This is a genomic window from Dorea sp. (assembly GCF_977044405.1).
The window spans coordinates 1-98,879 of sequence record NZ_CDRRQK010000010.1 but is presented as its reverse complement, the minus strand read 5'-3'; the positions used below and the strand labels follow the sequence as shown (position 1 = coordinate 98,879).

Here is a 98,879-nt window from a genome sequence, read left to right as displayed (position 1 = left end):
TGGGAAAAGTTTTCCAACAATTTTCTGGAAGTATCAGAAAGCATGGAAGTTAATGGAAAGAGAACTTTTGGATATGATGAACCAATAATTTATAAGCGTGTATAATCAAAGGTCTGCATATTGGGATGAACTTCAGTTTTTAGAGGACTCGATGAATTTGCGTAATATTGGGCGTTACATGAATGTTAATTTAAGGAAATAATATGGTAAGCAAAAGCTGGATAACTTTTCAAATCGTTCTATTGTTGCGTAGGTTATTAGCGCTTAGAAGATGAATGAGAAATACCTATGCAACTATTTTGCTGAAGAATAGCTTTAATTCAAAAGGTGTTTCGCATTTATTGGGACATGCCAAGGAAATTATATCCGTAGATGTCTATGGAGATACACAGGAAATCATAGAAGACTGTCTGGATGTATTGGAACCATTTATTGAAGAAGTTATTCCAAAAGAGCGGAAAGATCAGTATTATGATTATTCAGAAGTGATTGAAATAGACTTAATCCTGGAGGAATATTTCCACGCAGCATGATAAAAAATAGAATAGTAGTGAGAGAGAAAAGTACAAATAAGAATCGAACATTTGTACTTTTTTCTTGCCTTCATCTATATACTTTCAAAAAAATGTCTGATATAATAGGGACTGTTACAAGAACAAACAGTAAAAATATAACAGAACCGGAGCCTGGTATCATCAGGTATTTCCGGGTGCTGTTTTATCCGTAAAAATCAGTTTTCCCACAGGGATACTACGTAATGTGACTTTTATTCGTAACGAGGTGAGAAACACATCTATTCACCATAAAAATGAGCTTTTCGTTACGAATCTGGATACGAATTTTTGGCTGATATTGGTCATAGTAAAAGTCACAAATGGAGGAATTTACCATGAATGAGTTCAAATTGAAAGCCCCATATAAACCAACCGGAGACCAGCCACAGGCGATTGCAGAGCTTGTGAAAGGGTTCAAGGAAGGCAATCAATGCCAGACTTTACTAGGGGTTACGGGTTCTGGAAAAACTTTTACGATGGCGAATGTGATTCAGCAATTACAGAAGCCGACACTTGTCATCGCTCATAATAAGACGTTAGCAGCTCAGCTATACGGAGAGTTCAAGGAGATGTTCCCCGATAACGCAGTGGAATATTTTGTCTCCTACTACGACTACTACCAGCCAGAAGCCTACGTCCCATCCTCAGACACCTACATCGCAAAGGATTCCTCGGTAAACGAAGAAATTGATAAACTGAGATTATCAGCAACGGCCGCGTTGATCGAGCGCAGGGACGTGATCGTAATCGCCAGCGTGTCCTGTATCTATGGTCTTGGTGAACCGGAAAACTTTGAACAGATGATGGTATCACTCCGTCCAGGCATGGAAAAAGACAGGGATGAAGTGCTGCGTCAGCTGATAGATATTCAATATGACAGAAATGATATGGATTTCAAGCGAGGAACCTTCCGGGTACGGGGAGATACGGTAGAAATCGTACCGGCAGACCGGGGAGATACTGCTGTCCGAGTGGAATTTTTCGGAGATGAGATTGACAGGATTTCGGAAATAGACATGCTTACCGGCGAGGTGAAAAATACGCTGAATCATGTTGCAATATTTCCTGCTTCCCACTATGTTGTTCCGAAAGAGCGTATGGAGAAAGCAATTCGTAATATTGAGATTGAACTGGAAGAGCAGGTGAAATATTTCAAAGCGGAAGGAAAGCTCCTGGAAGCGCAGAGAATCGCAGAACGTACGAATTTTGATATAGAAATGATGCGTGAGACCGGATTCTGCTCAGGTATCGAGAACTACTCCAGACATTTGGCGGGACTTGCACCGGGACAGCCGCCAAACACATTGATGGATTATTTTCCGGATGACTTTATCATTATGATTGACGAGTCACATAAGACGGTTCCGCAGATTGGCGGTATGTATCACGGTGATCAGTCGAGAAAGCGTACACTGGTAGAATACGGATTCCGTCTGCCGTCGGCACTGGATAACAGACCGCTTAGTTTTGATGAATTTGAAAGTAAGATCGATCAGGTTATGTTCGTGTCCGCAACGCCGGGTAAATATGAAGAAGAGCATGAACTTTTAAGAGCAGAGCAGGTGATCCGTCCGACCGGACTTCTGGATCCGGAGGTGGAAGTGCGTCCGGTAGAAGGACAGATTGATGATCTGATCGGAGAAGTGAATAAAGAGATTGCCAATAAGCACAAAATACTGATAACAACACTGACCAAACGTATGGCAGAAGACCTTACCGATTATATGCGGGAGCTGGGAATCCGCGTGCGTTACCTGCATTCGGATATTGATACACTGGAACGTACCGAGATTGTAAGAGATATGCGTCTGGATGTATTCGATGTACTGGTTGGTATCAACCTTCTGCGAGAAGGACTGGACATTCCGGAGATTACACTGGTTGCGATTCTGGATGCAGATAAAGAAGGCTTCTTACGTTCCGAGACATCACTGATCCAGACAATCGGCCGTGCGGCACGTAATGCAGAAGGTCATGTGATCATGTACGCAGATACGATTACGGATTCTATGCGTGCGGCACTGGATGAGACGCAGAGAAGACGTGAAGTGCAGATGGCATATAATAAAGAACATGGTATTACACCGAAGACAATCCAGAAAGCAGTACGGGATCTGATCTCGGTATCCAAGAAGGTAGCGGCTTCTGAATTACAGATGGAAAAAGATCCGGAATCCATGAGCGAGAAAGAATTAGAGAAGCTGATCAAAGAACTGGAAAAACAGATGAAGAAAGCGGCAGCAGATCTGAACTTTGAAGCTGCAGCAGAACTAAGAGATAAGTTAATTGAGCTTAAGAAGACATTACAGGAGATAAAAGCCTGATTTGAAAAAAATCAGAGTTTAAGAAAAGTCAGAGCATCTTGATTTGAAAAGTTACACATTCGAAAAAATGGAAGTGACAGTTCTGATGATGGTAAAGTGGTAAGCCAATAAAGGATTAAGCAAATTTAGTTAGATATAGATAGAAGGAGAAAACACACTCACATGTCACAGGAAAAAGATTCAAGACAATATATCAAGATCAGAGGAGCGAACGAACACAATCTGAAGAATATAGATGTAGACATACCAAGAGACAAACTGGTGGTTCTGACCGGACTTAGTGGATCGGGAAAATCATCACTTGCTTTTGATACCATATATGCAGAAGGACAAAGACGATATATGGAATCACTGTCTTCGTATGCAAGGCAGTTCTTAGGTCAGATGGAAAAGCCGGATGTAGAAAGCATAGAGGGACTCTCACCGGCGATTTCCATCGATCAGAAATCTACGAACCGTAACCCGAGATCTACGGTAGGAACCGTAACGGAGATTTATGATTATTTCCGATTATTATATGCAAGAGTCGGAATTCCACACTGTCCGAAATGTGGTCGTGAGATCAGGAAACAGACGGTTGACCAGATGGTAGAACAGATAATGGAACTTCCGGAAAGAACGAAGATCCAGCTTCTGGCACCGGTGGTAAGAGGAAGAAAGGGAACCCATGTAAAGTTACTGGAACGCGCGAAAAAAAGTGGATATGTCCGGGTCAGAATCGATGGAAATATGTATGAACTGTCAGAAGAAATCAAGCTGGATAAGAACATCAAGCATAACATCGAGATCATCGTAGACCGTCTGGTAGTAAAAGACGGAATCGAACAGAGACTGACAGATTCTATAGAAAATGTACTGAATCTGGCAGAAGGACTGATGACCGTTGATGTGATCGGAGGTGATCCAATACAGTTTAGCGAGAGTTTTTCGTGTCCGGAATGCGGTATCAGCATCGAAGAGATTGAGCCGAGAAGCTTTTCGTTCAATAATCCATTCGGAGCCTGCCCGGAATGTTTTGGTCTGGGATATAAGATGGAATTTGATGAAGACCTGATGATTCCGGACAAACGCCTTAGCATCAGTGAGGGGGCAATTACCGTCATGGGATGGCAGTCCTGTACCGATAAAAAGAGTTTTACTTATGCAATCTTAGACGCACTGAGTAAAGAATATGATTTTTCACTGGATACACCATTTGAAGAATATCCAAAGGAAATTCATGATGTACTGATCCATGGAACAAATGGAAAAGAATTAAAAGTACATTATAAAGGACAACGCGGTGAAGGGGTCTATGATGTCGCATTTGAAGGACTGATTAAGAATGTAGAACGCCGATACAGAGAGACTTCATCGGAGACTATGAAGGCTGAGTATGAAGAGTTCATGAATATCACGCCTTGCCATGCATGTAAAGGACAGCGTCTGAAACCAGGTGCACTGGCAGTTACAGTAGGAGATAAGAACATTGCAGAACTGACCAGTATGTCGATTGAAAAACTGCAGGCGTTTTTAAAGGAATTAAAGCTAAACAGTCAGCAGTTATTGATTGGCGGACAGATCTTAAAAGAGATCAATTCCAGAATCCAGTTCCTTATGGATGTAGGATTAAATTATCTCACACTCGGAAGAGCTACAGGAACTCTGTCCGGTGGAGAAGCCCAGAGAATCCGTCTGGCAACACAGATAGGCTCAGGTCTGGTGGGGGTAGCGTATATTTTGGATGAACCAAGTATTGGCCTGCACCAGAGGGATAATGATAAGCTGCTGGGTACATTGAAGCATCTGCGGGATCTGGGCAACTCTGTAATCGTAGTAGAACATGATGAAGATACGATGAGAGAAGCGGACTTTATAGTGGATATCGGTCCGGGAGCCGGAGAACATGGTGGAGAAGTAGTTGCAACCGGAACAGCAGAAGAAATTATGCAGAACGAAGCGTCGGTAACAGGTGCATATCTGAGCGGAAGGATTAAAATCCCGGTTCCGGAAGTAAGAAGAGAGCCGACAGGATGGCTTAAGGTAATCGGAGCGCAGGAGAATAACCTGAAAAATATTGATGTGAACTTCCCGCTTGGAGTTATGACCTGTGTAACCGGTGTGTCGGGGTCAGGAAAAAGTTCGCTTGTGAACCAGATCCTGTACAAACGTCTGGCAAGAGACCTGAACCGTGCGAGAACCATTCCTGGAAAGCACAAAGCAATTGAAGGGCTGGATCAGTTAGATAAAGTTATTAACATTGACCAGTCTCCGATCGGAAGAACGCCAAGATCAAACCCGGCAACCTATACAGGGGTATTCGACCTGATCCGGGATCTGTTTGCAGCAACACCGGATGCAAAAGCAAGGGGATATAAAAAAGGAAGATTCAGCTTTAACGTAAAAGGCGGCCGTTGTGAAGCCTGCAGTGGAGATGGAATCATTAAGATCGAGATGCATTTCCTCCCAGATGTCTATGTTCCGTGCGAAGTCTGCAAAGGAAAGCGATATAACAGAGAGACGCTGGAAGTAAAATACAAAGGAAAGAGCATTTACGATGTCCTGGACATGACAGTAGAAGAAGCAATGCATTTCTTTGAAAATGTACCAAGCATCCGCAGAAAGATGGAGACCCTGTATGATGTTGGACTTTCGTATATCCGCCTTGGACAGCCGTCTACGACATTGTCAGGTGGAGAGGCGCAGCGTATCAAGCTGGCAACAGAACTTAGCAAGCGAAGCACGGGAAAGACAATATACATTCTGGATGAACCTACGACAGGACTTCATTTCGCAGATGTGCACAAACTGACAGAGATTCTGCACCGTCTGACGGGCGATGGTAATACAGTGATTGTAATCGAGCATAATCTTGATGTGATTAAAACGGCAGACTATATCATTGATATCGGACCGGAAGGTGGAGATAAGGGGGGAACTGTGATTGCAACCGGCACTCCGGAAGAAATCGCAGAAAGCCCGGTATCGTATACAGGCAAGTATATAAAACCGATGCTTTAGAATATGTCTGAAAAATATGCGCCCGGAGTTCCTGATAAGATTCTGGACGCATAAAGACAGAGAAAAGGGGACAGAAAATGCCAGGCTTCATGTGCATTCGGCAAAATATATCATAAACGTAAACAGGTTCATAAAGATTTAAGCAAAATAAGTCTTTTTATTTTAAAGGAATTTGATTATAATGGGAACATGCTGAAGAAACAGCATATGGATGAATTTGTCGTTACGAAAGATGATGATATAGACAGCTTGAGAAAGGAAGAAGTGGGAATGTCAGTAGATATTGGAATTGATTTGGGAACTGCCAGTGTATTGGTATATGTGAAAGGAAAAGGGGTCATATTAAAAGAACCTTCCGTTGTGGCTTACGACAGAGATACGAATGCAATCAAGGCAATCGGAGAAGAAGCAAGACTGATGCTTGGAAGAACACCGGGGAATATCGTTGCGGTGAGACCTTTAAGACAGGGTGTGATCTCAGATTATACCGTAACAGAGAAAATGATCAAATATTTTGTACAGAAAGCACTGGGAAAAAGAACTTTCAAAAAGCCAAGAATCAGCATCTGTGTGCCAAGCGGAGTAACGGAAGTCGAGCGAAAGGCTGTCGAAGAGGCAACCTACGCAGCAGGAGCCAGAGAAGTACATCTGATCGAGGAACCGGTGGCAGCAGCTATCGGGGCAGGAATTGATATTTCTAAACCATGTGGCAATATGATCGTCGATATCGGTGGCGGAACATCAGATATTGCAGTAATCTCGCTTGGTGGAACCGTTGTAAATACATCCCTTAAGATTGCCGGAGATGATTTTGACGAGGCAATCGTGCGTTATATGAGAAAAAAACATAATCTTCTGATCGGAGAAAGAACGGCGGAAGATATCAAGATCAAAATCGGAACAACCTATCCGCTGATTGAAGATGAGACGTTGGAAGTCAGGGGAAGAAACCTGGTCACAGGTCTTCCAAAGACTGTTAAAGTAACATCTTCGGAGACCGAGGAGGCACTTCGTGAGACAACCGGGCAGATTGTAGAAGGTGTTATGAGTGTGTTGGAACGTACACCACCGGAACTCTCGGCAGATATTCTGGACAGAGGAATCATGCTTACCGGAGGTGGATCAATGCTCCGGGGAATGGAAGAGATGATCGAAGAAAGAACTGGAATCAATACCATGACTGCCGATGATCCAATGAAAGTAGTTGCGATCGGTACCGGAGAATATGTAGAATTTATGGATGAGCGTATCGGAATATTTTAACAAAACGAATGAAAAGAAAAGCTGGATAAGTAGATAATGGAAGAGATAAAAGGATATGTAGAACATATTGTATACCGGAATGAAGAAAACGGATATACTGTATTTCATCTGAATCATTCAGATGGAGAAGTTACCTGTGTGGGATATTTCCATTTTATAGAAGAAGGAGAGCTTTTGAAACTGACTGGAGGCTATACAACACATAAGATGTATGGCCTTCAGTTTGCTGTAGAAGAGTCAGAAGTGTGCGAACCGGAAGACCTTGTTTCTATTGAAAGATATCTGGGCTCAGGTGCGATCAAAGGAGTCGGGACATCATTAGCCGGAAGAATTGTGAAAAAATTTAGAGAAGATACATTCCGTATTATAGAGGAAGAACCTGAGCGGCTTGCAGAGATCAAGGGGATCAGTGAGCGAAAGGCAAGAGAGATCGCTGCGCAGGTAGAAGAAAAGAAGGATATGCGTCAGGCCATGATCTATCTTCAAAAATTCGGGATTTCTACAACGCTGGCAGCAAAGATTTACCAGCATTATGGACATAATGTGTATCGTGCAATTGAGGAAAATCCGTATCAGCTGGCGGATCATGTGCCGGGAATGGGATTTAAGACGGCTGATGAGATTGCGGCAAAAGTCGGAATTCATACAGACTCGGATTTCCGGATACGGAGTGGTATCTTCTATGTATTGACGCAGAGCGTGGGAGAAGGCCATATGTATCTGTATCAGAATGTCCTGCTCAGGCTTACAGGCGAATTACTGGGAGTGCAGATTCAAGATATAGAACGTTTTCTGATGGATCTGGCAATGGAAAAAAAGATTGTTATGAAGTCGTCAGAAGAAGGAATGCGGGTGTACACTGCGCATTATTATTATATGGAGCTGAATACAGCGAGAATGTTACATGATCTAAACCTGCAATTTGAGATCGCAGATACGAATCTTTTAAAACGTATTCATAAAATCGAAAAAAATACAGATTTATACCTGGATGATATGCAGAGAACAGCGGTGATGGAAGCGGTCAGAAACGGACTCATGGTACTGACAGGAGGTCCTGGAACAGGAAAGACCACAACGATCAATGCAATGATTCACTTTTTTGAAAGCGAAGGACTGGATATTTATCTGGCAGCTCCGACCGGAAGAGCAGCAAAACGTATGACGGAAGCGACCGGATGTGAGGCACAGACAATCCACAGACTTCTGGAAGTTGCAGGCAATCCGGATGATGAGAATATTGGTGGGTTCCAGAGGGATGAAGAAAATCCTTTAGAAGCAGATGTCATCATCATAGATGAGATGTCGATGGTGGATCTTCCTCTTATGTATGCACTTTTGAAGGCGGTTGTTCCGGGAACCAGATTGATTCTGGTAGGAGATGTGAATCAGCTGCCAAGTGTAGGACCAGGAAGCGTCTTAAAAGACATTATAAAATCAGAATGCTTTCCGGTAGTAAAACTTACCAAGATATTCAGACAGGCAGGGGAAAGTGATATTGTGGTAAATGCGCACAAAATCAACCGGGGAGAAGAAGTGGTCCTGGATAATAAGAGTATGGACTTTTTCTTCTTGAAGCGTCAGGATACCAATATGATCATCAGCAATATCATTACACTGATCCAAAAGAACCTTCCAAAGTATGTGGATGCGAAAGAATCCGATATACAGGTGCTGACACCTATGAGAAAAGGACTCCTTGGTGTTGAGAGAATCAATAAAATATTACAGGAATATCTGAATCCTGCAAAACCGGGAAAGCAGGAAAAAGAAATCGGAGATCGCTTGTTCCGTGAGGGGGACAAAGTGATGCAGATCAAAAATAATTATCAGTTAGAATGGGAAATCACGACAAGATATGGCATGACGATAGATAAAGGTGTCGGTGTATTTAACGGAGATATGGGAATTGTACGAAAGATCAATACCTACGAAGAGACGGTTACCGTTGAATACGATGAAAAGAAAAAGGTGAAATATCCATTCGAACTGCTGGATGAATTAGAATTGGCATATGCAATTACCATTCACAAATCTCAGGGAAGTGAATATCCGGCAGTTATTATCCCTCTTTTACAGGGACCAAGACAACTGTATTACAGAAATCTTCTCTATACGGCTGTTACAAGAGCAAGAAAATGTGTTACGATCATCGGGAGCGAACAGGTTTTTCAGGAAATGATACATAATACGAACCAGCAGAACCGTAATACAAGTCTTGCAGAGCGAATCCAGGAATTACAGTGAGACAATATATAGAAAAAATCTTATCTTTCTTCTGGCCGGAAGTATGTCCGTTCTGTCAGAAAGCCTGTAAAAAGGGCATCTGTGATACGTGCAGAAAAAGGCTGGAATCCATAAGAATCAAAGAACCAAGGTGTATGCGGTGCGGAAAACAGATCCGTAGTATGGAAAAGGAATACTGTTATGACTGCCTGCATACACATCATTATTATGACCGTGGGATTAGTCTGTGGCTTCACAGAGAACCGGTGAATCAATCAATCTATCAATTCAAATACCACAATCAAAGAAGATATGGAACGATTTATGCACAGGAAATATTGTATTGGTATAAAGACGTAATAGTGTCATGGCATCCGGATGTCATTATGCCGGTCCCGTTACATTTCAGACGAAAACGAAAAAGGGGATATAACCAGGCCCGGATTCTGGCTGAACTAATTGGAACGGGGACGGGAATAGCGGTAGACAGCAGGCATCTGATCCGTAGAAAGTATACCAATCCACAGAAAATTCTGGGACACCGTCAAAGAAAAAAGAATCTGAAGAATGCATTTGCTGTGAAGAAAGATTTTGTGCCGGTAAAAACAGTGCTGCTGATTGATGATATTTACACAACGGGAAGTACAATAGATGCCGCCGCTTACGTGCTGAAGCAGCGAGGTGTTGTAAATGTTTACTTTTTGACTATAAGTATTGGACAAGGATACTGATATTTGTTATACTAAAAATGATGTTTTTTATGTAAAAAAATCGTATCGAGGTGGAGATATGTTAGATGAGAGAAAAGTAAAACTTATGACTGAACTTGCGCTTTACGAAGAGACACATGGAAAAGAAGATTTTAAGATCAGCTCTTATTATAGAAAAGATTATGCAAGCCTTCATGTAATCTGTGCATTTTTGTGTGTGACAGTAGGTTATGTATGTATAGTGGCGCTGGCGTTGCTGGCAGGTATGGATAATCTGATGGAGGGCATGTCGAATGGTCTGATCATATTTCTGGCATTGATTATTCTTGCAGGATATGTGGGTGTTGTGATTGTATATTGCGGGCTTGCAAGTCATATATTCAATGAAAAGCATAAGAAAGCCAGAAAAAGAGTAAAACAATACAATCATAATCTGATTCAATTACTGAAGATGTATGAAAAGGAGAAAAGATAGATGGATAATATATACGTACTTCGCGGAAGATTGGAAGAACTTTACGGAAAACATTCAAAATGGTTTGACAAGATATTTCAGTTTGTCCTGGCAATGTTGACATTTACAGTGATTAATCAAAATATAGGATTTTTAAAATCAGCAGCGTCGCCGGTAGTAGCACTTGGTTTATCGGTAATCTGTACATTCTTGCCGATAATGGTTACGGTTGTTCTGGCAACGGTTCTGATTCTTGCTCATACGATGGCAGCATCAATTGGTATATTTGCAGTAACGGCACTGGTTTTTCTGATAATGTATATATTCTATATCAGGCTGACTCCGAAGATGGCATTGGTAGTGTTGTTTACACCATTGGCTTTTGTGCTTAAAATCCCGTTTTTAGTTCCGGTAGCGTGTGCGCTTGTATATGCACCGGTAAGTCTTGTGGCAGTAAGTTGTGGGACTGTTGTATATTATATGATGGAATTCGTTAAGAAATCAGCAACAGCTTCAAAAGGAACGGGCGGAAAAGCAGTTCTCTATGAAATCACTTCATATGTACAGAAGGTGTTCTTGAATAAAGAAATGTGGATTTACATTGTTGCATTTATTATTGGATTTTATGTGATTTATACCATCCGCAGACAGGAAATTGATCATGCATGGAAGATAGGGATCATTACAGGTGCAATTGCAAATGTAATCGTAGTTGCAGTTGGAGATATTGCACTGGGAGTGGATGCATCTTATGGAGCTTTAATTTTTGGAAATATCCTGGCAGTTGTAATTGGTCTGGTGCTGGAATTATTCCTTTTTTCTGTGGACTATGCAAGAAGTGAAAGACTTCAGTTTGAGGATGATGAGTATTACTATTATGTAAAGGCAATACCGAAGGTATCTATAGCAACACCGGAAAAAACAGTGAAAAAAATAAATGAAAGACAAGAAACAGAAATCATTGACGCAGAAGCAGTAAAACGCCTGTCGCAGGATACTTCGGAAGGAGAAACAAAGGCGATAGATCTGGGTGTGTCAGGTGTTCGTAAGGAGATGCCGACAGGGCCTATAGATATTATAGAAAGAAAACCGGCAGATCATCAAAAAGAACATCAGAAAGATCATAAAAAAGAATCCGGATATCGTTCTTCAGAATACAGAAGCCCGGCTCAGAGAAGAGCAAGTGAAGGTAGAAAACACTCTGCGAAAAAAGGACCGGTTCCAAAAAAACATGATATGAAAGATGTAGATACAATGCTTTTGACACAGAGTCTGGAAAGAGAATTTCATATAAACGATAAAAAGCGACATTAATAACTGCAAAAATTTCTATTAAAAAATAGAAGAAAAGAGTAAAATTTTTTGTAATGTGAATAGTGGCAAAGGGAGGTGAGAAGAATGGAACAGATGATATCAAATTTTATAGATAAATATGGAATTGGATTATATATTCCAAAGGTGCATATTACGGATGTAATAGAAGTGCTGATCCTTACATTTCTGATTTATCAGATTATGGCATGGATCAAAAACACAAAAGCATGGATGTTACTCCGGGGGATTATTGTGCTGGCTGGTTTTATTCTTCTTGCGGCTATATTCAAGATGCACACCATTCTTTTTATTGCAAGAAATTCACTGACGGTCATGGCAACGGCAGCAATTGTAGTATTCCAGCCGGAGCTTCGAAGAGCGTTGGAAAAACTTGGTGAAAAACAATTTCTGACATCGGTGGTTCCGTTCGAGCAGAACCGGGAAATCAGATTTAGCGAAGATACCAGAGAAAGCCTGATACGGGCCTGCTATGCAATGGGAAAGGTGAAGACAGGTGCATTGATTGTAGTAGAACAGGCAATCAAACTGACAGAGTATGAAAGTACTGGTATTCAGATGGACTGTCTGGTATCCAGCCAGGTGCTTATCAATATTTTTGAGCATAATACACCGCTTCATGATGGAGCGATTATTATCAGGGGGGACAGAATTGTCTCTGCAACCTGTTATCTGCCTCTTTCGGATAATATGGGAATCAGTAAAGATCTGGGAACTAGACATCGTGCGGCAGTTGGTATGAGTGAAGTGAGTGATGCTTTGATCATTGTTGTGTCGGAAGAGACGGGGGCTGTTTCGGTGGCTCAGGGAGGTCAGTTGTTCCGAAATGTCAATGAAGCAGAACTTAGGATCAAGCTGGAAGAAATCCAGCATAGAAATAGTGAAACAAACAGAATAAGGGCAATATGGAAAGGATGGCATGATCATGCGAAAAAGAATAGCTAATAATCTTGCACTGAAAATACTGGCCTTTCTGATTGCGGCGTTTCTATGGCTGATAGTTGTGAATATCGATGATCCGATAGGAGATAAGACATTTTCCAATATTCCGGTTCAGGTAGTGCATGAAGAAGTAATTACAGATAATAATAATACTTATCAGATTGTGGATAATACCCAGGAAGTCAACGTGACGGTGACTGCACAACGGTCGGTTCTGGATAAGATTAAAGCAGAAGATATTCAGGCGACTGCGGATATGAAAGAACTGACAATGCGTACACAAGTACCAATCGAGGTGACGATCAAAGGTTATACCGGAAAATATGAAAAAGCGAATGCGAATCCTCGGAATCTTCAGATTCAGATTGATGAAGAGGCAAAGAATAATTTCCCAATCACGCCAACGACAACAGGTACTGTGCGTGAAGGATATGTAGTTGGAGAATTAAAAGCCTTACCTGAGAAGGTCACTCTTCGCGGACCAAAGCGTATTATTAACAGTATATCCAAAGTAACAGCCGAAGCGGATGTGTCAGGCCTGTCGGAAGATGAAACACTGGAAGCAAAACTGGTGTTATATGATTCCAATAATAATGTGATAGACCAGACATTGCTTGCGAATAATCTTGGAAAAGAAGGCGTGAGCGTAGAGGTTAATTTATTACAGGTGAAAAGGGTACCGGTGAAAATTGATACCGCTGAAATATCTGCAGCAGAAGGATATAAACTCGGTACAATTACGGTAGAACCGCAGGAGGTCAGTGTTACTGGAGAAAAATCAGTGTTAAGTAATGTGTCAGAAATTAGTATTCCGGCAAGTGCATTGCAGATGGAAAATCTGACACAGCGTACAGAGACAACGGTAGATATTTCTTCATATCTTCCGAATGATGTTTCTCTGGCAGAGGAAAATGCGAATAAGGTAGTTATATCAATTCCGGTACAACAGCCTGGAGCAAAGACATTTGAGGTGTCTACGAGTTCTATTGTTGTAAACAATCTGTCATCGAATCTGGATATAAGTTATGATTCGACAGTAGATCTGGAAATTCAGATCAAAGGGCCAAGCGATGTGTTGAATGTATTTTCGCCAGCAAAAAAGGTAAGCATTGATTTGAAAGAGTATACGGAACCGGGTACATATATTGTTCCGGTATCAGTAGAATTACCGGATGGCTGTTCGTTGGTAAATGATGTGAGCGTAGAGATTGTACTGGAAAAACGAAAACAAAGCAGCAAGACGCAGGATGATGTTTACGATAATAGTCAGAAACAGTCAAGCGATCAGAATCAGACCAATGATTCTGATCAGAATACATCCGATGCTGCAACGGATAAGAAACAAGGAGAATAAAGGGGAGATACGATGATTAGACATAAAGTTACAATTACAAATCCAACAGGACTTCATTTGAGACCGGCAGGAATCTTCTGTAATGTAGCCAGCAGATATAAATGCAAAGTTGAGTTTGTATATGATGACAATATTTCGGCAAATGCTAAAAGCGTATTAAGCGTACTGGGTGCATGTGTAAAAGCCGGAGATGAGATTGAACTTATCTGTGATGGAGAAGGGGAAGAAGAAGCGATGGCAGCGATGGTGGAAGCTGTTGAAAGCGGTTTGGGAGAATAAGATGAAAAGAGACGGCCCGTGTTGTTAGAACATGGGCCGTTTTTGCGAATTATATTAGTAACGATAAAAGGGGTATGAAGAAATGAAAGAAAAGATATTAAAAGTTCTGGATATTACATTCTGGAAATTTATATTAGTAGGGATTGTAAATACACTGGTTGGAACGACAGTGATGTTCACTGCATACAATGTATTTCACTTAAGTTATTGGATATCATCGGCATCCAATTATGTAGTGGGAAGTATTGTGAGCTATTTTCTGAATAAATATTTTACATTTCAGGACAGACAGAAGTCAGGAAAGCAGATTGCTATATTCGTTATAAATATTACCGTCTGTTACGGACTTGCATATGGACTTGCAAAACCAGTTGTTACATGGCTGCTTCAAAACCAGAGCCAGAGTATCAAAGATAATCTGTCAATGCTGGTGGGTATGGGAGCATTTGTTGTATTTAACTATATCGGGCAGAGACTGGTAGTTTTCCGTAAAAAATAAAAGTAAAAAAGATAAAAGAAAATTTACTTTAATGAGAGTAAATGTGTTAAGATAAGAAATAGAATTAAGAAAAGGAGGGTTATGGCTTGAAAAAGAAAAAGATGAAGGCATTTCTGGCAGGACTTTGTGCATTTAGCATGGTGTTGTCAGGAGTAAGCGTTTCAGCAGCGCCGGATAATACCGGGACAGAAACATCAGGAGAAAGCCAGGATACAGGTCAATCTGTTACATTAGATAATGAAGAACCGGATGCGACAGGGGATGTAACTGCAGATGATGTCCAGGAAGAAAATCCAGAAGAGAATCAGACAGATGATAAGTCAGATGGAACGGCGGAGTCGGCAAAAGAAGCGGCGGAAGATCCGGGAGCTGGAATTGACATGGATAATCCGGAGAATGCAACCGGAGTAAAAGAAGTCATGAGTGTGGATGAAAACGGTAATGTATTTCAGGTGGAAGAAACGAGTGATGGTGTAGTAGATTCGCCAGAGATGCAAAGTCGTGCAGCGGGAACCCAGGTGGTCAATTTCCGTGCAGATGCATCCGGAACAACAGTTACAGATGTTACAACATATGAAGAGTACGGAACCGGGATGTCGGGATATACATATGGTAAAGCCGGTGCAGATGCGGCATATCTGGGAACGGAAAACGGTAAAGTAAAATTCATGCAAAGTGGAGTCATTGGTCTTGTGGATTCATCGAAAGTACAGATCGTAACGCTTGAAAATGTGAAAAGTTACAGCAATTATTATGCGAACGGAACTTCTATCATTCACAGAATCTGTATGGATATGACAACAGAAGGATATGGTGGATCTATTACAGTAGGACCGCAGCAGTCTTATATGACAACAGGTGCTACGTACTATAGTTATGACGGACATTATTTTTATACCGATTACGATACTATGATTTCTGATTACCGTGGAAATACACGTGCCAATTCCATTAATCCGAATCAGCCGTATTACAACTATTATCAGTATCTGCCTCTGCGGGGCCAGTCAGGATACTCGGCAAGCGAGCTCAATACACTGGTCAATAACAGGGCAAAAGATGATAGTTACAAAATGTATAATACGGGAAGTAATTTTGTAAGCAACCAGAGCACATATGGTGTAAACGCTATGTTGATGGCGTGTGTTGGAGGACTGGAAAGTGCATGGGGATCCAGCAGCATTGCAAAAAATAAGAACAATTTATTTGGACTTAATGCTGTCGATTCTTCACCGGGAACCAGTGCAGACACATATTCCAGTGTGAATGAATGCATTAAGACATTTGCTGAGACATATATGTCAAAACGCTATTTAAGATCAGGGTATACATATTATCACGGAGGGTTTCTGGGAAACAAAGACAGTGGTATAAATGTAAGCTATGCATCTGACCCATACTGGGGAGAGAAGATTGCTGCACTTGCCTGGTCAATGGATAGTGACGGTGGTAAAAAAGACCAGAACAAGTACAGCATCGGAATTACGAATGCAACCTCACTTGCAATCCGTAAAGAGGCAACAACATCATCGACACAGTTGTATAACAATGGAGAGTTATCCAATTATGCATTTTTAATTCTTGGTGAATCCGGGGACTTTTACAAGATTCAGAGTGATCCGGTATTGAATTCAGGAAGAACACAGATTGATACGTCGACAGGCGTTTACAGTCCATCTGCGATGTATGCTTATACAAGTAAAAAATATGTATCCAAAGTCAATAGTGGAACAGAAGAAAAATTGACAGGAATTGTCTACAGTGCACACGTAGCGGATATCGGCTGGCAGTCAGATAGAGCGAATGGAGATACAGCCGGAACGACCGGGCAGAATAAACAGGTCGAAGCAATGAAGATCCAGTTAAAGGATGTTGGATATAGTGGTTCTGTTGAATACAGCGCACATGTATCTGATATCGGCTGGCAGGACTGGGTGGCTGATGGCAATATAGCCGGAACAACCGGAAAAGCAAAACAGATGGAAGCGATAAAGATTCGTCTGACAGGCGATGTGGCAAGTCATTATGATGTTTATTACCGGGTGCATGTACAGGATTATGGCTGGCTTGACTGGGCAGAGAACGGCGGTGTTGCAGGAACGACGGATGCATCTAAGCGCATGGAAGCAATCGAGATTAAGCTTGTGACTAAAAATGGAAAAGCGCCAGGTTCAACCACGCAGGCGTATATTCAGCCACTTTTACAATATAAGGCACACGTAGCAGACATTGGATGGCAAAGTAATGTATATGGCGGTGGAATAGCTGGGACAACCGGACGTGCTAAGCAGATGGAGGCAATCCGGATTAAGTTGATTAATAAAATGTATAAAGGTAGTATTAATTACCAGACGCATGTGCAGGATTACGGCTGGCTTGATTGGGCATCAGAAGATAAACCAGGTGGAACAACCGGAAAAGGAAAACGGTTGGAGGCAATAAAAATTGAGCTGACAGGTGTGCTGGCTCAAAAATATGATGTTTATTATCGTACGCATGTAGCAGATTATGGCTGGCTTGATTGGGCAAAGAATGGTGAAATGGCAGGAACAAGTGGATGCTCAAAACAGGTAGAAGCTATTCAAATTATACTTGTAGGAAAAGGAGCAGGAGCACCGGGATCTACAGATCGCTCAAGTATTGTTAAATAAAAAGTTAGAATATGAAAAAAGGCAGATAAAGAATCTGTCTTTTTTTATGGAAAAGTATATAAGAAAAGTTTTTTGTGATAAATTTTGTGTATAATATAAAGTTTTATATATAATCAAGGTAAAAATAAAAAAAGAATATCAGCCAGTACCTTCGGATTCCCTGTGCGGAACGGATCTGGTAGTGGTCCAATGCCAGTTTATCCTTACACTGGCGGAAAAATACTTCTATTGGCCACAAGCACACGTAATAAGACAGGATTTCATCCGTTGATAAGGATACATCCGTACTGAGAAAAGTTCTTAATGCTTTGGGCTTTCCAAATGCTTTTTGGGGATAGCTTAAAAGAACCACGGCGTTTTCAATTCCATTGAGTTTCTGCTTGATCCCAAAGGGATACAGCATCCGGTTCGTTTTTAAGGCACCGATTGTATGAAAGCCCTTTGTTGCAAAGGTATTGATTATTTTTTCAGAAACATACCAGCAGTCACAAAGAAAATAGGACATTACCGGTGGAATGGGCAGTTCCTTTGCAATGTTTTGTACAATGTCAATCTTGGAAATTGATTTGTTGTACATTACAAAAGCATAATTCAGGACAATGCCGTTGCAGGAAAGCATAACTGCAACTGCCTGATGCCCGTAATCCTGTTTTCCCTTTAAATGAGACTGGTGAAAATACGCATCTTCAATCGGATGCAGAGCCCGTGACGAAGGCTTTGTCTTTGAAGCTATCGTATCGTCTACAATACAGAAAACAGGCTTTCCGGTGCGTGCTGCTTCTGAATAAATAATCTCAATGACAAAACGCTTTAATGTATCTGAAAGTAATGAATCATCCCATTTCCCAGAATCGAGGTGTCTTTCTTTTATGCAAAATCACGAACTTGCTCATTTATAGTAAAATAAATAGAAATTGTAGGATTGTATATTGAAACGAAAAAGTGACTAGGGTATAATGCTATTTGGTTATCTTATACAATAGAATGGGAAGAATAGAAATGAAAAAGAACAAAAGAAATAAAATTGTCGTATTTTTTAAAGGGGTAGGAACATTTTTAGTTGTTTTATTTATTACAATAGCAACATTACTTGCATTTAGTGCAAAATGGATGTTCAAAACTTGGACAAGTCTTACTATGGATGAATTGGTGTATCATCTGACAACACCATTAGAAGGAACGAATACAGATATGATTAAGGCATATTGTAATCAATGTGCAGTTCCGACAATACTTGTGTTTGCATTGGCTCTGATGCTGGTATTGGCTAATCGTAATAAGGAAAAAATGTTTCGGAAAATTATCGGCCTTTTAAGTGTGCTGGCAATTGGAATTACAGCTGTTACAGTAAGTATAACATGGAATATTTTGGATATTGGATCTTATTTAAAAGGTCAGAATACATATTCTACATTTATAGATACGAATTATGTTGATCCGTCATCGGTAAACATTACATTTCCAGAAGAAAAGCGTAATTTGATATACATATTCCTGGAATCGATGGAAATGACATATTCTGATCAGGAAGACGGGGGCGCATTTAAGAAAAATGTAATACCGGAATTGACAAAACTAGCGCAGGAGAACGAGGATTTTTCAGGAAAAGATACAAAGTTAAACGGAGGATACTCTATGCCGGGAACAACCTGGACGATGGGGGCGATGTTTGGACAGACATCGGGATTGCCTTTGAATATTTCAATTGATGGAAATGGAATGGATACACAGGATGTATTCTTTCCGGGAATTACAACCATTGGAGATATTCTACAAAAAGAAGGATATTCACAGACGTTATTGCTAGGGTCAGATGCAACATTTGGTGGAAGACGATTGTATTTTACGGATCATGGACAATATGATATTCTGGATTACAATTATGCCATAGAAAATGGATGGATTCCTGAAGATTATAAAGTATGGTGGGGATATGAAGACGAAAAGTTGTTTGACTTTGCAAAAGATCGTCTTCTGGAACTATCGAAGCAGGATTCACCCTTTAATTTAACAATGCTGACAGTTGATACACATTTTGAAGACGGTTATGTATGTGATATTTGCCCGGATACATTTGGAAAGAATCAGTATGCAAATGTAATGGCATGTTCAAGCAAGCAGGTGAAAGAATTTATAGATTGGGTAAGTGAACAGGATTTTGCGGATGATACAACAATTGTAATTTCAGGAGACCACCCAACAATGGACAGCGATTTTTGCGAGGGGGTAGATAGTGGTTATGTACGAAAAGTATATACAACTTATATTAATCCAGCAGCAAATAAAGAAACGAACAAGAAGAGGGAATATACGACATTTGATAATTTCCCAACAACAATTGCTGCATTGGGTGCGGAGATTGAAGGAGAACGTCTTGGTCTTGGAACCAATTTGTTTTCGCAGGAGAAGACATTAAATGAAAAGTTTGGAATGGAAAAAGAAGCCAGAGAATTAAAGAAAAAATCAAAATTACTGAAGAAAATGGCAAATATTGATAAAAATAAACAGGAACTTTTGGATAGAGAAGGAAAGGTTCCTACAGCAGATATAGAAATTGGTAAGTACAAAAAGAAAGATGGGATACTTCCGATTACAGTAAAGAAATTAAAGTATATTCAAAATGGTGTGCAGTCAGTTTCAGCAGCAGTGTGGAAAAATGAGGATCAAAGTGATCTTCAGTGGGTACCGTTGGCAATTCATAAAAACGGCAACTGTACAGCTGATATTGATATGGATATTTGGGATCGTGAAGAAGGTGAATATAGTATACATGTATATATTGTAGATGGAAATGGAAATCAGTATAATGTAGTGCAGCAAACAGCGGAAATAAAATAATATATGAAGTTGTTTTGATAATATTTTTATAGATGATATAATACTTAAGAAAACAGATAGGAAGTCAAAATTATATTTTTCTATCTGTTTTCTTTATTAATTTTTTGATGGAAAATATTAATAGATTTGACTGCTAAATGTAAATGGTGATATACTATAGACAAGTATGTTTTAGGAGAAAAGAATATGATAGATATAAGAGATAAACACACATTTGTAATCTGTGCATATAAAGAAAGCAGTTATCTGGAGGAATGTATTGTTTCCCTGGAAAAACAGACGGTAAAATCAAATATACTGATGGTAACCTCTACTCCAAATGCGTTCATTTCCGGAATGGCTGAGAAACACAATATACCATTGATCGTTAATGAAGGCGAAGGCGGAATTGTACAGGACTGGAACTTTGGTTACAACCAGTGTAAAACGCCTTATATAACGATCGCACATCAGGACGATGTATATTTCAAGGACTACGCAAGAAGAGCAGTGGCGTTTTTGGAAAGGGCGAAAAAACCATTGATATATTTTTCGGATTATTGCGAAATCAGAAATGGTGAAAAAGTAGTTGAGAACCGGCTACTGAAGATGAAACGATTATTGTTATCACCTCTGAAGATCAAATCATTTCAGAACAGCCGTTTTGTACGCAGACGAAGTCTTGCGCTGGGAGATGGAATCTGCTGTCCGGCCGTAACGTTTGCAGCAGGAAATCTTCCGAATCCGGTATTTACGGTACATTTCCGTTCGGATGAAGACTGGGAAGCATGGGAAAGACTGTCGAAATTAAAAGGAACATTTGCCTATGATGCAACGATTCAGATGGGGCACAGGATTCATGAAGAATCGGAAACTTCTATTATAATAGGTGATAATGCAAGAAGTCAGGAAGACTATGAGATGTACTGCAAATTCTGGCCGAAATGGATTGCAAAATTAATGGTAAAATTCTATTCTAAGAGTCAGGATTCGAATAAAACAAAGTAGGAGACAAGATGAAGAAACTAATTATTATACCGGCTTATAATGAAAGTGAGAATATCGAGAAAACAGTCACAGCAATTGAAAAAGAAGCGCCGGACTTTGATTATGTTATCATTAATGACTGTTCAACAGACAATACAAGAAAAATATGCGAAAAGAACCACTATAATGTCATCAATCTTCCAATAAACCTTGGAATTGGCGGGGCGGTTCAGACGGGATACCGTTATGGCTATGAAGAAGGCTATGATCTGGCTGTTCAGGTAGATGGTGATGGTCAGCATGATCCGAAATTTTTGGGAATGATGGCGGACTATCTGGAAGAACATAACCTGGATATGGTAATTGGATCAAGATTTATTAATAAAGAAGGATTCCAGTCTTCGGGAACCAGAAGAATCGGAATTAAGTATTTTACGATCCTGATCCAGATTCTGACCGGAAAGAAGATTACGGACCCGACATCCGGACTTCGTATGGCGAATCGTGATGTGATGAAGATATTTGCTTACGATTATCCTAAAGATTATCCAGAACCGGAAAGTGTTGTGGCTATTTTAAGAAAAAAGAAAAAAGTAGAAGAGATTCCTGTTATAATGAAGGCAAGAGAGGGCGGAGTATCGTCTATTTCGCCTAAGAAATCCATCTACTATATGATCAAAGTAACACTGGCAATTCTGATTGAGCGTATTAGAAAGTAGGTGGAAAAGATGAACTCACGTATTCAGATAATTGTAGCAATTGTAATTGTGCTGGCCTTATGTGTAATAGTGAATATGATACGAAGGAAGGCACTGGAGCTTCGCTATGCACTGACATGGCTTGGTGTAGGAGTGGTTGTGCTGATTCTGGATCTTTTCCCGGGGTTAATGGCACATCTGTCAAAATTGATGGGGATAGCATTGCCGTCTAACATGTTGTTCTTCCTGGGATTTTGTTTCTCGCTGGCGATTATATTTGGATTAACAATCGCTGTATCCAGGATGTCGAACAGGATCAATGATCTCACACAGGAGATGGCTTTGTATATGAAACGAGAAGAGGAATGGAAAAAGGAGGGGATAATTGTTGAAAAAATTAGTGACAATGTTTCTGATCGCAGCAATGGTAACGACTAGTGTAGGATTGAATCACGTAAATGTCACTGCAGAAGAACAAGTAGAAACAAGTGTAGAAGACACGACAGAGGAAAATGCTGCTGACGGGCAGGCAGAAGAAGCTTCGCCAGAGACGGAAGAAAATTCCGGCACTGATACTCAGAAGGCGATAGAAGAATCTGCAGAACAGCAGGAAACAGCACAGCAGGAAACAGCACAGGAAGAGAATCCAGAAGAAGGTGATCATGCGAACAGTTTTAGATATTCGGATGGAGAAGTAGTTGGAAGTGTCAGAAGTAAAAGGAGTATAGCAACACAGTCGTCGATCACACAGGAAAATATCACCAGAAAAGGAATCGATGTGTCAGAACATAATGGAGATATTAACTGGGATAAAGTAAAGGCAGCAGGAATAGATTTTGTAATCTTACGTTGTGGATATGGTCAGGATCAGACAAGCCAGGATGATAAAAAGTGGCTTCGCAATGTAGAGGCGTGTGAAAGACTGGGAATTCCGTATGGTGTATACATTTATTCCTATGCAACCAATACGACAAAGGCGTCCAGTGAAGCAGATCATGTGCTTCGTCTGATACAGGGGCATAAACTTTCGTATCCGGTTTATTTTGATATGGAAGATACTTCTACAGAAAACAGTGATTTGACGGCAATTGCAAAAACATTCTGCAACAAGATCCAGAATGCAGGATATCCAGTTGGAGTATATGCATCATTAAGCTGGTGGAATACAAAACTGACGGATACATGCTTTGGAAACTGGCATCGCTGGATTGCTTCATGGTCAGCGTCAAAGTGTAATTATAATGGAGACTTTGCTTTGTGGCAGTATTCTGAAAATGGTGCAGTGTCAGGAATCTCCGGGAATGTGGACATGAATTATCTGATCGGATCACCGGCAGATCATGGATCAGATGTAAGCGAGAATTTTGGTGTAGGATATCAGGCGTACCTTCAGGATAACGGTTGGCAGAATAAGGTGGAAAATGGTACAAGCGCAGGAACTACAGGTCAGAGTAAACGAATAGAAGCATTTAAGATAAATCTTCAGAACCAGGATGTCTCGGGAAGTATTGAATATCGTGCACATGTAGCGGATATCGGCTGGCAGGATTATGTATCAGAAAGCGCAATTGCCGGAACAATAGGAAAAAATAAGCAGATAGAAGCTATCAGTGTAAAACTTACTGGAGAAATGGCTGATAAATACGATATTTACTATCGTGTACATGCGGCAGATTTTGGCTGGCTTGGCTGGGCGAAAAATGGAGAGAATGCCGGAAGTGAAGGATATGATAAACAGGTAGAAGCATTCCAGGTGCAATTGGTTGAAAAAGGAAATACAGCGCCGGGAGAGACAGAAAATGCTTTTAAAAAGAAAATTACAAGTGTTACATATCAGGCACATGTAGCGGATATTGGCTGGCAAAAGTATGTTGCAGAGGGAAATGTGTCAGGAACTACGGGGCTTGGCAAACAGATGGAAGCAATCAAGATTGCTCTGAACAGTAAAGAGTGCACTGGAAGTGTAGAATATCGTGTACATGTAGCGGATATCGGCTGGCAGAAGTATGTATCTGAAAATACAATTGGTGGAACAACGGGAAAAGGCAAACAGATGGAAGCGATTAGTGTAAGACTAACGGGGGAAATGGCCAATAAGTATGATATTTACTATCGCGTACATGTGGCAGATTTTGGTTGGCTTGGCTGGGCAAAGAACGGAGAGAATGCCGGAAGTGAAGGATATGGTAAACAGATGGAAGCAATTCAGATTGAACTGATAGAAAAGGGAGATACATTTTCAGGTAGTACGCAGAACTCGTTTTATGTAAAATAGTGAGGGATGAATATGAAGAAGATAGTTAAGAAAATAGCAGCACTTATTATGGCAGCAACAGTTGGAATCACCAGTCCTGCACTGATCTATGCGGATGAGGCAGTTGGAACAGTTCATACACAAGACAATCAGTCAGAAAATAACATAGAGATTGAGAACAATGGTACTATAGAGAACATTGAGGAAGATAAGGATGCATCAAAGGCAGAAGAGAATTCTGGAAAGAAAGAGGAGTCTGAACAGACGGATGTAGAGGACAAAGATGTGAATGTAGAAAATCCGGACAAAGATTCTTCGCAGGAAGAAAGCAAGAAGGATGATACCGATGAATCTCAGGATGTCGATGATTCAAATACGGAAGAGCCTGCAGAAGAAAAGGTTCTGGATGTTCAGTATGAAGTACATATGCAGAATCTTGGCTGGATTGACGTTAGAACAAATGGAGAAACAGCAGGAGATGATGCAGGAAAGAATCATATGGAAGCAATCCGTATTCAGGTTCCGCAGGAAGAAACAACAAAATTAGATGGATCCATTATCTATCAGGCGCATGTAAGCGACATTGGCTGGCAGGATGAAGTAACTGATGGACAGATGGCAGGAACGACCGGACAGAGCAAAGCAATTGAAGCACTGAAAATCAGACTGACAGGACAGTTTGAGGAAAAGTATGATGTGTACTATCGAGTTTGCTCAGAGAAAAAAGGCTGGTTTGGCTGGGCAAAGAATGGTGAATTAGCAGGAAGTGTTGGATTTTCTTACGGAGTCAAAGCAATTCAGGTAAGAATTTATGCAAAAGATGCTATAGATAAACCGGTGCAGGATGCAAAAGCTTCATTGACAGAAGGCAATATGGGAGAGGTAATCTATCAGACACATGTGAGCGATATTGGTTGGCAAAAGAAAGTTGCAGATGGGGCGGAAGCAGGAACGACCGGACAGAGTAAGGCGGTAGAGGCATTAAATATTAAATTATCTGATGAATGGGAAGCTAGAGATGCATCTGTTCTTTATGAAGCGCATGTGGCAAATATTGGCTGGCAGGATGAAGTGATGGATGGAGCAATGGCAGGAACGACTGGACAAGGCAAAGCGATGGAAGCAATACGAATAAAGGTCCTTAATGGAGATTCGCCAGACGGTATACGTATTGATGATGTATATGATATATATTATAGAGTGCATATCTCGGATTATGGTTGGCTTGCATGGACGTGTAATGGAAAAATAGCTGGCTCTGTAGGGTATGGTCTTCCGATAGAAGCGATTCAGATTAAATTAGTGAGAAAGGATAGTACGGATAAACCGGATACAAGCGGAAGATCTTATCTTTCAGAAAGTTTGATTCACAAAATTAGCTATTCTGCCCATGTAAGTAATATTGGATGGCAGAGTTATGTTTCGACTGGAGAAGTAGCAGGAACAACAGGTCAGGGAAGAAATATGGAAGCGCTGCAGATGATGCTTCCGGATGCAAGTGCAGTTGGCGAATCGGGGATTAATTATTATGATGGTGGTATTGAATACCGAGCCCATGTGAGTGATATTGGCTGGCAAAATTGGGTAAGAAATAATGAAATTGCAGGAACAACAGGTCAGGGCAAAAAAATGGAAGCTCTTCAAATACGACTTACTGGTGAAATGCAGAAATACTGTGATATTTATTACCGAGCCCATGTATCAAATTTCGGCTGGCTTGGCTGGGCTAAGAATGGCGAAATGGCTGGAACAACAGGTTTCTCATATGGAATGGAAGCAATTCAGATAGTAGTAGTGCCAAAGAACACTGCAGCGCCTGGAAACACAAATGATCACTACAGAGAAAAGAAATTTACTGAGATGGAATTAAGAGCGAATCTGTATTCGAGCTCTACTCCATATCTTCTGATGGTAAACAGAAGCAGGCACAAAGTATACATTTTCCAGGGTTATAGAGGAAACTGGAAACAGATTAGGGAATGGTACTGTGGTGACGGAGCGGCCTCTACACCGACTGTAGAGGGCACATTTAAAGTACAGAGCAGAGGATATTATTTTGATTCTGGATCTGCCAGATGCTACTGGTGGACACAGTTCTATGGAAATTATCTGTTCCACTCTGTGTTATACCATAAAGATGGAACACTGATGGATGGAAGAGTCGGAATGGCATTATCACATGGATGTGTACGTCTGGAAATTCAGAATGCAAAATGGATTTATGATACAATTCCATCTGGATCAACAGTTGTAGTATATCATTAATAAAGACAGAAAATTCAAAAAGACTGGCAGCAAAAGCTGTCGGTCTTTTGTGTGATGCGGAAGGATATTTTGCTGCATTAAGCGCATTGGAAATGCGGGTATTGAAAAAGAACGGAAGATGTAGTATTATTTTGTGGAGTAATAAGAAAAAGGAGAACGACACAAAAATAGATAATGGAAAATAATTTAAGAAAAAATACGATATGGAATACGATAGGAATTACATTTAATTCATTTAACTCACTATTCTTTCTGATCATTATTAACCGGATCAACGGGGTAGATATTGCAGGAATATTTAGTTTTGCGTTTTCTGTAGCGTGTTTGTTGTTTATAGTAGGAATTTATTCAGGAAGAACATTTCAGGTTTCGGATACAAAAGAAGAATTAAATGACAAAGAATATCTGACACACAAATGCATAACATGTGCAATGATGATGATTTTGTGTGTTCTTTTTGTGGTTATACGTGGATATTCCATGGAAAAGAACCTAATCATTATTATTTTATGTCTGTATAAATGTCTGGAAGCGTTTGATGAGACACTCTATGCATATCTTCAGAAACACAATGAGTTACATATTGTGGGAAAATCATTATTCTTTAAATCAATTGTAGGTATCGTTTTATTTGGAATCAGTGATTACCTGACGCATAATATAGTGATTGCATGTGTTATACTGACACTGAACAGCCTGGCTTTTGTAATTTTTTACGATATCAGGAAAGCTTTTGGATATATTCAGAATGGAACGGTACAAAAGGACAGAGTATTGAGATTGTTTAAAACCGGTTTTTCCGTGTTTGCTTTTTCGTTTTTGGCAGTGTACATTGTAAATATACCGAAATATGTAATCGATGTACTCTTATCAGATTCCTTTCAGACCATTTTTGGAATCATAGTAATGCCGGGAACGGTTATGAGTCTGTGTGGACAGTATATTCTTGCGCCGATGCTAACGGAGATCGTGGAATGTTATAATTTGAAAAATTATGGAAAATTTAAAAAAATTATAAATAAAATTGTTATGATCCTGCTGGCGCTAGGTGTGATTGTAGAGATTGGTGCTGCGTTACTTGGAATTCCGGTTTTAAGTCTGGTATATGCAATTGATCTGAAGGCGTATAAGCTTGATCTGTTGTGTATTATTTTTGGGGCAATTTTATATGCAGTTGCTGGTGTATATTCAACGGCACTCATCACCATGAGAAAAAATAATATGCAGCTGGCAATTTATCTGGCAGATTCTGTTGCAGGCGTCATTGTATGTTACGCTTTGATATCTGTATGGGGAATTCACGGGGCAACGGCAGGATACGTGGTTACGATGATGCTTCATGGACTGTTGTATTGGATATATTATGCAATCGAATATAGGAAGATGGCAAAAGGCTGTTAGAAAATATAAGGAGAGTCTTGGAATGAAAAAAGTAAATATACTGATGCCGACATATAATGGAGAAAAATATTTAAGATGTCAGCTTGACAGTATTCTGGCGCAGACATATAAAAATATTGATATTTATATCAGAGATGATGAATCAACAGATAACACAATACAGATTATAGATGAATATTGTGCGAAGGAATATGAAGGAATACGTTTTATAAAAGTAGATTCCAATGGGAAGAATCTTGGATATCCGGATTGCTTTTGGGAACTGGTGAGGAGCGCAGATGATGCAGATTATTATTCTTTTGGTGATCAGGATGACTGGTGGGATCCGAGAAAAATTGAGCTGGCGGTAAAAAGTCTGGAAAAAGTTCCGGAAGGAAAACCGGCAATGACATATTGTGCATTTGATTATTATGATCAGAATATGAAGTTCATAAGAAAAGGGGACAACTACGACGGACAGCTAAGTTTTGAAAAAGGAATGTATTATACATTTGCACCGGGATTTACACAGGTTGTAAACAGAGCACTCATTCAGACTTTGGATATAGACTATATCTTTGGAAAAGGGCTTGCACACGATATCTGGTGTCAGTGGATTGCAACATCTATGGGAATGATTATTCCAGAAAAGCAGATACTTGCAAAATACAGACGGCACAGTAGTGCGGTGACATCTGCAAATGCAAGTGTTGCGGCATCGGTAAAAAGATGGCTTGAAAAAGAAATTCTTGGAGATGAAATGATAAAATGGAAGCGGAGTCTGTGCTGTTTTATTAAGGAATATTATAAAAATGTAAAAGAACAGGAAAAGAAGACGTTACAGATATTTGCAAATAATAAAAAGACAATGGGTATTCGTCTGAAAAAGGTTTTTTATAGAAAGCGGCTGCGTCCGACACTGGGAGGGGAAGCTGCACTTAGAGTATTGTTTTTGATTGGAAAATGTTAAGGGAGATAGGATATGAATATTGTATATACGGTGGATAACAAGTTTGTGCCGCAGCTTGTGACCTGTATCTGTTCTGTATGTGAGAATAATAAAAAAGAAGAGATTATATTTTATGTAGTTTCAAAGGGAATCAGTAAAGGAAATAAAGCAAGGCTTGAAAGTTATGTAGAGAGTTATAGACAAAAAATTTCCATTATAGAGCTTGGTGATGTAAAGAATTATATAGAGTTTGAATTCGATACAAGCAGTTGGAACGATATTGTACTGGCAAGGCTTGTCTTTGACCGTCTCCTTCCAGAAACGGTAGAAAAGGTTTTGTATCTGGATGGAGATACGATGGTAAGAGGAAATCTTCATAAATTGTGGCAGACAGATCTCAGTGATTATGTATTGGGGGCAGCGATTGAACCAACTGCAAATGAAGAGAGAAAGCATGCGATTGGTCTTCGTTCGGATGAACCGTATTACAATGCGGGTGTCCTTTTCATCAATATGAAAAAGTGGAGAGAGATGAATGCAGGTAAGATGGTTCTGGATTTTTACCAGATGCATAATGGAAAATTATTTGCAAATGATCAGTGTGCGATTAATGGGGCATTGAAGAACTATATTTTGCAGATACCGGTAAGTTATAATTTCTGCAATACATACAGATTCTATCCGTATAAGACTTTGGTGAAGATGACAAGTCCTGCAAAATTCTGTACACATCAGGAATATGAAGCTATGAAAAAGAATCCAATGATCATACACTTCCTGGGAGAGGAAAGACCATGGAGAGTTGGAAATAAGCATACATATACGAAAGAGTATATGAAATACTGGAATAAGACGCCATGGAAAGAAAGTGAACTGGAATATGGCTGGGAAAGATATTTTAAAGCATTTAATCTGTTTAATTTGATGATGAAGCCGTTCCCATATTTACGGTTTAAAATTATGGATAAATTAATCCCGGTCTTTATCAGACATAGAAAAAAGAGCTAAAAAGAGGAAGATAAAATGGATAAGTCATTAAAACTAGATAAAATGGCCTGTACAGTGATGATTGTGATAGGTCTTCTGATATCATTTCTGATTCCAACCTGGCAGACGCCGGATGAACCGGCGCATCTTCTCATGATTGCACAGTCGGTTCATAACGAGAAGTTGTCTGAGAATATAGAAAAAGAGATTGGCAGTAATGATGGAGAACTACAATTTGTTAAGTTTGGAGAAAAAGTAAATAAATCGAAATTCAAAAAGGCAATGACGAAAAGTCCGAAATATACAAGAACGGAAATGATGCCAAAGGGGATATCGGTAAGTATTGTGAAACATTTGCCAGCAACCGTTGGTATTTATCTTGGATTGATGATTGGACTTCCGTCATACTGGGTGTTACAGCTTGGAGAAGTATTTGCGTTATTGTTTTATTTGTATATATGTTACAGGGCATTGCGGTATATTCCGGTGAAAAAAGAAGTGATGTTTCTGATCATGATGTCTCCGGTGGCGATTCAGCAAGCTGGAAGCCTTGGATATGATGCAGTACTTCTTCCACTTTGTTTTCTGTTCATTTCGTATGTGATGTATCTGGATTTTAGCAGTGAGAAGATAGAACTGAAAAATATGGCAGCATTGCTTATAATACTTGGATTTATCACATACTTGAAAGTACCATATTTCTTTCTGGCGATTATGTGTCTGACACTGCCACTTGGAAAAATGAAGATACAGATAGGCCGTTTGGAGATTAATGAAGCATTTATTGTAAAATGGAGAAAAATCATAATTCCGGCAGGTATGGTGGTATTTGTTGCAGGGGTATATGTGTTCAGACATAATGTATGGATACAGATTATATACGGTATGGTAGCAGAACCGAGAAGAGGTCTGTATCTGCTGAAGGAGACTATTGCAACGTGGCATCAATATATTATAATTTCCACAGTTGGAAATTTTGGATGGCTGGATACACCGATGCGCTATAGTGTTGTAATTGCGGTGTATATACTTTTTCTTGTGTTTGCATTTATCAATTCGGATAAGGAGAAGAAAAAGAGTTTTTCTATAGGTGGAGCAGTTATCGTATGGGGAACATTTTTGGTTATGACGCTGCTTGTTATGTTGTCGATGGTAAATCATACGATTATGGTAATCTTATTTGGCGCTGAGAATCTGAACAAGACTTATCATATCAGGGAAGCTTTGTATCAGATACCATATATAGGGGGACTTCAGGGAAGGTATTTTATTCCGTTTATTCCATTGATGTTCCTGCCAGTTCCACAGGTGAAACAGGTAAAGAGAAGTAGTATGATTGTAATCATTAGTGTATTTCAGATATTTATATATGGATATTCTATAGCACTATTATTGAGAAGATACTGGATGTAAATTTTATATACTTAAAGGGAGGTAGCTATGCTATCAAGAATACGACAGAAGTTGCTGGGTATAAAATACAATTTGGATGTTTTTGAACAAGACGGTGACATGTTGACAATAAAAGGATGGATATTTTCTGAAAAATACAAGATAGGAAATGTACATTTTGTCATTAAAGATCAGACCGGAAAAGAATTTCAAATCAAAGGAAGATATAAAATCCGCAGAAATGATGTGTATCAGGTTTTTAAAGCGGACCGCGCAAAGAAAAGTGGATTTTATGCAATGGCACTTGTAGAAAATTCGGAAGGCTATGATGCGTGGATTGCGTTTGAAGCAAAGAAAAAAGAGTATCGTTTTTACTTGGGAAAAATCACAGATTGTATGAAAAAGTCTAAAAATCTTCCGCCGAGAATTACAGAGATTGAGATGGCAGATGAAGGAATTGATATTACTTCAATGTTGAAAAAGCAGAAGGATTATAAGTTTGAATTCCCGGAAGAACTTTATTCAGAATGTGTGGATATTATTGTTCCGGTATATAATGGATATCGTTTCCTGGACAAATTGTTAAGTACCATTTCGCTTACAAAGATGAGATACAGACTGGTTTTGATTAATGACAAGAGTCCGGATGAACGTGTACTAGTTAAACTCGAAGAATATGCAAAAGATAAAGACAATGTTATTTTATTAAATAATGAAGAAAATCTTGGCTTTTTACAGACTGTAAATCGTGGATTTGATCTTGGCGAACATCATATAGCACTGGTAAATACAGACGTTGAACTTCCGGAATTTTGGCTGGAACGTTTGATGCTTCCGATTTTCCAGAACGAACAGGTTGCTTCAACGACACCATATACAACATGCGGTACTGTGTGTAGTTTCCCTGAATTTGGAAAGGATAATAAATTATTCCTTGGATTGGATGTACAGCAAATCGATGAGGAATTTATCAATGTTCCTCCAAAATATACAGAAATGCCGACTGGTGTTGGATATTGTATGGGAATGAACCGAAAAGTATTAAAAGAGATTGGAAAGTTTGATACAATTTTTGGAAAAGGCTATGCTGAGGAAAATGACTGGTGTCAGAGAGCTATTGAAGCAGGATATAAGAATGTACAGGTGGAAAATCTTTTCGTCTTCCATAATCACGGTGGAAGCTTTTTAAGTGAGGATAAAAAACGTTTTCTGGAAGAACATGAGAAGATTCTTCTAAAAAAGCATCCATATTATAAAAAAGATATCGATAAATATTGTACTCTGGATCCGAATAAAGAGATTCGGGAATTTATAAAGCTTAAATTGATCAAACGCTATACAGATTGCGAGACAATTCTGGCATTTGATCATAGCCTTGGTGGAGGAGCGACCAAATATCTGATTGGAAAGAAGAATATCTGTCTTAAAGAAGGAAAGAGATTCATTACGGTTCGATTTGATTATATTAAGTCATCCTATGTTATCAATTATTGTTATGAGAATTATGAAGTGAAGTTATATGTAAAATCTCGTAAAGAATTGATGGATATACTTGTGTATTTTGAAATTGATGAAATATGGATCAATGAACTGGTTACGTATCCGGATCTTTATGAAGTATTGAAAGATATTCGTGGGTTTGCCCAAATGTATAATGTCAGGATCAAAATGTTGATTCATGATTTCTTTGCAGTATGTCCGACCATTAACCTGTTGGATTATAAAGAAGAATATTGTGCATTGCCGTCATGCAAGACGTGTAATGAATGTCTGAAGCGCGTACATTCTATACAATCATTGGAATATGAATCTATGGAGACATGGAGAAAAGAGTGGAAAGAATTCCTGGTTGCATGTAATGAAGTTGTTGTATTTTCGAATGATTCAAAAAACATTGTGGAAAAAGCTTTTGGAAAACTGGAGAATATAGAAGTTATACCTCATCAGATTGACTTTATACCGGTACTAAATAAAACTCACAAAACAACAAAGACATTGAATATTGGTTTGTTGGGAATCCTGACCAAACATAAAGGAAGACGGATTGTTGCAGAGATGGTAAAACATATTGAACAGGAGAATCTGAACATTCGGATTATTCTGATCGGAAGCTCTTCAAAAGAGATAAAAAGTCCTGTGTTTAAGCAGACGGGAACGTATACAAGAGATAGCATTCCAAGATTAGTTTTAGAAAATGATATCGATGTTTTCCTGATTCCGTCTATCTGGCCAGAGACATTCTCTTACACAACAGAAGAGATTATGACAATGAAGATGCCAGTGATGTGTTTTGATATAGGAGCGCCGGCGGAACGTGTGAAGAAGTATGAACAGGGAACTATCATTCCGGAAATGTCTGCAGAAGCTGTTCTGGATACAGTGAAGAACAACAAAAAGATACAGGAGTTGTTAAGGAAGAAACATATTAAGAGAAAAGTATTATTTGTTGTAGAAGAAGTAACGTTTTCTTCAAGATACAGAGTGGACCATTTGAGAGAACAGCTATGGCAGAAAGGAATAGATTCTGAGTGCATTACACTTGCAAAAATTGAAAGATGTAAGATGGATAGCTATACGGATGTAGTTGTGTATAGAAGTTCTAAGACAGAAATTATTCGAAAGCTAGTGGAAAAAGCACATCGTAAGGGTGTAAGAGTATATTACGATATTGATGATTATATCTTCGATTATCCGGCAATTCGTAATCTGAAATTTCTGGAAGGGGAAGATTATGAAGGCTTTGAAAAATATTCCAAAAATATTTACCGCACCATGTGCCTGATGGATGGTTTTATGGTGTCAACGGTAAATCTGAAACATGCAATAGAAAAGAAATTTCCGGATAAGGAAGTGTTAATTAATCGCAATGTTGCAAGTATGGAGATGCTGACACTTTCCTTATGCACGAAAAAAGAAAAATCAGAGAAGATACGCCTTGGATATTTTAGTGGTTCAAAGACTCATAATGAAGACTTTGAAAGCATCAAAGATGTATTGATTTCATTAATGGAGAAGAATCCGAATGTATATCTGCTAATTGGTGGTCAGATTGAACTGCCACTGGAATTCAATTCCGTAAAAGACCGTATTGAAAAATTTGATTTCGTTTCATGGAAAAAATTACCAAATCTGATTGCCAAAGCTGATATTAATCTGATGCCGCTTGAAGATACATTTTTCCATGCATGCAAATCCGAAAATAAATGGATGGAAGCTGCATTGGTACATGTTCCGACAATTGCGTCTTGGAACAGTGAGCTTGCAGGAGCCATTGAAGACGGGGTGAATGGATATCTCTGTAAAGATATGCAGGAATGGAATGATAAATTACAGAACTTAATCAGTGATGAAAAACTGCGAAAAGATCTGGCAGAATGCGCACATGAACGTGTATTGGAACGATATACAACCTATACGCTGGAACCAGAAGTTTTAAAATTTTTCACGGAATAAAAGAGTTAAATGAGCAGTATTCACTGCTCATTTCTTTTAAAGACCAAACGGGAGGAAACAAGGTTGAATAATAAAATTGTTCGTGGAATGAAGAAAATCTGGAAAAACGGACTGTATGGGACGATAAAAAACTACAATGAAAAAAAAGAGACACAAAAGATATTGCTGGATACAGTCCGCAAATATCATATGATCAGTGAATCAGAACGAGAAGAGCAGAAACGTAGCGTATTTGCTGATGCACCGTGTATCAGTATTATTACGCCTTTATATAATACCCCGATTAGTTTCTTGGAGGAGTTGCTAAAATCAGTTCAGAACCAGACATATGAGAACTGGGAATTCTGTCTGGCAGATGGAAGTGACGAAGAACATACACTGGTTGGGAAGATATGTCGGGAATATGCTGCAAAAGATGTAAGAATTAAATACAAAAAACTTGAAAAGAACGATGGAATTGTAGGAAATACGAATCAGGCTGTCAGAATGGCCTCAGGAGCGTATTGTGGCATGCTGGATCATGATGATCTGCTGCATGAATCAGCACTGTATGAATGTGTAAAAGAGATACAAAAAGGTGCGGATTTCATATATACGGATGAAATGAAATTTTCAGAAGATCCTAGTATGTCTACAGATATTGTATGTAAGTCAGGATTTGGGAAAGATGAACTGAGATCTCACAATTATATCTGTCATTTTGTTGTCTTCAAAAAAAGTCTTCTGGATGGCATGAAGGAATTGTATCGGAAAGAATGTGAAGGCAGTCAGGACTATGATATGGTCCTAAGGCTTACAGAACGCGCAAAAAAAGTATCGCACATTCCAAAGATTCTTTATTACTGGAGAGTGCATGCAGGTTCTGTTGCAATGGATTTGTCCGTAAAGCAATATGCGGTGGATGCGGCAAAGAGTGCAATTACCGGACAACTGGAAAGATCCGGAGAAACAGGAACAGTTGAGTGTAACTTTCCATATGAGACAATATACAGAATTAGATATGATATAAAAGAAAAACCAGTAGTCAGTATTTATCTATGGGGAGAAGAGAAGGCGGCTGAAAACTGGGAGAAGATGAAAGAACAAATGGAACTTCTTCTGAAAAAGACCAGTTACAGACCATTGGAAATAATCCTTCCGTTAGAAAAGACACCAGAAACAATCCCATGCGAAAAGATGTTAAAAGAACAGGTGAAGCTGATTACATGTGAAAAAAATCAGAAAGAAAACTGGTATGGATGGATGAAAAGAGCAGGGGAAAAAGGATCTGGAGATTACAGAATCTGTCTGAACCACTGGTGTTATCCAAAGAGTACAGACTGGATCGAAGAGATGCTTATGTATGCCATGAGAAATGATGTGGGAGTAGTAGGCGCGAAGATTATGGATAACAAAGAAAATATCTGCTTTGGCGGCGCCGTACTGGATAGAGATTCTGCAAATAGAATACACGTGGTAAACGCTGGATTGCCGGACCGAGAACAGGGATATGAGGCCAATATGAGACATGTGAGAAATACGTCCATACTAACAGGAATTTGTATGATGGTATCGGAGAAACATATGGATGAACTGGAAGATTTTGAGGAAGCGATGGATGGCTGTGCAGACGCAGATCTTTGTATGCGCAGTAAAGAAAAAGGTCTGTGGAATGTATGGGATTGCTTTGCTGAAATGTATTATACAGGAAAAAATAGTATAGATGATTTCTGGAATGAGAATAAAAACTGGCAGGAAAAATGGAAAAAACAGATAGAGCAGGTAGATGAATACTATCATCCACTGCTGAAACAGCTGAAGAAAATGTAGGTGATAGGATGGGAGCAGCTCGTTTGATTAAAAAAGCATTTGTTACAGTCCGTGATGAAGGTGTAACCGGATGCACAAAAAAAACAAAGGGTTATATAGAAAAGCAGATAAAAAAGAGAAAAAAAGTAGAAAAAGAATATAAAGATATACTTTTTATCAGCGGATGTGGGGAAGACCTTCCTCATCCATGGAGATACCGGGTAAAGCATCAAAGAGAACAGCTTGAGGCGTACCGGTATGCAACGGATGAAGTTTACTTCAGAGAACTTGAACTGGACATGGTACGTTATTACCGTGCATTTGTGTTCTTTCGCTGCCCGGAAACAGAAGTAATCCGGGAGTTTGTCGCGGTGGCAAAAGAACTGAATAAGAAAGTGATTTACGATATTGATGATCTTGTTGTTGATACGGCGTATACGGATCAGATACCGTTTGTGGCAGCGATGAAAGCAGAAGATAAAAAAGCCTATGATGCAAATGTAATGGATATGCAAAAGCTTTTAAAAGAATCAGATTTTGCAATCACAACAACGGGGCGTCTGGAAATGGAACTGCGAAACTATGTTCCAAAGGTTTATCTGAATCGAAATGTAGCGTCGGAAGAAATGGTGGCATTGTCGAAACAGGCATGGAAAAATGTGAAAAAAGAGGACGGAATTACCAGAATCGGATATTTTAGTGGAAGTATTACGCATAATGCAGATTTTGAAATGATTCTGCCGGTGTTGGAAGAGGTACTGGAAGTACATACAGACGTAGAATTATATCTGGCCGGAGAACTGGACCTTCCGGAAGAATTAAAAAAATATCAGGAACGCATCAAGAAGGTACCGTTTGGAGATTGGAGAAAACTTCCTGAAATAATCGCACAGATGGATATAAACCTTGCACCATTGGAAGAGACAATTTTTAATGAAGCGAAATCTGAGAATAAATGGACAGAGGCCGCACTTGTAAAAGTGGTAACAATTGCAAGTGATGTGGGAGCATTTCATGATTGCATGGAAGACGGAAGAACAGGACTGCTTTGTAACAGCAAAGATGAGTGGAAAAAAGCTTTGGAGAAAATGATTGAATGTCCTCAGGAACGAAGAAGAATAGCTGAAAATGCATATCAGGAATGTGTGAAAGGACATGCAACATTTAAAACTGGACGGAATATATGGAAGATCATGGAGGAAGAACTTACAGAAAATTACATTTTTGTACTTCCCGGGCTGGAGATCAGTGGTGGAATTAAAGTTGCGTTGAAACATGCGGCTATGTTGCAAAGAGCAGGAAAAGATGTTATGCTCTTTGCGCTTAGCACAGAGGAAAAATGGTGTGAGTTTGACGGATGTAGATTCCCGGTAATCAGTCTTGAAGATACCAGATGTTCTGGAAAAGCCGATTACATGATCGCGACGATGTGGACAACGGTAGAAAAGATTGAAAACTACACAAGGGCCAGTCATAAATATTACCTGGTTCAGAATTTTGAAACGGATTTTTATGAAGAAAACCATCCGCTTAGAAAGCTGGCAAATCAGTCGTATATGCCAGCAGATGGTGTGGAATTTTTGACGATATCAAGATGGTGCCAGGAGTGGCTGTTAGAAGATTATGGTCATCGGTGTGCCTATGCACCAAATGGACTGGAAACAGAACGATTCCCTGTCAGGCGGAGAAATCTGAATGGAAAAATCCGTATATTGATCGAGGGAGACTGTGCGGTAGACTACAAAAATGTAGATGAATCTTTTGGAGTGACAAACGGACTTGATAAAGACAGATTTGAAATCTGGTACATGTCCTATAATGCACAGCCAAAAGAAACTTACCGTGTAGATCGTTTCTTCCACAAAGTACCGTATGAGAAGGTCCCGGAAATATATGAGCAGTGTGACATTTTGTTGAAAACCAGTCTTCTGGAAAGCTTTTCATACCCACCACTTGAAATGATGGCTACCGGAGGGTATGTTCTGGCCGTTCCAAACGGGGGAAATGTAGAATATCTGAAAGATCATGAAAACTGCCTGTTATATGATGCAGGGAATATTGCACAGGCAAGAGAAAAACTGGAGGAACTGATACGTGACGAGAAGATCCAGGAGAAGCTTTATCAGAACGGGCTGTCTGTGGCAGCTGAAAGAGACTGGAAGAATGTTGAAGGTGAGATCCTTAGAATGTATCAGGTAAAATAAACCGATACTTGTTTAATAGAGAAAGAAATGCTATACTAAAAAAGATTGTTCAATTATAACAGATAAAGTTGGAGGAATAATTGTGACGAGGTATATACAAAATTTTAAAAAGTTTCAGCCACTGTTAAGTGAGCTGATCGCACGAGATATCAAAGTAAAATACAGAAAATCCGTGCTGGGTGTTTTATGGACATTACTGAATCCGCTCTTTATGATGATTGTATTGTCTGTGGTATTTTCGAACCTGTTTAAATTTGACGTAGAGTATTTTCCGGTATATTTGCTGAGTGGTCAGCTGATATTTAATTTTTACTCAGAAGTAACGACTACATCAATGTCAGCAATCATAGATAATGGACCATTGATTAAAAAAGTTTATGTGCCAAAATATTTGTTTATTCTAGCAAGAACCTTTTCAAGTACAATTAACCTGCTTGCATCTTTCACAGCATTGATCTGCGTAATGGTAGCGATGCGTGTGGAACTGCATTATACAGTATTACTTGTACCAATCCCGCTGTTTTTTATCGTGGCATTTTCACTGGGGGTAGGATTGTTATTATCGGCAATTACTGTAAAATTCCGTGATATCATGCATTTGTATTCAGTATTTGTTACTGCATTGATGTATCTGACACCGGTTATTTATCCGATGTCCATACTTCCGGAATGGTTAAAGCCAATTGTATTGCTGAATCCGATTACGAATATTTTACAGATGTTCAGGAATGTTATGATGTATAATACACTTCCGAGTCTGAGTTCAATCGCAATTGCATTAATTGAATGCGGAGTTATGCTGGTAATCGGTTTATATGTCTTCTACAAGAGACAGGATAGCTTTATTTTGGATATATAAGGAGAACATTATGGAAAATCAAGAAATTATCAAGGTAGAGCATGTATCGATGCGGTTTAGCCTCGCATCAGAAAAAGTAACCAGTTTTAAAGAATATGTGATCAAAACTGCAAAAAAGCAGCTTTCATATGGAGAGTTCTGGGCATTGAAGGATGTAAGCTTCAGTATCAATAAAGGAGATGCACTGGGATTGATCGGACTGAACGGAAGTGGAAAAAGTACAATGTTAAAAGTAATTGCCGGTGTGTTAAAGCCGACAAAGGGCAGTGTACAGATCGGTGGTTCGGTAGCACCACTGATTGAGCTTGGGGCAGGATTTGACTATGATCTGACGGCGGAAGAAAATGTATATCTGAATGGCGCACTTCTTGGATACTCAAGACAGGAGATGCAGAAACACTATGAGGATATTGTAGAATTCTCGGAACTGAAGGATTTTATGAATGTTCCAGTAAAGAATTTTTCTTCCGGAATGATATCCAGACTTGCATTCTCGATTGCAACAATTGGAATTCCGGATATTTTGATTGTCGATGAAGTATTGTCTGTAGGCGATTTCAGATTTCAGGAAAAATGTAAAAACCGTATCAAACATATGTTGGATCAGGGAACAACACTGTTGTTTGTTTCCCATAGTATTGAACAGGTAGAAGAACTGTGTAATAAAGTCGTATGGTTAGACAAAGGAACCGTAAAGATGTTTGGAGATTCTAAGAATATTGCAGAAATATACAGTGCTTCATAGGATAGGAGTATATCGAAACAATGAAATCAAAAATAAAAACAATTATTTTAATTTTAGTTATTTTAGCATTGGCCGGAGTTTATGCGGTTATAGATAAGCCGGTATCTTTTTATAATACAAGCTGTGATACTAGTAAATTTTTATCGATCCCTCTGGAAGAAGGAAAACAGATTTCGCAGAATTTTCAGTGTAAAGAAGAAAAACTGGATGGAATGGCAATCAAGCTGTCTGCAGATAACATCCAGGATAAGAGTCAGGCTGTGATTTCCTATGAAGTAGTGGATCAGGAATCTGGAGATTGTGTTGCACAAGGAGAAGAAAACCTTGGGAAATTGCGCAGCGGCAAATTCTTTAAGCTTAAGTTTGATACTGTTGTAAACACAAAGGGAAAGAATTATACATTCAATCTGGTCGTGAAAAACAGTGCAATGGGTACTGTGCAGGTATTCTATACACCGGGAGCAGATAATACCGCAACATTAACTTATGATGGAAATGCAATTGACGGAGTGGGGGTTATGCGTTCGCTGACACATCGTTTCGATCTCGAAACATATATTGTGACATTATGTTTTGCTGCTTATATCATTCTGTTTATGAGATGGCTTTATAAATTGTTTAAATAAAAGGCAGGGCAGATAATTATCTGCCTTCTTTTTGTATTACGACAGAGTATGGAACGAAAACTGTTCCAGAGAGGTAAAGTAGGTGGAATTGTGCAAAATCGAATTAGTAAATATATAGAATCATATGGAATCGGAAAAACACTGGGCATCATATATCAAAAGCTTACAAAAGAGAACAAGAAGCGTTATGATCTGTGGCGGAAGAACCACGAGATGTCAGAAGAAGTTTTGGAAAAGCAGAGAAATCACAAATTTGTGTGGGAGCCGAAATTCAGTATTGTGGTACCATTATATAGAACCAATGAACGATATCTGCAGGAACTGATTGATTCGGTTAGGAAACAGACCTATAGCAACTGGGAATTGTGTCTGTCGGATGGAAGTGGAAAAAATTCACCGCTAAAACAGATGCTGTGCGAATTTGAGAAGATGGATAAAAGAATCCATGTGACTGACAAAGAGTGTCAGATGCAGATTTCCCAGAATACCAATGAAGGGATTGCAATTGCATCCGGAGATTATATTGTGTTTGCAGATCATGATGACTTACTGGCACCAAATGCGCTATATGAATGTGCAGCTGTTTTTGAACAGTATCCAGAAATAGAGATGATATATTCGGATGAAGACAAAATTTCCATGGATGGGCAGCAGCTTTTTGAGCCACATTTTAAACCAGATTACAATCCGGATCTTTTGTGTTCGGTAAATTATTTCTGTCATCTGGTGGTGGTAAGTAAAAGATTAATGGAAAGAGTAAAAGGACTGGATCCTCAGTTTAACGGAGCACAGGATTATGACTTTGTCCTTAGATGTACAGAAAATACCGGAAATATCTATCATATACCGGATATTTTATATCACTGGCGGGCACATATGGATTCCACAGCGGAGAATCCAGAGAGTAAACGATATGCATTCGAGGCTGGAAAAAGAGCAGTACAGGCGCATTATGAACGGATTGGCAGAAAAAATGCAATCGTGGAGGAGACGGAAAATCCGGGTCTGTACCGTACCAGATATCAGATAAAAGAAGAACCAAAGGTATCTGTAATCATAGAATACAGAGAAAGCAAAGAAAAACTGGAACGATGTATAAAATCAATAGAATTATCTAATTGGGAAAATTATGAAATTTTGGTGGCAGCAAATCTTGAAGAAGACACAAAAATAGATGGATTAAAAGCATATCTTGAAGCCTTGAAAGAAGAAGGAAGGATTGAAGTAATTTATAATTCGGCCGATAAAACAGAAGCAGAAATAAGAAATAAAACGGCCAAAGAAACTGCAGGATCTTATCTTTTATATTTGTACGGAGATGCAGAACTCGAAGATGGTGACAGCATCCTTGAACTGACAGGAATATGTATGCGAAAGGAAGTGGCATGTGTCGGGGCAAAGATTTGTTTTTCAAAAAATCTTGTGGAGCATGCAGGAGTTGTGCTTGGAATGGAGGATGCGGCTGGATATGCTTTTTATGGAGTGTTAGACGGAGATCATAATTATTTTTCCAGAATGAATACACAGATGGAGTATAGTGCTGTGGCAGGAGCCGGGATTATGGTAAAAAAATCTGTTCTGGAAGAACTAGGTGGATTTGATGAAAAATTTACCGGGGCGTTGGGGATGATTGATTTCTGTCTTCGAGCCGGAGAAAGTGGAAAATTAAGTGTATATACGCCTTATGCCAGAATCTATCATGAAAAGAAAGAAAAAAATCCGGAAAAGACAGAGAAGGAATATTTTAAGCTACGCTGGGATAAAAAGATAAAAAACGGAGATCCCAATTATAATAAAAATCTGTCATTGAAAACAAGTGACTTTCGGATACGGATAGAAAAATCTTGAAGCTGGAACATAAAGGAGGACCAAAATTGAAAGAAAAGACGGAAATGATTTTTGGTGGAAAAATAACGAAGATGGAGGGTATGAATATAGAAGATGATGGCTGTTGGGAATATCAGCAGCCAGACCCACATTTATATATCAGACTTGATGTACCAGTATGTAAGATCAGGATTGCTTATGAAATGGAAGAAGCGATGATGGACGTATCAGATGAACATATGACTGTTTACTACAGCAAGGATGGGGAGGATTATTCAGAAGACAGAACCGTAAAAAGCTGGGTACAGTCTGATAAGGGGGTACAACTGGATATACAGTGGGAAACTCCGGTTCGTTCGATCAGACTGGATCCGGTAGAGTGTACAGGTAAATGCAAGTTCCGATATTTTACTTTGGAAGCACTTGCAGATTTAGAAGACCAGAATGAAAAGGAAAAAGTAATTGTTTTAACCCACGAATTATCCGAAACAGGCGCGCCGATACTTGCCTGTAATATTGCCAGAAAGATGAAAGAAAATGGAAAAGGAGTAACCGTACTGTCACTTTTTCCGGGAAACGGTTATCTGGAAAGCAGATATAGAGAGAGTAAGATTCCATTGATCTGTTTGGGCAGTCATCCACATGCAGAACAGAAATGGATCAGGATAGATCAAAAAGGTGAGCAAAAAGAACTTACGTCAGAAGAGCATTTTGCTCAGGAAATCAAAAAACTTCAAAAAAACGGATATCATACAGTCATTGCAAACACGGTCGTATCAGGTATTTGTATGAAAAAATTAAAGGAATGTGGATTTAAAATCATTTCATTAATTCATGAGATGAAGACGACAATTGAGTATTATGGATTTGTAACACCTGGAAAAAATGTGGCCAAATATGCGGATTACGTAGTATTTCCAAATGAATTTGTAAGAAATGACTTTAAGAACGTTTTTGGAAAGATAAGTGGGAAACCATTTATCCATCCACAGGGGGTATATCTGAAAAAGTGTGAGGAAGAACGGCCGGAAGTATTAAAAAAATATCAGCTTGATGAAAAAGAATATGTTATGAGTTCTGGAACGGCGGAGCTTCGAAAAGGAGTGGATCTGTTTGTCGATGCAGCAATTGTTCTTCTGAATAAAAAAGCGGACATACATTTTGTGTGGACGGGGGAGTTTCAGAATAAAGAATTGGAATGCTGGATGAAAGACCAGATACGCAGAAGCGGATTTGAGGAGAATTTTCATTTTGTTCGATTTGTAAAAGACAGTGAAGAATATGGCCAGATTCTGAAAAATGCAAAAGCATTCTGGGGATTGTCAAGAGAGGATCCATTTCCGTCTACGGTGCTGGAAGCGATGAATAACGAAGTGCCTGTCATAGGTTTTGCCTGTACAGGAGGAATTCATGTGATGCTTTCTGAGGGAAGAGGAATTTTGGTGGATCATTTTGATTTGAAACAGGTTGTGGAAAAAACCTGTAAAATCTTGGATGGGAAAAACCTGAAAAAGAAACATATGACAGCGAAAGCCAGACGCTACGTTCAGGGTCTGAATTTTGAAAATTATGTGGCATTTTTAGAAGAATGTGTAAATCGTGTAGAGAATTAAAATTTATTCACTGAAAAAAGCACATTTTTTGTCGAAAATGAGGAAAATATTATGTCAATATGTTATGATTGAACAAAAGAGGAGGAACGGGTGCTTCAAGTGCCATTCTAAAAGGAGAGAGATGAAAAGGAAAATAGCAATATTACTCGTCGGAAGTATGGTTTTCTCCGGTGTTCCGTTTGTAAATGCGCAGGCAGTAAATGGAACGCAAACCGGAGTAGAAGAACAAACGGTTGAAGAAACCATACCAGACCCGAAAACGAATGAAGAAGTACAAAAAGATGCCGAAAATCAGGAAGAAACAGGTACAGAAGAAGCAGTCGTGGAAAATCAGACAGAAAGTGTGACTGCAGAGGATGATAATGAATTACCGATTGATCCTGCCGATAAGGATGATCCTGAAACCCCGGAAGAAGATCAGGCAAAGAGCCGTCAGGTAGTGAATATTGACAAGGGATGGGAATTTACAGCCAATGATACAACGACGGAAGGTTGGAGTTTCCCAAACGGAGGAGCATCCGGAACCGTAGATCTGCCACATTGCTGGGAATATGTACATCCATCAAAATCATATATTCCACAGTTTAACCAGAAAACCGTGACTTATACCAAAACGGTGGATGTTTCGGAGATAAAGAACAACCATATGTTTTTGAAATTTTACGGATCAGCACGTAATACAGAAGTGCTGATTGATGGTGAAAAAGTAGGAACACATGTTGGAGGGTATTCAGCGTTTGTATTTGATATTTCCGATTATGTAAAGGAAAAAGATCAGATTACAATCACTGCGAATGTAACCAATATGGATACAACATCTATTCCGATTAATGTAGATTATACACAGTGGGGTGGAATTTACAGAGATGTGGAACTGATTTCTACAGAGGATCAGTATATTGCAACAGAAGATTATGGAAATGATGGTATCTATGTGGATTATAGTCTTCAGGGAAATATGGCAGCAGTAAAACTTAGAACAGAACTGTCAAACAAAGCAGAAGAAGCTAAGAATCTGAAACTGGTTACCGAAATTCAGGATGCAGACGGCAATCAGGTGAGTGCGGATGAAAGGACGGTAATGGTAGATGCCGATACAACGGCTGAGTCTTTTGAAACAAATTACCGTATTCCGTCTGTCCATTTGTGGAATGGAACAGAAGATCCATATCTTTATACGATGAAAGTAGAAGTATACGATGAATCAGGAGAAAATCTTCTGGATACCGTATCTAAGGAATTTGGTGTCAGAACCTATGAGATCAAAGATGGAAAATTTTATCTGAATGGCAATGAATACGAAATCCACGGTGTGGGACTTCATCAGGACCGTGAAGGATATGGAAATGCTGTACCGGATGAACTTAAGAAACAGGATCTGGATCTGATGCAGGAGATGGGAGTAAATGCAATTCGTACATCTCATTATCCACATGATCAGTACGTATACGATCAGGCTGACGAAAGAGGTATCATTGTGTACGCAGAGATTCCATATTATCTACTGCTTTCCAATGCAGAATCTTATCAGGATTCCGTAAGAGCGCAATTAAAAGAAATGATCCGTCAGGGATATAATCATCCATCGATTATGATGTGGGGAATCCAGAATGAAGTATATCAGTCAGATAAATTTGCACAGTTTGGCGATGACTTTAAAGTAGATAAAGAAACATTGATCGCATTCAATAAAAGTCTTGCGGAACTGGCGCAAAGTGAAGATGAAAGCAGATATATCGTGCAGGCTGAAATTGACGGAACAGATGAGAATGAAACGGCGGCTGAATGGTCAAGAGATGGAAGAGTAGATTTTACAGGATTAAATCTCTACGTAGGATTCAAAAGCGATGTATCCAGTGCTGGCGAAGAAGGAAGAAAAAAAATTACAGATACATTAAATAAGAAGATTGATAAATATAAAAAAAATTATGGCACAGAAGATACGCCAACTTCGATTATGCTTACGGAATATGGAGCCGGAGCCAATATCAATCAGCATGCAACTGTAGATGAGGATTTCTCATGGAGCGGGAAAGATGAATCAGGAGATAAACATTACGAAGAGTATCAGTCTTATCTATTGGAAACATATTATAAAATGATTCAGGACAGAGGAGATATTCCGGTGAGTTTTGTATGGAACATGTTCGATTTCTCGTGTTACAGAAATGAGGGAGGACTTCCAAGAACAAATACAAAAGGACTCGTCTGTTACGATCATGGAACCAAGAAGGATGCATTTTATTTTTATAAAGCAAACTGGAATCAGAAAGATAAGTTTGTATATCTGACAAGCAGACGCTATACGGAAAGAAAGAAACGTATAGAACAGTTAAAGGTTTATTCTAACTGTGACAAAGTAGAACTTTTTGTAAATAACAAATCCGTTGGCTATGGTGAAAAACAGCAGTCCGGAGTGTTTGTATGGAATGATGTGACGTTGGATGCAGAAAATGAAAATGAAATTCGTGCAGTAGGAACGGTGAATGGAGATTATAAGTCTTATACAGATGAAATTTCCGGTATTACCATTACCCCGGCATCCGTTACATATCAGACCCATATGCAGGACAAAGGGTGGATGGATGAAGTAAAAGACGGAGAGACAGCAGGTATAACCGGAGAGTCTAAGAGAATGGAAGCGTTGAAAGTAAAACTGGAAGATGCCAATTGCGAGGGCTCTGTGGAATATCGTACCCATGTGGAAAACAAAGGCTGGCTTGACTGGGTAAAAGACGGAGAACTTTCCGGAACCAGTGGCGAATCTCTTAGAATGGAAGCTGTTCAGTTAAAATTAACGGGAGAGATTTCGGAGAAATATGATATGTACTATCGTGTACATTCGCAAAATTTCGGCTGGCTTGACTGGGCAAAAAATGGTGAAAAAGCAGGAACTGCCGGATATGGATACCGTCTGGAAGCAATTGAGATCCGGCTTGTGAAAAAAGGCGGCGAGACACCTGGAAAAACAGATAGACCAATGGAACAGAGAATGGTAAAATATCAGACACATGTACAGGACATTGGAAACAGCGGCTGGGTATATGATGGAGAACTGGCAGGAAGTGTTGGAAAATCTAAGAGAATGGAAGCTATCAGTATTCTGCTGCCATCTCTTCTGAATGCAGATGTAAATTACAGTGCACATATACAGGACATTGGCTGGCAGAAAGAAAAGAAAAATGGACAGCTTGCGGGAACGGAAGGACAGTCCAAGCGACTGGAAGCAATCAAAATCAGACTTTCTGGAAAAGAAGCGGATCAATATGATATTTATTATCAGGTACATGCACAGGATTACGGCTGGCTTGGCTGGGCAAAAAATGGAGAAGCCGCCGGAACGGAAGGTTTGTCAAAGCGACTGGAAGCAGTTCGCATTGTAATTGTAAATAAAGGAGATGCAGCTCCTGGAAATACAACAAAACCATTTGTAAAAAAATAGCAGAAAAAATGGCCAGCAGATATTTCTGCTGGCCGTCTTGCTGTTAAATATGCGTGAAAAAGGAGATAGAGCATTCATGAAAAAAGAAGGTTATTACTCATCCGGTGAATTTGCACGTATGGCGCATGTGACTTTGCGGACAATTCGTTATTATGATAAACAGAATATATTAAAACCATCTTATGTAACGGAGGCTGGTGCAAGATTTTATACAGATGAGGATTTTGCAAGACTGCAGCAGATCCTACTGTTGAAATATCTGGGATTTTCGCTGGATGATATCAGAGATATGACCATTGATGATGCGGATTATCATTTCATGCTGAACTCTCTGAATATCCAGCTGAAGCTGGTAAGAGACAGAATTGAACAGATGCAGCTGGTGGAAAAAGCGATTCAGGATACTTCGGAGATGATACAAAAAGAGCATTCTATTGATTGGAGCCAGATGCTGAATCTGATTCACCTGACGGGAATGGAAAAGAGTATGAAGAACCAGTATCAGGATGCATCCAATATATCTGCAAGAATTAATCTTCACAGCTTGTATTCTAAGAATAAACAAGGCTGGTTTTCCTGGGTTTATGAACAGTTGAATATAAAAGAAGGACAGAAAATTCTGGAAATTGGATGTGGAGACGGAACGTTGTGGGCAAAGGATAAGGGAAAACTTCCTGCTCATGTAGAGGTAGTGCTGTCAGATGTTTCGGATGGAATGTTAAGGGATGCCAGACGTACCATCGGGACAACAGATGAGAGATTCCACTTTCGGGTATTTCCGGCACAGAAGATACCGTACGGAGAGAATGAGTTTGACCTTGTGGTTGCAGATCATGTATTGTTTTACTGCGAAGATGTGGAAAAAGCATGCCAGGAGATCAGACGTGTATTAAAGCCAGGAGGGATACTTATCTGTAGCACATATGGGAATGAGCATATGAAAGAAGTAAGTGAACTGGTTGGAAAATTTGATGACAGAATCGTTCTGGCAGCAGAAAAATTGTATGAACGATTTGGAAGAGAAAATGGGGAAGAAATCTTAAAACCATTTTTTGAATGTGTGGAGTGGAAAGAGTATGAAGATTATCTGCTGGTATCAGAACCGGAACCGTTGATTTCCTATATTCTTTCCTGTCATGGCAATCAGGGACAGTATATCCTGGACCGTTATAAAGAATTTCAGTCTTATGTGAGAAAAAAAACAGCTGGAGGCTTTAGGATTACGAAGGATGCAGGTGTTTTTAGCTGCAAAAAATCTTAAGATGTTCTTAAATATTACAAAAAAGTTACAATTTTTGAAAAAAATACTTGAAGGTAACCTAAGGTCATCTTTTATAATGCAATTAAAGTAAGAAAAAAGACTAGAAGAAAAAGACTTGAATAACTGAAGAAGAACTTGAAAACCTATTTATTATAAGAGGAGGTTCCTGAAATGAAAGGAATTATTTTAGCAGGTGGTTCAGGCACACGTCTGTACCCATTAACAATGGTAACTTCAAAACAGTTACTGCCAATCTATGACAAGCCAATGATCTATTATCCGATGTCAGTACTTATGAACGCCGGAATCCGTGATATCCTGATCATCTCAACACCACAGGATACACCAAGATTTAAAGAACTGCTCGGAGATGGACATCAGTTTGGTGTAAATCTGTCTTATGCAGTACAGCCAAGTCCGGATGGACTTGCGCAGGCTTTCATCATCGGTGAAGAATTTATCGGAGATGATACAGTAGCCATGGTTCTTGGAGACAATATCTTTGCAGGACACGGACTGAATAAACGTCTGAAAGCAGCTGTTGAAAATGCAGAATCAGGAAAAGGTGCTACAGTATTCGGATACTACGTAGATGATCCGGAGCGTTTTGGTATCGTAGAATTCGATCATGACGGAAAAGCTATTTCCATCGAAGAAAAACCGGCACAGCCAAAGAGTAATTATTGTGTAACAGGACTTTATTTCTACGACAACAACGTTGTAAAATATGCCAAAGAATTAAAACCAAGTGCACGTGGAGAGCTGGAGATCACAGATCTTAACCGCGTATATCTTGAAAAAGGCAACCTGAATGTAGAACTTCTCGGTCAGGGATTCACATGGCTTGATACAGGTACACATGAAAGCCTTGTTGATGCAACAAACTTTGTTAAGACAGTTGAGACACATCAGCATCGTAAGATCGCATGTCTGGAAGAGATTGCATACCTGAATGGATGGATCAGCAAGGATGAGATCATGGAAGTATATGAAGTGCTGAAGAAAAACCAGTACGGACAGTACTTAAAAGACGTCCTGGATGGAAAATACAGAGAAAATCTGTATTAGAATTTCAGCTGAAATCGAGAATTTAAGATAGCGGACAGGATTCTTTATAGAAAGAATCCTGTATACAATAAAAAGAAAAGAGGAAATAAGAAAATGACAATTATCGTAACCGGAGGAGCCGGATTCATTGGAAGTAACTTTGTATTTCATATGTTAAATAAATACCCAGATTATCGTATCGTTTGTCTGGACTGCCTGACATATGCAGGAAACTTATCTACACTGGAACCAGTTATGGACAACCCGAATTTCCGTTTTGTAAAAGAAAGCATCACAGACCGTGAAGCAGTTTACAAATTATTTGAAGAAGAAAAACCAGACATGGTTGTAAACTTCGCAGCAGAAAGCCACGTAGACCGTTCTATCGAGAACCCGGAAGTATTCCTGGATACAAATATCAAAGGTACAGCAGTACTTATGGATGCATGTAGAAAATATGGTATCAAACGTTACCACCAGGTATCTACAGATGAAGTATACGGAGATCTGCCACTTGACAGACCAGACCTGTTCTTCACAGAGGAGACACCAATTCATACAAGCAGCCCATACAGCTCATCAAAAGCTGCAGCAGACCTGTTAGTTCTTGCTTATCACAGAACATACGGACTGCCTGTAACAATCAGTAGATGTTCTAACAACTACGGACCATATCACTTCCCAGAGAAGCTGATCCCGCTTATGATCGCAAATGCATTAAATGACAAACCGCTTCCGGTATACGGAGAAGGTTTAAATGTACGTGACTGGTTATACGTAGAAGATCACTGCAAAGCAATCGATCTGATCATTCATAACGGAAGAGTCGGAGAAGTATATAACGTAGGTGGACACAACGAAAAGACAAACATCGAGATCGTTAAGATTATCTGTAAAGAACTTGGAAAACCAGAAAGTCTGATTACACATGTAGAAGACCGTAAAGGACACGATATGCGTTACGCAATCGACCCAACTAAGATCCACAACGAACTTGGATGGCTTCCAGAGACAAAATTCGAAGATGGTATCAAAAAGACAATCAAATGGTATCTGGATAATAAAGAATGGTGGGAGACAATCATTTCCGGAGAATACCAGAACTACTATGAAAAAATGTATGCTCATCGAGAGGAGATCAAATAATGAAAGTATTAGTGACAGGTGTTGGCGGACAGCTTGGTCATGATGTAATGAACGAACTTGCAGCTCGTGGATACGAGGGAATTGGTTCTGACATTAAAGAAACATACAGTGGGATCCAGGACGGAACAGCGGTAACAACTATGCCATATGTGCCAATGGATATTACAGATGCAGGATCTGTAGAAAAGGTCCTGACAGAAGCAAAACCGGATGTTGTTGTACACTGTGCAGCATGGACAGCCGTAGATCTTGCAGAAGACGATGACAAGAAAGAAATCGTAAAAGCTGTTAATGCAACAGGAACAAAGAACATTGCAGATGTATGTAAAAAACTGGATTGCAAGATGGTATATATCAGCACAGATTATGTATTCGACGGACAGGGCGAGAAAGCCTGGGAGCCAGACTGCAAAGATTACAAGCCTCTGAATGTATACGGTGAAACAAAACTTGCCGGAGAACTGGCAGTTTCAGAGACACTGGAGAAATACTTTATCGTACGTATTGCGTGGGTATTTGGTAAAAATGGTAAGAACTTCATCAAGACAATGTTAAATGTTGCAAAGACACACGATACATTGAAAGTTGTAAACGACCAGATTGGAACACCAACTTATACATTTGACCTTGCAAGACTTCTTGTAGACATGATTGAAACAGAAAAATATGGTTATTATCATGCAACAAACGAAGGCGGATATATCAGCTGGTATGACTTCACAAAAGAAATCTTTCGTCAGGCAACGGAGCTTGGCCATGAAGAATACAGCGAAGATAAAGTAACAGTTCTTCCTGTAACCACAGAAGAGTATGGTGTATCCAAAGCGGCAAGACCTTTCAATAGCCGCCTGGATAAGAGCAAACTTGTAGAAAATGGATTTACTCCACTTCCGACATGGCAGGATGCACTTGGAAGATATCTGAAAGAAATTGAATTTTAATTATATATATCTTAAAACTAATCTCAGCCACTGTTTGTGGCTGGGATTAAATCACATTTAAATAAGGAGACAGATAAAATGGGACAGATTAAAGTAGAAAAAAATGCAGGCGGAATCCAGGGACTTTGTGTAATTGAACCAACTGTTCATGGAGATGCAAGAGGATACTTTATGGAAACATACAACCAGAAAGATATGGAAGAAGCAGGTCTTACCATGCAGTTTGTACAGGATAACCAGTCAAGCTCTACAAAAGGTGTGTTAAGAGGACTTCACTTCCAGAAAGAGTTCCCACAGGGAAAACTGGTCCGTGTCGTAAAAGGATCTGTATTCGATGTTGCGGTTGACTTAAGAAGTGACAGCGAGACATATGGTAAATGGTTCGGCGTAGAACTGACAGAAGAAAATAAAAAACAGTTCTATATTCCGGAAGGATTCGCACACGGATTCCTGGTATTAAGTGATCTTGCTGAGTTCTGCTACAAATGTACAGACTTCTATCATCCGGGAGATGAAGGCGGACTGGCATGGAATGATCCTGAGATCGGTATTGAATGGCCGACATTGACAGGAGAATATAAAGGAACTGCTTCCGGCGAAGGCTATGCACTGGAAGATGGAACTCCACTGAACTTAAGTGATAAAGACCAGCTGTGGGTGGGATTGAAAGATACATTCCATTTCTAGACATTAAATATAACGAAAATAAGATATTGTTAATGCTTGAAAGGTTTATAAAGTATGTTTATATAGTGCTAATTCATATAATATTAAGAATATAAATATTGCCGAAATGTTAACCGTATGTTACAATGATTCAGATAAAAAGGAAGATTATGTAATTATATGAGAGGATATTCTCTATGAGCAATGGATTAGATTATATAAATATAATAAAAAAAGTATCCCCTTACAATTTAAAGAAGGGGATACTTTATTTGCGTCATTATGGACCCAAAGGCTTTTGGATTAAACTTACTGAACGGTTTCAGAAGACAGATATTGATTATAAAGAATGGCTACAGGAGCACAAACCATCTGAAAAAGAATTAGAAAAGCAAAAAAATCAGGTGTTTGCATATGCGCCAAAGATCAGTGTACTTGTACCAGTATATAATACACCGGAAGAGTTCCTGAAACAGATGATTCAATCTGTGAGAGTACAGACTTATCCAAACTGGGAACTTTGTATTGCCAATGCGAATCCTGCCAATGATAATGTAAGAAGAATCCTTGATATTTGTACAAGAAAAGATTCCAGAATCAAAGTTGTAGATGTGGTGGAAAATGAAGGAATTGCGCAGAATACGAACAGAGCATTGGATATTGCAACGGGGGAATATGTGGGACTGTTGGATCATGATGATTTGTTAGAAGAATCTGCGTTATATGAAATTGTAAAACGCATAAATGAAAATGAAAAGACAGATGTATTATATTCAGATGAGGATAAAGTAACCACCAATCTGGAAGAGTATTTTGCACCCAATTTTAAGCCGGATTTTAATTTGGACATGCTGAGATCGAATAATTACATCTGTCATTTTTTTGTTGCTAAAAAAGAACTGGTAGAAGAGGTGGGAAGGTTTCGGGCAGTGTATAATGGAGCCCAGGATTATGATCTGATTTTGCGCTGTGTGGAAAAAGCAGAACATATTGAGCATATTGCGAAAATTTTGTATCATTGGAGAATTCATCAAGAATCAACGGCGGACAATCCGTTGAGTAAAATGTACGCTTATGATGCTGGCAAGGAGGCAATTGAAGAACACCTGAAGCGTTGTCAGACAGAAGGAGAGGTGTCGCTTACTGATAATCTTGGTTTTTATAGAGTGAAATATAAAATATCGGGAAATCCGTTGATATCTATTCTGATTCCAAATAAGGATCAGAAGGAAACATTGGATAAGTGCTTAAGGTCAATTGAAAAATTGACGGATTACGACAATTATGAAATAATTATTATAGAAAATAACAGTACGGAAAAAGAAACTTTTGAATATTATAATGAGATAAGTAAGAAAGAAAAAATCAGGGTAATATATTGGCAAGGAGAATTTAATTATTCTGCAATTAATAATTTCGGAGCAGGACATGCAAGGGGCGATTATTTGTTACTTTTAAATAATGATATGGAAGTAATAAACGGAGACTGGCTGCAAGAAATGCTATCACACTGCCAGAGAGAAGAAGTAGGTGCAGTAGGTGCAAGGCTCTATTACCCAGATGATACAGTTCAACATGCAGGAATTATAATCGGAATTGGTGGTGTTGCCGGCAGTGTATTTGTTGGAATGAAAAGGGGATATACTGGTTATATGCATAGAGCTTCTATACAACAGGATCTTAGTGCGGTTACGGCGGCATGTATGTTGATTAAGAGGTCTGTGTTTGAAGAAGTTGGTGGGTTGGAAGAAAAACTGCAAATAGCGTTTAATGATGTGGATTTGTGCCTGCGAATTCGCAAAAAAGGATATTTAATTGTATATGACCCATATGTAGAATTATATCATTATGAATCAAAGACAAGAGGACCGGAAGATACAAAAGAAAAAGTAAGAAGGTTTCAAAGTGAGATTGAATATATGCGAAGTCATTGGATTTCAATTCTGAAAAATGGTGATCCGGCATATAATCCGAATCTTACATTGAAAAAATGGGATTATTCTTTAAAGGTAAACTAACGGAGAAAATATGTGCGAAGTAACAATTGTAATACCAAATTATAAAGGAAAAGAATATTTACTACATTGTGTCAGAAGTTTGCATGAAAATGATGATACAGATAAAAAGATTCTGATTGTAGATAATGCATCGGCAGATGGAAGTGTAGAAGAGGTTCAGAAGTTTTATCCAGATGTAGAGTTTATAATGCTAGATAAGAATTGTGGATTTTGCAAGGCAGTGAATATAGGGATAGAAAAAACGGAAACTCCATATGTAATTCTTTTAAATAACGATACTATTATTAAAAAGGATTTTGTGTTCTATCTTTTGCATGCAATCAAAAAAGATCCAAACTTGTTTTCGGTAGAGCCGAAGATGATTCAATATCATGATCAGACAAAAATAGATAGTGCAGGTACTTATTATAATGCTCTGGGGTGGGCATATGCATACGGAAAAGATAAAGATAAAGAGTTATATAATTCTTGCAGAAAAATATTTGCTGCCTGCGGAGGGGCATCTATCTATAAAAGATCAGTGTTTGAAAAGATAGGAATGTTTGATGAAAAGCATTTTGCTTATCTGGAAGATGTAGATATTGGATACCGGGCGAGGATTAAAGGGTTCACGAACGCATATGAACCCAAAGCACAGGTTATACATGTAGGAAGCGCGGCAAGTGGTGCAAGATATAATGGATTTAAGATACGCTTATCTTCAAGAAATAACGTGTATTTGATTTATAAAAATATGCCGGTGTTGCAAATTGTTATTAATTTACCATTTTTATTGATGGGATTTTTGATTAAGTATATCTTCTTCTTGAAAAAAGGATTTGGGAAAATTTATCTGAAAGGATTAAAAGAGGGAATTTTGATGTGCGAAAGAAAAGATAAAGTACATTATGTAAAAGGAACTCTGAAAAATTATATAAAGATACAAATTGAGCTGTGGGTAAATGTACTTAGACGTTTTTTGTAAATAAAAAGATAAAGTTGGTGAAATAAGTTGATTAAGGAAAATCAAAACTTTTTAAATAAAATGCATGTGGTTCTGGATGCTTTTGTGATTGTAATATCGTATATCCTGTCTTGGTATCTACGTTTCAGAAGTGGGATATTTGAGATGGATCCGTGGTATCTGTCTTTGCAAGTTTATATGAGTGTATTGGTATTCATTGTGCCGGGATATCTAATCCTATATTACATTTTTCAATTATATACACCTAAACGTGTAAAAGGAAGAAGACTGGAAGCATGGAATATCTTACAGGCTAATACGATTGGCTTCATGGTATTTATTCTGGTGTTGTATTTCAAACATCAGGCAGATTTTTCCAGAACAATGATATTTGTATTTTACTGTATTAATATTTTTCTGGAAATTGTAGAAAGAAATCTGATAAGGCTGGGACTTCGGAAAATCCGAAGTCAGGGATTTAATCAAAAACATATTCTTCTGATAGGTTACAGCCGGGCGGCAGAACAATATATAGATAGAATTCTTGTTAATCCTGATTGGGGATATAGTGTCAGAGGAATTCTGGCGGATAATGTACCGAGAGGAACGGAATATAAAGGAATAAAAGTGCTTGGAAGAATTGACAATTTGGAGATTGTACTTCCAGAGAACAAATTAGATGAAATTGTTATTACGCTGGGACTTGCGGAATATCACAAACTTGAAAGAATTGTAAAAATGTGCGAAAAGTCCGGGGTGCATACAAAGTTCATACCGGATTATAATAATGTCATACCGACAAAACCATATACAGAGGATCTGCAAGGACTTCCTGTTATAAATATAAGACGGGTTCCATTAAGTGATCCGCTTAATAAGTGGATGAAACGAGGAGTTGATATATTTGGTGCGGTTGTTGCCATTATTTTATTTTCGCCGGTTATGGTGGTCACAGCCGTCATGATAAAAAAAACATCACCGGGGCCGTTGATTTTTTCGCAGGAGAGAGTAGGATTACAGAATAAACCGTTTAAAATGTATAAGTTTCGTTCTATGATCGTCCAAGATGAAAAGAAAGAGAAAAAAGGCTGGACAACAAAAGATGATCCGCGTGTAACAACAGTTGGCCGATTTATAAGAAAAACAAGTATTGATGAATTGCCACAACTTTTTAACGTATTAAGAGGTGATATGAGTCTGGTAGGACCGAGACCGGAACGTCCACAGTTTGTCGAAAAATTTAAAGAAGAAATTCCGCGATACATGATCAAACATCAAGTGCGTCCGGGACTTACAGGATGGGCGCAGGTAAATGGATACAGGGGTGACACATCGATTAAAAAGAGAATAGAACATGATTTATATTATATCGAAAACTGGACACTAGGATTTGATTTTAAAATTATATTTTTAACATTTTTTAAAGGATTTATCAATAAGAATGCCTATTAGCTTTTAAGGAGAAGTCATGAGTGAACAACAAAAAAAGAAGAAGTTAACTAGAAGACAGAGAGAAATACAAAGACAAAGACTGAAAAGGCGAAGAAGACGCAGAGTGACGGTAATGGTGGTCGAAATTATTATTTTATGTCTGCTCAGCGTGACGGTGTTTGCGCTGTTTAAGTTGGGAAAATTGAATCATACAAGCATTTCCAATGTAAAAAACAATGGATTAAAGCAGACTGGGTATACAAATGTAGCGTTGTTTGGCCTGGATTCCAGGGGAAGTGATCTTGGAAAAGGTAACCGGAGCGATACTATTATGATTGCAAGTATCAATAATGAAACAAAAGAAGTAAAATTGGTATCGGTTTACAGAGATACACTTTTAAAACAAAATGGAGAACATTATGATAAAGCAAATGCTGCATATTCTGTTGGGGGTCCGGAGACTGCGGTTAATATGTTGAACGAGAATCTGGACTTAGATATTGAAGATTACGTGGCTGTAAATTTCCTTGCACTCGCAGATGTTGTGGATATGGTTGATGGAATTAATATTGATATGACTCATGATGAGGTGGTACACATGAATAACTATTGTGTAGAAACTTCAAAGGTAACTGGAAAGAAATACAAAAAAATAGTTCCAGAAAAAGCCGGAAATTATCGGTTGAATGGAGTGCAGGCAGTGTCTTATGCAAGAATACGTTATACAGAAGGCGGAGATTATAAAAGAACAGAAAGACAGCGACTGGTACTTGAAAAAGTAATGAATAAATTAAAAAAGCAGGATCTGGTAACAATAAACAAGATTATCGATAAAGTGATGCCGGAGGTATCAACGAGTTTTTCGACGAAAGAAATTCTTCAGCTGGCAACAGGAATCTTTGATTATACATTGGAAGATACACAGGGATTTCCGACCGATTTGGAAACTCCGGAGAAGATTTCTGGATATACCGGTTCATATATTGTGCCAAAAGGATTGGAAGAGAATGTGATAAAATTGCATAAATTCCTTTTCGTGGATGAAAGTTATACGCCAACAGATAAATTACAGGAAATCAGTAATACCCTGATGGATATGACGGAAATATATCCGTCAAGTGATGATGGAAGTGATGAAACATAAGATGAATGAGCAGAAAATAGATGTACTGATTCCTGTTTACTGTCCGGGAAAAGAATTTGAGAGTATGCTGGAACGACTGGAAACACAAAATTATCCCATACATCGAATTATAGTGATGCATACAATAGATGGAAGAAACTTGGATCAATATGTAGAAAAATATAAGAATATCATAATAGTAGAAGTAGAAAAAGAAGAGTTCGATCATGGTGGAACCAGAGATAAGGGAATACGCAGTTCAGAAGCGGATATTATTGTGTGCATGACACAGGATGCATGTCCGGCAGATGATGAATTGATTGCGGAGCTGGTCTGGGCGATGAAAGAACCGGATGTGGAAGTGGCATATGCAAGGCAACTACCGAGACCTGAGGCGTCGATTTTAGAACAATATACACGTCAATTTAATTATCCCAAAGAGAGTTGTATCAAATCACAGGAAGATTTGAGGCAACTCGGAATAAAAACATTTTTTTGTTCGAATGTGTGTGCTGCATATGACAGGAAAGCATATATAGAAAATGGCGGATTTGAAAAGAAAACGATATTTAATGAAGATATGATTTATGCAGCAGGTGTTATAAAACGAGGAAAAAAGATTTATTATAATGCAGAAGCAAAAGTAATTCATTCTCATAATTATAATTTCAAACAACAATTGACGAGAAATTTTGATATGGCAGTTTCGCAAGCGCAACATCCAGAGATTTTTGCAAATGTAAGTTCAGAAAAAGAAGGAATGAAACTGGTAAAAAACACAGTGAAATATCTAATTAAAAATAAGCAACCTTTATTGATTGTAAAATTTTTTGTTGATTGTATTGCGAAATATACAGGATATTTTTTGGGGAAAAGGTATAGAAAATTACCTGAAAAATTGTTGCTGAAATGTACAATGAATCCAAGGTATTGGAACTGAAGGCAAAAACACATCGGAAAATGTTGAAATTTGCTTATAAATGGGGTAAGATGAAAAAAGATTTCGTATTAATAAAGGATGAAAGGTGATATTGAAATACAGAAAGGATATGAAAAATGGCGAGAGACGGTCGGAAGAAAGTAAGGCGTAGAGGGCGAAGAAACAAAAATGGTATTGCATCGTGGTCCCTGGGAAAGAAAATAGGATTAACTTTAGGTGGAACATTCCTTGCAGTTGCTTTACTTGGTGTAGTAATTGTGGCAAGTAAGATGAATAAATTAAATACAGAGAAATTGAATACAGAGAAATTGAATATATCTGACGAGGTAAAACATGACGAGGGATATACGAATGTAGCATTATTTGGATTGGATTCAAGAGAAAATGATCTTGGAAAAGGAAATCGTAGTGATACTATTATGATAGCAAGTTTGAATAATGAGACAAAAGAAATAAAAATAGTATCGGTCTATCGTGATACCTTACTTCAATTGGATGATGGAAGTTATAATAAAGCAAATGCGGCATATTCATATGGTGGCGCAGAAGGTGCAGTTTCTATGATTAATAGAAATATGGATCTGAATATTGAAAAATATGTGACAGTAAACTTTAATGCTTTAGTAGATGTTATAGATGCTGTTGGAGGACTGGATATTGATCTGACAGATGATGAAGTGGTACATATGAATAATTATTGTGTAGAAACTTCGAAAGTAACAGGGAAAGATTATGAAAGAATAGAGCCAGAAGTTGCAGGAACATATCATTTGAATGGAGTACAGGCAGTGTCTTATGCAAGAATCCGTTATACAGAAGGTGGTGATTTTAAACGGGCGCAAAGGCAGAGACTTGTATTGAAAAAAATCGCTGATAAAGCACAGAATATGAGTGTGGGAACTGTGAATAAAATTATTGATAGTGTATTTCCACAGATATCTACCAATTTTACTTTAACGGAGATGATTTCATATGCAAAAGATCTTACCAAATATAGTTTTGAAGATTCTATTGGATTTCCTTCTGAGAACACAACGGATTTATTAAATAAAGTAGGAAGTGTAGTAATTCCGAAGACACTTTCATCTAATCTTATGGAGGTACATCAATTTCTGTTCGGAAATGATGGGTATGAAGTGTCAGGAACTGTGCAGGATATTGAAAATGGTATTGCAGATAAGGCATCGGAACGTGCACAGGATGGAACAACTATAGAGGATGATGAGACGCCTGGATCAGCAGGTTATTCGGCGAATGGAACTGCTGGAAATAGTACTGCAGGAACAACTGAGGTAATGAGCAGAAATTATGAAAGTGGAACAACGACATCCGGAACTACAAGGTCTTACGGAGGTGGTACGGCATCGTCAGGTGGGACAACGACATCTGGTACTACAACGTCAGGTGGAACAACGACATCTGGAACTACATCTTCCGGAACGACAACGTCTGGAACTACATCTTCCGGAACAACATCTGGAGAAATATCTGGATCAGCTGGTGGAAGCTCAGAGAGCGGAGCAGGTGAAACAGGAGGAACAACAGAGGAAACAGAATAAATTTTCATAGTTTTATAATAAAAGAAAAAAGGGGTAAGTTACATGAAGAGACTAAAAAAAATATTAGTAACAGTCTTAATGATATGCTTAATGTGTCCATGCATATCAGTGATTACAGAAGCTGCAGAAGCTGAATTGCGCTTTTCGGATCCTTCAACAACGGTTGGAGCTGAGGTTGATGTTACAGTGAAATTATCTTCTGCATCATCTATAAGATCTATGGAAGCAGCATTAGAGTATGATACAAGCTCGTTAAAATTTATCAGTGGTGATAATGCAACTGAAAATGATGGTACAATCAAACTTATGTGGACTGGTTCTGGAACGACTGCAGAATTTGGATTGAAATTTCAGGCGTTACAGGAAGGAAATACTAATATTGAAGTTGCAAGTGCAAAAGGAACAAGCACAGATGGAACAACTTTAGATATTACGGAAGGAAGTTCGGCTATTACAATTGGAGAGGGGGATCCTTCTCTTATTCAGGATAATGCAAGTGATTCGACAGTTGGAACAGATACAACAGATAATGCAAGTGCAGTGACTGTAAAAATTGGAAAAAAAGAATATACAGTCAGCAATGATTTTTCAGACGCTTTGATTCCGGAAGGGTTTACTAGAAATGAAATATCTTTTGAAGGGACCAATTGTCAGGTGATTACACAGGAGTCAAGTGGTACAAATGCGATGTATCTGACAGAGAATGAAAGTGGAGTGGCGGATTTTTATTTGTATAATAATGATGATGGATCATTTTCTCCATTTGAAGAAGTAGAAATTTCAAAAGATCATTATATTATTCCTATTTTAAATGATGGCAAACTTAAGCTTTCGAATCAATATCAGAAAACTACATTAACATTAAATGGAAAAGAATTTGATACATGGCAGGATACGAAGAATGCTGAGTATTATATTATCTATGCGCTCAATTCTAATGGGGAAAAGACAACATATCGTTATGATACATCAGATGGCACTTATCAGAAATATGAACCGGAGACAAGTGAAACTTCGACTATATCTGGAAAGAATGGAAAAGGTCTCTGGGGAAAAGTATTAAATTTCGTAGAGAACTTCCTTGATATCGTAGTAATCATAGCGCTTGCTCTGATTCTGATTCTTGTTTTAGTGTTAATTGTTACATCCGTAAAACTTTATCACAGAGATCTGGAGCTGGATGATCTGTATGATGAATATGGTATTGATATGGATGAAGAAGAGGCTGAATTAAAAGCAAAGAAAAAAGAGGCTAAAGCTGGTAAAAAGGCGGCAAAGAAAGTGCAAAAAGAAGAAGCAAAGAAAGCCCCTAAAAAAGTACAGAAGGAAATTGCTGACGAAGATGAATTCGAAGGCTATAATGACGATGATTTTGATGATGAAGATCCATGGGCTACAGAGAATATAGCTAAAGCGATGAAAGAAGAGCCGGCAAAGAAGAAAATGTCAGAAACAAGACGTCTGGCAGCACAGTCTCTGGATGAATCAGGTCCGGCAATCAGAAAACCAGTGAACAATATTAGTATTCAGGATGATGATTTTGAAGTATTTGCGCCTCTTGATGAAGAAGAGTTTGATAACTTTGAAGGTTATTATGGAGAAGATGACGACGATGATTACGATATGTTCGGAGAGAGTGATTATGATGACGATGACATGTTTGATGAGACGTCAGATCTTCTGAGTAATCATCCGGAAAAGATCAGAAGTCATGCAGAGATGGATGATACATTCAAGATGGATGTTATTGATCTGGATTAATTACAGAATAAGCATTTAATAGTGAATATTAGAACAAAAAAGAACGATAGAATTTATCGTTCTTTTTTGTTGCGTGTCACTAACTGTTTGAAATAATTTTACTAAGAGGCGAAAATGAATAGCCCATATTTTCCCATTTTCGGAGCAATTCATCCAGAATTTCACCGTTGGTTTTAGAAGTGTTGTGAAGTAGAACTATTGCACCGGGATGAATACGGGAAAGTAATTTGTCGAAGGCTTCTTCGTGTGACGGCTGGGCATCAGTCAGCCAGTCGACGTAGGCGAGGCTCCAGAAAAAGGTATGATATCCAAGATCTTTTGCCATCTGAAGATTGTCAGTGCTATATTTGCCCTGTGGAGGGCGGTAATAGCGGGACATAGATTTTCCGGTAATTTCTTTATAAAGAGCAGCAACACTGTCAAGTTCCCTGGCGAAACTTTCGCGGGTGGATATCTGTGACATATCAGGATGATGGAACGTGTGATTACCCACGGTATGCCCTTCTTTTAACATCTGTTTTACAAGATCCGGATTGTCCTGAAGAAAATTACCAACAACAAAGAAGGTGGCAGGAGCATGGTGCTTTTTCAGGGCTTTTAAGATGGCCGGGGTATTTCCGTTTTCATATCCACAGTCGAAGGTCAGGTATAATATCTTTTTTGAAGTATCCTGTGCATAATAGGCATTATATTTTTTCAGGTCATCGATAGAAGTGTTGCCGATGGGCCTTTTTCCTTCTTCCTGGAAACCAAGTCCCCAGTTTTCACAGGCAGCATGTGTAGTTTGAATATTTGTGGAAGAAACATTGACAGAAGAGACAAATCTGGCAAGAATTCCTCCGGAAAAAAAGCAGAAGCTAAAGAAAAGAAGTAAAAGTAATGGTTTATATTTGCGCCAGAGACTAGATGAAGAAAGAGAAGAAGTATCCATAAATCCTCCCGGGAAAAATACGGATTGTTGCCATATATATATGAAAAGATAAGAGAAGAAATGCACGAAGCTTGCAAACAAAATAGATTAATAGTAGTATAGGAAAAGAAAAACAACTAGAGCCTATCTGAAAAATGCAGGAGAGATGATAAGATTCATGAATAATAGAAAAAATACAGAAAAAACGGCAAGTATGATATGCCCGGAGATTCATTACAGAAAGATATCGTCAGGAATCATGATTACGGGTTGTTATGGATGGGACGGAATGGTGGTACTGCCAGATGAGATAGAAGATAAGCCGGTAACTGCCCTGGCGTCCTATACATTTGCCAGTAACAGGGAGGATGAAGGCGAAGAGATATGGTACAATCCGCAAGTGACGGGGAATCTGAGCAGAAACAACAGTCAGACATCAGAAGAATATCCAAGAATTGCGGGAACCACACTTGAGAGTGTCTGGCTTCCCAAATATCTTACAGAAGTTGGAAGATATACATTTTACCGCTGTAGAAATCTGAGAAAGATCAGGCTGGGTAACAGTCTTTTAGATATGGGAGGCGGAGCATTGACAGGATGTCATCTGTCGGAAATAGAAATCGATTTTGAAAATGGAAAAAAGAGCTGCCTGAAATCTATTGCAGAAGAAATGAGGTATCAGCTCCGTGTTAAACTGAATTATCACAAGACAAACGGAGAATATGAAATGACAGAACTCCTTTTCCCGGAGCATTATGAGGAGGCGGTTGAGAATACTCCGGCCAGGATTCTAGAAACCCATCATCATGGAGCGGGAGGTTATTACAGGCAGTGCTTTTATAACCGGGAGCTGGATTATAAAAAATATGATGAAATGTTCTATCATACAGTTGCGGAAGATTCGGAAGAGACGGCAGGAGAACTGGCATTGAACAGACTTCGGTATCCGGTGGACTTATCCGGGAAGAACCAGAATGTGTATGCGGAGTATATAAGAGCGCATTTAAAAACAATAGCTGGCTTACTGGTTCAGAAAGAAGATATAGAAGGAATCCGTTTCCTTGAAAGTGGAAAATTCTGGACGGAAGAAGCGCTTCAGGAGGGAATGAATCAAGCCGGAGAATTGCAGAAAACAGAGACATTGGGAATACTTATGGATATTCGAAGACAATTATTTCCGAAAAAGAAAAAGACATTTGATTTGTAAGAGGCGTATGGAAAAATGAAAAATACGATAGAATCTGATATGCAGGAGCGCATGGAAAATCTGGGAAGAAAGATCTTGATCACAGCAAGAAATGAATTATATATGAAAATGCGTTTTCTGGATGTAGCACTTTCAAGTCTTCCATTTGTGCTAGATACAGGCGCAGAAGGGATGGGAACAGACGGAATGTATCTGTATTATGATCCAAAATATCTGGGAGGGCTTTTCAGAACAGATCGGGTAGCGGTGAACCGCATTTACCTGCATCTGGTATTACATGGTATCTTCCGGCATATGATCCGCAGAAAAGGAAGAGAGGAAAGACTGTATAATCTTGCCTGCGATATCGTGACAGAGTCGATCATCGATGATATGCAGCACCGATGCGTTTTAAAATCCCGGCCGTTGTTAAGAAGAGAGATGTACCGGGAATTAAAAAAAGAGATGAAGACACTGACTGTGGAGCGGGTGTATGAATTCCTGAAGAAAGAACAACTGTCAGAAAATAAAATACTACAATTAGAAACTGAATTCAGAGTGGATGATCATAGCTACTGGCCAAAGGATGAAGATAAGAAGAAGCAGAGCCAGATAGAGAACAAGTGGCAGGATATCAGCGAACACATGGAGACGGAGATGGAGACATTTTCAAGAGAAGCATCCCAGTCATCCGGAAGTCTGATCGATCAGGTTAAAGTAGAAAACAGAGAACGGATGGATTACAGAGAGTTTTTAAGAAAATTTTCTGTATTAAGAGAAGAGATGACAGTAGATCCGGATTCGTTTGATTATACATTTTACAGTTATGGATTATCTATGTATGGGAATATGCCGCTGATCGAACCACAGGAATGGAAAGAAGTCCAGAAGGTGGAAGAATTCGTGATCGTGATTGATACATCGATGTCATGTTCGGGTGAGCTGGTCAGAAAATTTCTGGAAGAAACATATGGTGTGTTAAGCGAAAATGACAGTTTCTTCCGAAAAGTAAATATTCATATTATTCAGTGTGATGATCAGATACAGACAGACCAGAAGATTACCTGTGAAGAAGAACTAAAGTCTTATATGGAAAATCTGGAACTAAAAGGAGAAGGAGGAACCGACTTCCGCCCTGCATTTGCCTATGTAGATGAGCTGATCCATCAGCATGCATTTGAACATCTGCGGGGGATGATCTACTTTACGGATGGACGAGGAATTTATCCGGCGAAACGACCAGCATATGAGGTAGCATTCGTGTTCATGGAAGAAGAGTATGAAGATGTAGATGTACCGCCGTGGGCGATGAAGATTATTTTAGAAAAAGAAACAGAATGACAGAATTCGCCAATTGGAAATGTGAAATACTGACAAACAATCAGAAATACAAGAAAGAGGAAATAAAATGGACATAAAACGGGCAAAAAAAGAAATCAGAGATTCCATTGAAGCATATCTTGCAAAAGATGAATACGGAGATTACATGATACCATCCATCAGACAAAGACCGATTCTTCTGATGGGGCCTCCGGGAATTGGAAAGACACAGGTTATGGAACAGGTCGCAAAAGAGTGCAAGATTGCACTGGTAGCCTATACGATCACCCATCATACCAGACAAAGTGCAGTTGGTCTGCCATTCATAGAAAAAAAGAACTATGGAGGAAAAGAATATGCAGTTACAGAATATACGATGAGTGAGATCATCGCTTCGGTATATGACAAAATGGAAGAGACAGGATTAAAAGAAGGAATCCTGTTCATCGATGAGATTAACTGTGTATCAGAGACACTGGCACCAACGATGCTGCAATTTTTGCAGTGTAAGACCTTCGGCAATCAGAAAATTCCGGAAGGCTGGATCATTGTAGCAGCAGGAAATCCACCGGAATATAATAAGTCGGTCCGTGATTTTGATGTAGTAACACTGGACCGTATCAAGAAGATTGATGTGGATGTAAATTACGATGTATGGAAAGAATATGCTTATCAGGCAGACATTCATCCGGCAATTCTTGCATACTTAGAAATCCGGAAAGACTATTTCTACCGTATGGAGACGACCGTTGACGGGCGGGTGTTTGCTACAGCCAGAGGCTGGGAAGACCTGTCACAGCTTCTGAAAACATATGAAAAATTAGGAAAACAAGCGGACAGAGAAGTTGTCCATCAGTACATCCAGCACTGGAAGATTGCAAAAGATTTCGCAAATTATCTGGAATTATATAGAAAATATAAAAAGGATTATGGTCTGGAAAAGATTATAGAAGGTATTTACAGTAAAGATACATTGGAACGCCTGCAGTACGCAGCATTCGATGAAAGACTCAGTGTTGTAAATATGTTGATCGGGCGTCTGGGAAGCTGCTTTAAAGATTATTTCTTAAAGGACAGATATGTTACGATACTGTACGATTATCTGAAAGTATACAGATCCAGTCTCCAGATTGATCTTGTGGTTTGTGAAGCAAGAGATACTTATGAAAAACTGCGCAAAGAGGAACAGATGACAAAACAGGAAGACCATGTAAGAAAGCAGGTGCTGGATACACTGGAATCTTATGAACAACTGTTAAAAGAAGAACATCTGGAAAAAGAAGAGGCGTTTGAACGTGTCAAAGAAGTGTTTGGAAAAGAAGTTGCAGCACGGGAAGAACTGACAGAACATACACTTAACGCACTGGAACATGCTTTTGAATTCATGGAAGCAGCGTTTGGTGACAGTCAGGAGATGGTATCCTTTGTAACAGAGCTGAATACGAATTACTACAGTATTCAATTTTTAAAGGAAAATGATTGCGATAAGTACTATCAGTATAATAAGAAACTTCTGTTTGACAAACAGCAGGAAGAGATCCTGTCAGAAATGGATGAAATCGAACAGGATCTGAATACTACTTTAAAATAGATGACGATTTAAGAAACCGGTCAGAATATACATGACAGGGAAATGATTAATATGTAAGCTTATATCCGTGCCGGATTTTACGATAGATTTTCCACAGAATAACGGCCGGGAAACTGAGTGCAATATATAAAGAAGATAAAACCCCGACACCACCACCAATAATCATAAGAATTAAAATACCAATATTCATAACAAAAAGTCCTCCTTGTTGATTCGCGCCCTGCAATGGCTTTATATTTGCTTTTGCGAGAGCATATTAAATATATTAAAATATATGATATGAATGGAATTTTGCTTCCGGATATATTGTATGGATTTTACAGGAGAAGATAAAGAGAATGAGAGACTTCTTAACACGGCATGAACAGAAATCGTTATTTCCTTAACAGAGTTTTAGCAAAAGAAGTACATTTACTTTAAAGACGGCAGGTGTTAAAATAAGCAGGGAATATCGTCGGATGCAGCAAAGAGCGTTGAAGTGAGAACAGAACAAAGAACGACGATTGTCACAGAGAAAATAAAAGACAAGATAAAAAGATAACATAAAGGAGAAATTATATGAAATGGAATCAGTTTCGTCTGAAAACGACGACAGAAGCAGAAGATATTGTCAGCAGCATGCTTGCTGATCTTGGAATCGAAGGAGTACAGATTGAGGATAAGATTCCTCTTACCCAGTCAGACAAAGAGCAGATGTTTGTGGATATCCTGCCGGACATGCCGGAAGATGACGGATGTGCTTATCTGACATTCTATCTGGATGAAGATGTGGATAAAAGAGAGATGCTGATGAAAGTCAGACAGGAATTAGAAGAGATGAGAAGCTATGTGAATGTAGGGGAATGCACGATCGAAGAATCCCAGACAGAGGATGTAGACTGGGTGAATAACTGGAAACAATATTTCCACCAGTTCTATATTGATGATATCCTTGTGATTCCATCATGGGAAAATGTAGAAGCAAAAGACAGTGACAAGATGGTGATCCACATTGATCCGGGTACAGCATTTGGAACTGGTATGCATGAGACAACACAGCTTTGTATCCGTCAGCTGAAAAAATACGTAACAGATGACACACTGATCCTGGATGTAGGATGCGGAAGCGGAATCCTCGGCATGCTTGCATTAAAATTCGGAGCAAAATATTCTGTAGGAACAGACCTTGATCCATGTGCCATCGATGCAACATATGAAAATATGGATAATAACGGAATCAGCAGAGACCAGTATGAGGTTATGATCGGAAATATTATCGATGACAAAGAAGTACAGGATAAAGTCGGATATGAAAAATATGATATCGTAGCAGCAAATATTCTGGCAGACGTTCTGGTACCGCTGACACCGGTGATTTTACACCAGCTGAAAAAAGGTGGTATCTATATTACGAGTGGAATCATTGAAGATAAAGAAGAAGTTGTAGTAGAAGCTGTAAAGAAGGCAGGCTTAGAGGTACTGGAAGTAAACCATCAGGGTGAATGGGTATCTGTAACTGCAAGAAAGAATTAGAGGATCATATATGCAGCATTTTTTTGTATCACCACAGCAGGTGAAGGAAGAAAAAATCTACGTGGAAGGTTCGGATGTCAATCACATAAAGAATGTACTTCGTATGAAGCTTGGTGAAAAACTGACGGTGAACGATGGAGAAGGATGGCAGTATCTGTGTGAGGTGGAATCGTACGAAGCAGACATGGCGGTACTTCACATTGTAGAAAAAAGCAAAGCAGAGACAGAACTGGCATCCAGAATCTATCTGTTTCAGGGGCTGCCGAAACAGGATAAGATGGAACTGATCGTGCAAAAAGCAGTAGAACTTGGGGCATATCAGGTAATTCCGGTGTCTACAAAGCGGGCAGTCGTAAAACTGGACGCTAAGAAAGCTGGAAAAAAAGTAGAACGCTGGCAGCAGATCGCAGTCAGCGCAGCAAAACAGGCAGGCAGAGGTATCGTGCCAACGGTCGGCGAAGTGTGTACATATGCGCAGGCTCTTAAGATGGCGGAAGAACTGGATGTAGTTCTGATTCCGTATGAACTGGCAGAAGGGATAGAAGAGACGAAAAAGATCATAGCCGGAATTCGGCCGGGGCAGTCTGTCGGTGTATTCATCGGTCCGGAAGGCGGATTCGAGGAAGAAGAGGTAAAGCTTGCTATGGAAGCCGGGGCAAAGCCGGTAACACTTGGAAGAAGAATCTTAAGAACAGAGACGGCAGGACTTACGACACTGTCGCTTCTTATGTTCCATCTGGAAGGGTAGGCACATAATCTAATACTAAGAATGAAGAGTACAGGAAGTGAAAAAATGAAAGAAGTATATCTGGATAATTCAGCTACCACAATGGCTTACCGAAGTGTCGGTGAGCTGGTACAAAAAGTCATGTGTGAAGACTATGGAAATCCGTCGTCCATGCACAATAAAGGTGTGGAAGCAGAAAAATATATAAAAGAAGCAAAGGAGACATTTGCCAGACTCTGGAAGGTACAGGAAAAGGAAGTATATTTTACTTCCGGAGGCACAGAGAGTGATAATATGGCACTGATCGGTGCGGCAAGAGCCAACAAGCGTGCGGGAAATCAGCTGATCACATCATCAATCGAGCATCCTGCCATTATCAATACCATGCGTTTTCTGGAAGAAGAGGAAGGCTTCCGTGTCACATATCTTCCGGTAGACCGTTATGGAAGAATCAAACTGGATGCGTTAAAAGAAGCACTGTGTGAGGATACCATTCTGGTGTCTGTTATGTATGTAAATAACGAAGTTGGATCTGTTCAGCCGATTCAGGAAGCTGCAAGTATTGTAAAGGCTTATAATAAGAACATTTTATTCCATGTAGATGCGGTTCAGGGATTCGGAAAATATAAGATATATCCTAAAAAATTAAAAGTAGATATGTGTTCCATCAGTGGCCATAAGATTCATGGACCAAAAGGAGTAGGAGCATTATATATCGGTGAGAATGTAAAGATCCGCCCAATCGTATACGGAGGCGGACAGCAGAATGATATGCGTTCCGGAACAGAAAATGTGCCAGGAATTGCAGGACTTTCACTGGCGGCGAAGACAATTTATGATAACCTGGATGAAAAAGTTGAAAAGATGCGTGCGTTAAAGAAGCATTTTATCGAAGGTGTACAGAAGATTGAAAATACAACAATCCACGGGTTATATGATGAGACCTCCGCGCCGCATATCATCAGTGTCGGTATCGCAGGAGTAAGAAGTGAAGTATTGTTACACGCACTGGAAGACAAAGGAATCTATGTATCTTCCGGATCGGCTTGTGCATCCAACCATCCGCAGATCAGCGGGGTGTTAAAGGGAATCGGGGCAAAGCAGGAATTCCTGGATGCGACACTCAGATTCAGTATGTCAGAATTTACTACATTAGAAGAGATTGACTATACGCTGGAGGCACTATATAATATAGTACCGATGCTTAGAAAATATACCAGACATTAGATAAAAGGATAAAGAAAGGAATCAAAAGATGAGATTTCATACATTTTTATTAAAATATGGAGAGATTGGGATTAAGGGAAAGAACCGCCATCTATTTGAAGACGCACTGGTAAGACAGGTGCGCTATGCATTAAAAGATGTAGACGGCCAGTTTGATGTACACAAATCACAGGCCAGAATCTATGTGGACTGTGAAGGGGATTATGATTACGATGAGACTGTAGAACATCTGAAAAAGGTATTCGGTCTTGTTGGAATCTGTCCGGTAGTCCGTATGGAGGACAAAGGATTTGAAGAACTGAAAAAAGACGTTGTTGCATACATGGATGAGATGTATCCGGATAAGAACTTTACATTCAAGGTTGAGTCCAGACGTGCAAAGAAGAGTTATCCGCTGAATTCTATGGAGATCAGCCGTGATCTTGGAGAAGCAATCCTGTATGCGTTTCCGAAAAGTGGAATTAAGGTAGATGTTCATCATCCGGACGTAATGGTCAATGTAGAAGTAAGAAATGAAATCTACGTATATTCACAGATCATTCCAGGAGCAGGTGGAATGCCGGTTGGAACCAATGGTTCTGCAATGCTTCTGTTATCCGGTGGAATTGACAGTCCGGTAGCAGGATACATGGTATCCAAACGAGGAGTAAGTCTTGAGGCAACCTATTTTCATGCACCACCGTATACAAGCGAGCGTGCAAAACAGAAGGTTGTAGACCTTGCGAAAAAAGTTGCAAAATATTCCGGACCGATTAAGCTGCATGTAGTGAACTTTACAGATATCCAACTGTATATTTATGATCAGTGTCCACATGATGAGCTTACAATCATTATGAGAAGATACATGATGCGTATTGCAGAGCATTTTGCAAAAGAAGACGGATGTCTGGGAATGATCACAGGTGAAAGTATCGGACAGGTGGCAAGTCAGACAATGCAGAGTCTTGCAGCAACCAATGATGTATGTACGATGCCGGTATACCGTCCGTTGATTGGATTTGACAAGCAGGAAATTGTCGATGTATCTGAAAAGATTGATACTTATGAGACATCGATCCAGCCGTTCGAAGACTGCTGTACAATATTCGTTGCAAAACATCCGGTGACAAAGCCAAATATCGATGTGATCCGCCGCTCGGAAGAAAATCTGAATGAAAAAATTGATGAGCTGATGAAGCAGGCAATCGAGACAGTAGAGATTATTGAAGTAAAATAATAGCAGGACAGATACAGAAGAACCTGCCGGTGACAGGTTCTTCTGCATACTTCGGTATAAAAAAAGAGGGCTGAACCCTTAACAAGGCCAGCCCTTTTTCTGAGTTGTTAATACAACTATTAATTACTCACAAAGATATGGTTTTAACATTGTGAGAATCTCATCCATGTTTTCATCAGCGTGGATGTTAAGATCGATCGGTTTAGAAAGATCTAAGCTGAAGATTCCCATGATTGATTTTGCATCGATTACATATCTTCCAGATACAAGATCAAAATCATAATCAAATTTTGTAATGTCATTTACAAATGATTTTACTTTGTCGATAGAATTTAAAGAAATCTTTACTGTTTTCATTGGAATACCCTCCTTGATTCATTTCTTGTTCTATAGATATATTAAGAGTCAGACGAAGAAAAGTCAAGAAACAAATTGCCAAAGAATTCAGAAGATTTTCGTTAGAAGTTACAACAAAGTGTTAAAAAGAAAGGAATAGATAGATGAAAAAAGTAGCATTGCATAACCTTGGCTGCAAGGTAAATGCGTATGAGACAGAAGCCATGCAGGAATTGCTGGTAAGACATGGTTATGAGATCGTGCCGTTCCAGGAAGGCGCAGATGTCTACATTATCAATACCTGCACGGTTACGAATATGGCAGACCGCAAGTCCAGACAGATGCTCCACCGTGCAAGAAAGATGAATCCGGACTCTATCATTGTAGCCTGCGGCTGCTATGTACAGGCGAAAAAAGACGATCTTCCGGAAGGAATCGATATTGTGGTAGGTAATAATAAGAAACAGAATATCGTAGAGATTCTTGAAAATTACGAAAGAGAACGAATGCAGACCGGAAGTATACAGGATGGACAGGACACTGCATATCAGGAGATCATTGATATTAACCATGAAAAAGCTTATGAAGATCTCCATCTGAGTACGGCAGCAGAACACACCCGTGCATACATAAAAGTGCAGGATGGATGTAATCAGTTCTGTTCTTATTGCATTATTCCGTTTGCACGAGGAAGAGTCAGAAGCAGAAGCCGTGACAGTGTGCTGGATGAAGTGCGCACGCTGGCAGGAAACGGATACAAAGAAGTGGTACTGACCGGAATTCATTTGAGTTCTTATGGTGTAGACAGCGGGGATGATTTATTGTCACTGATCCTTGCAATCCATGAAGTAGACGGAATCGAAAGAATCCGTCTGGGATCGCTGGAGCCTAGAATTATCACAGAAGAATTTGCAAAGACAATCGCATCGCTTCCAAAGATGTGTCCGCATTTTCATCTGTCCCTGCAGAGCGGATGTAATGCAACCCTGAAGAGAATGAACCGCAGATATACAGCGGAAGAATATTATGAAAAATGTATGCTGCTTCGTAAATATTTTCATAACCCGGCGCTTACTACGGACGTGATTGTTGGATTCCCGGGAGAGACAGAAGAAGAATTTGAAGAATCCAGGGCGTTTGTAGACAAAATTGATTTTTATGAAACACATATTTTTAAATATTCCAGACGTGAAGGAACAAAAGCGGCCGCGATGGATAACCAGGTTCCGGATCCGGTCAAAACAGAGAGAAGTGCAGTCCTTTTAGAACTGAACCGCAAGAAACAGGCTGCATATGAAGAGCAGCTTATTGGAACCACACAGGAAGTTCTGATCGAGGAAAAAATCATAAGAGACGGGGAAGAATTCCAGGTTGGACATACAAAAGAATATGTGAAAATTGGTGTAAAAAATCCGGATAATCTTACGAATCAGCTTGTAAATGTAGAAATTAAAAGCCATTTACAAATATTGCATTGAAATTTAAGATTTAATCATGTAGAATAAAAATGAAATATTTTTGGAGGACGTGAATAATATGAAGGATATGACAAATACCCAGTTTTTTCAGGTAGAAAGCGGGCCACAGATTAAAGCAAGAGACATTCTTGAGATTGTATATAAAGCATTAAGCGAAAAAGGTTATAATCCGGTCAACCAGATTGTTGGATATATTATGTCCGGAGATCCTACTTATATTACAAGCCATAATGGTGCAAGAAGCCTGATCATGAAGATGGAAAGAGATGAACTGGTAGAAGAGATGCTTAAAACGTATATTGAGCATAATGGATGGGAATCATAATTATGAGAATCATGGGACTCGATTATGGATCAAAGACGGTAGGAGTCGCAGTCAGTGATCCGTTGGGAATCACTGCACAGGCGGTAGAGACAATATGCAGAAAGGACGAGAACAAACTCCGGAAAACATGTGCACGTATTGAGGCACTGATTGCGGAGTATGAAGTGACAAAAATTGTTCTTGGCCTTCCGAAGCATATGAATAATGATATCGGAGATCGTGCGGAGAAATCAATTGCATTTGGAGAGATGTTAAAACGACGGACCGGCCTTGAGGTCGTGATGTGGGACGAGCGTCTGACTACAATAGAAGCGGAACGGACTTTAATTGAGAATAAAGTAAGGCGAGAAGAACGCAAGAAGTATATCGATAAGATTGCGGCTGTTTTTATACTGCAGGGGTATCTGGACTCGATTTCAAATTCGCCGGGGATAACAGAGGTGGAATAGATGGAAAAGATTAAATTCATGTCCGAAGAGATGGATGAAGAAGTAGATTTTTATGTACTTGAACAGACGAAAGTAAATGGTGTGTCTTATATTCTGGTTACAGATTCGGAAGAAGATGATGCAGAGTGTCTGATTTTAAAGGATACATCAGGAGAAAGTCAGACAGAAAGTGTTTATGAAATTGTTGAAGATGATGTAGAACTTTCTGTAATTTTAAAAGTATTTGAAGAACTGCTTGAAGATGTAGATATTGAAAGGTAGTTTTAGAATGTCTATCAGTAAAGAGAAATTTAAAGAAATGCTGAGAGAAAAGGGATTGAAGGTTACGAACCAGCGTATATTAGTACTGGAGGTCCTTGCAGATCATCGCGATAAGCATTTGACTGCAGAAGATATTTATGAATTAGTAAAAGAAGATTATCCGGAAATTGGACTGGCAACAATTTATCGGACAGTGCAGCTGTTACTGGAAATGCAATTGGTGGACCGTATCAGTCTTGATGATGGATGTGCACGTTATGAGATTGGAGAATTTTTCGATGGAGAAGAAAGACATCATCATCATCATTTGATATGCAGGACGTGTGGAAAGATTATCCCTTTTAAGGATGATTTGCTGGAGGATTTGGAGAATAAGATCGAAGAGACAACGGGGTTTCACGTGTTGGACCATGAATTAAAGTTCTATGGACAGTGCAAAGAATGCCAAAAAAGAGGCAGAAAAATAGTACGGTAAGTGTTATTGTGCAAACAGTAACCGGCAAGCACGTGGAGGTGTAATTTTGAAAAGAGAAAACAATGGAAAAATGCGTATCATTCCACTCGGAGGTCTGGAAAAGATCGGAATGAACATCACAGCTTTTGAGTATGAAGACAGTATTATTGTTGTTGACTGTGGATTGTCTTTCCCGGAGGAAGATATGCTTGGAATCGATCTTGTTATTCCGGATGTCACTTATCTGAAAGATAATATCCAGAAAGTAAAAGGATTCATTATTACTCACGGACATGAAGACCACATCGGGGCACTTCCTTATGTTCTGAGGGAATTGAACCTTCCTATCTATGCGACAAAGCTTACGATGGGAATCATCGAAAAGAAACTGACGGAGCATAACTTACTCCGCAGTACTAGAAGAAAAGTGGTAAGACACGGTCAGTCTATTAATCTAGGACAGTTCCGTATCGAATTTATTAAGACAAACCATAGTATCCAGGATGCAGCAGCACTGGCAATCTATTCACCAGCTGGTATTGTAGTGCATACGGGAGACTTTAAAGTAGATTATACACCGGTATATGGAGATGCGATTGATCTGCAGAGATTTGCAGAGATTGGTAAAAAAGGCGTTCTGGCGCTTATGTCAGACAGTACCAATGCAGAAAGACCGGGATTTACGCAGTCGGAACGCACGGTAGGTATCACATTTGATCACATATTTGCAGAACATAAAGATACCAGAATTATCATCGCTACATTTGCATCAAATGTGGACCGTGTACAGCAGATTATTAATACTGCATGCAAATATGACCGTAAGGTTGTGGTAGAAGGCCGCAGTATGGTAAATATTATCCAGGTGGCACAGGAACTGGGATATTTGAACGTACCAGATAAGACACTGATCGAGATTGATCAGCTTAAGAATTATCCGCCGGAGAAGACTGTCCTGATCACAACAGGAAGTCAGGGAGAGTCTATGGCAGCACTGTCACGTATGGCGGCGGATGTGCACAAAAAAGTAACAATCATGCCAGGTGATACGATTATCTTCAGCTCGAATCCAATTCCGGGTAATGAAAAATCTGTATCAAAAGTAATCAATGAACTGACAGCAAAAGGTGCGAATGTAATCTTCCAGGATGCACATGTATCCGGTCATGCATGTCAGGAAGAACTGAAACTGATCTATTCACTGGTAAAACCGAAATATGCAATTCCGGTGCATGGTGAATATCGTCATCTGAAGGCCAATGCGGGAATTGCCAAGATGCTTGGCATTCCAAAAGAGAATATCTTCATCTTGAAATCTGGTAACGTACTGGAACTCAGCGACAAAGAGGCGAAGGTAGTAGATAATGTGCATACAGGAGAAATCCTTGTAGATGGTCTTGGAGTAGGGGACGTAGGAAATATCGTACTTCGCGACAGACAGCATCTGGCAGAAGATGGTATTATGATCGTAGTACTGACACTGGAAAAAGGAAGCAATCAGCTCCTTGCAGGTCCGGATATTGTATCCCGTGGATTTGTTTATGTCAGAGAATCTGAGAGTCTGATGGAAGAAGCAAGAAAAGTACTGACAGAAGCAGTGGAAGATTGCCTGACACATCAGCGTAATGCTGACTGGAGTAAAATTAAGCTTGTAATCCGTGATACGATGAACGACTTCATTTGGAAACGTACAAAGAGAAGACCAATGATACTTCCGATTATCATGGATGTATAAAGATAGCATAAGGGAAACTGTTACAATGCAGTTCCGCAAAAAAGAGAAGCTGTTGTAAAAAGCTTCGGAGAGAGAATGATGAGCCGCACATTGTACAAAAAGCGACTTCGAACGTAATGAGCGGAGCCGGGGATGTACAATATGTGGCTCCTTTTTATTGCCATGCATTCGTAAGGAGCTGCCAGTGGCAGATCCCGCAGATGCCAAAGCATGCAAGAGAAGTTGCCGGGCAAAAGGTTTTCTATAAGACAGCTAAGCATGAGGAGATATATAGTATGATTGTAGATGAACGTATGGTCACATACATCCGGTCTCTGGAAAGACCGGAGAATCCTGTGATCGAAGAGATTGAACAGGAAGCACTGGACAGTTATGTGCCGATCATCCGGAAGGAGACGCAGAGCTTTCTGAAAGTTATGATGCTGATGAACAGACCGGCCAGAGTGCTGGAGGTTGGAACAGCAGTCGGATTTTCCGCTATTTTAATGAGTGAATACCTGCCGGAAGACAGTCATATCACAACCATTGAAAATTATGAAAAGAGAATTCCAATCGCAAGAAATAATTTCAAACGTGCAGGAAAAGAAGAAAAGATAACGCTGATAGAAGGTGATGCACTGGAAGTTATGAAAACTCTGGAAGGTCCGTATGATTTTATATTTATGGATGCTGCAAAAGGGCAGTATATTCATTATATGCCAGAAGCAGTAAGACTGCTTTCCGAAGGCGGAATACTGATGTCTGATAATGTACTGCAAGATGGAGATATCATAGAATCCAGATTTGCAGTAGAAAGAAGAAACAGGACCATTCATAGCCGGATGCGGGAATATTTATATGAATTAAAACATAGTGATGTGCTGGAGACATCCATCATTCCACTTGGAGATGGTGTGGCACTTAGTATAAAGAAGAAAAAAGAAGTATAAAGTAGTATAAAGAACAAACAACGCAATCAAAAAAATAAACACATAGAAAAGGAGAACAGGTGATGAGAAACAGACATCCAGAATTATTAATACCAGCGAGCAGTCTGGAAGTGTTAAAGACGGCCGTTATGTTTGGTGCGGATGCAGTATATATCGGAGGAGAGGCATTTGGACTGAGAGCCAAGGCGAAGAACTTCTCAATGGAGGATATGAAAGAAGGTGTGCGTTTCGCACATGAGCATGGGGCGAGAGTACATGTAACCGTCAATATTCTTGCACATAATGACGATCTTCAAGGTGCAGCAGAGTATTTAAAAGAATTAAAAGAAATTGCCCCGGATGCGTTGATCATCGCAGATCCGGCAATTTTCATGCTTGCCAAAGAAATCTGTCCGGAGATAGAAAGACATGTCAGTACACAGGCTAATAATACCAACTATGGTACGTTTAATTTCTGGTGGAATCTGGGCGCGAAAAGGGTAGTAACAGCCAGAGAACTTTCTTTAAAAGAGATCAAAGAAATCCGTGCACACATTCCGGAGGATATGGAGATTGAAAGTTTCATACATGGAGCAATGTGCATTTCTTATTCCGGAAGATGTCTTCTGAGTAATTTCTTTACCGCAAGAGATGCTAACCAGGGTGCCTGTACACATCCGTGCCGCTGGAAATATTCTGTAGTAGAAGAGACGAGACCGGGTGAGTACATGCCGGTATATGAAAATGAAAGAGGAACTTATATTTTTAACTCAAAGGATCTCTGTATGATCGAGCATATTCCGGAGATGATCGATGCGGGAATTGACAGTTTCAAGATTGAAGGCCGTATGAAAACAGCACTTTACGTAGCAACAGTAGCGAGAACGTACAGAAAAGCAATTGATGATTATCTGGAAGATCCGAAAAAATATGAGGCAAATATGCCATGGTACAAAGACCAGATTTCGAACTGTACCTATCGTCAGTTTACAACGGGATTCTACTTTGGAAAACCAAGCGAAGAAAGCCAGATTTATGACAGTAATACGTATATTAAAGAGTACACCTACCTTGGAATCATCGGAGAAATCAAAGACGGGATGTACCGTATTGAACAGAGAAATAAATTCTCTGTAGGAGAAGCCATCGAGATTATGAAACCAGATGGCAGAAATGTAGAAGTAAAAGTAGAAAAGATTGTAGATGAAGATGGAAACGAACAAGAAAGTGCACCACATCCAAAACAGGTGCTCTATGTAGCACTTGACGGTGAAGCTGATGTTTATGATATCTTAAGAAGATCAGAAGCTGAACACGAAAATAATTAATACAATCAGTAGAATCAGATAAAACAGCGGTGTTTCCGTTGCCTTATATCACAGAATCTGTTGCTTGCAGGAATTGCAATCAGCATTCCTGATATGCACATAGAAGAGTGCAAATGACAGGTTTTGAGGATGCCCAGGCACAGAAGCACCGCTGTTTGCATAGAATATAATAAATCTGCCAAGAGGTACGTTGCTTTGAAATCATTTCCACAACCCCTCACAGCTGCAGAGGAAAGATATTACATGCAAAAATATACAGAGGGTGATCTGGAGGCAAAACATATTCTTGTGGAGAGAAATCTGCGGCTTGTAGCACATATTGTAAAAAAGTACCAGCCACCACCGGAAGAAGTGGAAGATCTTCTGTCTATAGGAACAATTGGACTTATGAAAGCGGTTGTCACATTTGATCCGGATAAAAGTGTAAGACTTGGAACATATGCGGCAAGATGCATTGAAAATGAAGTGTTAATGCATCTTAGGGGAAAGAAAAAAACTTCAAAAGAAGTATCGCTATATGATCCCATAGGAACGGACAGGGAAGGAAATGAGATTCAGCTTTTTGATGTGATCGAGATGAAAGAAGAGGATGTGCAGCGCAAACTGGAACAAAAAGAAGATGTAAGAAAACTTTATCAGAAAGTGGAATCAGAGCTGTCGGCAAGAGAACGGATAGTGCTTAAGATGCGGTATGGTCTGTATAATGAAGAGGAATATACGCAAAAAGAAATTGCTGCAAAACTTGGAATATCAAGATCATATGTATCAAGAATTGAAAAAAGCGCAATTGAAAAGCTGAGGCTCTTTTTTGATACGTAAGTATGAAAAAAGCTTTCAGCTGCCGGAGTATTTGTAAAAAACTGTGTAATTTTGTAGTTTTTCCGTGTATCTGTAAAGAAAGTCTTTAAGAAATCTTTAGATTTATATATCTGTTTTTTTAAGAATCGGTTACTATACTTAACACCATAAAGAAGAGACCCAGCAGATGAGAAGGGAAAGGGTGGAAGTTATGAAAGTACTGGTGTTAAGTGGAAGATTCGGAATGGGCCATGAGATGGCAGCCAATGCAATCTGTGAAGAATTTAAAAAGATAGATGAAAATACCAAAATTGTAAAAAAAGATCTGCTTGAAGAACTGTATCCGCATTTGAGTAAACTGATTTTTGGCGGATTTAGAATGATGGTAGAACATTGTCATGGAATTTATAATTTCATATATAAGATGTCAGGTAAAATGAAAGTAGAAGTACGGCCAAGAGGGGAAGCAATTTATAAAAAGCTAAGAGCATTACTGGAAACAGAAGAACCAGACGTAATCGTCTGTACACATCCAATGTGCGTAAAAGCGATTGCTTCTTATAAAGGAAGAACAGGGCTGAAGACACCACTTGTGACATGTATTACAGATATCAGTATGCATCCGGAGTGGACAGCTTTACAGACAGATATTTATCTTGCACCGACACAGGAAATCAAAGAGCACCTGATTCAAAGCGGAACAAGGTCAGAAAACATTCTGGTAACAGGAATTCCGGTAAGACAGCAGTTCCTGCGTTGCAGATATCAGGAAGATTCATTAAGAAAAAAAGAGAATACGAAAAATGTCTTGATTATGGGTGGCGGTCTGGGACTTATGCCAGATTTAAAAGAGCTTCTTGGAAAATTGCATCATATGCACGGAGTCCGTACAGTCGTAATTACCGGAAAAAATAAGAAAGTATATGATGAATGGGTAGACCGCTATGATGATGTAAAAGTATTGGGATATACGGAAAACATCAGCAAATACATGAGATGGGCGGATCTGGTTATCACGAAGGCTGGTGGAATTACACTGTTTGAGCTGATTCACAGTGAAGTGCCGTTATTTGTCATTCATCCATTCCTGGAACAGGAAATGAATAACGCAGGATATGCAGCAGAAAAAGGATTTGCGAAAGTAGTATGGGGAAAAAGAGAAGCTTATATTCCGGAACTTCAGAAGTTGCTGGAAGATGAAGATGAATTAAAACGAATGAAAGCAAATGTCAAACGTGCCAAAACAGACATGATCGATGTGGATCTGGATAAAGCTGTCGAAATTATGGAAGAAAGGATGACTGCATAATGAAATGGAAGAAATGGACAAAAAGAGCTACGGCAGTAGGAGCAGGAATGGTATGCTATAGTGTGTTTCCGACTTACATATTAAAGTACCGCTGGATCTTAAAAGACAGAAGACAGGCGGAAGATGCAGAGAAAATTCTTTATCTTACATTTGATGATGGACCAGACACGGTGTATACGAACAAACTTCTTGATCTTTTGGATGAACAGAAGGTTCCGGCAACATTTTTCATGGTGGCAGAATCGGCAAAGCAGCATCCGGGAATCGTAGAACGGATGAAAAAGAATGGATATTCAATCGGAATACATTCGCAAAAACATGAAAGTGCCATGCTTCAGCCAATTGGAAAGACCGGAAGAGATCTGAAAAAATCAGTGGAGATCATGGAAAAGCTTGGAGTAGATATAAAAGGTTACCGTCCGCCATGGGGACATTTGAATCTGGCAAGTTTATATTGGATAAAAAAATTACATCTAAATCTGGTATTCTGGGATGTTATGGCGCAGGACTGGTCGGCGGATGAAACACCGGACAGTATCTGCAATAAGATTTTACGAAGAGTATTTCCGGGAGCTGTTATCTGTCTCCATGACGGAAGAGGGGAAAATGGTGCACCGGGAAGAACGATAGAAGCTCTTGAAAAAGCAATCCCGCTTTTAAAAAAGCAGGGATATGTATTTAGAAATGCAGAGGAAAAATATGGAGAAAAAATCATTTAAAAAATATATCATATTATTTCCGGTACTGGCAGCAGTTGTGATCTTTGTTGTATTAAAGGGTACGGATATACAGTCTGTACTGGAAGCTATGAGACAGGCGGATCACAAGTGGCTGCTCGTTGGTATCCTCCTGGCGGCATCGTTCAATGTGGCAGAAGGCGTGAATCTGATGCATGTTTTACAGTCGTTTGGATATAAGATTTCCTTTACACAGGGAATGAAATATGCATATATCGGATATTTTTTCAGTTCAATTACACCATCTGCTACAGGTGGACAGCCGTTGCAGTTGTATGCAATGAATAAAGATGACATTCATGTGGCACATGGAACGTTGGCTATACTGGTAGAAGTTACCAGCTTTCAGCTTGCAACGTTCGTGTTGGAAAATATTGCAGCGGCAGGAGTACTTCTGGGGAAGATTCATCTGAGCAGGATGATGCTGATATTAGGAGCGCTTGGATATGTTATGAATTTTATATTTATAGCAGCACTAATGGTAGTGATCCTGTCAGAAAAACTGAAGGAAAAAATTGTTGGAGGAATACAGTGGCTCTTGCGCCGTCTGCCAATAAAGAATAAAGAAAATGCATGCGGAAAACTGAATGGTGTATTACATGATTTTGAAGATTGCAAAAGTTTTTTGAAGAAGGATCCAGGCCTGGCAGGAAGAGTCATTGTGATTAGCTTCATACAGGTTATCTGCTGGTTCAGTGTTCCGTGGGCGGTGTATCATGCTATGGGAGAGTCTGGAAGTTCATATATTGTGATTTTTTTACATCAGATTATATTATATATGACGACAGCCCTGCTGCCGTTTCCGGGAGCAGAAGGAATCAGTGAATTCTCCTTTGTAAAATTATTCGCTAAAATATTTGAAACGACCCCGGTTGCGGCTGTTGTACTTGTGAACCGTGGCATCAGTTTTTATTTTCTTTTAGTTCTGAGCGGGATACTGGGTGTGTTACTGGGACGCGGGAAAAAACATTCTGGAAAAGCAATGGAAATGTATTCTGAAAAATGTTGACACCGAAGAAAGAATAGGATAAGATAAATTCAAATTTACGAAGACTGAATTATCATAGATTCTGTTCTGTCTTCGGTTTTTCTTTTGACCGGATCGGTCATTGTATCAAGTTTCATTTTTTATAGTGATGTATCATGTAAGGTGCAGGCAATTTATGCATCAGACATTGATATGGAAAGGAGTGTACAGATGGCATTTTGTACTGTATTATCTTTAGCAATCCGGGGACTGGATGTGGAGAAAATCCGGGTAGAGGCGGATGTAAGCAACGGACTTCCCATGTTTCATATGGTGGGATATCTGTCAGCCGAAGTAAAAGAGGCATCCGAACGGGTCCGGACCGCCATTAGAAATTCAGGTGTAAAACTGCCTGCAAAAAAAATAGTCGTGAATCTGGCGCCGGCGACTGTAAGAAAAAAGGGCGCATCATTTGATCTTCCAATTGCACTGTCTGTCCTGGCAGCGCTGGAATATATCCCAAAAGAAAGCTTAAAAGATGTAATCGTATTAGGAGAACTGAGTCTGGATGGAAAGATACATGGAATATCCGGAGTCCTTCCTATGATAATGGAAGCGGAAAGGAGTGGATACCGGCAGTGTATCTTACCAGCGGAGAATGTAAAAGAAGGGGCGTTGGTAAAAGGAATGCAAATCCTGCCAGCAAAAAGCCTGGAAGAAATCTGTATGTGTCTGAATGGAAAGACAGAGATTCCTGTTTGGAATAATATGACAGAAATAGTGGAGGAAAAAGACGAAGAGCAGTATGATTTTTCAGAAATCCATGGTCAGAAAGCAGTGAAGAGGGCAGCAGAGATAGCGGTGGCAGGTGGCCACAATCTTCTTATGGTAGGACCGCCTGGGGCAGGAAAGTCGATGATTGCCCGGCGTATAGCAACAATCTTACCGGAACTTTCAAGAGAGGAAAGTCTGGAGATTACCAAAATATACAGTATATTGGGAAATGTTGACCCGGATCATCCGCTGATCACGCGGCGGCCATTTCGAAGTGTACATCATACTGTGACGAAGACAGCTCTGCTTGGTGGTGGAATCACACCAAGACCCGGGGAAATCAGCATGGCGCACAAAGGAGTCTTGTTTCTGGATGAGCTTGCAGAGTTTCCAAGATCTGTACTGGAAGTACTGCGCCAGCCATTGGAAGAGCGGAAAGTACATATAGCAAGAAATCACGGAAGTTTTGTGTATCCGGCAGAATTTATGCTGGTTGCTGCAATGAATCCATGTCCATGTGGAAATTATCCGGATATGCAAAAATGCAGCTGTACGCCAAGACAGATCGAACAATATCTGGGAAAAATCAGTCAGCCATTTCTGGACCGGATGGATCTGTGTATTGAAACACCAAGAGTACAGTACCAGGAACTGGAAGCAACAAAAAAAGAAGAAACTTCGGAAGTGGTAAGAAAACGTGTGTCAATTGCAAGAGACATACAAAAAGAACGGTATAAGACGGGAAAAGCGGATACAAATGCAATGCTCGGACCACGGGAGATTGCGACGTATGTAAGACTTGGAAAAGAGGAAAAAGAGTTGATGGAACAAGCGTTTGAAAGGCTTGGACTGACAGCAAGAACCTATCATAAGATACTGCGGGTGGCAAGAACGATTGCTGATTTAGAACAAAGTACTGAAGTGAAGAGTATACATCTGAAAGAGGCAATCGGATATAGATCGCTGGATAAAAAATACTGGGGAAGATAAAGGGGGAAGAATATGATATACGAATACTGGCTGGCCGGGATAAAAGAAATCAGTGACCGGAAAAAGAGGATATTAAGAGAGACATATAGAAGTGGAAAAGCCATATATTATATAGAAGAAACAGCATTACGAGCATCGGAAGATATTAGTGAAAAAGATATAGAAATCCTGCTGAAAGCAAAAAGAAAAAAAGATTTGAAAGACAAATGGAAGAAACTAGACGAAAAACATATATAATTTATACCATATTATGTGCCGGAATATCCAGAAAAACTTAGGAATATCCAGGATCCACCTTATGCATTATATGTGTTAGGAAAACTCCCAGAGAATAATCAGAAAGCTGCAGCAATCGTGGGTGCAAGAAGATGTACACCATATGGTGAACAGATGGCTCTCGAATATGGAAATATACTGGCAAGGGCAGGAATTCCGGTTATAAGTGGCATGGCCAGAGGAATTGACGGAGCAGGACAGAGAGGAGCGTTAAATGGAGGTGGTGAAACATATGCAGTACTTGGCTGCGGGGTAGATATTTGTTATCCAAGGGAAAATATAGGATTGTATATGGATATCCAGAAAAACGGAGGTATCATATCGGAATTTCCGCCGGGGACGGAACCGCTGTCGTGGAATTTTCCAAGAAGAAACAGGATTATCAGTGGGTTGTCTGACTGGATTCTGGTGATGGAAGCAAAAGAAAAAAGTGGTTCGCTGATTACAGCAGACATGGGACTGGAGCAAGGAAAGGATGTATATGCCCTTCCCGGACCGGTGACAAGTGTCCTAAGTCAGGGGTGCCACAGACTGATCAGGCAAGGTGCAGGCATTTTACTGACACCGGAAGAATTGATAGAAGAATGGAATATAAAGGTGGTCAGGTACGGGCAAAAATCTGACAAAAATGAAAAAATGCTTGAAAGTCCCGAAGTTATGGTGTATAGTTGTCTCGATTTGTTCCCAAAGGGGATAGAACAACTACTGAATGAAACGAACCTTTCCAGTCAGGAGCTTATGGAAAGATTGATTACATTAGAGTTGAAAGGATACGCCAAAGAAGTATCCAGAAATTATTATATAAAAGCACGGTGATAAAGGACCGTCAGCAATAACATGGAGGAAATATATGGCACGTTATCTGGTAATCGTGGAGTCGCCTGCAAAGGTGAAGACCATTAAAAAGTTCTTAGGAAGTAATTATGTAGTGACTGCATCAAATGGTCACGTAAGAGATATGCCCAAAAGCCAGATGGGAATAGATATTGAAAATGATTACGAACCAAAATACATTACAATTCGTGGAAAAGGAGAAATTCTTGCAAAACTCCGTAAGGAAGTAAAAAAGGCAGATAAGATCTATCTTGCAACTGACCCGGACCGCGAAGGAGAAGCAATATCCTGGCACCTTAGTAAAGCTTTAAAGTTAGAGGATAAGAAAGTTTATCGAATCAGTTTTAATGAGATTACCAAGAATGCAGTAAAAGCATCACTGAAAAATCCAAGAGAGATTGATATGGACCTGGTAGACGCACAGCAGGCACGAAGAGTGTTAGACCGAATTGTAGGTTATAAGATCAGTCCGCTTTTGTGGGCGAAGGTCAAGAGAGGTCTGAGTGCGGGACGTGTACAGTCGGTAGCGCTCCGCATTATTGCAGATCGTGAAGAAGAGATTAATGCATTTATACCGGAAGAATACTGGTCATTAGATGCCAATCTGAAAGTAAAAGGCGAGAAGAAACTTCTGACGGCAAAATTCTACGGAACAGAAAAAGAAAAAATGACAATATCGTCAAAAGAAGAGCTGGATGCAATCCTGAAAGAAGTAGAAGATGCAGATTATTCAATTGCAGATATTAAAAAAGGAGTACGTACAAAGAAGGCACCGGTACCATTTACCACCAGTACGATGCAGCAGGAAGCATCAAAGGCATTGAACTTTGCAACTGCAAAGACAATGCGTATTGCGCAGCAGTTATATGAAGGCGTAGATATCAAAGGTAGTGGTACGATTGGTCTGATCACGTATCTTCGTACAGACTCTACACGTATATCAGAAGAAGCGGATGCAGCAGTCAGAGAGTATATCCGGGAAGGATTTGGCGAAGAATATGTAGCTGACGGAGAAGCGAAGAAAGATTCGGATAAAAAGATTATTCAGGATGCACATGAGGCAATCCGTCCGACAGATGTAACCAGAACACCGGCAGCAGTAAAAGAGTTCTTAAGCAGAGATCAGTTCCGTCTGTACCAGCTGGTTTGGAAACGTTTTGTGGCAAGCAGGATGCAGCCGGCAAGATATGAGACCACATCAGTAAAGATTGCAGCAGGGCAGTACCGTTTTACAGTTGCAGCTTCTAAGGTGGCTTTTGAGGGATTCCGAAGTGTATATACAGAGGCAGGCGAAGCAAAAGAGGCGAATAACGTCTTATTAAAAGGACTGGATATGGATTCGGTACTGACCAAAGAAAGTCTGGAGACAAAGCAGCACTTTACACAGCCACCGGCACACTATACAGAAGCAACACTTGTAAAGACACTGGAAGAGCTGGGAATTGGACGACCAAGTACGTATGCACCAACGATCTCAACGATCATAGCCAGACGTTATGTCGCAAAAGAGAATAAGAATCTTTACATTACAGAGATTGGTGAAGTGGTGAATCATATCATGAAACAGTCCTTCCCAAGTATCGTAGATGTAAACTTTACGGCTAATATGGAAAGCCTGCTGGATGGAGTTGCAGAAGGAAAAGTAAGATGGAAGACGATCATAGAGAACTTCTATCCGGATCTGGAAGCGGCAGTAGAAAAGGCAGAAAATGAACTGGAACAGGTAAAAATCGAAGACGAAGTTACAGATGTTATCTGCGAACAGTGCGGACGCAACATGGTTGTAAAATATGGTCCTCATGGAAAATTCCTGGCATGTCCTGGATTCCCGGATTGTAGGAATACCAAACCATATCTGGAAAAAATCGGCGTGCCATGTCCGGTTTGCGGAAAAGATATCGTGATCCGTAAGACCAAGAAGGGCAGAAGATACTATGGATGTGAAGATAATCCAGAATGTGAATTTATGTCATGGCAGAAACCGTCAACGAAGAAGTGCCCTCGTTGTGGCAAATATATGTTGGAAAAAGGCAATAAGCTTGTCTGCAGTGATGAGCAGTGCGGATATGTAGAAAATAAAGAAAATACTGATGATAATTAGTGAAATTCGTTGAATATTTCAGAATTGTATGATAATATACATTCATAGGATGGAGGAATGTAAATGGGCGTACAATTGTTGGATAAAACCAGAAAAATCAACAAATTACTGCACAACAACAGTTCGAGCAAAGTTGTATTCAATGATATCTGTGAAGTCCTGACTGAGATATTGGATTCGAACGTATTGGTAATCAGTAAAAAAGGAAAAGTGCTTGGCGGAAGCAAATGTGAAGGTGTGCCTTACATTACAGAATTGATCGAGAGAGAGATTGGAAAGCATGTAGATGACATGCTCAATGAAAGACTGTTAAGCATTTTATCCACAAAAGAAAATGTAAATCTTCAGACACTGGGATTTTCGGAAGATGCTGTCAAAGGTTATCAGGCGATTATTACGCCAATTGACATCGCCGGAGAAAGACTTGGAACACTGTTTATTTATAAAAAAGATAAAGTGTACGAGATTGATGATATTATTCTCAGTGAATACGGAACGACAGTTGTCGGACTTGAGATGTTGAGATCTGTCAATGAAGAAAGTGCAGAAGAAACAAGAAAAGAGCATATTGTACAATCGGCGATCAGTACGTTGTCTTATTCAGAACTAGAGGCGATTATCCACATTTTTGATGAATTGGATGGCGCAGAGGGCATTCTTGTTGCAAGCAAGATCGCAGACAGAGTAGGAATTACACGATCTGTAATTGTAAATGCATTGAGAAAATTTGAGAGTGCGGGTGTAATTGAGTCCCGGTCTTCGGGCATGAAGGGTACGTATATCAAAGTAATTAATGATTATGTATTCACAGAACTCGACCGGATTAAAGCAGAACGTACAAAATAGTGAGAAGTAAAAAGGGTATCGGGTAACTGATACCCTTTTCATACTTAGTGCGTCCGGTAAAGCCGGGCTGCACTTGCCGGTGCAAAGCCGGTCGTGCTAATCGACAGATTTATGGATACTTTGAAGGAGGACAGATATAGAATGTATGAAGGATGTGCAGCCCAACTGCGGATGGAAAGAGGGGTTTTGCAAGAGACATTTTTGGATGAAACGGTATATCAGTGTAAGGTGATTGCATATGATGAAGAGGGGGAAACACTTTACCTTGCGGCAGAAGATGCCAATCTTACATCATTTTCACTGGATGGCATCTATGAATGTGGAATTGATGATGAAAAAGAATCCCTGATCTGTAAAGGTCTGGTAAAAGAACGGTACTGGAATAAGGCCGGGAAAGTGATTCGTTTTAAAATACAAAATGGATTTTATAAAAAAGTTCTAAACTAAATAGAAAGTGTGTTGACAAACCAAAAAGAGAGTGCTATTTTATATCTAGAATCTTTCAGCACTCTCTTTTATTGAGTGCTAATAATACAGAAAATGATTTTAAGGAGGAATAGATATGAAGTTAGTACCATTAGGTGACAGAGTTGTATTGAAACAGTGTGTAGCAGAGGAGACTACAAAGTCAGGAATTGTACTTCCGGGACAGTCTAAAGAAAAACCACAGCAGGCAGAAGTAATTGCTGTAGGACCAGGCGGAGTAGTAGACGGAAAAGAAGTTAAGATGCATGTTTCAGTAGGGCAGCAGGTAATCTACTCCAAGTATGCAGGAACAAATGTTGAGATTGATGAGCAGGAATACATCATTGTAAAACAGGATGATATATTAGCAATCTGCGAATAATTTGACAGCGAAAAATATATATTTCAGGAGGTAAAGACCCATGGCAAAAGAAATTAAATATGGAGCAGAAGCAAGAAGAGCTTTGGAAGCTGGTGTAAATAAACTGGCTGATACAGTAAGAGTAACAATTGGACCAAAAGGACGTAACGTAGTTCTGGACAAATCTTTTGGTGCACCGCTTATCACAAATGATGGTGTAACAATCGCAAAAGAGATCGAACTGGAAGACAGATTTGAAAACATGGGAGCACAGCTTATCAAAGAAGTTGCTTCTAAGACAAATGATGTAGCAGGTGACGGTACTACAACAGCTACAGTACTTGCGCAGGCAATGGTTCATGAAGGAATGAAGAACCTGGAAGCAGGAGCAAACCCGATCATTCTCCGTAAAGGAATGAAGAAAGCAACAGATGTGGCAGTTGAAGCAATTGCAAAGATGTCAAGCAAAGTAAAAGATAAAGACCAGATTGCCAAGGTAGCAGCAATCTCAGCCGGAGATGCAGAAGTTGGACAGATGGTAGCAGATGCTATGGAAAAAGTATCTAACGATGGTGTAATCACAATTGAAGAGTCTAAGACAATGAAGACAGAACTGGATCTCGTAGAAGGTATGCAGTTTGACCGTGGTTATGTATCTGCATATATGGCAACAGATATGGATAAGATGGAAGCAAATCTGGATGATCCATACATTTTGATCACAGATAAAAAGATTTCTAATATCCAGGAGATTCTTCCACTCCTTGAGCAGGTTGTTCAGGCAGGTGCAAGACTTCTTATCATCGCAGAAGATATTGAAGGAGAAGCACTTACAACATTAATCGTTAACAAACTGCGTGGAACATTCAATGTTGTAGCGGTTAAAGCACCAGGATATGGTGACAGAAGAAAAGAAATGTTAAAAGATATCGCAACACTGACAGGCGGACAGGTGATCTCTGAAGAGCTTGGTATGGAACTGAAAGATACAACAATGGATCAGCTTGGACGTGCAAAATCTGTAAAAGTGCAGAAAGAAAATACGGTTATCGTTGACGGTATGGGCGATAAGAATGCAATCGCAGACCGTGTTGCTCAGATTAAAGGACAGATTGAAGAAACTACATCTGATTTTGATAGAGAAAAACTTCAGGAAAGACTTGCAAAACTTGCAGGTGGAGTAGCTGTAATCCGTGTTGGTGCAGCAACAGAGACAGAAATGAAAGAAGCAAAACTTCGTATGGAAGATGCTTTGAATGCAACAAGAGCAGCAGTAGAAGAAGGAATTATCTCTGGTGGTGGATCTGCATATATTCATGCATCCAAGGCCGTTGCAGAAGCAATTGAAGAACTTGAAGGTGATGAAAAGACTGGTGCAAAAGTAGTATTAAAAGCACTGGAAGCTCCATTGTTCCATATTTCTGCTAACGCAGGACTGGAAGGCGCTGTAATCATCAACAAAGTAAGAGAATCAAAAGTTGGAACAGGATTTGATGCCCTGACAGAGCAGTATGTAGACATGGTAGAAAACGGAATTCTGGATCCGGCTAAGGTTACAAGAAGTGCGCTGCAGAATGCAACATCTGTAGCTTCTACACTTCTTACAACGGAGTCTGTAGTAGCAGATATCAAGGAAGATACACCAGCTATGCCAGCAGGAAATCCAGGCATGGGTATGATGTAATTCAGAATATAAAATTTTTGAGAACTCCTCGTCAGAGGAGTTTTCTTTTTACCTCTATGTGTGCTACAATAGATATAGTGTACAGCAAAGTTGGAGGAAGAAAAGAATGGATGATTTTTACACAGAACAGCTGATAAAAAAGCAGACAGACACAAAAGATACACTTAAGAAAGGTGGACTGATTGCAGTAACTGTCTTGTCGGTATTTTTAGCATTTATTACACCGGTTGGTATTATCATGCCGATCATTTTGATCATAGTGGATGTGCTGGTAATTCAAAGTCTTAATGTAGAGTATGAATATGTGTTTGTGAATGGGGATCTGGATATTGATAAGATCATGAATAAATCCAGAAGAAAAAGAATATTTTCCGTAGATGCAGATCAGATGGAACTTCTTGCGCCGGTTGGAGCCGTTGAACTGATGCAGTATAAAAAAGTAAAAACATATGACTACACTTCGGGAACAGGTAATGCACAGGTGTATGGACTGATCACATCAGACAAAGGAGAAGTGAAGCAGATTCTCTTTGAGCCAAATGAAACAATCGTTGAAGGATTCTTTGTAAAGGCACCTAGAAAAGTAATCAGAAAATAGAAAGAAAATTGTATTAAAATAAAAACATATCAAAAGCGGTTGACAAAAGTATACAACATTCGCTAAGATAGCTGTTAAATATGAATAATGCAAAAGAAAGAGAGGATGAAATCATGGGAAAGATAATTGGAGAAGGTATTACATTTGATGATGTACTTTTAGTTCCATCATATTCAGAGGTAATTCCGAACCAGGTGGATTTATCTACTTACCTGACTAAGAAAATTAAGTTAAATATTCCGATGATGAGTGCGGGAATGGATACCGTTACAGAACACCGTATGGCAATTGCAATGGCCAGACAGGGAGGAATCGGAATTATCCACAAGAATATGTCAATCGAGCAGCAGGCTGAAGAAGTGGATAAGGTAAAACGTTCTGAAAATGGTGTTATCACAGATCCGTTTTATTTATCACCAGATAATACACTGGAAGATGCTAATAATCTGATGGCAAAATTCAGAATTTCAGGTGTGCCAATTACAGAAGGAAAGAAATTAGTCGGTATTATCACAAACCGTGATTTGAAATTCGAAGAAGATTTTACAAAGAAGATCAGAGAGTCCATGACTTCGGAAGGACTGATTACTGCACCGGAAGGAATTACACTGGAAGATGCAAAAAAAATTCTTGCAAAAGCAAGAAAAGAAAAACTTCCGATCGTAGATAAAGATTTTAATCTGAAAGGTCTTATTACAATCAAAGACATTGAAAAACAGATCAAATATCCATTGTCTGCAAAGGATGCACAGGGAAGACTTCTCTGCGGAGCAGCGATCGGAATCACAGCAAACTGCCTGGAAAGAGCACAAGCTCTGGTAGATGCAAAAGTAGACGTAGTTGTACTTGACTCTGCACATGGTCATTCGGCAAATGTACTTCATACAGTTGATATGATCAAGAACAAATTCCCAGATCTGCAGGTAATCGCAGGTAATGTTGCAACAGGAGCTGCAACAGAAGATTTGATCAAAGCCGGAGTTGACGCAGTTAAAGTTGGTATCGGACCTGGATCAATTTGTACAACCCGTATTATTGCAGGTATCGGTGTTCCACAGATTTCAGCAGTTATGGATTGCTATGAAGCAGCTGATAAATATGGTATTCCGATTATCGCAGATGGAGGAATCAAGTATTCAGGAGATATGACAAAAGCAATTGCAGCCGGAGCAAATGTATGTATGATGGGAAGCATCTTTGCTGGTTGTGATGAAAGCCCGGGAACATTTGAATTATTCCAGGGAAGAAAATATAAAGTATATCGTGGTATGGGATCTATTTCGGCTATGGAAAATGGAAGCAAGGACAGATATTTCCAGACAGATGCTAAGAAGCTGGTACCGGAAGGTGTAGAAGGACGTGTTGCTTATAAAGGAAGTGTTGAAGACACTGTATTCCAGTTAATGGGTGGTCTTCGTTCTGGTATGGGATATTGCGGAGCACCAACAATCGAAGATCTGAAACAGACAGGAAAATTCGTGAAGATTTCTTCGGCATCATTAAAAGAAAGCCATCCTCATGATATTCATATTACAAAAGAAGCACCGAACTATAGTGTGGATGAATAAAGAGATTCAAGGCGTCGTATATTACGGCGTCTTTTTTAAACCCTAAAGTATGCAGGAGAAGTTGCCATTGGCAAGTTCTCGGTGTTTTTTCGTAAAAAATGCACAACCTATATGCGCCATTTTAGAGTGTGCCTTTCGGAAGATTTTTAGGCAGGATTTTACGGGTATATGTTTTTTGAAAAATATAAAAAGTCTGAAAATAAATAGACTCGAAAAATAATTTGAGTGCATAAGATGATATAAAGTGCTATGATATAAAGGAAAGATAATTTTAATATAACCAATAATATATAACAAACGGTTATAAACAAGCAGAAAATATTAAAAAAAATAAACAAAAAGGAGCAGAAAGATGAAAATTGAATTTGGAACAACAAAAAAAGGAGAGAAAGCAAGCTGCTATATATTGAAAAATAAGAATGGCATGGAGGCGGTTGTATCAGATTATGGCGCAGCATTACTCAAACTTCTGGTACCTGACAAAAATGGAAAATTGTGTGATGTAGTACTTGGCTATGAGACATTAGAAGATTACGAAAATGGCGGGGATTCAATCGGAGCAACTGTAGGAAGAGTAGCCAATAGAATTGGAACGGGAGAATTTGAACTGAATGGAACTGTCTATTCTCTGACAAAGAATGATAACGGTAAGAATACACTTCACGGTGGATGCGACTTCTATAATAAAAGAATGTGGAATGCAAAGAACGAAGACGATCAGCAGGTGACATTTACACTGACTAGTCCGGATGGTGATCAGGGATTCCCGGGAGAATTAAAAATAGAAGTAACATATACTGTTACAGATGATAATGAATTAAAAATACATTATCATGCAGTACCGGATAAAGATACGATTGTCAATCTTACAAATCACAGCTATTTCAATCTGTCAGGTCATGCATCCGGAAGTGCACTGGATGAAGAAGTGTGGATTAATGCGGACATGTTCACGGAAGCGGATGAGGAATCCATTCCGACAGGAATTTTCGTTCCTGTTGAAGGAACCCCTATGGACTTTAGAAATGCTAAAACAGTAGAAAAAGAAATTGGCGGGGATTACATAGCACTCAGATATGGAAATGGATACGATCATAACTGGGTATTAAATGGAGAAGGATTCAGAAAAGTAGCAGCCGCTTATTCTGAGAAGACAGGAATTAAAATGGAAGTCTCTACAGATCTTCCGGGAATGCAGTTCTATTCGGGAAACTTTTTGGTAGAAACGAAAGGAAAAGATGGGGCAGTGTACGATAAAGGACATGGAATCTGCTTTGAGACACAATATTTCCCGGATGCAATTCATAAAGATAATTTCAAATCTCCGGTTGTGAGAGCCGGAGAAAGTTATGAGACAACTACAATATATAAGTTTGTATAATAGATGCAAAGAAAAAGAAGAAAACAAAGACATTTAAAACGAAGCTGGTTCATATTGATTATAGTAGCAATAATAACGGGAGGAATTGTTTTGAAAATTCAGTCCGACCGCGCAAAACAATATACAGAAAATAAAAGTGATTATATTGATTCTGTAAGACCAGATATAGATGTAGAACTCCTGACGCCGAATGAATATTCAAGACCTGGAATTGCAACTGATAAGATTACTGGGATTGTGGTTCATTACACTGCAAATCCAGGGGCGGGTGCAAGGAATAACAGGGATTATTTTGAAGGATTAAAAGATAGTCATGTTACAAAAGCAAGCAGTAACTTTGTGGTAGGACTGGAAGGGGAAATCATTCAATGTGTTCCAACGTGGGAAGTGGCATATGCTTCTAATAGCAGGAATACAGATACGGTTTCCATTGAATGCTGTCATCCGGATGAAACGGGGAAGTTTAATGATGCGACATATCATTCGATGGTAGAGCTGTGTGCATGGTTGTGCCTGAAGTTCGATCTAAATGAAGAAGACGTGATCAGACATTATGATGTAACAGGGAAAAATTGTCCAAAGTATTTTGTGGAGCATGAAGATGCCTGGGTTCAGTTTAAAAGTGATGTAGGAAAGAAATTGAAAGAATATCAATAAATCTCCTTACTTTCATCACAGATTAAACACAATTGGGCAGTAAACTACAAGCATAAGATATGAAAGGGGCAATCAGATATGGAAAATCAATATAATTATTATACATCAGAAGATGAAAACACACAGAGTCATTATGGAATGAATGACTGGGATGAAGAACCAGAAAAGAAACCTGGAAAAAAGAAAACAAAAGGCAGTGCAAAGTGGGTAAAGGTTGTATGTACAGGACTTGTATTTGGAGTGGTTGCGAGCGCGGCATTCCAGGCAAGTAATATAGTGGGATCCAAGATAACGGGAACGACAACAACAAAAACGGCTAAGACAACAACAACAGCAAGCAATGCAAAACTTACAACTTCTTCAAGCAGTTCAACAACTACTGGAAATGTGACAGAGATTACAAAAAATGCAATGCCATCCATTGTATCTATTACAAATATGAGTGTGCAGGAAGTACAGAACTTTTTCGGTGGCACACAAAAACAGGAAAGTGAAAGTGCTGGATCCGGAATTATTATTGGTCAGAATGACTCAGAATTGCTGGTCGTAACCAATAATCATGTAGTAGAAGGAAGCAGTACATTAACAGTTACTTTCATTGATGAAGAAAGTGTAGAAGCCAATATCAAAGGAACAGATGCAGATAAAGACCTTGCGGTTGTAGCAGTTCCATTAAGTGAGATTAAAGATTCTACGATGAATGAAATTGCAGTAGCAACACTTGGAGATTCGGATCAGGCACAGGTAGGAGATCAGGTGATTGCAATTGGAAATGCTCTTGGATACGGACAGTCCGTAACATCTGGAATTATTTCGGCAAAAGATCGTACGATGGATAGCTATGATGGAAAATTGCTTCAGACAGATGCGGCAATCAATCCTGGTAACAGTGGTGGAGCACTATTAAATGCAAATGGAGAAGTAATTGGCATCAATTCAGCTAAGATTGCAACAGAAACAGTAGAAGGTATTGGATATGCAATTCCGGTATCCGATGTAAGTGATTTGATCACTAACCTTATGAATCAGAAAACAAAGACAAAAGTAGCAGAGTCCGAAAGAGGTTATATCGGAATAAAAGGTGTCGATGTCACATCGGATAGTGCACAGATGTATAATATGCCAACAGGAGTATATGTATCAGAAGTAATTTCAGGTGGCGGTGCAGATAAGGCTGGCATTACAAAAGGTGCAGTGATAACAGGAATTGAAGGAACAACGGTTGATGGCATGGATGCACTGCAGGAACAGCTTCAATACTATAAATCCGGAGAGACAGTAACGCTGACTGTTCAGACTCAGGGAAAGAATGGAGAATATCAAAAGAATGATGTGAAAGTGACTTTGGGAAAACAGTCAGAATAATTTAGAGAAAAAATTGATATTTGTAAATCTATGTAGTATAATGTCAATGTATGCAGAAGCCGGAAGGCAAAAAAGCACAGTTTGAAATAATACACTATGGGGAGGGACAGATTCATATGAAGTGTCCAATATGCGGTCAGGAATTAAGACCAGGAAAAAAAGATCCAAATTACTTGTTGTGCTATAATTGTAAAAAGAAGTTCAAAATACCACAGAGCGCTCACAAAGTACAGAAAAAAGCGGAGACACCGTTAACGGCAGAGACAGCAGTAATGCCAGAAATACCAGAAACACCGGTAATGCCGGAAACAACAGAAACACCAGAACCTGAAGAGCAGAAGTATTCTAATATACCACCAAAACAGGTACGTGAAAAACGCGAACAGGAAATGCGAGATGCATATGATGAACTCCTTGCTGTAGGAGATGGAAGAAAGAAAAAAGAAAAGCCAGCTCCAAAGCCACAGCCAAAAGAAGAATTAGATGATGAATTTTATGATGACATTGAAGAAGACGATGAAAAGATGTCAAAAGCACCAATCATCATTCTTGCGATTGCAATTATTGTTGTAGCTGGACTGATAGCGTTCATGTTGCTGAGATAAAAAGATTACCGACTCGTTTGTTAGAGAGTGAGTCGGTAGTCTTTTTTGTTGTTATGCATTTGTAATAAGTTACCGGGGATAGGTTTTGCAAATTCTAAAGCATGTAAGAGAAGCTGCCGATGGAAAGTTCACCGTATTAAAGCGGGCAAAAGAAGTTTTTGATGCTAAACTTTTGCATCGTTGTGTGTTGACAAATAATCCCTGAATCAGCAGAGAATCGTTGGAAGTACTAGAAAAGTAAAAAGATGATATGGTAAAACAGATTAAATGTATTAGAATGATTATTTGCGTAAATTATATAAAATGACGTGAAAATTATAAAAATAAGTGCCAAATTATCACAAATATCTAAATTGAAGAAAATATAAAAACAATGTTGACAATTCGTATGCCCTTGTGATATATTAATCTAGCTGTCGCGAGAGACAAGGCCGTGAGGTAACAGAGTCAACGCGGAAGACAGTATTACAGATATATAATAATAGAAGATATGCATGAGCAGGAATGCAAGAGTGTATGTTGAACAAGTTATATATCGGGAAATGATTCGGTATGAATTGTTTTTTGAAAAAAAGGATAAAATAACAGTTGACAAACACAACTGAGTATGATATTCTAAATAAGCTGTCGCTGAGGCAAACGAATGTTTGAAACAAAGATAGCGATGATCGGTTGAAAAGCTGATCGAAAAAAAGTTTAAAAAGTTCTTGACAAACGTCAATGAATATGATAAACTAAATAAGCCGATTTTAAACGGCGAAACAAAAAAGAACCTTGATAATTAAACAATAGACAACAACCCTGAAAATTCTAAAGAGAATTATTCAGAACAGACATTTAGATGTCGAACCTTAAAACAGTAAAGGGGATAAGAAAGCTAGTAGTTTTCT

At 39.3% G+C, this 98,879-nt stretch carries 79 protein-coding genes and 1 pseudogene; 76 read left to right on the top strand and 4 right to left on the bottom strand.

Annotated elements, in window-relative coordinates:
* The first annotated feature begins 275 nt into the window (after nt 1–275).
* From ACWJAF_RS06610 to ACWJAF_RS06550, 13 genes are all read left to right on the top strand, one after another.
* Nucleotides 276–533 carry a hypothetical protein gene (locus tag ACWJAF_RS06610; protein ID WP_448862963.1) on the top strand — a complete coding sequence of 86 codons (258 nt, stop codon included), beginning with the start codon at nt 276–278 and terminating at the stop codon, nt 531–533.
* 356 nt (nt 534–889) lie between these two features.
* Nucleotides 890–2,878 (top strand): excinuclease ABC subunit UvrB, encoded by a 1,989-nt coding sequence (gene uvrB / locus ACWJAF_RS06605; RefSeq protein WP_448862962.1) that lies wholly within the window; start codon nt 890–892, stop codon nt 2,876–2,878.
* A gap of 162 nt (nt 2,879–3,040) precedes the next feature.
* Nucleotides 3,041–5,878: an excinuclease ABC subunit UvrA gene (uvrA, locus tag ACWJAF_RS06600; protein ID WP_448862961.1), complete on the top strand. Its 2,838-nt coding sequence runs from the start codon at nt 3,041–3,043 to the stop codon at nt 5,876–5,878.
* 270 nt (nt 5,879–6,148) lie between these two features.
* Nucleotides 6,149–7,141, top strand: a complete 993-nt coding sequence (gene mreB / locus ACWJAF_RS06595; RefSeq protein WP_296030696.1) for a rod shape-determining protein — start codon at nt 6,149–6,151, stop codon at nt 7,139–7,141.
* Nucleotides 7,142–7,177: 36 nt separating this feature from the next.
* A complete protein-coding gene (gene recD2 / locus ACWJAF_RS06590) occupies nt 7,178–9,388 on the top strand; it encodes an SF1B family DNA helicase RecD2 (protein ID WP_448862960.1) in 2,211 nt (736 codons plus the stop codon).
* Complete coding sequence (locus tag ACWJAF_RS06585; RefSeq protein ID WP_448862959.1) at nt 9,385–10,098, top strand: double zinc ribbon domain-containing protein; 714 nt, start codon at nt 9,385–9,387, stop codon at nt 10,096–10,098. Before recD2 ends, ACWJAF_RS06585 begins: the two co-directional genes overlap by 4 nt.
* 58 nt (nt 10,099–10,156) lie before the next feature.
* Complete coding sequence (locus ACWJAF_RS06580; RefSeq protein ID WP_296030684.1) at nt 10,157–10,552, top strand: hypothetical protein; 396 nt, start codon at nt 10,157–10,159, stop codon at nt 10,550–10,552.
* Nucleotides 10,553–11,845: a hypothetical protein gene (locus ACWJAF_RS06575; RefSeq protein WP_448862958.1), complete on the top strand. Its 1,293-nt coding sequence runs from the start codon at nt 10,553–10,555 to the stop codon at nt 11,843–11,845.
* 84 nt (nt 11,846–11,929) lie between these two features.
* Nucleotides 11,930–12,808 (top strand): diadenylate cyclase CdaA, encoded by an 879-nt coding sequence (cdaA, locus tag ACWJAF_RS06570; RefSeq protein ID WP_448862957.1) that lies wholly within the window; start codon nt 11,930–11,932, stop codon nt 12,806–12,808.
* Nucleotides 12,789–14,159, top strand: coding sequence for a CdaR family protein (locus ACWJAF_RS06565; RefSeq protein ID WP_448862956.1), 1,371 nt, complete (start codon nt 12,789–12,791; stop codon nt 14,157–14,159). The genes cdaA and ACWJAF_RS06565 overlap by 20 nt, the downstream gene beginning before the upstream one ends.
* 12 nt (nt 14,160–14,171) lie before the next feature.
* A complete protein-coding gene (locus ACWJAF_RS06560; protein WP_296030675.1) occupies nt 14,172–14,438 on the top strand; it encodes an HPr family phosphocarrier protein in 267 nt (88 codons plus the stop codon).
* Nucleotides 14,439–14,520: 82 nt separating this feature from the next.
* The gene (locus tag ACWJAF_RS06555) at nt 14,521–14,937 is read left to right on the top strand and encodes a GtrA family protein (RefSeq protein ID WP_296030672.1); all 417 of its coding nucleotides are present in this window, start codon (nt 14,521–14,523) and stop codon (nt 14,935–14,937) included.
* An 86-nt stretch (nt 14,938–15,023) separates the two neighbouring features.
* Complete coding sequence (locus tag ACWJAF_RS06550) at nt 15,024–17,588, top strand: glucosaminidase domain-containing protein (RefSeq protein ID WP_448862955.1); 2,565 nt, start codon at nt 15,024–15,026, stop codon at nt 17,586–17,588.
* A gap of 103 nt (nt 17,589–17,691) precedes the next feature.
* On the opposite strand, the gene ACWJAF_RS06545 is transcribed toward ACWJAF_RS06550, so the two are convergent.
* The gene (locus ACWJAF_RS06545; RefSeq protein ID WP_448862964.1) at nt 17,692–18,378 is read right to left on the bottom strand and encodes a transposase; all 687 of its coding nucleotides are present in this window, start codon (nt 18,376–18,378) and stop codon (nt 17,692–17,694) included.
* A 209-nt stretch (nt 18,379–18,587) separates the two neighbouring features.
* Between ACWJAF_RS06545 and ACWJAF_RS06540 the strand changes: the two genes are divergently transcribed.
* From ACWJAF_RS06540 to ACWJAF_RS06390, 31 genes are all read left to right on the top strand, one after another.
* Nucleotides 18,588–20,426: a sulfatase-like hydrolase/transferase gene (locus ACWJAF_RS06540; protein WP_448862954.1), complete on the top strand. Its 1,839-nt coding sequence runs from the start codon at nt 18,588–18,590 to the stop codon at nt 20,424–20,426.
* A gap of 186 nt (nt 20,427–20,612) precedes the next feature.
* Complete coding sequence (locus ACWJAF_RS06535) at nt 20,613–21,413, top strand: glycosyltransferase family 2 protein (RefSeq protein WP_448862953.1); 801 nt, start codon at nt 20,613–20,615, stop codon at nt 21,411–21,413.
* Nucleotides 21,414–21,421: 8 nt separating this feature from the next.
* The gene (locus ACWJAF_RS06530; protein ID WP_448862952.1) at nt 21,422–22,111 is read left to right on the top strand and encodes a glycosyltransferase family 2 protein; all 690 of its coding nucleotides are present in this window, start codon (nt 21,422–21,424) and stop codon (nt 22,109–22,111) included.
* Between the two features lie 9 nt (nt 22,112–22,120).
* Complete coding sequence (locus ACWJAF_RS06525) at nt 22,121–22,528, top strand: DUF2304 domain-containing protein (protein ID WP_448862951.1); 408 nt, start codon at nt 22,121–22,123, stop codon at nt 22,526–22,528.
* On the top strand, nt 22,479–24,365 hold the full coding sequence (locus ACWJAF_RS06520) for a GH25 family lysozyme (RefSeq protein ID WP_448862950.1): 1,887 nt from the start codon (nt 22,479–22,481) through the stop codon (nt 24,363–24,365). The genes ACWJAF_RS06525 and ACWJAF_RS06520 overlap by 50 nt, the downstream gene beginning before the upstream one ends.
* A gap of 12 nt (nt 24,366–24,377) precedes the next feature.
* Nucleotides 24,378–26,609 (top strand): L,D-transpeptidase family protein, encoded by a 2,232-nt coding sequence (locus tag ACWJAF_RS06515; protein WP_448862949.1) that lies wholly within the window; start codon nt 24,378–24,380, stop codon nt 26,607–26,609.
* A gap of 174 nt (nt 26,610–26,783) precedes the next feature.
* Nucleotides 26,784–28,010 (top strand): lipopolysaccharide biosynthesis protein, encoded by a 1,227-nt coding sequence (locus tag ACWJAF_RS06510; RefSeq protein WP_448862948.1) that lies wholly within the window; start codon nt 26,784–26,786, stop codon nt 28,008–28,010.
* Between the two features lie 22 nt (nt 28,011–28,032).
* Nucleotides 28,033–28,959 (top strand): glycosyltransferase, encoded by a 927-nt coding sequence (locus ACWJAF_RS06505; RefSeq protein ID WP_448862947.1) that lies wholly within the window; start codon nt 28,033–28,035, stop codon nt 28,957–28,959.
* A 12-nt stretch (nt 28,960–28,971) separates the two neighbouring features.
* Complete coding sequence (locus tag ACWJAF_RS06500; RefSeq protein ID WP_448862946.1) at nt 28,972–29,946, top strand: glycosyltransferase family 8 protein; 975 nt, start codon at nt 28,972–28,974, stop codon at nt 29,944–29,946.
* A 15-nt stretch (nt 29,947–29,961) separates the two neighbouring features.
* Nucleotides 29,962–31,338, top strand: coding sequence for a DUF2142 domain-containing protein (locus ACWJAF_RS06495; protein WP_448862945.1), 1,377 nt, complete (start codon nt 29,962–29,964; stop codon nt 31,336–31,338).
* 99 nt (nt 31,339–31,437) lie between these two features.
* A complete protein-coding gene (locus ACWJAF_RS06490; protein ID WP_448862944.1) occupies nt 31,438–34,770 on the top strand; it encodes a glycosyltransferase in 3,333 nt (1,110 codons plus the stop codon).
* A gap of 63 nt (nt 34,771–34,833) precedes the next feature.
* A complete protein-coding gene (locus ACWJAF_RS06485; protein ID WP_448862943.1) occupies nt 34,834–36,579 on the top strand; it encodes a glycosyltransferase family 2 protein in 1,746 nt (581 codons plus the stop codon).
* 23 nt (nt 36,580–36,602) lie between these two features.
* Nucleotides 36,603–38,762 carry a glycosyltransferase gene (locus ACWJAF_RS06480; RefSeq protein WP_448862942.1) on the top strand — a complete coding sequence of 720 codons (2,160 nt, stop codon included), beginning with the start codon at nt 36,603–36,605 and terminating at the stop codon, nt 38,760–38,762.
* Nucleotides 38,763–38,844: 82 nt separating this feature from the next.
* Entirely contained in the window at nt 38,845–39,621 is a 777-nt protein-coding gene (locus ACWJAF_RS06475; protein ID WP_296030645.1) for an ABC transporter permease, read from the top strand.
* A gap of 10 nt (nt 39,622–39,631) precedes the next feature.
* On the top strand, nt 39,632–40,366 hold the full coding sequence (locus ACWJAF_RS06470) for an ABC transporter ATP-binding protein (protein WP_448862941.1): 735 nt from the start codon (nt 39,632–39,634) through the stop codon (nt 40,364–40,366).
* A gap of 20 nt (nt 40,367–40,386) precedes the next feature.
* A complete protein-coding gene (locus ACWJAF_RS06465; protein WP_448862940.1) occupies nt 40,387–40,992 on the top strand; it encodes a hypothetical protein in 606 nt (201 codons plus the stop codon).
* A 48-nt stretch (nt 40,993–41,040) separates the two neighbouring features.
* Nucleotides 41,041–42,840, top strand: a complete 1,800-nt coding sequence (locus tag ACWJAF_RS06460; protein WP_448862939.1) for a glycosyltransferase family 2 protein — start codon at nt 41,041–41,043, stop codon at nt 42,838–42,840.
* 26 nt (nt 42,841–42,866) lie between these two features.
* Nucleotides 42,867–44,432, top strand: coding sequence for a glycosyltransferase family 4 protein (locus ACWJAF_RS06455; RefSeq protein ID WP_448862938.1), 1,566 nt, complete (start codon nt 42,867–42,869; stop codon nt 44,430–44,432).
* Between the two features lie 121 nt (nt 44,433–44,553).
* The gene (locus ACWJAF_RS06450; protein WP_448862937.1) at nt 44,554–47,874 is read left to right on the top strand and encodes a glycoside hydrolase family 2 TIM barrel-domain containing protein; all 3,321 of its coding nucleotides are present in this window, start codon (nt 44,554–44,556) and stop codon (nt 47,872–47,874) included.
* A 76-nt stretch (nt 47,875–47,950) separates the two neighbouring features.
* Nucleotides 47,951–49,135: a MerR family transcriptional regulator gene (locus ACWJAF_RS06445; protein WP_448862936.1), complete on the top strand. Its 1,185-nt coding sequence runs from the start codon at nt 47,951–47,953 to the stop codon at nt 49,133–49,135.
* Between the two features lie 171 nt (nt 49,136–49,306).
* A complete protein-coding gene (rfbA, locus tag ACWJAF_RS06440) occupies nt 49,307–50,203 on the top strand; it encodes a glucose-1-phosphate thymidylyltransferase RfbA (RefSeq protein WP_296092548.1) in 897 nt (298 codons plus the stop codon).
* Between the two features lie 93 nt (nt 50,204–50,296).
* Nucleotides 50,297–51,328 carry a dTDP-glucose 4,6-dehydratase gene (gene rfbB, locus ACWJAF_RS06435; RefSeq protein ID WP_296030632.1) on the top strand — a complete coding sequence of 344 codons (1,032 nt, stop codon included), beginning with the start codon at nt 50,297–50,299 and terminating at the stop codon, nt 51,326–51,328.
* A complete protein-coding gene (gene rfbD / locus ACWJAF_RS06430) occupies nt 51,328–52,269 on the top strand; it encodes a dTDP-4-dehydrorhamnose reductase (protein ID WP_296030629.1) in 942 nt (313 codons plus the stop codon). The genes rfbB and rfbD overlap by 1 nt, the downstream gene beginning before the upstream one ends.
* Before the next feature lie 78 nt (nt 52,270–52,347).
* Nucleotides 52,348–52,956, top strand: coding sequence for a dTDP-4-dehydrorhamnose 3,5-epimerase (gene rfbC, locus ACWJAF_RS06425; RefSeq protein ID WP_296030626.1), 609 nt, complete (start codon nt 52,348–52,350; stop codon nt 52,954–52,956).
* A gap of 176 nt (nt 52,957–53,132) precedes the next feature.
* On the top strand, nt 53,133–54,953 hold the full coding sequence (locus tag ACWJAF_RS06420) for a glycosyltransferase family 2 protein (protein WP_296030623.1): 1,821 nt from the start codon (nt 53,133–53,135) through the stop codon (nt 54,951–54,953).
* A 10-nt stretch (nt 54,954–54,963) separates the two neighbouring features.
* Nucleotides 54,964–55,917, top strand: a complete 954-nt coding sequence (locus tag ACWJAF_RS06415; protein WP_448862935.1) for a glycosyltransferase family 2 protein — start codon at nt 54,964–54,966, stop codon at nt 55,915–55,917.
* 27 nt (nt 55,918–55,944) lie between these two features.
* Nucleotides 55,945–57,348 carry an undecaprenyl-phosphate glucose phosphotransferase gene (locus ACWJAF_RS06410; protein ID WP_296030617.1) on the top strand — a complete coding sequence of 468 codons (1,404 nt, stop codon included), beginning with the start codon at nt 55,945–55,947 and terminating at the stop codon, nt 57,346–57,348.
* A 16-nt stretch (nt 57,349–57,364) separates the two neighbouring features.
* A complete protein-coding gene (locus ACWJAF_RS06405; RefSeq protein WP_448862934.1) occupies nt 57,365–58,471 on the top strand; it encodes an LCP family protein in 1,107 nt (368 codons plus the stop codon).
* Nucleotides 58,449–59,390, top strand: coding sequence for a glycosyltransferase (locus tag ACWJAF_RS06400; protein ID WP_448862933.1), 942 nt, complete (start codon nt 58,449–58,451; stop codon nt 59,388–59,390). The genes ACWJAF_RS06405 and ACWJAF_RS06400 overlap by 23 nt, the downstream gene beginning before the upstream one ends.
* 116 nt (nt 59,391–59,506) lie before the next feature.
* Entirely contained in the window at nt 59,507–60,949 is a 1,443-nt protein-coding gene (locus tag ACWJAF_RS06395; protein WP_448862932.1) for an LCP family protein, read from the top strand.
* A 42-nt stretch (nt 60,950–60,991) separates the two neighbouring features.
* Nucleotides 60,992–62,710 carry a cohesin domain-containing protein gene (locus tag ACWJAF_RS06390; protein WP_448862931.1) on the top strand — a complete coding sequence of 573 codons (1,719 nt, stop codon included), beginning with the start codon at nt 60,992–60,994 and terminating at the stop codon, nt 62,708–62,710.
* Nucleotides 62,711–62,789: 79 nt separating this feature from the next.
* Here the strand turns inward: ACWJAF_RS06390 and ACWJAF_RS06385 are convergent, their stop codons facing one another.
* Nucleotides 62,790–63,641, bottom strand: a complete 852-nt coding sequence (locus tag ACWJAF_RS06385) for a polysaccharide deacetylase family protein (RefSeq protein WP_448862930.1) — start codon at nt 63,639–63,641, stop codon at nt 62,790–62,792.
* Between the two features lie 157 nt (nt 63,642–63,798).
* Between ACWJAF_RS06385 and ACWJAF_RS06380 the strand changes: the two genes are divergently transcribed.
* From ACWJAF_RS06380 to ACWJAF_RS06370, 3 genes are all read left to right on the top strand, one after another.
* Nucleotides 63,799–64,827: a leucine-rich repeat protein gene (locus ACWJAF_RS06380; protein WP_448862929.1), complete on the top strand. Its 1,029-nt coding sequence runs from the start codon at nt 63,799–63,801 to the stop codon at nt 64,825–64,827.
* A 15-nt stretch (nt 64,828–64,842) separates the two neighbouring features.
* Entirely contained in the window at nt 64,843–66,147 is a 1,305-nt protein-coding gene (locus ACWJAF_RS06375) for a vWA domain-containing protein (protein ID WP_448862927.1), read from the top strand.
* Between the two features lie 67 nt (nt 66,148–66,214).
* A complete protein-coding gene (locus ACWJAF_RS06370; protein WP_448862925.1) occupies nt 66,215–67,717 on the top strand; it encodes an ATP-binding protein in 1,503 nt (500 codons plus the stop codon).
* A gap of 46 nt (nt 67,718–67,763) precedes the next feature.
* Here the strand turns inward: ACWJAF_RS06370 and ACWJAF_RS06365 are convergent, their stop codons facing one another.
* Nucleotides 67,764–67,907 carry a hypothetical protein gene (locus ACWJAF_RS06365; protein ID WP_296030589.1) on the bottom strand — a complete coding sequence of 48 codons (144 nt, stop codon included), beginning with the start codon at nt 67,905–67,907 and terminating at the stop codon, nt 67,764–67,766.
* A 368-nt stretch (nt 67,908–68,275) separates the two neighbouring features.
* Here ACWJAF_RS06365 and prmA point away from each other — a divergent pair, with 368 nt between their 5' ends.
* From prmA to thiI, 4 genes are read left to right on the top strand one after another with little or no spacing between them, the layout of a single operon-like run.
* Nucleotides 68,276–69,229 (top strand): 50S ribosomal protein L11 methyltransferase, encoded by a 954-nt coding sequence (gene prmA / locus ACWJAF_RS06360; RefSeq protein WP_296030587.1) that lies wholly within the window; start codon nt 68,276–68,278, stop codon nt 69,227–69,229.
* A 10-nt stretch (nt 69,230–69,239) separates the two neighbouring features.
* Entirely contained in the window at nt 69,240–69,977 is a 738-nt protein-coding gene (locus tag ACWJAF_RS06355; RefSeq protein WP_296030585.1) for a 16S rRNA (uracil(1498)-N(3))-methyltransferase, read from the top strand.
* Nucleotides 69,978–70,022: 45 nt separating this feature from the next.
* The gene (locus ACWJAF_RS06350; RefSeq protein ID WP_448862922.1) at nt 70,023–71,183 is read left to right on the top strand and encodes a cysteine desulfurase family protein; all 1,161 of its coding nucleotides are present in this window, start codon (nt 70,023–70,025) and stop codon (nt 71,181–71,183) included.
* Between the two features lie 28 nt (nt 71,184–71,211).
* On the top strand, nt 71,212–72,399 hold the full coding sequence (thiI, locus tag ACWJAF_RS06345) for a tRNA uracil 4-sulfurtransferase ThiI (RefSeq protein WP_448862920.1): 1,188 nt from the start codon (nt 71,212–71,214) through the stop codon (nt 72,397–72,399).
* A 123-nt stretch (nt 72,400–72,522) separates the two neighbouring features.
* Here the strand turns inward: thiI and ACWJAF_RS06340 are convergent, their stop codons facing one another.
* The gene (locus tag ACWJAF_RS06340) at nt 72,523–72,756 is read right to left on the bottom strand and encodes an HPr family phosphocarrier protein (RefSeq protein WP_296030575.1); all 234 of its coding nucleotides are present in this window, start codon (nt 72,754–72,756) and stop codon (nt 72,523–72,525) included.
* A 143-nt stretch (nt 72,757–72,899) separates the two neighbouring features.
* Between ACWJAF_RS06340 and mtaB the strand changes: the two genes are divergently transcribed.
* The 25 genes and pseudogenes from mtaB (at nt 72,900) to ACWJAF_RS06215 (ending at nt 97,989) form a co-directional block, all read left to right on the top strand.
* Nucleotides 72,900–74,213 carry a tRNA (N(6)-L-threonylcarbamoyladenosine(37)-C(2))-methylthiotransferase MtaB gene (gene mtaB, locus ACWJAF_RS06335; protein WP_448862917.1) on the top strand — a complete coding sequence of 438 codons (1,314 nt, stop codon included), beginning with the start codon at nt 72,900–72,902 and terminating at the stop codon, nt 74,211–74,213.
* A gap of 58 nt (nt 74,214–74,271) precedes the next feature.
* A complete protein-coding gene (locus ACWJAF_RS06330; protein WP_296030569.1) occupies nt 74,272–74,538 on the top strand; it encodes an IreB family regulatory phosphoprotein in 267 nt (88 codons plus the stop codon).
* Nucleotides 74,539–74,540: 2 nt separating this feature from the next.
* Entirely contained in the window at nt 74,541–74,987 is a 447-nt protein-coding gene (gene ruvX / locus ACWJAF_RS06325; RefSeq protein WP_296030693.1) for a Holliday junction resolvase RuvX, read from the top strand.
* Nucleotides 74,988–75,248 carry a DUF1292 domain-containing protein gene (locus tag ACWJAF_RS06320; protein ID WP_296030567.1) on the top strand — a complete coding sequence of 87 codons (261 nt, stop codon included), beginning with the start codon at nt 74,988–74,990 and terminating at the stop codon, nt 75,246–75,248. It abuts the gene before it with no gap.
* Nucleotides 75,249–75,255: 7 nt separating this feature from the next.
* The gene (locus ACWJAF_RS06315) at nt 75,256–75,723 is read left to right on the top strand and encodes a Fur family transcriptional regulator (protein ID WP_296030565.1); all 468 of its coding nucleotides are present in this window, start codon (nt 75,256–75,258) and stop codon (nt 75,721–75,723) included.
* A gap of 46 nt (nt 75,724–75,769) precedes the next feature.
* Nucleotides 75,770–77,437 (top strand): ribonuclease J, encoded by a 1,668-nt coding sequence (locus ACWJAF_RS06310; protein WP_296030562.1) that lies wholly within the window; start codon nt 75,770–75,772, stop codon nt 77,435–77,437.
* 275 nt (nt 77,438–77,712) lie between these two features.
* Nucleotides 77,713–78,366, top strand: a complete 654-nt coding sequence (locus ACWJAF_RS06305) for an O-methyltransferase (RefSeq protein WP_296030692.1) — start codon at nt 77,713–77,715, stop codon at nt 78,364–78,366.
* A 62-nt stretch (nt 78,367–78,428) separates the two neighbouring features.
* The gene (locus tag ACWJAF_RS06300) at nt 78,429–79,673 is read left to right on the top strand and encodes a peptidase U32 family protein (protein WP_296030560.1); all 1,245 of its coding nucleotides are present in this window, start codon (nt 78,429–78,431) and stop codon (nt 79,671–79,673) included.
* 195 nt (nt 79,674–79,868) lie between these two features.
* Nucleotides 79,869–80,492, top strand: a complete 624-nt coding sequence (gene sigK, locus ACWJAF_RS06295) for an RNA polymerase sporulation sigma factor SigK (RefSeq protein WP_448862914.1) — start codon at nt 79,869–79,871, stop codon at nt 80,490–80,492.
* A gap of 166 nt (nt 80,493–80,658) precedes the next feature.
* Nucleotides 80,659–81,780, top strand: coding sequence for an MGDG synthase family glycosyltransferase (locus ACWJAF_RS06290; RefSeq protein WP_296030557.1), 1,122 nt, complete (start codon nt 80,659–80,661; stop codon nt 81,778–81,780).
* Complete coding sequence (locus tag ACWJAF_RS06285) at nt 81,780–82,499, top strand: polysaccharide deacetylase family protein (protein WP_448862912.1); 720 nt, start codon at nt 81,780–81,782, stop codon at nt 82,497–82,499. The genes ACWJAF_RS06290 and ACWJAF_RS06285 overlap by 1 nt, the downstream gene beginning before the upstream one ends.
* The gene (locus tag ACWJAF_RS06280; RefSeq protein ID WP_448862910.1) at nt 82,480–83,526 is read left to right on the top strand and encodes a lysylphosphatidylglycerol synthase transmembrane domain-containing protein; all 1,047 of its coding nucleotides are present in this window, start codon (nt 82,480–82,482) and stop codon (nt 83,524–83,526) included. The genes ACWJAF_RS06285 and ACWJAF_RS06280 overlap by 20 nt, the downstream gene beginning before the upstream one ends.
* Nucleotides 83,527–83,715: 189 nt before the next feature.
* Nucleotides 83,716–85,248 carry a YifB family Mg chelatase-like AAA ATPase gene (locus ACWJAF_RS06275; RefSeq protein ID WP_448862909.1) on the top strand — a complete coding sequence of 511 codons (1,533 nt, stop codon included), beginning with the start codon at nt 83,716–83,718 and terminating at the stop codon, nt 85,246–85,248.
* A 12-nt stretch (nt 85,249–85,260) separates the two neighbouring features.
* Nucleotides 85,261–86,340: pseudogene (dprA, locus tag ACWJAF_RS06270) on the top strand (DNA-processing protein DprA).
* Between the two features lie 34 nt (nt 86,341–86,374).
* A complete protein-coding gene (gene topA, locus ACWJAF_RS06265; protein WP_448862908.1) occupies nt 86,375–88,459 on the top strand; it encodes a type I DNA topoisomerase in 2,085 nt (694 codons plus the stop codon).
* A 63-nt stretch (nt 88,460–88,522) separates the two neighbouring features.
* The gene (gene codY / locus ACWJAF_RS06260; protein WP_296030541.1) at nt 88,523–89,305 is read left to right on the top strand and encodes a GTP-sensing pleiotropic transcriptional regulator CodY; all 783 of its coding nucleotides are present in this window, start codon (nt 88,523–88,525) and stop codon (nt 89,303–89,305) included.
* A gap of 141 nt (nt 89,306–89,446) precedes the next feature.
* Complete coding sequence (locus ACWJAF_RS06255) at nt 89,447–89,752, top strand: hypothetical protein (protein WP_296030539.1); 306 nt, start codon at nt 89,447–89,449, stop codon at nt 89,750–89,752.
* Between the two features lie 115 nt (nt 89,753–89,867).
* Nucleotides 89,868–90,152 (top strand): co-chaperone GroES, encoded by a 285-nt coding sequence (locus ACWJAF_RS06250; RefSeq protein WP_296030536.1) that lies wholly within the window; start codon nt 89,868–89,870, stop codon nt 90,150–90,152.
* A 40-nt stretch (nt 90,153–90,192) separates the two neighbouring features.
* Entirely contained in the window at nt 90,193–91,815 is a 1,623-nt protein-coding gene (gene groL, locus ACWJAF_RS06245) for a chaperonin GroEL (RefSeq protein ID WP_296092589.1), read from the top strand.
* Between the two features lie 106 nt (nt 91,816–91,921).
* Nucleotides 91,922–92,413 (top strand): DUF6106 family protein, encoded by a 492-nt coding sequence (locus ACWJAF_RS06240; protein WP_448862906.1) that lies wholly within the window; start codon nt 91,922–91,924, stop codon nt 92,411–92,413.
* 113 nt (nt 92,414–92,526) lie between these two features.
* Nucleotides 92,527–93,981 (top strand): IMP dehydrogenase, encoded by a 1,455-nt coding sequence (gene guaB / locus ACWJAF_RS06235; RefSeq protein WP_296030530.1) that lies wholly within the window; start codon nt 92,527–92,529, stop codon nt 93,979–93,981.
* A gap of 352 nt (nt 93,982–94,333) precedes the next feature.
* Complete coding sequence (locus ACWJAF_RS06230) at nt 94,334–95,362, top strand: aldose epimerase family protein (RefSeq protein ID WP_296030527.1); 1,029 nt, start codon at nt 94,334–94,336, stop codon at nt 95,360–95,362.
* A 3-nt stretch (nt 95,363–95,365) separates the two neighbouring features.
* Nucleotides 95,366–96,019 carry a peptidoglycan recognition protein family protein gene (locus ACWJAF_RS06225; protein ID WP_296030524.1) on the top strand — a complete coding sequence of 218 codons (654 nt, stop codon included), beginning with the start codon at nt 95,366–95,368 and terminating at the stop codon, nt 96,017–96,019.
* Nucleotides 96,020–96,097: 78 nt separating this feature from the next.
* Nucleotides 96,098–97,384 (top strand): S1C family serine protease, encoded by a 1,287-nt coding sequence (locus ACWJAF_RS06220; protein WP_448862903.1) that lies wholly within the window; start codon nt 96,098–96,100, stop codon nt 97,382–97,384.
* Between the two features lie 116 nt (nt 97,385–97,500).
* Nucleotides 97,501–97,989 (top strand): hypothetical protein, encoded by a 489-nt coding sequence (locus ACWJAF_RS06215; RefSeq protein ID WP_448862901.1) that lies wholly within the window; start codon nt 97,501–97,503, stop codon nt 97,987–97,989.
* Nucleotides 97,990–98,879: the final 890 nt, after the last annotated feature.

Bases quoted from the DNA above. Each gene is read 5' to 3' on its own strand.
- ACWJAF_RS06560 (WP_296030675.1), top strand. From the start codon at position 14,172: ATGATTAGACATAAAGTTACAATTACAAATCCAACAGGACTTCATTTG.
- ACWJAF_RS06465 (WP_448862940.1), top strand. From the start codon at position 40,387: ATGAAATCAAAAATAAAAACAATTATTTTAATTTTAGTTATTTTAGCA.
- ACWJAF_RS06400 (WP_448862933.1), top strand. From the start codon at position 58,449: ATGATGGAAGTGATGAAACATAAGATGAATGAGCAGAAAATAGATGTA.
- uvrA (WP_448862961.1), top strand. From the start codon at position 3,041: ATGTCACAGGAAAAAGATTCAAGACAATATATCAAGATCAGAGGAGCG.
- ACWJAF_RS06450 (WP_448862937.1), top strand. From the start codon at position 44,554: ATGAAAAGGAAAATAGCAATATTACTCGTCGGAAGTATGGTTTTCTCC.
- ACWJAF_RS06530 (WP_448862952.1), top strand. From the start codon at position 21,422: ATGAAGAAACTAATTATTATACCGGCTTATAATGAAAGTGAGAATATC.
- guaB (WP_296030530.1), top strand. From the start codon at position 92,527: ATGGGAAAGATAATTGGAGAAGGTATTACATTTGATGATGTACTTTTA.
- ACWJAF_RS06355 (WP_296030585.1), top strand. From the start codon at position 69,240: ATGCAGCATTTTTTTGTATCACCACAGCAGGTGAAGGAAGAAAAAATC.
- ACWJAF_RS06385 (WP_448862930.1), bottom strand. From the start codon at position 63,641: ATGGATACTTCTTCTCTTTCTTCATCTAGTCTCTGGCGCAAATATAAA.
- ACWJAF_RS06340 (WP_296030575.1), bottom strand. From the start codon at position 72,756: ATGAAAACAGTAAAGATTTCTTTAAATTCTATCGACAAAGTAAAATCA.
- mtaB (WP_448862917.1), top strand. From the start codon at position 72,900: ATGAAAAAAGTAGCATTGCATAACCTTGGCTGCAAGGTAAATGCGTAT.
- ACWJAF_RS06525 (WP_448862951.1), top strand. From the start codon at position 22,121: ATGAACTCACGTATTCAGATAATTGTAGCAATTGTAATTGTGCTGGCC.
- ACWJAF_RS06395 (WP_448862932.1), top strand. From the start codon at position 59,507: ATGGCGAGAGACGGTCGGAAGAAAGTAAGGCGTAGAGGGCGAAGAAAC.
- ACWJAF_RS06225 (WP_296030524.1), top strand. From the start codon at position 95,366: ATGCAAAGAAAAAGAAGAAAACAAAGACATTTAAAACGAAGCTGGTTC.
- ACWJAF_RS06405 (WP_448862934.1), top strand. From the start codon at position 57,365: ATGAGTGAACAACAAAAAAAGAAGAAGTTAACTAGAAGACAGAGAGAA.
- ruvX (WP_296030693.1), top strand. From the start codon at position 74,541: ATGAGAATCATGGGACTCGATTATGGATCAAAGACGGTAGGAGTCGCA.
- ACWJAF_RS06315 (WP_296030565.1), top strand. From the start codon at position 75,256: ATGTCTATCAGTAAAGAGAAATTTAAAGAAATGCTGAGAGAAAAGGGA.
- ACWJAF_RS06375 (WP_448862927.1), top strand. From the start codon at position 64,843: ATGAAAAATACGATAGAATCTGATATGCAGGAGCGCATGGAAAATCTG.
- topA (WP_448862908.1), top strand. From the start codon at position 86,375: ATGGCACGTTATCTGGTAATCGTGGAGTCGCCTGCAAAGGTGAAGACC.
- ACWJAF_RS06420 (WP_296030623.1), top strand. From the start codon at position 53,133: ATGAGCAATGGATTAGATTATATAAATATAATAAAAAAAGTATCCCCT.
- rfbD (WP_296030629.1), top strand. From the start codon at position 51,328: ATGAAAGTATTAGTGACAGGTGTTGGCGGACAGCTTGGTCATGATGTA.
- ACWJAF_RS06415 (WP_448862935.1), top strand. From the start codon at position 54,964: ATGTGCGAAGTAACAATTGTAATACCAAATTATAAAGGAAAAGAATAT.
- ACWJAF_RS06285 (WP_448862912.1), top strand. From the start codon at position 81,780: ATGAAATGGAAGAAATGGACAAAAAGAGCTACGGCAGTAGGAGCAGGA.
- ACWJAF_RS06540 (WP_448862954.1), top strand. From the start codon at position 18,588: ATGAAAAAGAACAAAAGAAATAAAATTGTCGTATTTTTTAAAGGGGTA.
- ACWJAF_RS06460 (WP_448862939.1), top strand. From the start codon at position 41,041: ATGGAACGAAAACTGTTCCAGAGAGGTAAAGTAGGTGGAATTGTGCAA.
- ACWJAF_RS06505 (WP_448862947.1), top strand. From the start codon at position 28,033: ATGAAAAAAGTAAATATACTGATGCCGACATATAATGGAGAAAAATAT.
- ACWJAF_RS06255 (WP_296030539.1), top strand. From the start codon at position 89,447: ATGTATGAAGGATGTGCAGCCCAACTGCGGATGGAAAGAGGGGTTTTG.
- ACWJAF_RS06370 (WP_448862925.1), top strand. From the start codon at position 66,215: ATGGACATAAAACGGGCAAAAAAAGAAATCAGAGATTCCATTGAAGCA.
- ACWJAF_RS06215 (WP_448862901.1), top strand. From the start codon at position 97,501: ATGAAGTGTCCAATATGCGGTCAGGAATTAAGACCAGGAAAAAAAGAT.
- thiI (WP_448862920.1), top strand. From the start codon at position 71,212: ATGAGATTTCATACATTTTTATTAAAATATGGAGAGATTGGGATTAAG.
- ACWJAF_RS06350 (WP_448862922.1), top strand. From the start codon at position 70,023: ATGAAAGAAGTATATCTGGATAATTCAGCTACCACAATGGCTTACCGA.
- ACWJAF_RS06320 (WP_296030567.1), top strand. From the start codon at position 74,988: ATGGAAAAGATTAAATTCATGTCCGAAGAGATGGATGAAGAAGTAGAT.
- ACWJAF_RS06555 (WP_296030672.1), top strand. From the start codon at position 14,521: ATGAAAGAAAAGATATTAAAAGTTCTGGATATTACATTCTGGAAATTT.
- mreB (WP_296030696.1), top strand. From the start codon at position 6,149: ATGTCAGTAGATATTGGAATTGATTTGGGAACTGCCAGTGTATTGGTA.
- ACWJAF_RS06330 (WP_296030569.1), top strand. From the start codon at position 74,272: ATGAAGGATATGACAAATACCCAGTTTTTTCAGGTAGAAAGCGGGCCA.
- ACWJAF_RS06535 (WP_448862953.1), top strand. From the start codon at position 20,613: ATGATAGATATAAGAGATAAACACACATTTGTAATCTGTGCATATAAA.
- ACWJAF_RS06580 (WP_296030684.1), top strand. From the start codon at position 10,157: ATGTTAGATGAGAGAAAAGTAAAACTTATGACTGAACTTGCGCTTTAC.
- prmA (WP_296030587.1), top strand. From the start codon at position 68,276: ATGAAATGGAATCAGTTTCGTCTGAAAACGACGACAGAAGCAGAAGAT.
- ACWJAF_RS06495 (WP_448862945.1), top strand. From the start codon at position 29,962: ATGGATAAGTCATTAAAACTAGATAAAATGGCCTGTACAGTGATGATT.
- ACWJAF_RS06565 (WP_448862956.1), top strand. From the start codon at position 12,789: ATGCGAAAAAGAATAGCTAATAATCTTGCACTGAAAATACTGGCCTTT.
- ACWJAF_RS06240 (WP_448862906.1), top strand. From the start codon at position 91,922: ATGGATGATTTTTACACAGAACAGCTGATAAAAAAGCAGACAGACACA.
- cdaA (WP_448862957.1), top strand. From the start codon at position 11,930: ATGGAACAGATGATATCAAATTTTATAGATAAATATGGAATTGGATTA.
- ACWJAF_RS06470 (WP_448862941.1), top strand. From the start codon at position 39,632: ATGGAAAATCAAGAAATTATCAAGGTAGAGCATGTATCGATGCGGTTT.
- ACWJAF_RS06250 (WP_296030536.1), top strand. From the start codon at position 89,868: ATGAAGTTAGTACCATTAGGTGACAGAGTTGTATTGAAACAGTGTGTA.
- ACWJAF_RS06230 (WP_296030527.1), top strand. From the start codon at position 94,334: ATGAAAATTGAATTTGGAACAACAAAAAAAGGAGAGAAAGCAAGCTGC.
- ACWJAF_RS06490 (WP_448862944.1), top strand. From the start codon at position 31,438: ATGTTGACAATAAAAGGATGGATATTTTCTGAAAAATACAAGATAGGA.
- ACWJAF_RS06510 (WP_448862948.1), top strand. From the start codon at position 26,784: ATGGAAAATAATTTAAGAAAAAATACGATATGGAATACGATAGGAATT.
- ACWJAF_RS06380 (WP_448862929.1), top strand. From the start codon at position 63,799: ATGAATAATAGAAAAAATACAGAAAAAACGGCAAGTATGATATGCCCG.
- rfbB (WP_296030632.1), top strand. From the start codon at position 50,297: ATGACAATTATCGTAACCGGAGGAGCCGGATTCATTGGAAGTAACTTT.
- groL (WP_296092589.1), top strand. From the start codon at position 90,193: ATGGCAAAAGAAATTAAATATGGAGCAGAAGCAAGAAGAGCTTTGGAA.
- rfbA (WP_296092548.1), top strand. From the start codon at position 49,307: ATGAAAGGAATTATTTTAGCAGGTGGTTCAGGCACACGTCTGTACCCA.
- ACWJAF_RS06290 (WP_296030557.1), top strand. From the start codon at position 80,659: ATGAGAAGGGAAAGGGTGGAAGTTATGAAAGTACTGGTGTTAAGTGGA.
- ACWJAF_RS06390 (WP_448862931.1), top strand. From the start codon at position 60,992: ATGAAGAGACTAAAAAAAATATTAGTAACAGTCTTAATGATATGCTTA.
- ACWJAF_RS06275 (WP_448862909.1), top strand. From the start codon at position 83,716: ATGGCATTTTGTACTGTATTATCTTTAGCAATCCGGGGACTGGATGTG.
- codY (WP_296030541.1), top strand. From the start codon at position 88,523: ATGGGCGTACAATTGTTGGATAAAACCAGAAAAATCAACAAATTACTG.
- ACWJAF_RS06220 (WP_448862903.1), top strand. From the start codon at position 96,098: ATGGAAAATCAATATAATTATTATACATCAGAAGATGAAAACACACAG.
- ACWJAF_RS06300 (WP_296030560.1), top strand. From the start codon at position 78,429: ATGAGAAACAGACATCCAGAATTATTAATACCAGCGAGCAGTCTGGAA.
- ACWJAF_RS06515 (WP_448862949.1), top strand. From the start codon at position 24,378: ATGAAGAAGATAGTTAAGAAAATAGCAGCACTTATTATGGCAGCAACA.
- ACWJAF_RS06575 (WP_448862958.1), top strand. From the start codon at position 10,553: ATGGATAATATATACGTACTTCGCGGAAGATTGGAAGAACTTTACGGA.
- ACWJAF_RS06305 (WP_296030692.1), top strand. From the start codon at position 77,713: ATGATTGTAGATGAACGTATGGTCACATACATCCGGTCTCTGGAAAGA.
- rfbC (WP_296030626.1), top strand. From the start codon at position 52,348: ATGGGACAGATTAAAGTAGAAAAAAATGCAGGCGGAATCCAGGGACTT.
- ACWJAF_RS06610 (WP_448862963.1), top strand. From the start codon at position 276: ATGAGAAATACCTATGCAACTATTTTGCTGAAGAATAGCTTTAATTCA.
- ACWJAF_RS06365 (WP_296030589.1), bottom strand. From the start codon at position 67,907: ATGAATATTGGTATTTTAATTCTTATGATTATTGGTGGTGGTGTCGGG.
- ACWJAF_RS06445 (WP_448862936.1), top strand. From the start codon at position 47,951: ATGAAAAAAGAAGGTTATTACTCATCCGGTGAATTTGCACGTATGGCG.
- uvrB (WP_448862962.1), top strand. From the start codon at position 890: ATGAATGAGTTCAAATTGAAAGCCCCATATAAACCAACCGGAGACCAG.
- ACWJAF_RS06280 (WP_448862910.1), top strand. From the start codon at position 82,480: ATGGAGAAAAAATCATTTAAAAAATATATCATATTATTTCCGGTACTG.
- recD2 (WP_448862960.1), top strand. From the start codon at position 7,178: ATGGAAGAGATAAAAGGATATGTAGAACATATTGTATACCGGAATGAA.
- ACWJAF_RS06500 (WP_448862946.1), top strand. From the start codon at position 28,972: ATGAATATTGTATATACGGTGGATAACAAGTTTGTGCCGCAGCTTGTG.